The sequence below is a fragment of the Aeromonas sp. s4 genome (assembly GCF_040907855.1).
GTDB classification, from domain to species: Bacteria; Pseudomonadota; Gammaproteobacteria; order Enterobacterales; family Aeromonadaceae; genus Aeromonas; species Aeromonas caviae.
Genome location: NZ_JBFOCP010000041.1, coordinates 1 through 82687, shown reverse-complemented (window position 1 = coordinate 82687; position 82687 = coordinate 1). Strand labels below are relative to the sequence as shown.

The 82687-nt window shown below is 63.0% G+C and carries 73 protein-coding genes, 1 tRNA gene and 1 pseudogene; 20 read left to right on the top strand and 55 right to left on the bottom strand.

All coding sequences use genetic code 11. The features are described 5' to 3' along the window. From murP to AB5Y89_RS13755, 3 genes and pseudogenes are all read left to right on the top strand, one after another. Positions 1-388: pseudogene (gene murP, locus AB5Y89_RS13765) on the top strand (PTS N-acetylmuramic acid transporter subunit IIBC); the annotation flags it as partial. A 102-nt stretch (positions 389-490) separates the two neighbouring features. After that, complete coding sequence (locus AB5Y89_RS13760) at positions 491-1564, top strand: porin (protein ID WP_368223980.1); 1074 nt, start codon at positions 491-493, stop codon at positions 1562-1564. A 47-nt stretch (positions 1565-1611) separates the two neighbouring features. After that, on the top strand, positions 1612-2217 hold the full coding sequence (locus tag AB5Y89_RS13755) for a DUF2057 family protein (RefSeq protein ID WP_368223979.1): 606 nt from the start codon (positions 1612-1614) through the stop codon (positions 2215-2217). Between the two features lie 88 nt (positions 2218-2305). Here AB5Y89_RS13755 and AB5Y89_RS13750 read toward each other — a convergent pair whose 3' ends face one another. From AB5Y89_RS13750 to AB5Y89_RS13625, 26 genes are all read right to left on the bottom strand, one after another. After that, the gene (locus AB5Y89_RS13750) at positions 2306-3169 is read right to left on the bottom strand and encodes an SIS domain-containing protein (protein WP_128297056.1); all 864 of its coding nucleotides are present in this window, start codon (positions 3167-3169) and stop codon (positions 2306-2308) included. A 31-nt stretch (positions 3170-3200) separates the two neighbouring features. Beyond that, complete coding sequence (gene tldD, locus AB5Y89_RS13745; protein WP_164882959.1) at positions 3201-4649, bottom strand: metalloprotease TldD; 1449 nt, start codon at positions 4647-4649, stop codon at positions 3201-3203. A gap of 57 nt (positions 4650-4706) precedes the next feature. Then, positions 4707-5513, bottom strand: coding sequence for a carbon-nitrogen hydrolase family protein (locus AB5Y89_RS13740; RefSeq protein ID WP_043154366.1), 807 nt, complete (start codon positions 5511-5513; stop codon positions 4707-4709). 185 nt (positions 5514-5698) lie between these two features. Next, the gene (locus AB5Y89_RS13735) at positions 5699-9598 is read right to left on the bottom strand and encodes a YhdP family protein (protein WP_368223977.1); all 3900 of its coding nucleotides are present in this window, start codon (positions 9596-9598) and stop codon (positions 5699-5701) included. After that, positions 9599-11068, bottom strand: a complete 1470-nt coding sequence (gene rng, locus AB5Y89_RS13730; protein WP_010672637.1) for a ribonuclease G — start codon at positions 11066-11068, stop codon at positions 9599-9601. Positions 11069-11147: 79 nt separating this feature from the next. Further along, a complete protein-coding gene (locus AB5Y89_RS13725; RefSeq protein ID WP_010672636.1) occupies positions 11148-11735 on the bottom strand; it encodes a nucleoside triphosphate pyrophosphatase in 588 nt (195 codons plus the stop codon). A 52-nt stretch (positions 11736-11787) separates the two neighbouring features. Next, complete coding sequence (gene mreD / locus AB5Y89_RS13720) at positions 11788-12273, bottom strand: rod shape-determining protein MreD (RefSeq protein ID WP_010672635.1); 486 nt, start codon at positions 12271-12273, stop codon at positions 11788-11790. Further along, the gene (mreC, locus tag AB5Y89_RS13715; protein WP_029313545.1) at positions 12273-13181 is read right to left on the bottom strand and encodes a rod shape-determining protein MreC; all 909 of its coding nucleotides are present in this window, start codon (positions 13179-13181) and stop codon (positions 12273-12275) included. The genes mreD and mreC overlap by 1 nt, the downstream gene beginning before the upstream one ends. A 41-nt stretch (positions 13182-13222) precedes the next feature. After that, positions 13223-14263 carry a rod shape-determining protein gene (locus tag AB5Y89_RS13710; protein ID WP_005308111.1) on the bottom strand — a complete coding sequence of 347 codons (1041 nt, stop codon included), beginning with the start codon at positions 14261-14263 and terminating at the stop codon, positions 13223-13225. A 216-nt stretch (positions 14264-14479) separates the two neighbouring features. Further along, on the bottom strand, positions 14480-18832 hold the full coding sequence (locus tag AB5Y89_RS13705) for a DUF6701 domain-containing protein (protein ID WP_368223976.1): 4353 nt from the start codon (positions 18830-18832) through the stop codon (positions 14480-14482). A gap of 25 nt (positions 18833-18857) precedes the next feature. Next, positions 18858-19325, bottom strand: coding sequence for an MSHA biogenesis protein MshP (locus AB5Y89_RS13700; protein WP_261999894.1), 468 nt, complete (start codon positions 19323-19325; stop codon positions 18858-18860). Then, a complete protein-coding gene (locus AB5Y89_RS13695) occupies positions 19315-20172 on the bottom strand; it encodes a PilW family protein (RefSeq protein WP_261999893.1) in 858 nt (285 codons plus the stop codon). The genes AB5Y89_RS13700 and AB5Y89_RS13695 overlap by 11 nt, the downstream gene beginning before the upstream one ends. Beyond that, positions 20172-20744, bottom strand: coding sequence for a prepilin-type N-terminal cleavage/methylation domain-containing protein (locus AB5Y89_RS13690; protein WP_261999892.1), 573 nt, complete (start codon positions 20742-20744; stop codon positions 20172-20174). Before AB5Y89_RS13690 ends, AB5Y89_RS13695 begins: the two co-directional genes overlap by 1 nt. Beyond that, the gene (locus tag AB5Y89_RS13685) at positions 20731-21207 is read right to left on the bottom strand and encodes a Tfp pilus assembly protein FimT/FimU (RefSeq protein ID WP_261999891.1); all 477 of its coding nucleotides are present in this window, start codon (positions 21205-21207) and stop codon (positions 20731-20733) included. Before AB5Y89_RS13685 ends, AB5Y89_RS13690 begins: the two co-directional genes overlap by 14 nt. Before the next feature lie 58 nt (positions 21208-21265). Next, the gene (locus tag AB5Y89_RS13680; RefSeq protein WP_315985797.1) at positions 21266-21706 is read right to left on the bottom strand and encodes a prepilin-type N-terminal cleavage/methylation domain-containing protein; all 441 of its coding nucleotides are present in this window, start codon (positions 21704-21706) and stop codon (positions 21266-21268) included. Positions 21707-21725: 19 nt separating this feature from the next. Next, positions 21726-22385, bottom strand: coding sequence for a type II secretion system protein (locus AB5Y89_RS13675; protein ID WP_041212210.1), 660 nt, complete (start codon positions 22383-22385; stop codon positions 21726-21728). A 76-nt stretch (positions 22386-22461) separates the two neighbouring features. Further along, positions 22462-22920 carry a hypothetical protein gene (locus AB5Y89_RS13670; RefSeq protein WP_151027559.1) on the bottom strand — a complete coding sequence of 153 codons (459 nt, stop codon included), beginning with the start codon at positions 22918-22920 and terminating at the stop codon, positions 22462-22464. Positions 22921-23174: 254 nt separating this feature from the next. Further along, positions 23175-24395: a type II secretion system F family protein gene (locus AB5Y89_RS13665; RefSeq protein WP_043154386.1), complete on the bottom strand. Its 1221-nt coding sequence runs from the start codon at positions 24393-24395 to the stop codon at positions 23175-23177. Positions 24396-24442: 47 nt separating this feature from the next. Then, on the bottom strand, positions 24443-26155 hold the full coding sequence (mshE, locus tag AB5Y89_RS13660) for an MSHA fimbrial ATPase MshE (protein WP_368223975.1): 1713 nt from the start codon (positions 26153-26155) through the stop codon (positions 24443-24445). Positions 26156-26228: 73 nt separating this feature from the next. Beyond that, positions 26229-27365, bottom strand: coding sequence for a tetratricopeptide repeat protein (locus AB5Y89_RS13655; RefSeq protein ID WP_244073156.1), 1137 nt, complete (start codon positions 27363-27365; stop codon positions 26229-26231). Further along, a complete protein-coding gene (locus AB5Y89_RS13650) occupies positions 27362-28252 on the bottom strand; it encodes an ExeA family protein (RefSeq protein WP_261999036.1) in 891 nt (296 codons plus the stop codon). Before AB5Y89_RS13650 ends, AB5Y89_RS13655 begins: the two co-directional genes overlap by 4 nt. A 151-nt stretch (positions 28253-28403) precedes the next feature. Beyond that, complete coding sequence (gene mshL / locus AB5Y89_RS13645; RefSeq protein WP_368223973.1) at positions 28404-30080, bottom strand: pilus (MSHA type) biogenesis protein MshL; 1677 nt, start codon at positions 30078-30080, stop codon at positions 28404-28406. Between the two features lie 70 nt (positions 30081-30150). Next, on the bottom strand, positions 30151-30453 hold the full coding sequence (locus AB5Y89_RS13640) for an MSHA biogenesis protein MshK (RefSeq protein ID WP_029313533.1): 303 nt from the start codon (positions 30451-30453) through the stop codon (positions 30151-30153). Positions 30454-30508: 55 nt separating this feature from the next. After that, positions 30509-31156, bottom strand: a complete 648-nt coding sequence (locus AB5Y89_RS13635; protein WP_368223972.1) for an MSHA biogenesis protein MshJ — start codon at positions 31154-31156, stop codon at positions 30509-30511. Beyond that, positions 31156-31749, bottom strand: a complete 594-nt coding sequence (locus tag AB5Y89_RS13630; RefSeq protein WP_010672617.1) for a PilN domain-containing protein — start codon at positions 31747-31749, stop codon at positions 31156-31158. The genes AB5Y89_RS13635 and AB5Y89_RS13630 overlap by 1 nt, the downstream gene beginning before the upstream one ends. Continuing rightward, positions 31749-32612, bottom strand: a complete 864-nt coding sequence (locus tag AB5Y89_RS13625; RefSeq protein WP_128312908.1) for an MSHA biogenesis protein MshI — start codon at positions 32610-32612, stop codon at positions 31749-31751. The genes AB5Y89_RS13630 and AB5Y89_RS13625 overlap by 1 nt, the downstream gene beginning before the upstream one ends. 120 nt (positions 32613-32732) lie before the next feature. On the opposite strand from AB5Y89_RS13625, the gene AB5Y89_RS13620 reads away from it, so the two are divergent. Continuing rightward, a complete protein-coding gene (locus AB5Y89_RS13620; protein ID WP_050498262.1) occupies positions 32733-33647 on the top strand; it encodes a 1-aminocyclopropane-1-carboxylate deaminase/D-cysteine desulfhydrase in 915 nt (304 codons plus the stop codon). Here AB5Y89_RS13620 and AB5Y89_RS13615 read toward each other — a convergent pair. Then, entirely contained in the window at positions 33644-35563 is a 1920-nt protein-coding gene (locus tag AB5Y89_RS13615; RefSeq protein WP_010672614.1) for an EAL domain-containing protein, read from the bottom strand. The two genes, AB5Y89_RS13620 and AB5Y89_RS13615, sit on opposite strands and share 4 nt — an antisense overlap. 513 nt (positions 35564-36076) lie before the next feature. Between AB5Y89_RS13615 and AB5Y89_RS13610 the strand changes: the two genes are divergently transcribed. Beyond that, positions 36077-37612 (top strand): EAL domain-containing protein, encoded by a 1536-nt coding sequence (locus AB5Y89_RS13610; RefSeq protein WP_368223971.1) that lies wholly within the window; start codon positions 36077-36079, stop codon positions 37610-37612. Positions 37613-37763: 151 nt separating this feature from the next. After that, the gene (locus tag AB5Y89_RS13605; protein ID WP_010672612.1) at positions 37764-38861 is read left to right on the top strand and encodes a calcium:proton antiporter; all 1098 of its coding nucleotides are present in this window, start codon (positions 37764-37766) and stop codon (positions 38859-38861) included. A 198-nt stretch (positions 38862-39059) separates the two neighbouring features. Here AB5Y89_RS13605 and hutH read toward each other — a convergent pair whose 3' ends face one another. From hutH to ftsY, 10 genes are all read right to left on the bottom strand, one after another. Beyond that, positions 39060-40592 carry a histidine ammonia-lyase gene (gene hutH, locus AB5Y89_RS13600; RefSeq protein WP_010672611.1) on the bottom strand — a complete coding sequence of 511 codons (1533 nt, stop codon included), beginning with the start codon at positions 40590-40592 and terminating at the stop codon, positions 39060-39062. Between the two features lies 1 nt (position 40593). Then, a complete protein-coding gene (hutU, locus tag AB5Y89_RS13595; RefSeq protein ID WP_104455120.1) occupies positions 40594-42297 on the bottom strand; it encodes a urocanate hydratase in 1704 nt (567 codons plus the stop codon). Between the two features lie 45 nt (positions 42298-42342). Next, a complete protein-coding gene (gene hutG, locus AB5Y89_RS13590) occupies positions 42343-43281 on the bottom strand; it encodes a formimidoylglutamase (RefSeq protein ID WP_048208866.1) in 939 nt (312 codons plus the stop codon). Continuing rightward, positions 43274-44509, bottom strand: a complete 1236-nt coding sequence (gene hutI, locus AB5Y89_RS13585) for an imidazolonepropionase (protein WP_323955373.1) — start codon at positions 44507-44509, stop codon at positions 43274-43276. The genes hutG and hutI overlap by 8 nt, the downstream gene beginning before the upstream one ends. A 156-nt stretch (positions 44510-44665) precedes the next feature. Then, positions 44666-45370, bottom strand: a complete 705-nt coding sequence (gene hutC, locus AB5Y89_RS13580; protein WP_010672607.1) for a histidine utilization repressor — start codon at positions 45368-45370, stop codon at positions 44666-44668. 10 nt (positions 45371-45380) lie between these two features. Beyond that, positions 45381-46040, bottom strand: coding sequence for a carbonate dehydratase (gene can, locus AB5Y89_RS13575; protein WP_010672606.1), 660 nt, complete (start codon positions 46038-46040; stop codon positions 45381-45383). A 127-nt stretch (positions 46041-46167) separates the two neighbouring features. After that, positions 46168-47022 (bottom strand): RNA polymerase sigma factor RpoH, encoded by an 855-nt coding sequence (rpoH, locus tag AB5Y89_RS13570; RefSeq protein ID WP_029313526.1) that lies wholly within the window; start codon positions 47020-47022, stop codon positions 46168-46170. Positions 47023-47474: 452 nt separating this feature from the next. Continuing rightward, positions 47475-48428 carry a permease-like cell division protein FtsX gene (gene ftsX, locus AB5Y89_RS13565; protein WP_069785479.1) on the bottom strand — a complete coding sequence of 318 codons (954 nt, stop codon included), beginning with the start codon at positions 48426-48428 and terminating at the stop codon, positions 47475-47477. Then, the gene (gene ftsE, locus AB5Y89_RS13560; RefSeq protein WP_010672603.1) at positions 48428-49096 is read right to left on the bottom strand and encodes a cell division ATP-binding protein FtsE; all 669 of its coding nucleotides are present in this window, start codon (positions 49094-49096) and stop codon (positions 48428-48430) included. Before ftsE ends, ftsX begins: the two co-directional genes overlap by 1 nt. A gap of 222 nt (positions 49097-49318) precedes the next feature. Further along, positions 49319-51046, bottom strand: a complete 1728-nt coding sequence (gene ftsY / locus AB5Y89_RS13555) for a signal recognition particle-docking protein FtsY (protein ID WP_336591136.1) — start codon at positions 51044-51046, stop codon at positions 49319-49321. Between the two features lie 110 nt (positions 51047-51156). Here ftsY and rsmD point away from each other — a divergent pair, with 110 nt between their 5' ends. Then, the gene (rsmD, locus tag AB5Y89_RS13550) at positions 51157-51786 is read left to right on the top strand and encodes a 16S rRNA (guanine(966)-N(2))-methyltransferase RsmD (RefSeq protein WP_029313522.1); all 630 of its coding nucleotides are present in this window, start codon (positions 51157-51159) and stop codon (positions 51784-51786) included. Between the two features lie 108 nt (positions 51787-51894). Further along, entirely contained in the window at positions 51895-52209 is a 315-nt protein-coding gene (locus AB5Y89_RS13545; protein WP_010672600.1) for a DUF1145 domain-containing protein, read from the top strand. 33 nt (positions 52210-52242) lie between these two features. On the opposite strand, the gene AB5Y89_RS13540 is transcribed toward AB5Y89_RS13545, so the two are convergent. Both AB5Y89_RS13540 and fabR read right to left on the bottom strand, forming a co-directional pair. Further along, complete coding sequence (locus tag AB5Y89_RS13540; protein WP_010672599.1) at positions 52243-52608, bottom strand: YijD family membrane protein; 366 nt, start codon at positions 52606-52608, stop codon at positions 52243-52245. Positions 52609-52627: 19 nt separating this feature from the next. Then, complete coding sequence (gene fabR / locus AB5Y89_RS13535) at positions 52628-53248, bottom strand: HTH-type transcriptional repressor FabR (RefSeq protein WP_010672598.1); 621 nt, start codon at positions 53246-53248, stop codon at positions 52628-52630. Positions 53249-53397: 149 nt separating this feature from the next. Between fabR and AB5Y89_RS13530 the strand changes: the two genes are divergently transcribed. Next, entirely contained in the window at positions 53398-54516 is a 1119-nt protein-coding gene (locus AB5Y89_RS13530) for a fatty acid desaturase (protein WP_069785476.1), read from the top strand. Between the two features lie 469 nt (positions 54517-54985). Here AB5Y89_RS13530 and AB5Y89_RS13525 read toward each other — a convergent pair whose 3' ends face one another. Further along, entirely contained in the window at positions 54986-56239 is a 1254-nt protein-coding gene (locus AB5Y89_RS13525) for a phosphatidylserine/phosphatidylglycerophosphate/cardiolipin synthase family protein (RefSeq protein ID WP_270833712.1), read from the bottom strand. Between the two features lie 75 nt (positions 56240-56314). Between AB5Y89_RS13525 and AB5Y89_RS13520 the strand changes: the two genes are divergently transcribed. Further along, on the top strand, positions 56315-56476 hold the full coding sequence (locus AB5Y89_RS13520) for a hypothetical protein (RefSeq protein WP_010672595.1): 162 nt from the start codon (positions 56315-56317) through the stop codon (positions 56474-56476). 5 nt (positions 56477-56481) lie between these two features. Here the strand turns inward: AB5Y89_RS13520 and AB5Y89_RS13515 are convergent, their stop codons facing one another. From AB5Y89_RS13515 to tatA, 3 genes are all read right to left on the bottom strand, one after another. After that, positions 56482-57903 (bottom strand): lytic transglycosylase F, encoded by a 1422-nt coding sequence (locus AB5Y89_RS13515; RefSeq protein ID WP_010672594.1) that lies wholly within the window; start codon positions 57901-57903, stop codon positions 56482-56484. Positions 57904-58119: 216 nt separating this feature from the next. After that, positions 58120-58422, bottom strand: coding sequence for a YfcZ/YiiS family protein (locus tag AB5Y89_RS13510; RefSeq protein WP_368223969.1), 303 nt, complete (start codon positions 58420-58422; stop codon positions 58120-58122). A gap of 10 nt (positions 58423-58432) precedes the next feature. Further along, positions 58433-58597, bottom strand: coding sequence for a twin-arginine translocase TatA/TatE family subunit (gene tatA, locus AB5Y89_RS13505; RefSeq protein WP_010672592.1), 165 nt, complete (start codon positions 58595-58597; stop codon positions 58433-58435). A gap of 292 nt (positions 58598-58889) precedes the next feature. Between tatA and AB5Y89_RS13500 the strand changes: the two genes are divergently transcribed. After that, positions 58890-59867 (top strand): LysR substrate-binding domain-containing protein, encoded by a 978-nt coding sequence (locus AB5Y89_RS13500; RefSeq protein ID WP_069785474.1) that lies wholly within the window; start codon positions 58890-58892, stop codon positions 59865-59867. 60 nt (positions 59868-59927) lie between these two features. Here the strand turns inward: AB5Y89_RS13500 and AB5Y89_RS13495 are convergent, their stop codons facing one another. After that, positions 59928-60527: a YhgN family NAAT transporter gene (locus AB5Y89_RS13495; protein WP_010672590.1), complete on the bottom strand. Its 600-nt coding sequence runs from the start codon at positions 60525-60527 to the stop codon at positions 59928-59930. 101 nt (positions 60528-60628) lie between these two features. Further along, positions 60629-60874 carry a YecH family metal-binding protein gene (locus AB5Y89_RS13490; RefSeq protein ID WP_039040405.1) on the bottom strand — a complete coding sequence of 82 codons (246 nt, stop codon included), beginning with the start codon at positions 60872-60874 and terminating at the stop codon, positions 60629-60631. Positions 60875-61082: 208 nt separating this feature from the next. On the opposite strand from AB5Y89_RS13490, the gene AB5Y89_RS13485 reads away from it, so the two are divergent. After that, the gene (locus AB5Y89_RS13485; protein WP_128271424.1) at positions 61083-62366 is read left to right on the top strand and encodes a dicarboxylate/amino acid:cation symporter; all 1284 of its coding nucleotides are present in this window, start codon (positions 61083-61085) and stop codon (positions 62364-62366) included. Positions 62367-62381: 15 nt separating this feature from the next. Here AB5Y89_RS13485 and AB5Y89_RS13480 read toward each other — a convergent pair whose 3' ends face one another. Continuing rightward, positions 62382-62696: a DUF2007 domain-containing protein gene (locus tag AB5Y89_RS13480; protein WP_010672587.1), complete on the bottom strand. Its 315-nt coding sequence runs from the start codon at positions 62694-62696 to the stop codon at positions 62382-62384. Positions 62697-62967: 271 nt separating this feature from the next. Continuing rightward, complete coding sequence (locus AB5Y89_RS13475; RefSeq protein WP_010672586.1) at positions 62968-63870, bottom strand: LysR family transcriptional regulator; 903 nt, start codon at positions 63868-63870, stop codon at positions 62968-62970. Between the two features lie 97 nt (positions 63871-63967). Between AB5Y89_RS13475 and AB5Y89_RS13470 the strand changes: the two genes are divergently transcribed. Both AB5Y89_RS13470 and AB5Y89_RS13465 read left to right on the top strand, forming a co-directional pair. Then, complete coding sequence (locus AB5Y89_RS13470; protein WP_045522985.1) at positions 63968-65020, top strand: HlyD family secretion protein; 1053 nt, start codon at positions 63968-63970, stop codon at positions 65018-65020. Further along, complete coding sequence (locus AB5Y89_RS13465; protein WP_368223967.1) at positions 65020-66573, top strand: DHA2 family efflux MFS transporter permease subunit; 1554 nt, start codon at positions 65020-65022, stop codon at positions 66571-66573. The genes AB5Y89_RS13470 and AB5Y89_RS13465 overlap by 1 nt, the downstream gene beginning before the upstream one ends. Before the next feature lie 60 nt (positions 66574-66633). On the opposite strand, the gene AB5Y89_RS13460 is transcribed toward AB5Y89_RS13465, so the two are convergent. Then, positions 66634-67260 carry a lysoplasmalogenase gene (locus tag AB5Y89_RS13460; protein ID WP_010672583.1) on the bottom strand — a complete coding sequence of 209 codons (627 nt, stop codon included), beginning with the start codon at positions 67258-67260 and terminating at the stop codon, positions 66634-66636. A gap of 172 nt (positions 67261-67432) precedes the next feature. Between AB5Y89_RS13460 and AB5Y89_RS13455 the strand changes: the two genes are divergently transcribed. Further along, the gene (locus AB5Y89_RS13455; RefSeq protein ID WP_005332188.1) at positions 67433-67591 is read left to right on the top strand and encodes a hypothetical protein; all 159 of its coding nucleotides are present in this window, start codon (positions 67433-67435) and stop codon (positions 67589-67591) included. A gap of 88 nt (positions 67592-67679) precedes the next feature. Here the strand turns inward: AB5Y89_RS13455 and AB5Y89_RS13450 are convergent, their stop codons facing one another. From AB5Y89_RS13450 to AB5Y89_RS13425, 6 genes are all read right to left on the bottom strand, one after another. Then, complete coding sequence (locus AB5Y89_RS13450) at positions 67680-70244, bottom strand: TRAP transporter permease (protein WP_113978373.1); 2565 nt, start codon at positions 70242-70244, stop codon at positions 67680-67682. An 87-nt stretch (positions 70245-70331) separates the two neighbouring features. Next, the gene (locus tag AB5Y89_RS13445) at positions 70332-71303 is read right to left on the bottom strand and encodes a TAXI family TRAP transporter solute-binding subunit (protein ID WP_045523000.1); all 972 of its coding nucleotides are present in this window, start codon (positions 71301-71303) and stop codon (positions 70332-70334) included. 547 nt (positions 71304-71850) lie between these two features. Continuing rightward, positions 71851-74016, bottom strand: coding sequence for an oligopeptidase B (locus AB5Y89_RS13440; RefSeq protein ID WP_049637321.1), 2166 nt, complete (start codon positions 74014-74016; stop codon positions 71851-71853). A gap of 289 nt (positions 74017-74305) precedes the next feature. Beyond that, complete coding sequence (locus AB5Y89_RS13435) at positions 74306-74737, bottom strand: DUF411 domain-containing protein (protein ID WP_010672577.1); 432 nt, start codon at positions 74735-74737, stop codon at positions 74306-74308. 45 nt (positions 74738-74782) lie between these two features. Beyond that, positions 74783-75106 (bottom strand): hypothetical protein, encoded by a 324-nt coding sequence (locus AB5Y89_RS13430; protein WP_324021211.1) that lies wholly within the window; start codon positions 75104-75106, stop codon positions 74783-74785. 76 nt (positions 75107-75182) lie between these two features. Further along, the gene (locus AB5Y89_RS13425; protein ID WP_042881944.1) at positions 75183-75905 is read right to left on the bottom strand and encodes an SDR family oxidoreductase; all 723 of its coding nucleotides are present in this window, start codon (positions 75903-75905) and stop codon (positions 75183-75185) included. A gap of 140 nt (positions 75906-76045) precedes the next feature. Here AB5Y89_RS13425 and AB5Y89_RS13420 point away from each other — a divergent pair, with 140 nt between their 5' ends. The 5 genes from AB5Y89_RS13420 to AB5Y89_RS13400 all read left to right on the top strand — a co-directional run bounded on the left by AB5Y89_RS13420 (position 76046) and on the right by AB5Y89_RS13400 (position 81130). Then, on the top strand, positions 76046-76888 hold the full coding sequence (locus AB5Y89_RS13420; protein WP_368223966.1) for a LysR family transcriptional regulator: 843 nt from the start codon (positions 76046-76048) through the stop codon (positions 76886-76888). A gap of 59 nt (positions 76889-76947) precedes the next feature. Next, positions 76948-77547, top strand: coding sequence for an NAD(P)H-dependent oxidoreductase (locus tag AB5Y89_RS13415; RefSeq protein WP_323951052.1), 600 nt, complete (start codon positions 76948-76950; stop codon positions 77545-77547). Between the two features lie 70 nt (positions 77548-77617). Further along, positions 77618-79474 (top strand): monovalent cation:proton antiporter-2 (CPA2) family protein, encoded by a 1857-nt coding sequence (locus AB5Y89_RS13410; RefSeq protein WP_010672573.1) that lies wholly within the window; start codon positions 77618-77620, stop codon positions 79472-79474. Further along, entirely contained in the window at positions 79471-79857 is a 387-nt protein-coding gene (locus AB5Y89_RS13405; RefSeq protein ID WP_039040394.1) for a SirB2 family protein, read from the top strand. Before AB5Y89_RS13410 ends, AB5Y89_RS13405 begins: the two co-directional genes overlap by 4 nt. A gap of 286 nt (positions 79858-80143) precedes the next feature. Beyond that, complete coding sequence (locus tag AB5Y89_RS13400) at positions 80144-81130, top strand: YafY family protein (protein ID WP_029313511.1); 987 nt, start codon at positions 80144-80146, stop codon at positions 81128-81130. A 1295-nt stretch (positions 81131-82425) separates the two neighbouring features. Here AB5Y89_RS13400 and AB5Y89_RS13395 read toward each other — a convergent pair. Then, positions 82426-82502 (bottom strand) — tRNA-Asp (locus tag AB5Y89_RS13395). Between the last annotated feature and the right edge of the window lie 185 nt (positions 82503-82687).

Below are 82687 nucleotides of genomic sequence, written 5' to 3'. Positions count from 1 at the left end.
GGTCGGCGCCGCCCTGGCGCTTTACAGTCGCGCAGCCAAGGACTCCCTGCTGCGCACCCAGGTCAAGGGCACCATCATCCCCGGCCTGCTCGGGGTCGGTGAGCCGCTCATCTACGGCGTCACCTTGCCGCGGGTCAAACCCTTCATCACCGCCTGCTGCGGCGGATCGCTGGGGGGGTTCGTGGTCGGTCTCATCTCCTGGATGGGCCTGCCGGTCGGCCTCAACACCGTGTTCGGCCCTTCCGGCATCGTCGCGCTGCCGCTGATGACCTCGGCCCAGGGGATCTTCCCCGGCATGATGGTCTATGGCCTCGGTCTGGCGGTTGCCTACTTCGGCGGTTACCTCTTCACCCTGCTCTTCGGCTGCAAGAACGTCGATCTGAGCTAACCCTCTCTCCTCTATCCAGCTGGCTATCTGGCCCCGAGCAATCGGGGTCACGGCTTCACTCACCCCGGCTCTGGCACAAGAGCCCACACAGGAAAGACAACAATGAAACAGTCCATGCTTGCCCTGGCCATTCCTGCCCTGTTTGCCGTCGGTGCGGCGCAGGCCGCCGTCATCTACCAGGCCGATGACGGCTCCAACGTCGATCTCTACGGTCGCCTCGGCTTCAACGTCTCGGACAAGAAGAACGGCAACAGCCAGGGGGACTTCGACGGTCGCATCGGCTTTACCGCCCGCCAGACCGTCAACGACCAGGTGGCCGTGATCGGCATGGCCCAGTACCAGGTCAATGCCGCCGAATACGCCAACAACGTGCAGAAGAACAGCAGCGACCTCACCGCCCGTTACGTCTGGGCCGGGATCGATGGCGGCGAGTGGGGCAAGGTGACCGGTGGCCGGGTCTCTTCCGGCCTCATCATGTTCACCGACATCGGCGACGTGTTTGCCGCCTCCGATGTCTCCGTGGCGCGCCAGGCCAGCAAGGTAGACTCCACTGCAGTCCAGGTGTTCCGCCAGGACGGTACCCTGCAATACCAGAACACTCTCGGCAATCTGGATGTATCGCTAGCCTACATCCTCGGTAACGGCACCTCGGATCTCGACTACGGCTACAACGGCGCCCTGCGTTACACCTTCGACCTCGGCGCGGCGGGCAAGCTGGCACCGGTCATCGCCTACCAGCAGAGCAAGGCGGCCCAGACCGATGCCAGCAAGGTGGATCCCGACGCCGACCAGTACCGCTTCAGCGGCATCGGCGCCCGCTACACCCTGGGTTCGCTGATGCTGGGCGCCCTCTACGCGAAGGATCAGGTGAGCTATCGCAACGGCCGGGCAGAAAGTGAAGACAAGGTATGGGAACTGACCGCCGTCTACGACATCAGCCAGAAGTGGGCAGCCCGCGCCGGCTATCGTCACCTCGACAACGACGGGGGAGACGGCATGAGTCTGCGGGATACCACCCTGGAGCTGCAGTACAAGCTCACCCCGCGATCCTCCCTCTACAGCGCCTACGTGTTCCGTGATGGCGAGGATGGTCTGGCTGACAACACCATCACCAGCTTTGGCGGCAGCAGCAACAGCGAGAGCTTCTACCACCTCGGCCTACGCTACGAGTTCTGATCCCCTGCCGGCCTCTGGCCGGCATTTTCTTTCTGCTGGAGCTCCCCATGATCCGCCTCCTGTTCCTCTTCATCCTGCTGCTGCCCATGACCCTGTCGGTCCAGGCCGCCCGGCTGGAGCTGGCAGACACCCTCGTCCTGCTGGCCTCATCCCGGGGCCAGGTCTCCCCCTTCGAGCGAGCGCTCACCCTGCCCGCTGGCGACACCCGGCTGCTGGTACGTTTCGACAGCCCCCTCGACCCCGGCTCCACCAACGAGAGCCAGGGGCGCGTCCGCTCAGCCCCGCTGCTGCTGACTCTGACCCTGCCCGCCAGCGGCCCCCTGAAACTGACCACTCCGCCGCTGGCCGACTCCCGGGCCATTCGCCACTTTGCCACCCACCCCAACCTGCGGCTTGAGACCCCCGAGGGTAGCCACCCCCTGTCGGCAACCACCCTCCCCCGCAGCCAGGACAGTCTGATGACGGATTATCAGGCGCTGCTGGCCCGCTACGACGCACCGGCTCGCGCGGCCATCACTCCGCCGCCCGCCACCCTCGCCCAGCCCGCAACCACCCCGGGCGCCGTGCCCGTCGACCCTGAACTGCAACGGCGCTACCTCGCCGCCGACGAGGCTCAGCGCAAGGCCTTCCTGCGCTGGGCTCTCGCCCTCTGAGCCGGCACTGGCCCATAAAAAAACCACCCGCAGGCGGGTGGTTTTTCTCTTTAGGCAGGTCTCGGCGTCTGTTGCAGCCGGGCCCGCGTCACTCCTTGTTGAGACGGTCGATGGCGTCCCGCGTGCCATCGATGAGGGCCCAGGCCTGCTCGTCACGGCGCTGCACCAGACCGAGGAACAGGATGTCGGTGATGGTGTTCTGGGCGGTACGCGACGAGATAGAGGAGATGCGCAGCTCGTTCTCATCGGCCACCGTGTCCAGCACCATGTCGGCCATCTGCCGCAGAGGGGTATTGCGAAACGAGGTGACCGCGATCAGGGTGGCGCCGTTGCGCTTGGCCAGCTCCGCCGCCGCCAGCACATCCCGGCTGGCGCCGGAATAGGAGACCACCAGCTGCACGTCCCCCGGCCCCAGAGTCTGGGCGATGGAGATCTGTACGTGGCTGTCCTGGGCGAACAGGGTGGTGACCCCGATCTTGAGCAGCTTGTACCAGAGATCCTTGGCGGTCAGCGCCGAGCCGCCGATCCCCACCAGCTGGACCCGGCCAGCCTGGTTGATGGCATCCAGCACCTGCGCCAGGGTGGCGTTGTCGAGGGCCTGGGTGGTCTCTACGATGGAGTTGATCTTCTCCTGGGCCAGCTTCTTGGCCATGGTCTCCAGATCGTCGTCCCGGCCGATGCCGTTGTAGAGATCCCCCACGTTGTCGGTCTTGATGGCGTGCTTGCGCCCCAGATCCTCGCTCACCGCCAGCTTGAAGGCGGTGAAGCCCTTGAACCCGATCTTCTGGGTGAACTTCACGATGCTCGACTGGCTGACGTCAGCCTGCTGGGCCAACTCCTGGGAGGAGAAGTGGGTCACCTGCTCCGGGCAAGCCAGGATGTAATCGGCGATCTTGAGCTCGCTGGGGGAGAGCTGACTGCGGATATTGGAAATTTTTGACAGGGTAAGCATGGATTCTCTCTGCTGCTTGTTCTGCGGCCCCTTACTGGGTGCCGCCCACGGTGAGCTGATCCAGCTTGAGGGTGGGCTGGCCGACGCCGACCGGCACGCTCTGCCCCTCCTTGCCGCAGACCCCGACCCCGCGATCCAGCGCGAGATCACGGCCCACCATGGAAACCTGGCTCATCGCCTCGGGGCCGTTGCCGATCAGGGTCGCCCCCTTGATGGGCGCGGTGATCCTGCCATCCTCGATGAGGTAGGCCTCGGAGGCGGAGAAGACGAACTTGCCGGAGGTGATGTCCACCTGGCCGCCGCCGAAGTTGGGGGCGTAAATGCCCTTCTTCACCGAGGCGATGATCTCGGCCGGATCATACTGACCCGCCAGCATGTAGGTGTTGGTCATGCGTGGCATCGGCAGGGCGGCGTAGGATTCGCGGCGGCCGTTACCGGTGAGCGGCACGCCCATCAGACGGGCATTCTGCTTGTCCTGCAGGTAACCCTTGAGGATGCCGTTCTCGATCAGCACGTTGTAGCCCCCCGGCGTCCCCTCGTCGTCGATGGAGACGGAGCCACGCCGACCCGGCAGAGTGCCATCATCGACGATGGTGCAGTGTTTGGAAGCCACCTGCTCGCCGATGCGCCCGGCAAAGGCGGAGGAGCCCTTGCGGTTGAAGTCCCCTTCCAGACCGTGACCCACCGCCTCGTGCAGCAGCACACCGGGCCAGCCGGCACCGAGGACCACCGGCATGGTGCCGGCCGGGGCGTCGATGGCCTCCAGGTTGACCAGCGCCTGGCGCACCGCTTCGCGCACATAGCCAAACGCCCGGCTCTCGAGCCCGTCCAGCTCGAGGAAATGGTCGTAACCGAAGCGGCCACCGCCTCCCGCGCTGCCGCGCTCACGGCGCTCCCCCTTCTCGGCGATGACGGTCACCGAGAGGCGCACCAGCGGACGCACGTCGGCGGCCAGGGTGCCATCGGTGGCGGCCACCAGGATCTCTTCATAGACCCCGCTGATGGAGGCCATCACCTGATTGATGGCGGGATCCAGACTTCTGGCGAACTTGTCCATCTGCTCCAGCAGGGCAATTTTCTGCTGCTTGTCGAGGGTCTGCAGGGGATCCAGCGCCGGGTAGAGCAGGTTTGCTTCGGTGCGAGCCCATGCTTTTACCTTGCCCTGAGCACCGGCGGCGGCGATGCCGCGAGCGGCAGTCACCGACTGCTGCAGCGCCAGCAGGCTCAGCTCGTCCGAGTAGGCGAAACCGGTCTTCTCGCCGCTGACGGCGCGCACCCCCACCCCCTGATCGATGTTGTAGCTGCCATCCTTGACGATGCCGTCCTCCAGCATCCAGGACTCGTGCCAGCTGCGCTGGAAATAGAGGTCGCCGAACTCCACCTGATGGCTCATCAGGCTGCCGAGCAGCTGTTGCAGCCGCCCTTCGTCGAGATCGTTCGGGGCCAACAGGGAGGCACTAACCTGGCTCAATAGACTCAAATCTTTCTCTCCACTCTCATGCGAGATGTCGTAACGGTTAAATCCACGGCCGCGGGCTCACAACAGGCGGGCGTGTTGCAGCACCGGCATGGTGCGTTTCAATTCATCGACCAGGGCCCCATCCAGCGGCGCCAGCACAGTGCCCTGCCCCGACGCCCGACAGGCCAGCACCCGGCCCCAGGGGTCGATCACCATGCTGTGGCCCCAGGTCTGGCGCCCCGTCTCGTGGGTACCCCCCTGGTTGGCGGCCACCACGTAGCACTGGTTCTCGATGGCACGGGCCCGCAGCAGAGGCTCCCAGTGCGCCTCGCCGGTGACGGCGGTAAAGGCGGCAGGCACCAGCAGCACCCGGGCACCGGCCCGGGCCAACTGGCGGTACAGCTCGGGAAAGCGCAGATCATAACAGATAGAAAGGCCGAGGGGACCAAAGGGGGAGTCCACCAGCACAGGCTGATCACCCGGGCTGAAGGTCTCCGACTCCCGGTAGCGGCCGTGATTGTCCGCCACGTCCACGTCGAACAGGTGGATCTTGTGGTAATGCCCCTTGAGCTCGCCGTCGGGATCGAACACCAGGGTACTGGTGTGAATGTGGTCGGCACCGGCGATGGCGGTGGGCATGGCCCCGGCCACCAGCCAGATGCCGTGGGATTTGGCCCAATCAGAGAGTTGCTGCTGGATTGGGCCATTTCCCAACGGCTCTGCCCCGTCCAGATACCCCTGCCGCTCGCCAAAGAGGGCGAAGTTTTCCGGCAGCAGCACCAGCAAGGGGCGCTCCCCGGGCAGACTCGCCAGCTCGGCGGCGATCCGCTCCCGGTTATCCTGCCAGGTACGACCCGAAATCAACTGCATGGCGGCTAGCCACATGACGCGCTCCTTCTGTTGGGCGAGCCGGTGACACAAGGCCTTCTCGGCTCGCAGGGCAATATCCGCACTCATCTGTTGGGCGAGCCGGTGACCGGTGACAGAAGGCCTTCTCGGCTCGCGGGGCAATATCTGCACTATGAGGGGTTTGGCGGCCGGGGGAAAGTCCCCCAGCCCGGTGCATGCCCTCAGCGCTGACCCGAGCCCTGATGCTTGGGATCGAGCAGGAAGGGGGTGACCTCCTTGGCGGGCAGGCCGGGCGCCACCGCATCCACCGCATCCTTCTGGTGCTGGTTGAGCTTGATGCGGGCGCGATCCCGCCCCGCCTCCACCAGCCTGGGGGCGTCCAGCGGGCCGGAGACCCGAAAATCGATGCGGGTCACCACGTCCACCACGGGCTCCAGCAGCTTGGAGAGGGCCAGCACATAGAGCCCGGTGATGGGGGTCAGGGAGAAGGCCGCCACCACCGGCAGGGTACCCCCCAGGTTCGGGGAGAAGCTCAGATCAAAGTCGAGCCGCCAGCGCACCAGATCCGCGATGCCCTTGCCCCGCAGGTTGCCCGCGGCCCCCTTCATGTAGAAGTCGTTGTTCTCCACCACCCCCTGATTGACCTTGGCGGAGGCGGACATGGACTCGAAATAGAAGCCCTTGTCGAATACATCGCGAAAATCGAGGCGCAGCTTGCGCATCAGGGAGTCGAGGCTCAGCAGGGAGAGCAGCCGGGCCCCCTTGTCGTTGACCTCCCGCAGGGTGCCTCCCTCCAACTGGTAGTCTGCGCTGCCCGCCAGAGTCGGCAGGCTCAGGCGGTAGGGCACGTCACGCCAGTTCAGATCCAGCGCCAGCTTGCCCGGGGCATCCCCGATGGGTGAGGTGTAGCCGAGCCGCTTGAGCAGCAGCTCGCTGTTGCGGGTCTCGAGGTTCACCCTGGCACGGGTCTGCATCTGGCTGCCACGGGCCAGCCACTCGGCGCTGCCGCGCAGGGTGCTGCCCGCCAGGCGCATCTCCAGTCCCTTGAGATCCAGCCGGTTGGCCCCGGGCAGCAGCTCCCCTTTCACCTCACCCAGGGGCAGCTCGCCGAAGCGGCAATCCACGCAGCTGAAGGTGAGCCAGGGAATGGCATTCATGATGGCCCTGTCCTGGCGCTCATCGGGATCCGGGCTGAGATCGGTCCCCTTGCCGGACCAGTAGATGCGGGCAAACTTGGCATCGATGGGGCGCCCATCGGCCACCGGCACCCGCACCACCCCCATCACGTCGGGGCTGTCGATCATCACCTCGGTGGCCTGGTTCACCGGCCCCAGGGTGAAATGTACCGCCTTGAGGCTGGCACTGCCGATGTCGGCACGGGCCAGCTGGCCATCTACCCACCACTCCTGGGGCAAGAAAGCGGGGCCCACCACCGCATTGTCACTCGGCGCCGAACCGGCCGGCAGCCACTGCTTGAGACGAGCCAGCCAGCCGGCCACGTCCGCCTGCTGCTGGTTGATGGCGAGCAGCATGGGCTTGTCCTGCATCACCCGCGCCCCGGGCTGGCCGATGTTGACCCGCACCCGGCTGAGGTAGGGGACGCCGTCGCCGTACACCAGGCGGCTCTGCATGTCGATGTCCGCCCCCAGCACGGCGCGGATGTCGGCGCTGCCATCCCGCCCACGGGCCGTCACCTTGAGGGGCAGCCGGGTACCCGCCGCCTTGGTCAGGGGCACAGGCAGATCCAGCCCCATGCCCTGCAGGTTGGAGTCCAGCGCCAGTTGGAAGCTGAACGCCTTGTTCTCGGGCAGGGTCAGCCCCAGAGTACCGGACCAGTTGCTGCGCCCCTGGAGCATCTCGAGGGCCGGTATGTCCCGGCGCTGGCGGCGGCTGTCCCACTGCCCCTGGAACTTGAGATCGGCCTGATAGCCGTGGGGCAGTTGCCGCCCCTGATAATCCAGGGTCAGCGGCTGGTTCCACAGGCTGGCCTTGAGGTTGTGAATGCGCGTCTGCTCGTTGTCATACTCGAGCGTCCCTGCGACCCCGTCGAGGGGCAGATCCAGGGAGGCGATCCTCACCTTGTTGTCCTTGAAGCTGGCTTCCCCGCTGGCCTTGACCTCCCCCTCGCCATCCAGCGGTATGTCGAGCTTCACCGTGCCCTTCATGGGGCCGCGGATCTCCACCTCCCGCAGCGCCTGACCGACGGATCCCCCCAGCGGCGAGTCCTGCAAATAGTCGCTGATGGCCTTGCCCTCACCCTCAACCCTGGCATCCACGTAGAGGTGAGCCCCCGGATAGAGGTCCGGGATCCAGGCGTGCACCGAGTCGGAGCTGGCCTTGCCGAGCAGGGTGGCGCGGCTGTTCATGTCGAGGCTGGCGTTCTGGAACAGCAGATCGATCTGCAGGTCGGTCAGCGGCTGCCAGCCCGGGAAAAACTCGTAGGTGGCCTGTTGCAGCGGCACCGCCACCTGGAAGACGCCCTTGCCGTTGTCGTAGGGGAAGTCACGGAATTCGCCGTACCAGAGCAGGTCGGCCCCCTTGGCCTTACCCCCCTTGATGGCGCCGCTCAGGTAGCTCACCAGCCCCTCATCCATCACCGCCAGGGGGTAGTAGCGATCCGCATGGGCCGCGTTCTTGACGTCGATGCGCCCGGTCAGGGCGAGGAAGGGGTGCTCGAACAGCTCGAGGCGAAACCGGCTGGCGAGGCGCAGATCCGGGTTGTCCAGGGCAATGTCCTGACCATAGAGCACCCAGCCTTGCGGCGCCCGCCACCAGTCGAGGGCCGCACTCAGGCTGTCCACCGGGATGGGTTCCTTGAAGTGGCGGGCCGGATCCACCTTGCCCTTGCCCAGGGTCAGGCGGGCACGCCCCCCGTTCGGGGTCAGCCAGAAGTCGCCGTCCAGCTTTTGCAGACCGGGCACATCGTGCCAGGCCCGGGTCCCGAAGCCGCGCAGTTGCCCCTGCACAGAGAGCCCCTGCCAGTCCCCGTCGGCCTGCAGGACCAGCTCCTGCAACTGGCCCCTTGGCCGGGTGCGCTTGAGGGTCTCGGTCAGCTCGGGATAGAGGCCGGAGACCAGCTGGCTCAGGTTGGCAATCTGGTCGAGATCGATGGCGGGCACATAGCCCTGGATGCGCGAGCCGATGCGCTCGAGCTGCAGGCGGCTGTGCAGCCAGGTGGCGCCATCGAGCTTGAAGATGACGTCGTGGCTGGCGAGCTGCCACGCCTCGCCGTCCCGGCGCAGCTGGATCTTGCCCCCCTGCAGGTCGAGGCGATGCGGCTCCCCCTTGATCTCGTCTTTCCAGATCAGGTGGTTGTTGCCAAAGGCCAGCAGGGAGTTGCCGAGCCTGCCCTTCTCGAACTCGCTCCAGAGCTGGAAGTCGAGCTGGCCGCTCACCGGCGGCGCGCCGGCGTGGATCCTGGCCAGCATGGGGCTGATGTCCAGCTCGCTGGCCCCCAGATAGAGCTGGCCCTTGAGGCGGTCGAGCCGCACCTCGGGAGCATCCACATCGATGATGAGGTCCAGGGTGCTCTCCCCCACCCCGTTGATGAGATAGGCCTTGCCGACCCCCTGATGCCGCTTGCCGCGGTTCTGCCAGCGCAACTGGGCGATGTCGAGGGCGCGCACCTCCCCCAGTGCCGTGGTGAGGCTCAGGCGAGTGTCGTGAATGTCGAAGGTGGAGAGCTGGGTCAGCAGGAAGCGCAGCAGGGCCTCCTGCTGGTTCGCGCTCTTCCCGCTGACGGGGGTGGCGGGCTGGGTCATGTCCAGCGCGATGTTGCCGTCGCTCAGGATCAACTGGCCAAACACCGGTCTGAGTTCGTTGAGGGAGCGCCAGAAGTCGAGGTGCGCCCACACCTTGCCAAGGCGCAGGGAGAAACGCCCCGAATCGGGGGCGATGGCCAGTCCTTCCAGCCCGATGGCCGGGCCGCGGGGAGTCCACTCCAGCCCGACGTGATCCACGCTCACCTCGAGCTGACTCTCTCCGAGCAGGGTCCCTATCACGGCCGCTCGGTGCTGGTTGAGCAAAGGGCCGCCCAGTCGTACCACGCTGACCAGAACGGCCAGCAGCACGAAGAAGACTCCGAGGGCCAACCAGCCCCGACTCAGCCAGCGATAGACCAATTACATCATCACCACATCGAACTGTTCCTGCCCACAGAGCGGCTCGGAGACCACCCTGACCTGCTTGCCGATGAAGACTTCCAGCTCCGCCAGACTGTGGGACTCCTCCCCCCGCAGGTAATCGGCCACCGAGGGGGCCGCATAGACGGTGAACTGATCCGCGTCGTAGGCGCGGTTGACCCGGATGATCTCCCGCAGGATCTCGAAGCAGACCGACTCCACCGTCTTGACCCGGCCGCGCCCCTTACACTCGGGGCACTCGGCGCAGAGCACGTGCTCCAGGCTCTCCCGGGTGCGCTTGCGGGTCATCTCCACCAGCCCGAGCTGGGAGAAACCGTTGACGTTGGTCTTGGCCCTGTCTTTGGCCAGCGCCAGCTCCAGGCTGTGCAGCACCCGGCGACGGTGATCCTCGGACTGCATGTCGATGAAGTCGATGATGATGATGCCGCCGAGGTTGCGCAGGCGCAGGTGACGGGCGATGGCGGCGGTGGCCTCGACGTTGGTGTTGAAGATGGTCTCTTCCAGATTGCGATGGCCGACGAAGGCCCCGGTGTTGATGTCCACCGTGGTCATGGCTTCGGTCTGGTCGATGATGAGATAGCCGCCGGATTTGAGCTCCACCTTGCGCTCCAGGGCCCGCTGGATCTCGTTCTCCACGTCGTAGAGATCGAAGATCGGCGACTCGCCGGTGTAGTACTCCAGCTTGTTGGCAAGCTCGGGCACGTACTCCTCGGTGAAGCGCTTGAGCTGATCGAAGCTCTGGCGCGAGTCGACCCGGATCTTGTCGAGCTCGGCACCGACGAAGTCACGCACCACCCTGAATGCCAGGCTGGGATCCTCATAGAGGATCTTGCAGGGGGGATACTTCTGCTTGCGCTCGAGGATCTTGCGCCACAGGCGCTTCAAGAAGGCGGCGTCCTGTTCCAGCTCCTGCTCCCCCACCCCTTCGGCGGCGGTGCGGATGATGTAGCCGCCCAGTTCGTCCACATAGCCGGCCACGGTGCGCTTGAGGCGCTCGCGCTCCGCCTCGGATTCGATGCGCTGGGAGACCCCCACGTGGGCACTGCCCGGCATGAAGACCAGATAACGGGATGGCAGGGTGATGTCGGTGGTGAGGCGGGCCCCCTTGGTACCGAGCGGGTCTTTGACCACCTGTACCATGATGTCCTGCCCCTGGCGCACCAGTTCGGCGATGTTGCCGGCCTGGAACTGCTCCTTCTCCTTGATCGCCACGCACTCGGTATGGGGGACGATGTCGGAGGCGTGCAGGAAGGCGGCCTTGTCCATGCCGATGTCGACGAAGGCGGCCTGCATGCCGGGCAGCACGCGGCTGATCTTGCCCTTGTAGATGTTGCCCACGATGCCGCGCTTGGCCTGACGCTCCACATGCACTTCCTGCAGCAGACCGTTCTCGACCAGGGCGACCCGGGTTTCGGAGGGGGTGACGTTTACCAGCAGTTCTACCGACATAAGTTACCTTGCCTTTCTAGTTTTGAATTCTGGCACGACGAACAACGGGTAACTCAGCAGCGCACTGCTGACGAGAGGATTACCGGGTCTGCTCGAGGTGCTGCTTGATCAACAGGTCCGTCTCCAGCAGGGGCAGGCCGACCACGGCACTGTAGCTCCCCTCGAGGCGACTGACGAATTTGCCGGCAATGCCCTGGATAGCATAGGCGCCCGCCTTGTCGCACGGCTCGCCGGTGCGCCAGTAGGCTTCGATCTCGGCCTCGTCCAGTTTGCGAAACGCCACGTTGGTGGTGACCAGCCGCACATCGCACCGCTCCGGGGTGGCCAGGGCCACCGCCGTCATCACCTGGTGTACTCGCCCGGAGAGGGCTTCCAGCATGTCCTTGGCGTCCAGCAGGTCGGAGGGTTTCTCCAGCACCCGCTCCCCCAGCACCACTATGGTGTCGGCCCCCAGCACAGGCAGCGCCGTCGGCGCCGCGGCCACACCGGCCATGGCCTTGTCGCGGGCCAGCCGGCAGACGTAATCCTGGGGCTTCTCACCGTCGTTGCGCAGCTCCGGCACATCCAGCTTGAGGACCTCGAAACGGTAGCCCAGGCGGGTCAGAAGCTCGTGCCGGCGGGGGGAGCCCGAGGCGAGATAGAGTTGCAGTTCGTTGTGCTTGTTCATACTTCACTCAATGAGACGATGCGCAGTTACAATGCGTTGTTTTTATTCACATTCACTTGATATTGAAGCGACGCCGCACCTTGCGCAAGACCATAAAAATCCAGGGCCATATTAACATCGTCGTCAACGTCGACCAAAAGTAGGCGAAGTTGAGGCTGGCCCGGCTGAACAGATGCTCCGCCCAGAACACGGTGATCTTCCCCACCAGGGAGAGCAGACCGATGATCAGCGCCTGCTGCCAGAGGGAGAAGTTGCGGATCTTCTGGAACTGGAAGGCCGCCAGGTAGGTGGTGATGGCCATGGCCATGGCCCGCACGCCGAGGGTGCTGCCGAGCAGCACGTCCAGCAGCAGGCCCGCCACCCAGGCGGTGCCGACGTTGGTCCGGTGCGGCAGCGCCAGCGCCCAGTAGATGAGCACCATGGCGAGCCAGTCCGGACGGAAGGGTTCGAATTGAAAGGGAAGCGGCAGGATGGAGAGGCACAGGGCCAGCAGGATCGAACACCAGATCCAGATCCTGCCGCTGGCGGGTTGCAGCATCAGCGCGTCGCCCCCGCCGCCGAGGTTGCCGTGGCCGCCGAGGCGCTCGCCGCAGGCTCAAGGGCATCCTTGTCGTGTACTTCCGGTTTCTTGTCGGTCCACAGCAGCAGCAGGTAGCGCAGACGGTCCAGCGCCACCAGCGGCTTGGCCTCGATCTGGGCGAAGGGCTTGCCCTCCACGTAGTCGGAGCGGGTCACGGTCGCCACCGGATAACCTTCCGGGAAGCGGCCGCCCAGGCCCGAGGTGACCAGCAGATCGCCGACCTGGACGTCGGTGTTGCGGGGCAGGTTGCGCAGCTCCAGCTTGTCCAGCTCGCCGCTGCCGGAGGCGATGGCACGCAAGTCGTTGCGCAGCACCCGCACCGGGATGCCGTGGCTGGAGTCGGTGATGAGCAGGACGCGACTGGTGGTGGAGCCCACGTGGAGCACCTGGCCGACCACCCCCTGATCGTTGATCACCGGCTGGCCGTTGTAGACGCCATCCAGCGCCCCCTTGTTGATCAGCACCTGATGGCTGAAGGGGTCGGAATCCACCGACAGCAGCTCGGCCACCATCTTGCGGGACTCCTTGTGTACCGGCGACCCCAGCAGCTCGCGCAGCCGCTGGTTCTCGTGCTCCAGCTGATCCATCTTGAGCAGGCGCGAGCGCAGGGTGAACAGTTGCTGCTCCTGCTGCTTGGTCTGCTCGATGAGATCGGCGCGGGTCTGCACCTGGGTCGACATGGTGTCGAGCAGGGTGCCGGGGGCGTTGGCGATGTATTGCAGCGGGCTCACCAGGGAGCTCAGATAAACGCGGACATGGCTGAACACACCGAAGCGGGAATCCGCGACGATGGCAGCGACGGAGATGATGACGGCGAGAAACAACCGTAACTGAAGCGAAGGGCCTCTACCGAAGATGGGTTTCATGAGTCGTCAAAAAAGAGCCGGCGCTCGGCCGGCTTTGGGTCTTATTCGTAGTGGAACAGATCGCCACCGTGCATATCGATCAGCTCCAGCGCCTTGCCACCGCCACGGGCGACACAGGTGAGGGGATCTTCAGCCACGACGACCGGGATGCCGGTCTCTTCCATCAGCAGACGGTCGATATCTTTCAGCAGGGCACCACCACCGGTCAGCACCATGCCGCGCTCGGAGATGTCGGACGCCAGCTCGGGCGGGGATTGCTCCAGGGCCACCATGACGGCGGAGACGATGCCGGAGAGCGGCTCTTGCAGCGCTTCCAGGATCTCGTTGGAGTTCAGGGTGAAGCTGCGGGGCACACCCTCGGCCAGGTTGCGACCGCGCACTTCGATCTCGCGCACCTCTTCGCCCGGGTAGGCGGAGCCGATCTCGTGCTTGATGCGCTCGGCGGTGGCTTCCCCGATCAGGCTGCCGTAGTTGCGACGGACGTAGCTGATGATGGCTTCATCGAACTTGTCGCCACCGATACGGACGGACTGGGAGTAGACCACGCCGTTCAGGGAGATGATGGCCACTTCGGTGGTACCGCCACCGATGTCCACCACCATGGAACCGGTCGCTTCGGAGACCGGCAGGCCGGCACCGATGGCGGCAGCCATGGGTTCATCGATCAGGTAAACCTCGCGGGCGCCGGCACCCAGAGCGGATTCCTTGATGGCACGACGTTCCACCTGGGTGGAGCCGCAGGGTACGCACACCAGCACGCGCGGGCTGGGGCGGAAATAGTTGTTGTCGTGAACCTGTTTGATGAAGTGCTGCAGCATCTTCTCGGTCACGTAGAAATCGGCGATCACGCCGTCTTTCATCGGGCGAATGGCGGAGATGTTACCCGGGGTACGACCCAGCATCTGCTTGGCGGCATGACCGACAGCAGCGACCGATTTGGCGTTCCCGCGCTCTTGGCGAATGGCGACAACTGAGGGTTCGTTAAGGACGATCCCTTGATCTTTTACATAGATCAGGGTGTTGGCAGTTCCCAAGTCGATCGACAGATCGTTGGAAAAGACGCCTCTGAGCTTTTTGAACATGGCTACGGGAAATCCTAAGAATTTGGAGGTGCAGAAAACCGGCTAACTTTACCAATGCCCACCCCAATGGGCAAGCGCTCAAACTGTCGCCAATCAATCAGGCGCGACAAAAATGCGAGTCATCACTCACCCGCTCAGGCCGACAAACACTACGAAACAAGGAGATAAGACGCCACTGTACAGCAATGCGTCTATCTCCCCGTGTCAGCCCGGGTGTCAGGGCATCACTTCGCGGCGATAAATAATTCTGTCATTACCCCGATCCCGGCCGAAAATGGCCTCTCCCAGCAGGTGATCCGCCGTGGCCGGATCCGCCAACCAGACGGGTTGGGATGGCTGTTTGTCCAGCAGGATCTCGTAGGGAATGCGCACACTCTGGTTCGGCGCGGCGAAATGGAACCGGGTCTCGCCTGCGTCGAAACCGACCTGAGTACCGCCCGGAGCCACATTGCCGAGACCAAGGCGAATGCGGGTACCGTCTTTGAGGATCAGATCCCCCGTCGCGGAGTCATAGCGTTGCTCCGCATCGGTAAAGACGATACCACCTCCCGCCAGGGAGATCTGGGTACAGATATCTTGCGAATTGGCTCGCCTATCTTGCGAATTGGCTCGCCACAGGCCCCCTTCGAAATATTGCACCTGCAGGGGCAGCGCCAGCGGGGCGCTGGCCGCCCCCTGACGAGTGCTGGCCAGCAGGCGGCCGTAATAGGCGATCATGGTGTCGTCCGATCCCTTCGGAATGGAGAGCTGTTTGGCGGTGCAGTTCACCCCGCTCTGGCAAGTGCCGCTGACGGACGGATTCATGTTCCGACCGTCGAGGAAAGTGGTCTCCGGCGTTTCGCCGTCCCCCACCTTAAGCCCCAGCCGCAGCAGCCGCAGTGGCTCCTCCGGCGTGGTCAGGGTCGCGGGAGTAGTCAGATCTTGCAGGCGTTTAAAGCGGATTTGGTCATTGAACCTGACCTCTCCAGCCGACCAGCTGGCAACCAGTGGATCCACCAGCCGGTTGGAGCTATCCACCAGCCGGTTGGATCTGTCGACCCCGTCCTGGTTATTGGCGGCCACCAGGGAGATCACCCCCTTGGCAAAAGCATCCCGGTAGTTCTGGGTGATCTCACCCTGTTTGTTCCGTGCCTGCACCGTCGTCTGCACCCAAAACGGCTGACTCATGTAGCTAAAGCCGCCGCAGGCCGGGGTGACAGTGCTGCTCACCAAGTAGAAGTCCCAGGGCACGAAACGCCCCACGGGCACGCTGGTAGCAGGGGGGATGGTGTAGTTGAAATAACCTGCTTCCGGTGGCGTTGCAGTCATCCGGAAGACCCCGACCTCGTTCACCGACTGGGTGACTGTGTTGAGGTTGTTGCTGCCTTTCGCATTGGAGTGGTCATAACTGGCCGTGCCGACCACCGCCCCTTCCCCTGGTTTGGGCGCCACCAGCTCGCTGCCGAGCGCAATATTGGCCAGCGCGAAGTTGGGGGTCGCCAGGTTGCCGCTGCACAGGTCCTTGTCATCATCCGCTTGCCAAGCCACCCCTTTGATATTCATCTGGAACGCCTCACCGGTCTTCTTGAACACCGGACAACTGGCATCCCCTGCCGCGCAGGTCCCCTCGGTAGGCGTGATGCAGAGCCCGGCCGGGCGGCTGACGAACAGATCCGACCCCGTCATCACCAGCCCTGCGGTATCCCCGCTGCCATCGTGGCGGGCATTGAGCCGCATCTGGCCCGCATCCGGATAACTCACATCCTTCAGCGTGGTTTCGCCCAGCTCATTGAAATAGAGATCCATGGCAGTGGGAGCCACCGCCGTAGTGGCTATGGCTGTCTTATCAATCCTTATCTGGCTGCCAAAGAGATTGGTCGCAGGCATGTTGTAATCACTCCAGAACGTGATTCTTTTAGTCTGCTTCTGAAAACTCGGCACGCACAGCTGGCTCGTGTTGTCCTTCCTGACCGCCGTCATCACTACCTGTTGTGGTTTGTTGGCCAGGGTATCCGGCACATTGAACAGGAAGCCGCTGTCGGCAAAGCTCAAGGTACAGGCGGCGGCGCTCAGGGCACCACTGCCGGCGCGGCACAGGGTGGTGCTCAGGGGTTTGGTGGACGGCGTCGAGCCGCTCACTCCCACTGTGATGGCCGTCGCCAGATTGTTGCGCAGCTGCAATTTGGCGGTGCCGTTGCTGAAATTGACGGTAGCGGTGTTGCCGTTGTAGCTCACCTGGCTGTCGGCTATCCAGCCGTTGCTGCCATTCTTGAGGGGGGTCAGGATGGCGCTCACCGGGTCCGTGAACAGTTGGCTGCAACTGGCGTTGGCGCAGGCCCGTATGACGAGGGTCTCCGGGTTGCAGGTCAGGGCCTGACCGGAGTGATCGAACTCGAAGTGATCGATCTGGGTCCCCACCGGATTGGATTTGAGGGCGCAGATCCGGACGTTGTCGAGCTCATGGTAGTTCGTCACAGAACCGGTGGAGCCGGTGAGCGACAGCAGGAAGTTGGCGGGCACCGCCGCCTGCCCCGTCTGGTTCACCATATTGATGGGCCCCACCAACATGGTGTAACCCGAGCCCGTGTTCCGCTCAACCGACGCAAGTGAACTGCCGGCAGTGCGCGAGTCAATGGTGATGCGGTAACGATGGGGGCGGTTGCCATTGGTTCCGCTGTCCACTGCCGGGCTCAGGTTGCTCGCCGTTCCCGCCAGATAGCGATAGCCCGAGGTCCCCGAACTGGCACCGGAGCCACGAATGGAAACGGCCTGAGGACGAGACCCGGGATTATAGGAGCCCCCCTCGTTGGCATAGTTGCCGTATTCGTCGATACCGACCCCCATCCAGCCGCCGGCAAAACCGCTGATCCCGGTCTTGAAGCCATAACCCAGCGGGCCACCGAAGGCGCCGGGCTGGGGCGTGATCGTCGCATCGGAGAGCACCACCGCCATCCCGTCCGCCCCGCTCGAGCCGGAGGTCTTGTAGGCATACTGATCAAACTCGATAGTCACCAGATTGCTGGCCCCCGGGAAGAGGCGCTGGAAGGTCGCAGAGGTGGCCTGGTTGGTCGTATTCTGGGTCAGCCGCAGGCGACCGTTTTGCAAAGAGGGCAAGGTACTGCCATTGCGTTGAGCCACCACCCAGTCGCTGCCAAGGGTACTGGCGGAGAAGTCGTCGCTGAAACAGGTCAGTGGGTCTTCACACATGCCCGGCCAGTCGCCGTTGAAGGGCTCGTGGATCACCTTGCTGTTGTTGGTCATGGAGACGTTCACCGCCGACACGGCACCGGTCAGCACGGCCTGACCACTCATGGCCAGATCCCCGGCGTTCACATAGAGAATGGCGTTGAGTTTGGTATTGCCGCTCATGGTGACCTTGCCGAAGTGATACATCATCAGGTCGTTGGCCTTGCCCCCGGCATTAACCTCCATCTGGTCGCTCAGGGCCAGATCGCTCTTGATGTACAACCTCGCGGCACTGCCGCTGTCAAAGATCAGCCTGTCGTTCTGGCCGAGCTCCATCTTGTCTATCCAGTGGTTGCCGCCACGGAAGTAGAAATTGATGTTGGAGGTGCTCTGGTGTTTGAACGTCTTGAGGTAGCGGGCCTGCAGATACCCGTTGAGAGTGCCGTTGCCGCTCACCTCCAGGGTCTGGTGAAGCAGAAGCGTCAGATCGCTGCGACTCCCCGCAGCGGAGATCCGGCTCTCGCTTTCCATCTTGAGTTCATAGACGGCCAGGGAGCTCTGCCCCTGGAAGGTCATGGCACTGTTGCTCTTCATCCCCAGGCTTTTGATGAACCAGTCCCCTGCCCCCATGAGCACGCTCTGGCCACTGGCTGAGACCTCCATGGTGACCTTGTCCAGGTAGTGCGGCTGGAAGACGGCGGTCCCGGTATTGCCATTGCCCGAGACCTCAAGGGTGCTGTAGACGGTGACCCTGGCGTCATTGAGCTTGCCCTGACTCGTCACGGTCAGATCGTTCACATGAAGGTCTCCCGACCCGGTGACGCCACTGTTGTATTCATTCTTGATGGTCATCTTCTGGGCATAGACGGTCGCCCCGTTGAGGTTGAGCATCGCCCCTTCGCTGATAGACAAGGTATCGAAGCGATAGGTCTGGCCCGATTTCAGGGTCGCCACGCAGCTGCTGCCCCCCCACGAGGCGCTCTTGTAGTCACCGGCAGCAGGGGAGATGGCCCCGTCGCAAGCGAGATCCTTTTTCCCGCTGTAGGAGGGGAAGCCCCCCGGGTTGGCCGGAAATGCGTCGGGGTCGCTGATGAAGGTCACATCCTTGAGCACACTGGCAAGGGCGCCGCTGACGTTGCAATTGGAGACCCAGGTGCCGTTGTTCCAGAAGCCACCGTTGTTGCAGTTGGCGTTGGGCTGGATTTTTTGGGTCAGGAAGGGGTAACTGGCCCCCACTGTGGTGCTGATGATCTTGCTTTCATTGTTCATGCTCAGCACGCCGGGGGAGGCGTGGCTCTGCACCGGGAAAAGGAAGGCTTCTGTACACTGGCTGGCGGCCTGCACCGAGGTGGATCCCAGCAAGATCCACAACAGGGCGCCGCGAAGAGGCTGGCTGGACTTCATGGGGTCTGGCTCCTTGGCAGGGGGCTCATGGCGTCGCTCCATCAAAGGCTTCCGCCACCAGGGTGCGGCTGACGGCAAAATCGGGGTTCGGGCCGCTGCCGGCATCGGGCTGGCCACAGCGCCCTTCGCTGCTGAATCGGTATCCGGTCTGGGTCCCTCCGGCCGCACTCACCGTCACCCTGTTGCAGGTGATGCTGGCCTGACACCCGGCAAGCCCGGGCTCGGTGAAGTCGAGCGCTATGGGGACGCACCGGCTGGCCTGCCCCTGCCACTCCCCATTGGGATAGAGCCGGTACAGTGCAACTTCGAGCCCGCTCTGGGCCGCCATCAGGGCACGCACGCCGCGCACCTCCACCGTGTGCTTCTCGCCGCTGTCCACCAGGAAACGCCCCATGGCCGCCGCCAGCAGGGCCATGATGACGATGACAAAGAGGGCGATCAGGATGGCGCTGCCCCGCTGGGACCTCACCATGGTGGGAGTGTCAGGGCACATTGAGGGTCTCCAGCTTGTGATGGAAGACGACGCGCTCGTCGCGCTGCTCGAACTCCAGCCGCAGCCCCACCTCGCTCTGGTTGAAGGCGGCGGGTTCCCGATAGAAGTAATAGGCGGCGGGACGAATATGCTCCCCCATCAACCGGGTGGTCTCGCTGCTGCTCAGGGTGTCGTCGAGGGACTTGGCCATGCGCCAGAGGTTGCCCCCTCTCACGCAATAGAGCACCTGCTGGTTCGCAAAATAGATGCGCTGGCCCGGCGAGTCCTTGGCGAGCGCACCAGCCAGGGTCAGCGGCACGGCCCCGGAGACAGGAGTTCCTACCTCGGTCACTCTGGCAGTGCAACGCCCCTGCACACACCCCTTGTCCAGCGTGATGGTACTGCCAGAGGTCGTGTCAGGCAGCGGATAGATGATGGCCGTATCTTCCTTTGCCGGCATGGTGACAGGCTCGACGATGCGAAGCACGGTGCTGCTCGCCGTCTCCAGATAGCGACTGGCGGTGGCGATGGGCCAGAAGCGCAGACAGGCCCCCTGCTCCTGGGCACCGCCCCCTTCGTCCTCGACCCGCACCGAGCCGGGGACCGCGTCGCGCACCTCGCGGTTGAGCCGCTCCAGGGCGAAACGGGCATCGCTCATCAGCTGCTCGCGGCGGCTGGCATCTCCGTAAATCTGGGTGCCGATGCCGATAAACTGGCTGGAAAATGTCGCCATCACCCCGAGCAGCAGGATCACCATCACCAGCTCCACCAGGGTGAAGCCCCCCTCACGCCCGAGTCGGACGCGGTCACGGGCGAGTCTGGCGTATGGGTATTCCCACGCGGCATCACGGGAATGTGGCTTGCCCATCAGTAGTTCCCCCGATAGAGGCCGAAGACCAGCTCGCTCCCGTCCGGCAGGCGCACGGTCAGGGTGATGCGCTTGCCGATGGACTCGGCTCCCTCCCCCGCGCTGCCAAAGAGGGTATCCGGCACCACCGCGATCTTCACCTGATAGCGCCGATACTCCTCTTCGCTGCTCGCGGCCGAGGCCTGGGTAAAGTAGCTGGCGTCCACCCAGCGGCCTGCCGTGTCGAAATCGTCCACGTCGTTGAACGTGTAGGGGCGGGTCTCGCCACCATCGGGGCCATAGTCGGCGCTCGCCGTGCAGGGGGGATAGGTGAAGACGGGCACACCGGCCGTCTCGCCACAGCGAAAACGGCCGCCGTTGTGATCGGAATGCTCGTCGAAAGACTTCTCCAGCATCTCGCCGAGGATGCGCTGGGCGAGCTGGGCGGCGCGTACCTGCTGCACCGGATCCACCGCCTGGGGAGCCTGATTGACAAGCAGCCCCAGGATGCCGGTGAGCGCCACGGCCAGCAGCACGATGCCGACCACGAACTCGACCAGGGTGAAGCCGCGGCAGATCTTAGGGGATCGCATGGATATAGCCTTCCGGCTCGATGCGCAGCCGGGCACTCTCCTGGCCGCTGCTGACCGCCAGTTCACAGCCGTTGATGCAGCCAAGCCACAGGGGCCTGCCGCTGCGCTTGTCGAAATGGAATGTCCCCTGGGGGGAGAATTGCAGGTTGCCGGACGCCTGCACCAGGCGCCCGCGACTCTGCTCATTCCCACGCCAGCCTGAAATGGGGGCAGGCGCACAGCTCGCCCCGGTCAGATGGCCAAAACGCCCCGCCTCCAGCACCAGCTGGGTGCAGCGCGCCGGCCCTTCCTGCATGTTCATGGTCTGCACCAGCCGCAGCCGGGCCACCAGCTCGTCACGCAGGGTATGGGTTTCAAAGCCGCCTTTGCCCAGCCATTTAGGCACGGCAAAGGCGGCCAGAATCCCGAGTAACAGGATCACGATCACCAGTTCAATCAGGGTGAAACCCTTGGCTGTCGACATTCATGCCCTCATCGGGAATAACGAAAAAGCGAGGCCGAAGCCTCGCCTTGTCTGACAATTACTTGCCGCAATCGGTGCTGACAGCGATGGAGGGAACACCACCCGCCGCAGTGATGGCGTTGTTGTAAGTAACCGCACATTTGCTATTGGGTTCGTTGCTTGGCTTGAAGGTCGCAATGGTGCCTGACATGGCGCCACTCCAACCGTCCAGTGCCACTGTTTTGCCTGCATCAGCATTCACCGGATAGCCAAACGAGGTATCCACGGTAGTACCCGCGACAGAGACAGCACCAGAAGAACTCTCAATACCCAGGATCGCAGCTTTGCTGTAGACCAGCTGTGAAGAGCTTTGCAGGGAGGCCTTCACGCCATTGGCGGCAGCCAGACGCGCATCATCCTGCAAATTCAGGAACTTGGGTGCGGCGGTGACCGCCAGAATGCCCAGAATGATGATCACGATGACCAGTTCGATCAGGGTAAAGCCCGATTGCTTTTTCATTACGTCTTTCCTCGGTTTATCAATTGATATGGGTGGTCACCTGGCCGGAGGCCGGGCGATAACTGAAACTCATGAACGCATCCGTGCTCCCTTGCGGATCCTGATAACGTCCATCACTTCCCTTGCTCAGGCTGTTGACCAGATAGTAACGGCAGACCGAATCCAGTCCATTGTTGCTCACCGTGGCATAGAACTTCAGGTCATTGCCGCTACCGCGCACCTCGTCAAAGCGGGCAGTAGCCTTGGGAGGATTCTGCAACAACCCCTCCCAAATATTGAGGCAGCGGGCCGCCGTCAGGCTGGCCGGATCCACATCGGGCGTGCCGCTTGCCGCCGTGTCCATGGGATACCCGGGAGAGAGCTCGCCATTGCTGACCTGACTGTCGGTCGGCGTGGTCAGATAGAAACGCGAGCCGTCATAGAGCACGGTGTTGAGCCCATCCTGCCTGGCGCGCCCTTCGGCCTCCCACTGGGCACGCACCAGGGACACCCCGGTGGCGAAACCGCCGGACACCCCTTCCACGCTCGCCTTCTTCGCCTCGTCGGTCACATCGAGAAAACGGGGCAAGGCGGTGACGGCCAGGATCCCCAGGATCACGATGACGATCACCAGCTCAATCAGGGAAAAACCGGCCATCCGGCCAAGCGCCCGAACGGGTCTCACTCTCTTTGCTGCCATGCTGCCTCCGTAATGGTCCGCATTATTTCATGCGGATAGAAAAAAATCATGTCAATGAAATACTTGAAGCACCCAATCAGGGGCGGGCCACCACCCGGCCATCGGTGAAGCTGTAGTGCAGCCAGTGCCCTTCCTGGCCGAATTCACACCCGCCGCCCCCTTCGCTGGCAAGGGCTTGCCAGGATGAGAGCCCCTCATCGTGCCCCAGCAGGGCGAGCCAGAGCTGACGGCAATCGGCCGATGGCGACTGGCGCGGCAACACCGCCAGAGGCCAGCCCCGCTCATCGAACTGCCAGGCTGTGCCCTCGGCATGGAGCACCGACGGACGCCGCTCGTCGAGCCAGCGTCCGTGCAGGCGCTGGGCCCGCTGTGCAAACTGCTCACCGAGCAGGCTGGCGCTGATGGCCAGCGCCTCTTCCCTGTGATTGCGATAGCTCATGACCAGGGCCGTGACGATGACCGCCAGCAGGATAAAGACGACGACCCGCCGATACCCCCCCAGCCAGTGCTCATCCTGCTCGGACTCTCTGCTCATGCTCTTTTATACCTTGTTCTCTGTACCCGGCATGGGCGGCATCCGGATGACCGTGAAGATACTGCCTACTGGCCGCGCACCGCTCTCATCATGTCCCGCCATCAGAGGAGTGAAGATGCTGAACCCTGTCACTGACCGCGCACCGCTCTCATCATGTCTCACCATCAGGGGAGTGAAGATGCTGAACCCTGTCACTGGCCGCGAACAGCTCTCATCGTGTCTCACCATCAGGGGAGTAAAGATGCTGAACCCTGTCACTGGCCACGAACAGCTCTCATCATGTCCCACATGGGAGTGAAGATACCCAGCGCCAGCACCAGTACCATGACCGCCACTATGCCGATGAGGATGGGTTCGATGCGGGCGGTGAGACTCTTGAGGTCATAATCCACCTCACGCTCGTAATACTCGGCCGCTTCGTGCAGCAGCTCGTCCACTTGACCGGTCTCCTCCCCCACCGCGATCATCTGCATCACCAGAGGGGTGAAGAGGCCGCTGGCCCCGGCGGTGCGCAGCAGGCTCTCCCCCCGCTCGATGCCGCCCCGCATGTCGCGGATCTGCCCCGCCATCCAGGCATTGTCCACCGCATCGGCCACCAGGGTCAGCGCCGTGTTGAGCGGCACGCCGGCCTTGAGCATCATGGAGAAGCTGCGGGCAAAACGGGCAAGCAGGGAGCGCTCTATGATGGAGCCGACGATGGGTAGCCGCAGCTGCCATCTGTGCCAGGTCAGCCTGCCTTTGGTGGTGGCGACCCAGCGTCGCCAGCCGACGACGGCGCCCACCAGGATGGCGAGCAGCAGCCACCAGTAGTGAACGAAGAAGTGGGAGGTGGCCAGCAGGATCCGGGTCGCCAGCGGCAGCTCCACCCCGAACTTGGCAAACATCCCGGCAAAGACGGGGATCACCATGATGTTGAGGATCACCATGGCGACGGCGATGGCAATCAGCACGAAGGTGGGGTAGCGCATGGCGGTCTTGATCCGCTTGCGGGTCTCCAGCTCCAGATCGAAATAGTTGGCGAGCTGCAGGAAGGCCTCCTCCAGCTGACCCGTGTTCTCCCCCACGTGGATGATGGCCACGAAGAGGCTGCTGAACACCTTCGGGTGCGACTGCATCGCGCTCGACAGCGGCCGGCCGTTGGCCAGATCCTCCCCCAGGGCGTGAAGCGCCCGCTTGAGGGGCTTGCTGTGGGCGCTCTCCTCCAGCCCCGCGATGGCGCGCAGGATAGGGATGCCTGCCCGGGTCAGGGCATACATCTGGCGGCTGAAGACCACCAGCTCCTCCAGCTTGACGCTCCCTTCCAGCAGCAGCGACCAGTCGATGCTGGCAGACCTGGCCTTGCCGGCCTTCAGCTCGGTGGGCATCACCCCGCGGCGCATCAGCTGCTCGGCGGCGGCCAGCTCGCTCACCGCTTCCACCACACCGCTGACGGCCTGGCCCTGGCTGTCACGCCCCTTGTAGGCAAAACGGTTCATGGGCGACCCCGGCAGAGTGATTCAGTACGATCCAGATGCCTCATGCGTTACCCCAGGTCCTCGGCCAGCCGAAGCACCTCGTCCACCGAGGTAATCCCCTCGCGGGCATAGTCGAGCGCCGTCAGGGCCAGGGGGCGGTAGTGCTCGTGCGCCCGTGCCGCCCGGGCAAACCCCTCGGCATCGTTGCGGCGCAGGGCATCCATCATGGATTGATCCAGCTCCAGCAGCTCGTAGACCCCGATCCGGCCCGCATAGCCGGTGAAGTTGCAGCTCTGGCAGCCCCGCCCCTTGCGATAGCGATGCTGGCCCGGCGCTTCACCGGAGAGCACCGAGAGCCAGGTGGCCTGCCCCTCGTCCGGCGCCGTCTCGCAGGCGCAGTGTTCACACACCCGCCGCACCAGGCGCTGGGCCACCACGGCCCGCAGGGCGCTCGCCACCAGATAGCCGGGCGCCCCCATGTCGATGAGACGCAGGGCGCTGGTCACGGCGTCGTTGGTGTGCAAGGTGGTCAGCACCAGGTGGCCCGTGATGGCGCCGCGCAGGCCGATCTCCACCGTCTCGTTGTCCCGCATCTCCCCCACCAGCAGGATGTCCGGATCCTGGCGCAGGGTGGAGCGCAGCACCTGGGAGAAGGTGAGCCCTATCTTGGGATTGACCTGCACCTGGCTGATGCGGGGCAGACGGTACTCCACCGGGTCTTCCACCGTGATGATCTTGTGGCTGGCCTGGTTGAGCTCGGAGAGGGCGCCGTAGAGCGTCGTGGTCTTGCCGCTACCGGTCGGGCCCGTCACCAGGATCATGCCGTGAGGGCGTTTGAGCTGACGGCGGAAGCGGGTCAGGATGGCGGGCGGCATCCCGGTCTCGGCGAGCGACAAGATGCCGGAGGATTGATCCAGCAGCCGCATCACCACGGACTCGCCATACTGCACCGGCATGGTGGACATCCGCACATCCACGTCGCGGCCGCGCACCTTCATGTTGAAACGGCCATCCTGGGGCAGACGCTTCTCCGAGATGTCGAGCCCGGCCACCAGCTTGAGGCGCAGCACCAGCGCCTGGGCAATGCGCACCTCGCTCAGGATGTTCTCGTGCAGCACGCCGTCGATACGCTGGCGAATGCGCAGCACCTTCTCGTCCGGTTCGATATGGATGTCGGAGGCCCCCACCTGTACCGCGTCCTCGAACAGGGAGCGCAGCAGCTTGGCCACCGTCGCCTCCCCCTCATCGGTTGCGGCATTGAGGCTGCCGGCCCCCAGCTCGAAGCCGGTCTCCTGGTGCTCTTCGTGCAGTTGCACCGCGAAGTTCTCTATCTCCCGGGTGCGGCGATAGAGGCGGTCGAAATACTCCAGCAGCTGGCCTTCACGGGCCACGGCCAGCACCAGCTCCCGCGGGCTGAGCAGGGCAGCGATGGCGTCGAGGGCGCTCAGATCCGCCGGATCCGACATCACCACGGTGACCTTGTCGTCGCTCAGGTTGACGGCCAGCGCCCGGTAGCGGCGCGCCTGCACCTCGGGCAACAGCGCCACGGCCGAGACGTCGATGGTGAGGTTGTTGAGATCGAAGAAGGGCACATCCAGCTGACGGGCGAGGAAGGTCAGCAGTTGCACCTCGCTGATGAAGCCGAGATCGATGAGGGTGGTCCCCAGCTTGCGGCCGGTCTGGCGCTGCTGCTGCAGGGCGAGCTGCAGCTGATCATCCGAGATGATCTGTTCCTGTACCAGCAGGTCGCCTAGGCGCATTTTCAGTCTGGGTTGTGCCATTATTGCTCCGATCTCTGTTGCTTCACGCCCGCTGCCTTGTCCGATGGCATGGGCTCATCGAACTGCCGTTCTATCAATGGGTCAGTTGGCCAATTCGTTGTTCGAGCCATTGGGTGGAGGCCTCCCCCAGATTGCCGTGCAACTGGGCATTGCGATAGGCATCCAGTGCCCGCTGACGATGTCCCTGACCATCCTCCGCCACCCCCAGTCCCAGCCACCAGCGCCCCTGATCCGGCTGCTGGCGCAGCAGCCTGACGTACATCTCGGACGCCTGGACAGGCTGCCCCAGCTCCTGGGCAAGGCCGGCCCAGGTGGCGTAATAATCCAGATTGCTGGCGATATCGGGCTGATAGCCGGTGAGCCAATCCAGCGCCTTCTGCCGATCCCCGCCGCTGATGGCCACACGGGCCAGCAGCAGACGCAGGTCCGCCTGCGCGGGATCCAGCCTCAGCCCCTCTTCCAGCACCTGGGCGGCCTCGGTCAGCCGTCCTGCGCCATAGAGCAGGCCCGCCAGCTGTTCCCGCGCCCCCTGGTTGTGGGGATCGTGGGCCAGCACTTCGTAGTAGCCATCCTGCGCCTCCTGCATCCGTCCCTTGGCCATGGCCGTGGTCGCCTTGCGCTCGGCCAGGGTGGCCAGCTCGGCGTCGGAGAGTTCCACCGTCTCGATCTTCAGGATCCCGGGTTTGCGCGGCGCGGCGGGTGCAGGCGCCTCTTCGGCGCTCTGCTCCGCGGCCAGCTCGGCATAGAGGTCCGGCTGCAGCTCCTCGTCGCTCGGGATCGTCTCGTCCCCCAGCGCTTCCTGCGGATTGCCCTCATCGGCGAGCACGGCCTCATCGGCCGGAGCCTGCTCGGCTGCGGAGGGGGCCACTCTCGCGGCGGTCGACTCGGCACTGGCGGCGGGCACCTTTGCCACTGGCGCAGCAGAGGAGACCGCCTGCGTGGTGGCCACCACCGCCAGGGGCGCGGATGGCGCCACCGCAGGGGCGGTGCGGGGGGCCTCGACCTGCGCCGCTGGCAGGGAGGCTCGCTGGCTCTGCTGCCAGAAGATCCAGGTGCGCCAGCCGAGGATCCCCAGGGCCAGGGTACACAGCAGAGTCAGCACCAGCATCCACCAGCCTTGCTGGCGCACCGGCGCCACATAGACGGCGGCTCCCTCGGCCTCTTGCTGACGCCTATCCAGATCTTTCAGCATCTGATTGATCACGCTCATGACCAGACTCCATACGCCAGGGCGGTGCCCAGAAACAACAACAGGGGCCACCAGAGGGTGAGACGGCCACGGCGGGCATCATCGGTATCCCGGATGGCGAGCCGGACCAGGGCGCTGTCGATCCGCCGCACACCGCGACCATAGGCCAGCATCAGGCACTTCTGCGCCAGTATGTTGATGAGGCGGGGAATGCCGCGGGATGCGCGCCACAGCCTGCGAAGGGCGAGGCCATCGAACAGGGCGGCCCCGCGATAGCCGGACACCTGCAGCCGGTACTCCAGATAGGCCCGGGTCTCGTCGAGCCGCAGCGGCCGCAGGCGGTAGGAAAAACCGATGCGCTGGCGCAACTGGCGAAGACGGGGCTGCCCGAGCCTGGCATCCAGCTCGGGCTGGCCGAACAACACGATTTGCAGCAGCTTGCTGGATTCGGTTTCCAGGTTGCCAAACAGCCGGATTGCCTCCAGGGTCTCGTCCGGCAGGGCTTGCGCCTCGTCGATCAGCACCACCACCCGGCTCCCCTGCCGATGCAGGGAGATCAGATGGCGGTGAATACGATCCGTGAGATCCAGCTCGCTCTCCCCCGCCAGCGTCAACCCCAGCTCCAGGGCCAGGGCCGTGCGCAGCTCCCCCGGAGTGAGATGGGGGTTGGGCAGCCAGGCCAGGCGCACCGGGCAGGCCTCGGAGCCGAGCTCGCTCAGCAGTTTGCGACAAAGCAGGGTCTTGCCGGTGCCGACCTCGCCGGTCACCTTGATGAACCCCTCCCCCTGGGAAAGCGCCCAGTTGAGCACCTGCATGGCCTCCTCGTGGGGGGGCAGGCCGTAATAGAAACCGGTGTTCGGGGTCAGGCCGAAGGGGGCTTCGCGCAGTCCGAAGTGACTCAGATACATGCACCCTCCCGGCCAGAGTCCCGGGCGCACAGCCGCAGACAGCCCCGGATCAGCGACATGGCGCTACCGCCGTCGGGCAGGGCAGACTGGCGGCAGCCGGGAGGCGCCGCCACATGGGAGAAGGAGTGCTCAACAGGCGTGTCATCCCGGATCAGCCCTTGGGGGGATACCATTTATCGAGCAGCTCGGAGGAGCGTTGCAGCTCTTTCTGCCAGGTGTCTTTTTCCACCACGGTGGGCTTGAGCAGGATCACCAGCTCCACCTTGCGGTTGCTCTCCCGACGGTTGGTGAAGGCCTCGCCGATCCAGGGGATGTCACCCAGCAGGGGCACCTTGCTGACAATCTCCTGCCTGTCGGTCTTCATCAGACCACCGATGACGATGATGTCCCCATTGTTGGCCTGCACCACGGTATCGGACTCGCGGATGGAGCTCTTGGCCAGCGGCAACACCAGGGGATCGGCGGTGCCGACGCTGATGGTCTTGCTCTGCTCCTCGGTGTCGATGACGGAGGGGTGGATATGCAGCAATACCTTGCCCTGCTCGTCGATCTGAGGCGTCACGTCCAGGGCTATCCCCGAGAAGAAGGGGGTCAGCTCCACGTTCGGGGTGACGATGGGGGCCGAAGTCCCCGAGGTGGTGGTGGTGGTAGAGGCGTTGGTGACGAAGTATTCGTCCGTCCCCACCTTGATCACCGCTTTCTGGTTGTTGGTAGCCGTCACGCGCGGGCTGGAGAGGGTGTTCACGTCCCCCTGGGTCTTGAGCAGGCTGACCGCGACGTTGAAGTTGCCATCGGAGATGGTGAAACCGGCGCCGCCCCCCAGAGCCCGGAAGATCTGGTTGGGGGTCGAAGCGATGGGGCTGTCCATGAGGGAGCCGCCCCCCGTGATGCCCTTGCCGCCGTCCCAACTCGCGGAGAGGCCGCTCCAGTCCACCCCCTGCTCATAACCCTCGTTGAGGGACACTTCCAGGATCCGCGCCTCCAGCACCACCTGGCGCTTGAGGTGTTCGCCGGACTGGTCCAGGAACTCGCGCACCGCCTTGAGCTCCTTGGGATAGGCACGCACCGTGACCAGGCCCGCCTGGGGACTGGTGATGACGGCCCGCCCTTCCCCTGTGCCGATCAGGGTCTGCAGGGCATCCCGCAGATCGGTCCAGTAGTCGTTGTTGCTGTCCGTCTCGATGCGGGTGCCGTTGCTGTTGGTGTTGTTGTCACCGCTGGCGGTGTTGCCCTGGCTGTTGTTGTTGCCGCTGTTGTTCAGGCCGTTGTCGAAGTTGTTGTTATTGCCATTGTTGTTGTCGTTGGCCGTCACCCCGCCTGTGCTCACCGAGGTACGGGAGAGACCGCGCCGGGCCATCATCAGGTAGTTGACCGGAATGGTCTCGGTACGCAGACCGGCGGGATAGACGTGGAACACGTTGCCCTTGCGCTGTACGTCGAAGCCGTACATGTCGCCGACGGTCGCCAGCGCCTCCTGCAGGGTCACATCCTTGAGCTCTACCGAAATGACGCCCGCCACACCGGGATGGACCGCCACGCTGTAGCGGGAGCCCTTGAACAGGGAGCCGAAGAACTCCACCGCGTCCACGTCATGGGCCGCGATGCGCATCCGCTTCTCGGGAATGGTCATCGGCTGCTGGGGACGATTGAGCTGCAACAGCTCGCTCTGCACCGAGGGCGGCAGGGAAGTCAGGGGGGCGGTCGGGCTCTGCTCGCTCATCGCCTGCTTGAGTGCATCTTTGGCCTGTACCGGCTCGGGGTGACGATAGGTAGTGCAACCCGCCACCGCCAGCGCGAGGGGAAGCAGACAAAAAGGGTGTTTTTTCATGTTATTCGTGCACCTGACTCGCTATGAAACTCGACAAACCTGGCCCGCACCATCCCGTGCGACACCCACTTCACATCCGGATCTTGCTGCCAAACAGGGTCAGTGTCTGGCGTTTGCCCGCTTTTTCCAGCACCACGCTGTCGGCGCTGATCCCAACCAGCCGGAATCCGTTGACCTGCTGGCCGACCCGGTAGCTTTGACCGTCGAGCACCGCCAGGGCGGGCCCGCTCCCCAGGATGACGCTCTGCAACCTGGGCAGACCGGCCTCCTTGGCGACACTCGCCGCCGAGCCGGATCCCGCCAGGGGCATGGTGGGATCCTGCAGCACCTCGGCCTGGGCCTGCAGCGCGAGCAGGCTCCCCCACAGGGCCAGCCAGCGCCAGGATGGGAAGGCAAAAATGCGGGATCCCGTCCCGCCGACATGCCGCTTAACCACGGATGAACTCCTTGCTGGTGCTGAGGGTGTAGATCTCCATCGCTACCGCCGCCTTGGGATGCTCGACCACCCGGTAGTCAAAGCCCTTCCAGTAGAAGTGGCGAGGCAGGGCTTCGAGCGCTTTCAGGTACTGGTAGACATCGAAATAGCCGCCCTCCAGCTGAAGCCGGATGCCGTGCCTGAACAGGTTCACCTTCTGCTCCCCGGCCATCAGCGGCTCGGGCTTGAGGGAGGTGAGCGCCAGCATATGCAGGTTGGCGGAGCGGGACAACAGGGCTTCCAGCACAGCGGGCATTTCGTGGGCGGGGATCAGATCCACCGTCTGAGCCAGCAGCTCGGCATCCATCTGGCGCAGGGACGTCTCGACGCCGGCGAGCTGCTCGCGTACCTGGGCATCGGGATCCCGCCCCAGCCTGGCCTGCTTGCCCTGGTTTTCCATGGTCAGGATCTCCAGATCCCGCTGCGCCGCAGCCAGGGCCTGCCGATCCTGGCCCAGCCGGGTGTCGGCGTCATCCAGCCAGCCATAGATGCCCATGGCCCCGAGCAGCACAACCCCGGTCAACAGAATGAGGATCCGCTCACGCAGGCTGAGGGCTGCGATCTGCTGCGCCCATCCCTGCCATTGTGCCTTCATGTCCATCAGGGAGTCTCCCGCGCTATGCCACTAAGCTGGAAGGCAAGCTGGCCCTCCTTGTCCCGACTCAGGGTGAGCTCGCCAAACTGCTTGCCCGCCAGGGAGGGGGTCTGCTTGAAGCGGTTCACCCAGGCGGGCACGTCCTGACTGCGTTCGGCCACGCCCGCGAGGTTGATGCGCCCGTCGCTTATTTCGATCCGTTGCAGGGAGAGACGGGGATCCCGCAGGCGGGCCAGGTCCGCCATCACCCCCGCATAGCCCTGGGATTTTTGCAGGGAGAGGTGGCCAAGCTGCTGCATCAGCGCCTGTTTCGCCCCCAGCTCTTCCCGCTTGTCGGCCAGTTGCCGCTGCAAGTCTGCATTCGCCAGATGGCGCGCCAGCTCCGCATCGAGACGCCTGGCCTCGCCGCGCTGCACGTCGAGCTGTGCCCGCACGCCAGCCAATTCACGATCGAGGCCCTGCTGTTGCCAGCCATAGAAGAGGGTGGCCCCCAGCAGCAGCACCAGGACGCCGCCCCAGACCAACGCCATCTGGGGCAGGCTGGCCCACAGACGTCTTGGCCGGAATTCGGCGCCATAGAGGTTGATATGGTGTTTCATCAGTCGCTCCTGCCCAGGGCCGCGCCATAGGCACTGAGGTATTCGACTCCTGCCAGTACCGCCTTGTTTGCCATGGCCGACACCGGGAAACCGAATGTCTGTTCCAGGTGACGCACCAGTACCCCCATGGCGGAGGAGGCGATGGCCAGTTGCAACTGGCCGGGCTCGGGCAGCTTGAGATGGCCAGCCAGATAATCGATGGATCGCTGGATCTCCAGCGCCAGCGCGTCGAGCTGGTCGGCATCTGGCTCTTGGCTGCCGGTGAGGCTCGCAAATCCGCGCAACTGGCGGGAGAAACAGAGTCCGCCCCGATGGAAGACCAGCAGTTGCAGCTCCTGCCCCCGGGGTTGCCAGAGCAGCATGCGCACCATCTGGTCCGCCTCGTAGAGGGCCGTCATGGCCAGCTCGTCACTGACGATGGCCTCCAGGGTCGCCGCGCCGTTGACCGCATCCGCCACCTGCTGCACCCGGCTCTTGGGCATGCAGACAACGTTGATGCGCGGACGCCCGGCAGGGGGCGTCGGCAGGTCCACATAATCCATGGCGAGCTGCAACACCGGCTCGTTGACGAAATCCTTGATGGCCCAGGGCAGGGCCCCCGCCATCTCGGCATCGGGGACGGCAGGCTTGTCGATCTGGATCTGCTGATAAAGGCTGGCCGCGAGGGCCACCCGCACCTTAGACTTGGCCAGACCGTGTCGGGAAAACAGCTCGGCCAGGGCCTTGGACCAGTCGTGGGGGCCGTTGACAGGCTGGCTGGCAAACACGGGAACGGGGTCCACGCAGGCCAGCAGAATGCGATCGCTGGCCAGCAGGATCCCGACCTGATGGCTGGAGGGAGAACGTCTGAACAGTGACTTCATCTGGATCTTCACCTGGCCGCGTAAAACGGACTAAACCTTAACATAAACAGGCTATTAGCCTCCAACTTTATGACAAACGACGCATCGACGACCACGCTGGCACCCACGGGAGACGATCCCATGGCCCCCCTTCAGCTCCCCTCCCCCCTGCACCGGATCCGGCATCCTCTGCTGGCAGCCCATGACGTCACGCTCTGGTGCAAGCGGGACGATCTGATCCACCCGACCCTCTCCGGCAACAAGTGGCGAAAGCTCAAATACCATCTGCAACAGGCACAGATGCTGGGCAAGGGCCACATCCTCTCCTTTGGCGGCGCCTACTCCAATCACATCCACGCCCTGGCCGCAGCAGGACTCAGACTGGGACTGCGCACCACGGGCATCATACGCGGTGAAGGGGATACCGTCAGCAATCCCACCCTGAAAGCGGCCAAAGGCTGGGGCATGGATCTCGTTTTTGTCGACCGCCAGGACTATCGCCGGCGCCAGGATCCCGAATGGCTTGCCCGGTTCGAGGATGACGACACCCTGCTGGTACCGGAAGGAGGCAGCAGCCCGCTGGCCATCCCCGGGGTGGCCGAGCTGGTCGACGAGGTGCCCTTCTCGCCGGATCTCTGGGTGCTGCCCTGCGCCAGCGGCGGCACCCTGGCGGGGCTCATCGCGGGCAAGCGGGCGCAGGAGCAGATCCTGGCCATCGCGGTGCTCAAGGGGGCCGACTTCATCACCGGCGAGGTATGCCGGTTGCATCCGGCGGCGGCCACCACCCCGGGCTGGCGCATTGCGCTGGATCACCACGACGGCGGCTATGCCAGGTTCAGTCCGGCACTCTGGCAATGGGTGCAGGCATTCAGTGCCGAAACCGGCTTGCCGCTGGAACCCATCTACAGTGGCAAGGCGATGTGGGGGCTGTTTCGCGAACTGGCGGCAGGCCGCATTGCACGCGGCAGCAAGATCATCTTCATCCACACCGGTGGCTTGCAGGGGCTGGCGGGCCTGCAGGAGCAGGGCCGCCTGTCACCCCGGCCGGGGCGCTAGTCAGGCAGGTTGAGGGGCTCGGGGTCGGCAAACCAGGGACCTTGACCGGCATGCACGCCCAGGTGTCGCAGCATCTTCCACTCGTCGCCACTCTCCACCCCCACCGCGATGACCCGGGCCTGGGTATTGGCACAGCCCCCCACCAGACTGCGTACCGCCATCTGGTTGACCTGGCGCAGGTGGATCTCCCGCACCAGGCTGGGGTGCAGCTTGAGGAAGTGGATCTCGAACTCCTTGATGTACTGGGTGCTCACCACGTCCTGGCCCGCATGATCGATGGCCAGCCTGCACCCCAGCATGCGCATCGCCCGAAGCGGCCGCTTGAGGGCTTCGTAGTGGCGGGTCACCTGGGACTCCGACAACTGCAGGATCAACCCCTCGTTGGTACTGCGCGGCAACTGGAACAGCTCGAAGAAGAGCTCGCGCTGGAACTCGCGGGTGAGCAGGTTCTGGGCGCACAGAGAGAGGCTGATAGGGCAGCTCGATGCCGGTCGCTGGCGCAGCAGTCGCAAGGCTCGGGCCACCACCAGTCTGTCCAGCGGCAGCAACAGACCGGCCTTCTCCGCCATGGGCATGAAGACCCCCGCCTGCAGCTCCCGGCCCTGCTCGTCGTGAAGGCGGATGAGCAGCTCCTGCTGCAACACCACCTGATCCCGCTCCTGCTGCACAGGCTGGACGTAGAAGTCGATGCCCTGCTCCTCGATGCGACGGCTGATCAGGGTGCGCCAGCGCACCGTTCCCTTGCTGCTCGCTTCCTCGTTGAGGGATTTCTCGAACAGGAACCAGCCGCTGTGTCCTTGCAGGCGCGCGCTCTTGAGCGCCAGCTCCGCTTCTTCCTGCACCTTGAGCAGGGAATCCTGTGCCTGATAGCAGACCGCACCGAGATAGACGGCGGTGTCGGCATTGACCGCTTCGGGCCAGTGCAGTCGTTGCAGACTCTTGAGCAATTGGCTGGCACCGTCCACCATCTCGCTCTCTGACATGTTTGGCAGCAGCACGGCAAAGACCTGACCGGCATAGCGCGCCTGCAAGGCTCCGCTGTGCTTGCGCACGAAGGCGGCGATGGTGGCGCTCGCCTCCATCAGGAGTTCCTGGCTCGGGCGCCCGCTCAGCTCGGGATCCAGCTCCTCCAGACCGGCCAGCTCGATCAGCAGCACGCCGCCGCTGATCACGCTTGCCTCCATGATGGCGCTCTCCAGCCGATTGTCGAAGAAGAGGCGGTTGCCGATGCCCGTCGTCTTGTCGACGAAGGCGTTGCTGCGGATGAAGTTGTCGAAGCGGCTGCGCTCCTTGCGGGCGTCGGCCAGCTCGGTCAGCAGATGGGTGAGGGCCTGACTGGCCGAAACAGGCCACTCCTCGGCAGGGTCATGGGCCAGCTTGGTCAGCTTGCCATCCAGGATCAGCTGGGCACGCTCCGCCAGCAGCTCGGCACCGCGCAACTGCTGACGCAGCCAGCGGATGGAGTACCAGAGCCCGAACACCACGATGAAGATACCCAGAGAGATGCCGAACATCGCCTTCATGGAGTACTCGAACTCCTTGAACGGCCTGTCCAGCTTGAAGTCGGCCCGCATCCCGGCCTGATTGGGGATCGCCTCGCTGTAGGCGATCAGCAGGCTCTCGTCCGTCTGCTGCTGCACATCGCGAAACCAGTAGACCCGCTGCTTGTCCTGACGGATCTCCAGCTCCACCACATGGGAGGCCCGCAACAGGGAGGGCAGCCAGCGGGCAAGGGCTTGCTGGTCATCGGTCACCCCGAGCTGCTTGTCGATGATCTCCACCAGGGAGTCGACCCGGTTCTGCTGCAGCTCCATTCCCATCTGGCGGAAACTGAAGACCCCGCCGAGCATCACCATGGCCATGGCCGAGATCACGCACAGCGTAATAAAAGAGACGAGTTGAGTGGTCAGTTTCATGTGCCTTTCCGTAGCCGACAGCATCCATAGGGCATCATGGTATCAGCCCAGACCAAACGCCGCCTATGGATGAAGATCCCGCTTCTGCAAATAAGCGGGCGGATGCGTCATGCGGCGCCGTTGTGCGGGCCGCACAAGAGGCATCAAGGGAGAGAACGAGGGGACACAGGCTGAGGAGCGGACAGAAAAATGGTCCCACAACGGGGACCAAAAGAAACACTCATATCAAAACTAACACTCTGTGCTACTGACAAAAATAGATACAGGAGTATTGAACACACGGTGAGTCAAACCGCACCGCTACTTTAGCCACTTCAGATAAGCTGGACAATTGTCATTTATGACAGGTCAGCGATTGAATCTTGTTCAGGTTTGTAGCCATATCCTTTATTTATCAATTAATTATCGTTTTTGTTCCAAGTGTGACCAACTTGGCTCAAATCGATGCAGCTAATGCTATGATGCTTGAGTCTCAATCGAGTTGTTTCATTTCAGGGAAGAAGGGTGCTCACCATGTCTGCACGATCTCCGTTATGGATTCCTCTGGGCCTCTTCTGTTTGCCCCCGCTGCTGTTGCTGTTGCTCACCCCCCTGTTGAGCGACAAGCTGGCTCACCACCTGTTGCAGACAAAGGAAAGGGCTCTGCTCGACTACCAGCAGGAGCGCAACCAGCTCCTGGATCACGATGTCCCCGCTCAACTCGCCCACTTTGCCTTCGATTGCGGCCCCAAAGACATGGCGCTGCTGCGCTCACCCCAGTATTACAACCGCCATATTCGCCTGGCCGGCCTGCAGCTTGCCAACGGGAGCGGCTGCTCCACCCTGGGCCCCGCCCTGCCCCAGCTTGCCGACGCCGGCATACCGGTCTCCCCCGACTTTCATATATCCAGCACGGCCCCCATGTTCGATACCGAACGCGAAACCCTGGTCTATGCGAGACGCAACGGCAATCTGGCCTATTGGGTGCTCGACAGCAGCTGGAGCCATGAGCTGCTGCGTACCCCCTGCAACGACTGTTTCTATCTGGAGTTCAACCATAAGCACCCGGCCCAGTTCGGGCTCTTTTTCCCCCGTGGCAACAAGCACATTCGAGAAGAGACAAACCCGATGCGGCTACTCAGTTTCGATCCCCAGCATCAGGTGGAACAGACCCTCTGGGCTGGCGAGGCACTGAAACGCTACGCCCGCTCACAGATACACCGCGATGGCCTCTGGTCGGCCGGGGCGCTGGGGGCGCTGCTGGCGGCCCTCTACTGGGGCCTTAGAAACTACCGGCGATCCCTCAAAGGATTGCTGCAAAGAGGGCTGGCTCGGCGGGAGTTCATCCCCTTCTATCAGCCCATAGTGGACAGCAGAAACCGAAGGGTAGTGGGATTCGAGGCCTTGCTGCGCTGGCAGCGAGGACGGGATCTGGTGTCGCCAGGCACCTTCATCGCCTATGCGGAAGAGCAGGGGCTCATCCTGCCGATGACGGATCAACTGCTGGAGCGCATCCTGGCGGATCTCCCCGTCCTGGCCCCGCATCAGTGGGTCAGCGTCAATCTGGTGGCGGGCCATATCGAGCAACCTCGTCTGCGCACCCAGTTGCAGCGCCATGGCTGGCCCTCGCCGGCCCGCCTCACCTTCGAACTCACCGAGCGGGATCCCATCAAGCACATCCAGGGGGCCATGGCGGAGATCGCAGCTCTGCAGGAGAGGGGCTATCACTTCAAGCTGGATGACTTCGGCACCGGCTATGGCGGCTTTGCCTACTTGCAACGGCTCGGCATTCGCCAGATCAAGATCGACAAGATGTTCGTGGATACCATAGGCACGGACGACCTCAAGCGCAGCGTGCTGGATGCCACCATCGCTTTCGGCCTCAAATCGGGCATGGAGATGATCGCCGAAGGGGTCGAAACCCAGGAGCAGGTGGATTATCTGCATCGCCACGGAGTCCACCTGATCCAGGGCTACGTCTATGCCAAGCCCATGCCCCTGAGCAAACTGAAGATCTGGCTGATGGCATGGCAAGAGGGCGAGACAACCAGCCCCTCCGACCCGCACTGAGGCGGTATCTGCCCCGCCTCTCACCCTCTGCAACAAAATGATGCTCCGCATGAGGAGCATCTCCCCTTATCATGGGTCTGTGCACCTTGGGTGCACCAAGTCGCTCCATACCCCGTCGGCCGAGGCCGCCCCGAGATGAGAACCACTGCCTATGAAGTCTTTTATCCGACAAGAGATTGCTCTGCCTGCCGGTCTGCTGACCCTGCTCTTCTTCAAAACCCTGGGGAGCGACCTGCTGGCAGAGACAACCCCCCTTGCGGTCTACCTGCCGGTGTCGCTGGCCCTGCTTGCCATCGTGACCTGGGCCATCTTCTCCGTCGTGCGTCACTCTGACGCCCTCGCCATCAAGCTCGGGGAACCCTTCGGTACCCTGATCCTGACCCTCTCGGTCATCTCCCTGGAAGTGGTGATGATCTCCTCCGTCATGCTGACCGGCGATCCCAATCCCACCATGGCCCGGGACACCATGTTCGCGGTGGTGATGCTGGTCACCAACGGTCTGGTGGGCTTCACCCTGCTGTTTGGCGGCTGGCGCTATCACACCCAGAACTTCAATCTGGACGGGGTCAAATCCTATCTGGTGGCCATCATTCCCCTGGCACTGCTCTGTCTGGTCCTGCCGAACTTCACCCAGGGCGGCACTCTGGGCAGCCTCTCCAAGGCCATGTCATGGATGCTGATCATCATCTCCATCCTGCTCTATGGTGTCTTCCTGCTGATCCAGACCCGCAGCCACAGCCACTTCTTCGTCGACAGCGATCACGAAGATCTCGAGGATCACCACGGCCCGCTGCAGAGCAACGTCTATCACACCCTCTTGCTGCTCGCCTACCTGGTGGTGGTGATCCTGCTGGCCAAGACCCTGGCCATCCCCATCAACTACGGGGTGCACGTGATGGAAGCCCCGATGGCGCTGGGTGGTTTCATCGTCGCCTGTATCGTACTGGCCCCCGAAGCGGTCGGCGCCATCAAGGCGGCCTTCAACAACCAGTTGCAGCGGGCCATGAATCTCTACTTCGGCTCCGTGCTGGCCACCATCGCCCTCACGGTACCCTCCGTGCTCTTCATCGGCTCCCTGATGGGGCAGGAAGTGCGCCTGGGCCTCTCCCCTGCCGACATGGTGCTGCTCATCACCACCCTCATGGTCTGTAAAGTGACCTTCAGCAGCGGCCGCACCCACGCCCTGCACGGCGCCACCCATCTTGTGCTGTTTGTCGTTTACCTGTTCCTGATGTTTGAACACGGATAAGGCTGCCAGCACTCACCCCAGTGCTGTTCGTGGTTTATCTGTTCCGGATGTTTGAACACGGATAAAGCCGCCGCCTCTGTCTGCTGCCACTCTGCGCTGCCCGCTTCCGATGGCCAAGCACAGGAGCGGCGCCCAAAGCCCAGAAATGAAAAGACCGCCCCATGGGCGGTCTTATTTATGGTTTGCTCAGGCTCCAATTCAGAGGCTGGGCAGGGTCCCGGCCGGGATCAGGTCGTTGTAGCTGGCACGGCCCAGCAGGGCGGCGGCCGCCTCGATGTCCGGTGCAAAGTACCTGTCCTTGTCATAGAAGCTGACCTCTTCCCGCAGACGGCCCTTGGCCAGCTCGATGAGCTCGGTGGAGCGCAGGGGAGCGCGGAAGTCGAGCCCCTGGGCCGCTGCCAGCAGTTCCACCGCCAGGATGCCACGGGTGTTCTCGGCCATGTCCGCCAGCCGGCGACCGGCGAAGGTGGCCATGGAGACGTGGTCCTCCTGGTTGGCCGAGGTGGGCAGGCTGTCCACCGAGGCCGGATGGGCCAGGGTCTTGTTCTCGGAGGCCAGGGCCGCCGAAGTGACCTGGGCGATCATGAAACCGGAGTTCACCCCGCCGTTGTTCACCAGGAAGGCCGGCAGGCCGGACATGCGCGAGTCGATGAGCAGCGCCATGCGCCGCTCGGACAGCGACCCGATCTCGGCGATGGCCAGGGCCAGGTTGTCGGCGGCAAAGGCCACGGGTTCTGCGTGGAAGTTGCCGCCGGAGATGATCTCCTCATCCTCGGCAAACACCAGGGGGTTGTCGGAGACCGCGTTCGCCTCGCACACCAGCACCTCGGCGGCCTGACGGATCTGGGTCAGGCAGGCACCCATCACCTGGGGCTGGCAGCGCAGGGAGTAAGGATCCTGCACCTTCTCGCAGTTGTGGTGGGACATGCCGATCTCGCTGCCGTCCACCAGCAGGTGGCGGTAGCAGGCGGCCGCATCGATCTGGCCGCGCTGACCGCGCACCTCGTGGATGCGGGCATCGAACGGCCGGCGGCTGCCCAGCGCCGCTTCAACGCTCATGGCACCGATGGTGATGGCGCCGGCGTAGAGATCCTCGGCATGGAACAGCCCTTCCAGCGCGAAGGCGGTGCTCGCCTGGGTGCCGTTGAGCAGGGCCAGCCCCTCTTTCGGCGCCAGGGCGATGGGCTCCAGCCCGGCAATCTTCAGGGCAGTGGCGGCGTCGATCAGTTCGCCCTTGTGACGGGCCTTGCCTTCACCGATCAGCAGGCAGCTCATGTGGGCCAGGGGCGCCAGATCGCCGGAGGCGCCGACAGAGCCCTTCTTCGGCACCACGGGGTAGACCTCGGCGTTGATGAGGGTCATCAGGGCCTCGAGCACCGTCAGCCGGATGCCGGAGAAGCCACGGGCGAGCGAGTTGACCTTGAGCACCATCATCAACCGCACGGTGGCGTCATCCATGTACTCGCCAATCCCTGCCGCATGGGAGAGCACGATGGAACGCTGCAGCTCGTCCAGCTGCTCCACCGGGATCCGGGTATTGGCCAGCAGGCCAAAGCCGGTGTTGATGCCATAGACCACCCGGTTTTGCTCGATCACCTTGGTGACCACGGCGGCGGAGGCGTGGATCCCCGCCAGGGCAGCCGGATCCAGGCTGACGTGTACCGGCTCGCGGCTGACACGGCGCAGGGTGGCGAGGCAGAGTTTGCCCGGTTGCAGATTGAGTTCGAACATCTTATTTCACCCCTTTGCCGGTGGCGTCGATCATCGGCAGATCCAGTTTCGCCTCATGGGCACAGTTGATGGCAATCTCATAGCCGGCGTCGGCGTGACGCATCACCCCGGTGGCCGGGTCGTTGCGCAGCACGCGGCCGACCCGCTTGGCGGCATCGTCGGTGCCGTCACAGACGATCACCACGCCGGAGTGCTGGGAGAAGCCCATGCCGACCCCGCCACCGTGGTGCAGGGAAACCCAGGTCGCGCCGCCGGCTGTGTTGAGCAGGGCGTTGAGCAGCGGCCAGTCGGAAACGGCGTCGGAACCATCCATCATGGATTCGGTCTCGCGGTTCGGGCTCGCCACCGAGCCGGAGTCAAGGTGGTCACGGCCGATGACGACCGGAGCCTTCAGCTCGCCATTCTTCACCATCTCGTTGAAGGCCAGGCCCAGGCGCACCCGATCCTTGACACCGACCCAGCAGATCCGCGCCGGCAGGCCCTGGAAGGCGATGCGCTCGCGGGCCATGTCGAGCCAGTTGTGCAGGTGGGGATCGTCCGGGATCAGCTCTTTCACTTTCTGATCTGTCTTGTAGATGTCTTCCGGGTCGCCGGAGAGCGCCACCCAGCGGAACGGGCCAATACCCTCGCAGAACAGCGGGCGGATGTAGGCCGGCACGAAGCCCGGGAAGTCGAAGGCATTCTTGACCCCCTCTTCCAGCGCCATCTGGCGGATGTTGTTGCCGTAATCGAGCGTGGCGGCGCCGCGGGATTGCAGGGTCAGCATGGCTTCGACCTGACGGGCCATGGAGCGGCGAGCCGCCACGTTGACCTCATCCGGTGCGCTCTTTTGCAGATCGCGCCATTGGGCCACGCTCCAGCCCTGGGGCAGGTAGCCGTGTACCGGGTCATGGGCGGAGGTCTGGTCGGTCACCACGTCCGGCGTGATGCCGCGAGCCACCAGCTCGGCGAAGACGTCGGCGGCGTTGCCGAGCAGGCCGACGGAGACGGCGGTACCGCTGCGTTTGGCCTCCTCGACCATGGCCAGCGCCTCATCCAGGCTGTGGGCCTTCTTGTCGACGTAGCGGGTACGCAGACGGAAATCGATACGGGTCTCGTCGCACTCCACGGCGATCATGGAGAAACCGGCCATGGTGGCGGCCAGGGGCTGGGCGCCGCCCATGCCGCCGAGCCCGCCGGTCAGGATCCATCGCCCCTTGGGCTCGCCGTTGAAGTGCTGGTTGGCCACCGCGAAGAAGGTTTCGTAGGTGCCCTGCACGATGCCCTGGGTGCCGATGTAGATCCAGGAGCCGGCGGTCATCTGGCCGTACATCATCAGACCCTTCTTGTCGAGCTCGTTGAAGTGCTCCCAGTTGGCCCAGTGGGGCACCAGGTTGGAGTTGGCGATGAGCACCCGCGGCGCATCCTTGTGGGTCTGGAACACCCCGACCGGCTTGCCGGATTGCACCAGCAGGGTCTGATCGTCCTCGAGCCGGGTCAGCACCTCGACGATCTTGTCATAGCAGGCCCAGTTGCGGGCGGCGCGGCCGATGCCGCCGTACACCACCAGGGACTGGGGATGCTCGGCAACATCCGGATCCAGGTTGTTCATCAGCATCCGCAGTGGCGCTTCGGTGAGCCAGCTCTTGGCGGTCAGCTGGGTGCCGTGGGGAGCACGGATCACGCGGCTCGGATCGTGGCGGGGATCCTGGTGTTGTACAGACATAGACACTCCTTGTTTAGCGATGTAGTCAGGCGGCGCGGTGCGCCACTACTTGGTCAACTGGTGAACCAGGCGCGCGGCCACGCGGGCACTGCGGTTGTCCTGATCCAGGTTCGGGTTGTACTCGGCCAGATCGGCGAGCCTGAGCTTGCCGCTGGCCCGGATATGGGCGATAAGCGGTTCGATGACCGCCAGCTCCACGCCGCGAGCGGCGGGAGCGCTCACTCCCGGCATCACCGCCGCCGGCAGCACGTCGAGATCGATGGTGAGATAGAGGTGGTCGCAACGGGCGATGAAGGCATCCAGCCCGCCTAGCAAGGCTGGCAGTTCGGTCGGCGTCATCGCTTCGTCCAGCACGTGCCAGACTCCCAGCGCCTCGGCGCGGGCAAAGAGCGCCGCGGTATTGGCGGTTTCGGCCACCCCGAGACAGGCATAGTGAAAGGGGGTGCCCTGGGCAGCACACTGCTCGGCAATCTGGAAGAAGGGGGTGCCCGAGCTCGCCTGCTCCTGTTTCATGCGCAGATCGAAGTGGGCGTCGAAATTGATGATCCCGACCCGCCCTTCGCCGCCAAGATGACGGTTCAGGCCGCTCCAGCTGCCAAACGCCACCTCGTGGCCGCCTCCCAGCACCAGGGGGAAGTGTCCCTGATCCAGCGCACTCGCCACCCGTTCGGCCAAGCGCCCGTGGGCGGCATCGAGATCGCCGTCCTCACAGGCCAGATCCCCGCCGTCATAGACGGGGGCGCCCAGATGCCAGGCCGTGTTGGCCAGCAGCTTGCGCACCGCCAGCGGTGCACCGGCCGCGCCGACCCGCCCCTTGTTGCGGCGGACCCCTTCGTCACAGGCAAAGCCGAGCAGCACCACGCCGGGTTCGCGATTCCCCTGCCAGGGTTGCACCCTATCGTGCCAGCGCAGGGCCAGCTCGCCGTCTTCGGGATCCTGACGCCCCTGCCAGACCGACATGTCGATCCCGTTGAACTTATCCATGAAGGGTTTCCTCCCCGTTGACCACACGGCTCACCAGCTGATCGACGCCGATGAGGTAGCTGAACTCGGCCGGATGGCCGCAGTTCCAGACAAGGAAATCCGCCAGCATGCCGACCTTGAGCTGCCCCAGCCGTTCCTGCTCGCCGAGCGCCCTGGCGGCGTGGCGGGTCACCCCGGCCATGGCCTCCACCGGGGTCAGGCCAAACAGGGTGCAGGCCATGTTCATGGCCATGCGCAGGGAGACGATGGGGGCCGTGCCCGGGTTGATGTCGGAAGAGACAGCCATGGGTACCCCCGCCTTGCGCAAGGCGGCGACCGGGGGCAGCTTGGTCTCCTTGAGGAAATAGAAAGCGGTGGGCAGCAGGGTGGCGACCACGCCACGGTGGGCTAGCGCCTGGATCCCGTCCTGATCCAGATATTCCAGATGATCCACCGAGAGGGCACCGAAGTGAGCGGCGAGCGTGCTGCCCCCCAGGTTGGAGAGCTGATCCATGTGCCCTTTCACCGCGAGGTTGTACTGATCCGCCGCCAGATAAACCTGCTCGGTCTGGGCAAGGGAGAAGCCGATGTGCTCGCAGAAGACATCCACCGCATCCGCGAGACCTGCCTCGGCCGCCGCCGGGATGATCTCCTGGCAGATGGTCTCGACCCAGGAGTCGGGATCGTCGCGATACTCCGGCGGCACCGCATGGGCCGCCAGCAGCGTGGTCTTGACCCGGATGGGCTGCGTCTCTCCCAGACGACGGGCCACCCGCAACATCTTGAGCTCGTCTTCCAGGGTGAGGCCGTAGCCGGACTTGATTTCGACTGTGGTGACCCCTTCCCGGATCAGGGACTTGATCCGCGGCAACGCCAGCTCATAGAGCCGCTCCTCGCTGGCTGCCCGGGTGGCGCGCACCGTGCTGATGATACCGCCCCCCTTGCGGGCAATCTCCGCATAGGGGACTCCCTTCTGGCGAAGTTCGAACTCTTCGGCGCGGCTGCCGGCGAAGATGAGGTGGGTGTGACAATCGATGAGACCGGGGGTGACCAGCTTCCCCTTCATGTCCTGCCAGGAGGCGGCATAGGGGCCCTTGAGATCCTGCATGGGGACCAGAGCGTGGATCTTGCCATCCCGCACGCCAAGGGCATGGGGCTCCAGCAGGCCGTAGTCCGCCAGATCGGGGCGCAGGGTGGCGGGTGTCACGTTGAGCCAGACCCGCTCGCAGTTCAACAGTTCCTTGTTCATACCGACCTCTAAATGTATATACAATAATTTATAGCCGATCTCTGAAAAGAAAGAAAGGATCAAGTTCACATCTTGATAACAGCGGCTTTATTAGAGTGTAAGCACAAAAAAGCCCACCGAGAGGTGGGCTTTTAAATGCTTAATATGTATATACAATCATGCGAGACGCGTCTTGGAGCTCAGCTTGTAGCGGGAACCCGGCGACAACAATCTGGCATAGGAGACCAGAAAGCCGTCTGACCAGGTGCGCCGGTGCAGCAGTAGGCAGGGGGTGTCGACCCTCACTTGCAGCAGTCCGGCTTCACCAGCACTCGGCAACACGGCTTCTACCACGTGCTCCATCTCGGAGAGGGGGCAGATCTCCATCAGATAGCTGTTTGGCGTCTGCTGGGTGAAATCCTGCTCGCCATAGCCGGGCAGTCGCTCGGCATCGACAAAGCGCTCCTCCAGTTGCAGCGGCTCCCCATCGGCCTGATGAACGATGAGGCTGTGAAAGGTGGGCGCCCCGACCCGCAGGCCCAGACGCACCGCCACTTTCTCGTCGGCGGCCTGACGTTGCAGCCGGATCACCCGCGCGCTGTACTCGCTGCCCCGCTCGGCGATCTCGTCTGCAATATTGCGAATCGCCAGGAGCGGCGACTCGGTACGCCTGTCGGCCACGAAACTGCCGGATCCGGCGGTGCGCACCAGCCAGCCTTCGGCCACCAGCTCACGCAGCGCCTTGTTCACCGTCATGCGGCTCACGGCAAACTGCTCGCACAGGGCGGCCTCGGTCGGGATCCGGTCGCCCGCCTGATAGTGGCGTTCGCGGATCCCGTCCAGGATGTGCTGCTTTATCTGAAGGTAGAGCGCAGGAGCCACCGGATGGTCCTCAGCGGCGACGGTGGGGCGGACGCATGTCCGGCCAGGCGCGATAGACGTCCGGGATCTGGTCAGGGCCGCTGATGCAGAGATCGAGATCGTGCAGCAGGCCATCCTTGATGCCGTAGATCCAGCCGTGCACCGCCAGCTCCTGCCCCTTGCGCCAGGCATTCTGGATGATGGTGGTGTGGCAGACGTTGGCGACCTGCTCGGCCACGTTCAGCTCGCACAGGTAGTCGAAGCGCTCGTGCTCATCCTCGATGGCTTCGAGCTGTTCGCCGTATTTGAAGTAGACGTCCTTGATGTTGCGCAGCCAGTTGTCGATGAGACCCAGCTCCTGGTTCTGCATCGCAGCCTTGACCCCACCGCAGCCATAGTGGCCGCAGACGATGATGTGCTTCACCTTGAGCACCTCCACCGCGTATTGCAGCACCGAGAGGCAGTTGAAGTCGGTGTGCACCACCAGGTTGGCGACGTTGCGGTGGACAAAGACGTCCCCCGGCAAGAGCCCCATCAGCTGGTTGGCGGGAACCCGGCTGTCGGAACAGCCGATCCAGAGGTACTCGGGTGCCTGCTGAGCGGACAGGGTAGCGAAGAAATTGGGATCCTCGGCCTTGATCCGTTCCGCCCACTCGCGGTTGTTGGTAAACAAGTCGTTCAACAGTTTCACTTCTGCTCTCCCTACTGTGGCAGTGGCGGCAACATACCATACACAAGGGTAACCAAGGCAAGGCCGACCAGATCCCCGCAAAACAAAAACAGGGCCATCAGGCCCTGCTTCTTACCGGAGGAGGCCGTCAGGCATCCATGGCATCTTTCAGCTTCTTGAGCGCGTTTTTCTCAAGCTGGCGCACCCGCTCGGCCGAGACGCCGTAAGTATCGGCCAGTTCCTGCAGGGTGGTCTTGCTCTCGTCATCGAGCCAGCGGGCACGGATGATGTGCTGGCTGCGCTCGTCCAGGGTCGCCATGGCCGCACTCAGGCGGCGGGTGGCATGGCTGTCCCAGTTGTCGTTCTCGATGTTCGCCGCGAGATCGGAAGATTTGTCTTCCAGATAGTGCACCGGCGCGAAGCCACCCTCGTCTTCATCGTCACCGACCAGGTCGAAGGCCTGATCGTAATTGCTCATGCGCGCTTCCATCTCGGTGACGTCGGCAGCGGATACCCCGAGGTCGGCAGCCACGGCCTGCACCTCTTCGTGGTTCAGCCAGCCAAGACGCTTCTTGGACTTGCGCAGGTTGAAGAACAGCTTGCGCTGGGCCTTGGTGGTCGCCACCTTGACCATGCGCCAGTTGCGCAACACATATTCGTGGATTTCGGCCTTGATCCAGTGCACGGCGAAGGAGACCAGACGCACGCCCACGCTCGGGTCGAAGCGTTTGACGGCTTTCATCAGGCCGATGTTGCCTTCCTGTACCAGATCGGCCTGAGGCAGGCCATAGCCGGAGTAGCTCTTGGCCACGTGAACGACAAAACGCAGGTGCGACATAACGAGCTGGCGTGCAGCTTCGAGATCGCCATCCTGCTGCAGACGCATCGCCAGTTCGCGCTCTTCCTCTGCGCTCAGCACAGGGATCGAGTTGACGGCCTGGATATAGCCTTCCAGACTACCTTGCGGAATCAGAGCCATAGTGCGTTGCAATGAAGTTCCCATGTTCTACCTCTTACTTTTCAATCGAATCAGTCTAACACCCTGAGAAGACGTGTCTACCGACCAGGTATCATTCTGCGTGCTGCATCATACATCACCCCAGCATGAACCCGGCCTATCTTAGGCTGACGGCATGAATCATAAATGAACAGTCAAAAAAAAGGGGTCACAGTAAAGGACCCCTGAAAAGTAGCATGCTAAGTCCATTGTTGCGGAGCTCGCAACCTTCACATGCTTGCCAAGTCAGACGAGCAAGGCATAGGGGCCATACCCGTATTCATTCTGCTGCAGTCAATAGACCATTGATAAATCAAAAGGTTCAGAGGATCCACATATGATCCTCGGCGCAGACACCATTCAGATTACTCTGAGAAAGTGGCCCGTGCCAGAAACGGGCCACTCTTTTACTTGATCCAGTTCGCAAAATCCAGCGCTTTAAAATGCTGACAAATTAATCAGGACGGTTCTATGTCGCGAATGTGCCTGTGCACCGAGAACCAGGAGGCGATCAACCCCAGCAGGGCGCCCAGCAGTATAAGATTGAAGCCGTCGAACGCCCCCATCCCCACCAGACGGAAGTTGCTGTTGTAGAGCCCCGCCAGCTCCTTCACCACCCCCTCGCTCCAGATCACCATCACCTCGGTCAGCCACCAGGCCAGCATGCCGCCAATGACCCCGAACCAGATGCCCGTATAGAGGAAGGGACGGTGGATGAAGGCATCGGTCGCTCCCACCAGCTTGAGCACTTCAATCTCGGAACGCTGGTTCAGGATATTCAGGCGCAGGGTGTTGCCCACGATCAGCAGCACGGCGGAAAGCAGCAGCACGGCGATGCCGGTGATGGTATGGCGCAGCAGGTTCATGATCCCCTGCAGCCGGGTCAGCCACTGCAGATCCAGCTTGCCCTGCTCGATACCGGGCTCGTTCTCCAGCTTGACGAGCAGCTCGGCGGCCCCTTCCGGATTCTGCCACCGAGGATCCGGGATCACGCTCAGCACCGGCGGCAGCGGGTTGCTGTCCAGATAATCCAGGGCATCACCGAAACCGGAGATCTCCCGAAATTCCCTGAGCGCCTCGTCACGGTTCATATAAGTGACGGACTCCACCTCCGGATAGAGCAGGATCCGCTGCTTCATGTCCAGGATGCTCTGCTCCGGCAGATCCTTGCGCAGATAGAGAGAGATCTGGGAGCTGGTCTGCCAGCTCCCCTCTACCACTTCGGCATTCTTCAGCAATACGTGGAAACAGGAAGGCAGCGCCAGACTCACGCCAAGCACCGCCAGGGTCATCAGGGAGGCGAGCGGATTGCGCCACAGCTCACCCAGGCTGGCAAAGGCCTGGCGCACGTGATCCACGCCATACATCATCAAACGACGCAACGGCGGCTGTTTATGACGAACAATAGCCATCAGCGATCCTCCCCGGACGAATACATGCGACCCGCCTTGAGGGTCAGGGTACGGTAGCGCATCCGGGCGATCAGCCCCAGATCGTGAGTGGCAATCAGCACGGAGACGCCGAAGCGGTTGAACTCCTCGAACAGGCGCATGATGTCCATGGAAAGCTGGGGATCCAGGTTGCCGGTCGGCTCGTCCGCCAGCAGCAGGGGGGGTTTGTTGACGATGGCGCGGGCGATGCCGACCCGCTGCTGCTCACCACCGGATAGCATGCGCGGCTGGTAACGCTCCTTGCCGAGCAGCCCGACCTTGTCGAGCGCCGCCGCCACCCGCTTGTTGATGTCCCCATGGCTGTAGCCATCGATCACCAGGGGCAGGGCGACGTTGTCGAACACGGTACGATCCATCAACAGGCGGTGATCCTGGAAGATCATGCCGATCTGGCGGCGCACGTAGGGGATCTGACTGCGCTGGATGTGGCTGACGTCATCGCCGTGGAAGAAGACGCGGCCGTCGGTCGGTCGTTCCATCACGCTGATGAGCTTGAGGAGGGTACTCTTACCCGCCCCCGAATGGCCGGTCAGGAAGGCCATCTCCCCCTTGCGCAGGTGAAAACTGACCTTTTGCAGCGCTTGATGACCGCCACTGTAGACCTTGCTGACCTTGTCAAAACGAATCATAACGGTTCCCTGAGATTGACAAACCCCGACCGGGATAAAGCATGGGGCGCTCACTCCCCCGTACCGGCACAACACCTGGATGACAACACCGGTCACAACCATGCCACATGTCATCCTTGTCCGGATGAGCCATGCCTGCGCCCTCATAGTGACATACCCCGACCGGAGTCGGGGTATGGAACACATGCTTGTCACGGCCGGGCCGACTCATGTCAGCCGGATTTATTCTTCGCGGCTGAAGAGCGCCTCGATGAAGTCGTTGGCGACGAACGGGCGCAGATCGTCGATCCCCTCGCCCACCCCGATGTAGCGGATCGGGATCTGGAACTTGTCGGCCACCGCGAAGATGACGCCACCCTTGGCGGTACCGTCCAGCTTGGTGAGGGTGATGCCGGTCAGGCCCACCGCCTCGCTGAACAGCTTGGCCTGGCTCAATGCGTTCTGGCCGGTGCCTGCGTCCAGAGTCAGCATGATCTCGTGGGGTGCCGCATCGTCCAGCTTCTTCATCACCCGCACCACCTTCTTGAGCTCCTCCATCAGGTTGCTCTTGTTCTGCAGGCGGCCGGCGGTATCAGCGATCAGCACGTCAGCCCCGCGGGAGCGGGCAGCCTCGATGGCGTCATAAATGACGGAAGCGGAGTCGGCACCGGTGTGCTGGGCAATCACCGGAATGTTGTTGCGCTGACCCCACACCTGCAGCTGCTCGACGGCGGCAGCACGGAAGGTATCGCCAGCGGCCAGCATCACGCTCTTGCCCTCGGCCTGGAACTGCTTGGCCAGCTTGCCGATGGTGGTGGTCTTGCCGACGCCGTTCACGCCGACCATCAGGATGACGTAAGGCTTCTTGCTGGTGTCGATCACCAGGGGCTGCTCGACCTTGGCCAGCATCTCGCCCATATCCTGTTTGAGCAGACCGTAGAGCGCCTCGGCGTCCTTGAGCTGCTTGCGGTCCGCGTGCTGTACCAGCCCCTCGATGATGCGGGTGGTGGTGTCGACGCCAAGATCGGCGGTCAGCAGCTGGGTCTCCAGCTCTTCGAACAGATCGTCATCGATCTTCTTGCCGCTGAACAGGCCGAAGAAACCGGAACCGATATTCTCCCTGGTACGCACCAGGCTGCGCTTGAGGCGGGCAAAGAAGCCCTCCCGCTGCGGCTTCTCCTGAGTGTCGTCGTCCACCTTGGCGGCAAGTGGCAGAGCGGCCAGCGCGGCGGCCTCAGCCTCCATCGCGGCGACCAGACGCAAATCTTCCGCTCGCTGGGCCTCTTTGGCGACACGGGCTTCCTCGGCAGCCTGAGCTTCGGCGGCAACACGAGCTTCTTCTTCAGCCTGAGCTTCAGCAGCAACACGAGCTTCTTCCGCGGCACGGGCTTCGGTAGCGATGCGAGCCTCTTCTGCAGCGCGAGCCTCGGCGGCAACACGGGCCTCTTCTGCGGCGCGGGCCTCGGCAGCAATACGGGCCTCTTCTGCGGCGATGCGAGCCTCTTCCGCAGCGCGGGCCTCGGCGGCAATACGGGTCTCTTCTGCGGCGCGTGCCTCGGCGGCAATACGGGCTTCTTCTGCGGCGCGAGCCTCGGCGGCAATACGGGCTTCTTCTGCGGCGCGAGCCTCTGCGGCAATACGGGCCTCTTCCAAAGCGCGGGCTTCGGCGGCGACAATGGCTTCTTCTGCGACCTGAGCTTCGGTGGCGATCAAGGCCTCATTGACGATGACGGGCTCAAGCTCGCCCTCCGGCTCTTCCACAACCAGGGGGCCTTCGTCAGGGCCGCTCAGCGGCGCTTCGGGCTTGGCGGTAGGGGCATCAGCCGGGGCAACATCGGCGACAGGCGCGGGAAGAGCGGCGGCCTCCGACTCGACGACCGCCGGGGTAGCGTCGGGCGCCTGCGATGGAACGGCCTCAGCCTCTTCTTTCTTGCGGCCGAAACCCAGCCAGGAAAACAAACCTTTTGCCATCTAAAAATACTCACATCAAAGGCTGACTGCTAAGATAGCCGTCCCTCGGCGGGTCGGCATAAAAATGAACCGCCTTATACTATCACTTTATTTTCTGACGACGAAACGCGATGCCCAGAGTGAAATCCAGCCGTAACAGCCCGAGCAAGAGCCCGGCCCCCCAGGGGCGAGCGGGCGTGGTACGAATCATCAGCGGTCAATGGAAGGGGCGCAAACTCCCCGTCAGGGATGTGGAAGGGCTCAGACCCACCACGGATCGCGTCAAGGAGACCATCTTCAACTGGCTGGCTCCCCACGTGCGCGGTACCCGCTGCCTGGATCTGTTCGCCGGCAGCGGCGGGCTGGGGCTGGAAGCCTTGTCCCGCTATGCCGAACAGGTCACCCTGATCGAGATGGACAGAGGCGCCGCCGACCAGCTCAAGAAGAACCTGACGACCCTGGGCAGCAGCCAGGGGCAGGTGATCCAGGCTGATGCCGTGAGCTGGCTGCAAGGCCCGGCCACGCCGTTCGATCTGGTCTTTCTGGACCCACCGTTTCGTCGCGAGCTGCTGCCCCAAGTGTGCGAGCTGCTGGAGCAACGCGGCTGGCTGGCATCCGATGCCCTCATCTATCTGGAGCGGGAAAAAGAGATGGCCGATCTGGCTCTGCCCGCCAGCTGGAAACTACTCAAGGACAAGCAGGCTGGTCAGGTCTGCTATCAGCTCTATCTGCGGGACACCAAGCATGACGCTGCGGTTTAAAGGGGAGATGGGCACAGTCCCCTTCTCCGTCAATTTGGACAACGGCTCAAGGACAAGCAGGTCGATCACATCAGGCCTGCTATCAACTCTATGTACGGGAGGTAAACGATGAAGCGGGTGTTTAATCTGTTGGCGATGGGGGTGCTGCTGTTCTTCTGGTTCGGTGTGGCACTCGCCCTGCTGGGCACCCTGCCGGGCAAACTGAACGGCTTTCTGCCGGTGTGCGGCGTCATCGTGATATTGATGCACTGGGTACAGGCCAGCATGATCAAGGCGGCATGCAAACCCTACTTCGCGGTCACTCGTCTCGAATTCACCCAGGTGCTGATCTTCGGGGTGTTCGGCATGATGGATATCCGCACCAAGCTGCAGGCCATCATAGACGCCAGGAAGAAGGGAGAGACTCCCCCCAGGGCCGACTAGGCCACCCCCGGCCCGACCAGAAGGAGTGATTCGTCACTCCTTTTGCGTTTTTCCGAGGCTGATTCCCAGCTTGATGGAGAGAGCGGCGAGCAGCAGCAGCATGGCAATGAGGGAGAAGAAGTTGCTGCCAAGCTCGGGGTACTGCACCTTGACCAGGGCAGAATGGCCGAACACGCCGATAAAGAAGCAGAGCAGGATGCAGCTGGGTGTGTTGCCCACCATGGGCTCATGGCGATAGTGCTGATAGAGCTGGCTGGCCGCCAGCAACAGGGCGATGAGGGGGTAGAAGGAGAAGGGGACGACCGACTCCGTCAAGGCCGACAGGAAGGCATCGCCACAGATACCGATCAGCAGGGCCAGCACCAGGGGCTTCTTCGGAATCGCGTTCGGTTCATGCATGAGGCTGTCCATCCTTGCGTTATGTGAGAGATTCGTGGCGCTTGCGGTTCTGCACCTCGGCGCCCATGGCGATCATCCGCAACTGGCTGATGGTGCGCTCCGACAGTGCCTTGCACTCTTCCGGAGTCATGTCGAGGGCGTCTGCACCGGCGCTGAAGACGATGGTCACCATGGCCTCGGCCTGGATATAGGCCTCTTCCCGTGGCGCCTGCGTGGTGGCTTCCAGATAATCGGTCAGCTCGGCGATGAAGTGCTGGATCTCCCGGGCCACCGCCTGACGGAATGCAGCCGAGGTGCCGGAGCGCTCGCGCAGCAGCAGCCGGAAGATGTTCGGGTTGTTTTCGACGAATTCCATGAAGGTCTGCACCGAGGTGCTGATGACGCTGCCACCACCGGCAATGCGCTGGCGCGCCTGGCGCATCAGTTGGCGCAGGGTCAGCCCTCCCTCGTCCACCAGCGTCAGCCCCAGCTCTTCCATGTCCCGAAAGTGGCGATAGAAGGAGGTCGGCGCTATGCCCGCCTCTCTGGCCACTTCCCGCAGGCTGAGGTTGGAGAAACTGCGGTTGGCGCAGAGTTGACTGAACGCCGCCTCGATCAGCGTACGCCGGGTTTTTTCTTTTTGTTGCGCGCGAATACCCACGAAAACAGTCACCTTGAGATTAGCGAGGCCAGATGATAACCCGAAGGCGGGGCCGGGATCAGGTTTGTCTCCGACTTTTTTACCATTGACCCGCATTCCGGCTCAATGGAGAATAGTGAACAGCTGTTCGCTGAAAGGAGCCGAGTGAAATGGACCGCCCCCCGATCATCATGACCAATACCCTGCTGTTCGCCCTCTCCGGGCTCACGGCACTGATAGCGGTCCCCTGGTATGGACTGAGCCAGGGCTACGACCTATGGCAGTGGCTCTGCTTCCTGCTGCTGTTCTGCTATTGCGGCATCTCCATCACCGCCGGCTACCACAGGCTCTGGTCCCACAAGTCCTACAAGGCGCACCCGGCCCTGCAATGGATCTTCGCCATCGGAGGCGCGCTCGCCCTGCAAAACTCGGCGCTGCACTGGTCCTCGGATCATCGCCGCCACCACCGCCACGTGGATGACAACCAGAAGGATCCCTACAGTGCGGGGCGCGGCTTCTGGTACTCCCACATCGGCTGGATGCTGCGGGAATACCAGCGCGATACCTACCACGACTACAGCAATGTGCGCGACCTGCAAAACAACCCCGTGGTCGCCTTCCAGCACAGGCACTATCTCGCCCTGGCTCTGGTCACCAACATCGGCATTCCGCTGCTGCTCGGCCTCCTGCACGGGGATCTGCTCGGCATGATGCTGCTGGCCGGGGTGCTGCGCATGGTGATGACTCATCACACCACCTTCTTCATCAACTCCCTGGCCCACATCTGGGGCAGCCAGCCGTTCACGGATCGCAACAGCGCCCGGGACAACGGCATCCTGGCCTTCTTCACCTTTGGCGAGGGCTATCACAACTTCCATCACCTGTTCGAGAACGACTACCGCAACGGTATTCAATGGTGGCAGTTCGACCCCACCAAGTGGCTGATCCGCACCGCCGCCTGGTGCGGGCTCGCCAAAGACCTGAGAGCCTGCCCGGAGGAACGCATCGAACAGGCCAGGCTGGAGATGCAACTCAAGCGCGCCCAGGCCAGAGTGCACAAGCAGGACGACAGGGAACGCTGGCAGGCACTGCTGCAGGAGGAGTACGACAAGCTGAGCCTGCAGATCCAGCACTACTATGCCAGCCGCAAGTCACTGCTGGAGCAGCGCAAGCGCACAGCCCTCGCACGCTACGACAGGCTCAGGCTGCAACTGGAGTACCGCACGTTGCGAGACGGTTTCCTCGTTGCCAAGCGCAACTGGAGTCGTCTGCTGGCGGGCCTCGCCTGATCGCCGAGACATCACGCAAAAGACCGCCAGCAGGCGGTCTTTTTGATCGGACAAGCAGACAGCGGGCATAAAAAAATGGGGCAACATTCGCATGTCACCCCCTCGCAAATAGCATGTTCCATATTGGGCTACCGCAACCACGGGGGTCTGTCTGGCATCACGGGTTTCCGCTCCCGATCTGCCTCGCCTGCCGGAGCAATCCGGTTGGCCCATTTCCCCTGTTGCCGTCACCCACACGGCAGACCAGCCGCCGTGTTTGTCCTTGCACTCGAGATACTACGCAGTTAAATAAAATAAAAAACCGTTCTACACGCACCTCTATGCAGTCGAGGCCCCTGGATTGTTACTGCACTCTTAATATAAATCGATTAAAAACAATACCATACAATCCAGTCCCGTCTTTGGATGGCAAACGTTATCCTCGAAGGCGCACAAGGCTTTGCGAGATCTCGCACAAGGCGGATCCCACTCACAACCAACGGTGCAAAGGTAACCAATCGCTCAATTGCGCCAGCAGGCGCCGCCATGCAGAGGGGGACGCCGCCACCGGGTGCACGGCCTGCTGCAACCAGCCATCGATGAGTTGCTGCAACTCGTCGCACAGCGTCGGGCTATGGAGGTGCAGCATCAACTCGGTGTTGAGCATCAGGGAGCGGGGATCCAGGTTGAAACTGCCGAGCAGCGCCTCCTCCTTCCCCATCAGGATCAGCTTGGCATGCAGACTGAACGCCTCCGTCGTCAGCTCGAACAGGGTGACCCCCTGACGCTCGAGCCAGGGGCGGTGACGTCGATAGGCGCCATAGACCAGGGGCACGTCCGTGCTGGCCAGGGAGTTGGTCAGGATCTCGATGTCGACCCCCTGCCGTCGCTGCCCCTTGAGCCGGCGACGCAGCCCCCGTGTCAGGATCAGGTAAGGGCTCACCAACCTCAGGGCCCCCTGATTGCTCGCCAGCATGCGTCCCAGCAGGGGCGCCGTGGTCGGCCGGGCGACCAGCCCCTTGCCGGGGCGATCGAACCAGCACTGCCCTCGCCCGGGATGCCAGCAAAGGGGAACGGGGCACTCATCAAACAGAGTGGCCGGCAGATCATAGGCGGCCGCCATGGCGGGGTCGGTCAGGGTCAGCAGGAAGTCATTCAGGGCCCGGGTTTCGGCTGGCAGCAAGGGGCGTCTCAACAGACGACGGACCGGGTGGCTCCAGCGACTGTGCCAGAACAGCGCGAACCCCTGCTCGGCCTGCTGACAGAGGGGGCCGCGGCAGAGCAGATCCAGGTCGATGAAGTGAGGCGGCATCCCCAGCCCGAAGTAACGATCACCGATGTTGCGCCCGCCGATCACCGCCTGGCTGCCATCCACCAGCAGCAGCTTGTTGTGCATCCGGTGGTTGATGCGGCGAAAGCTCAGCACCCCTTCCAGCAGCAGGGTCAGAGGACGCCAGCCCCGCAGCCAGAAGGGGTTGAACAGGCGCACCTCGATGCCCGGTTCCGCCGCCACCGCCTCCAGAAAGCGGTTCTCCCCGCCGTAGAGATCATCGATGAGCAGTTGCACTACCACTCCGCGCCGGGCCGCCCGCACCAGCTCCGCCAGCAGCAGCTTGCCGCTGCCGTCCTCTTCCCAGCTGTAATACTGGGCGAGGATCCGGTGGCGAGCCTGGCGGATCAACTGGCATCGGGCTTTCAGGGCGGCGCCGGGATCGGCGAGCAAGGCAAACTCGGCAGGGATCAAGGGTCATCTCCCTGTCATCTGGTGGTGGCATAACCCAGACAACCGCCCCGATAGCCCAGTGTCAAGGAGCCGATGATGGAACTGCGCGACCACCCCTCCCTCAGTCAGAGACCCCATGCCAGCCAACCGGATCCCACCCCGGCCAGGCTGTTGATGCCCTGGTACCAGCAGCACCGGGATCTGGGCTGGGAGCCCCTTGCGCAGCATCACGAGGATCCCCTCCCCGGCCAGCATTGACAGGCTCAGGGCTGCACCGCCTCGATGGCCTCTGACTTGCCCTCCAGCTGGGGCAGGCTGAAACGGTAGGCCACGTAGTATTTGTAGATGGTGCCAACGTAGTTGATGGGCCCCTGGCCCACGTCGTTGGCCACCAGCTGCTCCACATTGCCGAACCAGACGTTCGGATCCAGCCCCTTGTCGGCCGCCTTGGCCTGCAATGCCTGGACCCGGTTCGGACCCGCATTGTAGGCGGCCAGGGCGAACAGATGGCGATTGAGCCTGTCCATCCCGGGATCGTTGAAGTAGGTGTCCAGGATGAGTCGCATGTAGCGACAGGCCGCCTCCACATTGCCCTCCAGACTGGTGAGTCTGGCACCGCGGATCCCCACCTCCTTGCCGGTACTCGGCAGCAGTTGCATGATGCCGACGGCCCCCCGGTGAGAGCCGACATTGGGATTGAGCCCCGACTCCTTGTAAGCCAGCGCGGCCAGCATCAGCCAGTCCAGCTGATACTTGTCCGCCTGGGCCTCCAGTACCTTGCGAATGGTCGACAGGCGCCCCAGCGGGTCCGGCGCCAGTATGTTGCTCATGCGGTCGCTTTGCGCCAGCAGGCGGCGCAATGTCATGTCACTGTAGAGGGTCCGCTTGCTCGACTCCGAGATGTAGGCGTTCACCGCCTTGAGCAGCTCCGGGCTGTTGTTGCGCAGGGCCCAGGCGCTGCGTCCCTTGTCCCGCAGCGGTATCAGCCTGTGGGCCTTGAGACCGCCAATCATGTCGAGCCAGATCCGCCCCTTGAAGCTGTCGGTGACCGTCAGCGGAATGATCCCGGCTGACACCATCTCCAGCAGGTCCCCGTCCTGCAGGTATTCGGGAACCGTCTCGATGTAGACCGGGGGCAACCCCAGCTCCCGAAACAGCCAGTTGAGCTGGTGCAGGCTCTCGAAATAACTGGAGCTGGCTCGCACCCAGATCCGCCGGCCGGACAGCTGGGTGATGCGATTGAAGGCAGGGAGCTCCCGCTGGCTCACCACCCACTCCTCGATGGGGGCGATCAGCGGCTGGGAGAAGGTCACCTGCTCGCGCCGGGTGGGAGTGACCGTCAGGTTGGCGGCCACCAGATCCCCGCGCCCCTCGGCCAGATAGTCCAGCAGCTTGTCCTGGCGCACCGGGATATAAATGATCTTGAGCTTGAGCTTCTCCTTGGCCAGGTAGGTCTGGTTCAACCAGCGCTCGAATCCCTGAAGCTGATTGACCAGGATGCCGTACTGGGCTCCCTTGTCGAAAAAGAAAAACCCCCGCTCATAGACCACCAGGGCCCTGAGCTCTTTTTTTTGCAGGATGTGTTCGAGATCACCGGCCTGGGGCAGCAACTGCGGCTTGAGATCCGCCGCCAGCAGAGGGAGAGAGCAGAGAGCCAGCAGGGCCCAGATCCATCGCCGCATCATGATTTAACCACCTCGCTGTGGGCCGGTGCGCACCGTCGGGTCTGTCAGAGAAGGCGCCTGCGCCAAGTCATGGGGCGTCGCGGGATCTTCTGCCGATCGGCGCATGCCGGACGGAAAACGGATCGTCCGTGGGATAACTCACTATACAACGCAAAGGGAGGGAAAAAGCGAGGGGCAGAGCAAGACGGCAGGCAAGCCTGCCGTGTCATCACGATCTCAGAGGGAGCGGGCGCGCATCTCGAAGATCAGCTTCTCGGCGGTGCAGGTGAATTGCAGGCGGGCCTTCAGGATCACGCCATCCGGGCCCCGGCTCAGCTCGCTGCTGCTTTTGGCTTCGGCAGTGACCTGCTTGGCCAGCGCCTCGTAAGCTGCAAATTTCTCGCGGGCGTCGGCTTCTGCAGCGGCCTCGATCACCAGCTCCATGACGTCGTCACCTTCGCCGATGATGGTGCCAATTTCGGCGAAACAGCCGCAACTGTCACAGGTCTCGTTCAGTTCCACTTTCTCGTCTACAAACATACGTTCACTCCTACTTATTCCGGATATTGTCATCGTCGCGCAAGGCGTTGCGAAAATCCCTGATGGCAGTGCCCAGATCCTCACCGGCGCCAGCCAGGCGTTTGCTGCCAAACACCACGACGACGACCACGAGCAGGATCAGCAGATGCCAGATATGAATGCCACCCAGTCCCATAGGGAGACTCCTGACTGTTAGATACCTGGAGGTTGTATCAAAAGAAAGCGTATCGATTGTTGGGCAAAATCAAGGCAGGTGCAAGTTGGCGAAAAAATCGCGCAAAAACGGCGACGAGGCGCAAAAAAATACGGCGACCATGGGCCGCCGTATGAGTCGGTGCTACTTGTCCCCTCAACCGCTACATCCTGTACCAGCCGCCACCAGGGCGAGAGACCCATCGAGCATAGGATCGCCAAGATATGAAAACAAATGGTATATATTCATCTAGGAATTGAAGAGGATTCATATCATGTTGCTGGAACAGCTTGCACGCATAGACCTTAATCTGTTGATAATCCTGCAAGTCTTGCTGGAAGAGCGCAACGGCAGCCGGGCTGCACGCCGTTTGCACCTGAGCCAGTCCGCCGTCAGCAAGGCCCTTGGACGGTTGCGGGAGACCTTTGACGATCCCCTGTTCGTGCGCTCGGCCTACGGGATGGATCCCACTCCCCGCGCCCTGGATCTCCAGCAGCAACTGCAGCCCATACTGCTCTCCCTGGACAACCTGATCCAGCCGCCGGACTTCGATCCCGCCAGCACGGAGCGGGAGTTCGTCATCGCCAGCATGGACAGCGCCTTCACCCTGTTTGCCCCCCTCTACCTGAGCGAACTGAAGCGTCAGGCCCCTGGCATCCGCCTGCGCTACGAGGAGTGGACCGAACACAGCCTGACCGAGATGAGCCAGGGCCAGGTGGATATCGCCTTCACGGTGCGGGAGAACTGCATCAATTCGGATTTTCGCCTCGACACCCTGCCCAACGCCATCTGTCAGCGGTTGCTCACCATCGACGATCTCACCTGCCTGGTACAGCGGGATCACCCTGCCTTGCAGGAGCCCGAGTGGGATCTCACCCGTTACCTCGCCTACCCCCATGTGCAGACCTACTGCGAAGGGCGGGATCGCTGGATGCTGGATCACAAGCTGGCGGAGCAGGATCTCTATCGCCGGATCGAGGCGACCGTCCCCTCCTTCGAGGCGGCCCTGCGCATGGGCATGCACTCGGACATGATAGTGACCCTCTCCCGCCTCTACGCCCGCCACGCCACCCAGGTCTATCCCCTGGTGCCGCTGCCGCTGCCCATCGCCCTGGACAGCATCTCCCACCTGCTCATCTGGCATCAGCGCCACGAGGAGGATCCGGGCCATCGCTGGCTGCGGGAGACCCTGCTCGCCCTCATCATGGGCAAGCTGGAAACCTCGGCGGATGGCCCGGCCGCTGCCGCCTGACGCGCAAAAAAAACGGGGCTCAAGAAGCCCCGTTTCACGTTGACATCAGCATTCGCCCCGTCAGTTCTGACCCGTCACCGCCAGATAATGGTGCACCCCGTCCAGCAGCATCTGCACCGAGATCATCACCAGCAGCATGCCCATCAACCGCTCCACCGCGGTGAGTCCTCGCTCACCCAGCAGCTTGTTGAACAGCTCGTAGAACATCAGGATCACGGCGCTGGCCCCCCAGGCCATCAGCAGGGCCAATGACCAGTCCACCATCCGGGTCGGCTCCTGGTTGGCCAGAAGCAGCAGGGAAGCCAGGATGGAGGGGCCCGCAATCATGGGGATGGCCATGGGCACCAGGAAGGGCTCCTCCCCCGCCGCCAGCCCGGTCACGCCACCGGGGCTCGGGAAGATCATCTTGATGGCGATGAGGAAGAGGATGATGCCCCCCGCGATGCTGACCGCCTCCTGACGCAGGTTGAGGAAGCTCAGGATCTGCTGACCGGCGAACAGGAAGCCCATCATGATCACCAGTGAAAACAACAGCTCCCGCAGCATCACCTTGCGTCGACGCTTGGGGTCGACATGGCGCAGGATGGAGAGGAAGACCGGCAGGTTGCCCAGCGGATCCATGATCAGAAACAGCATGACGGCAGCGGAGAATGTGTCCATAGAGCGCCCGGGCAGAACCTTTCAACAAGAGGGGAAGGAGGGCGAAATATAACAAAGGTGGCGGGATTCGGCGAGCGCCCCACCGCGCTCGCCGCTGGCGATCATCCGTGGTTGCAGATCTTGTCGGCGCGGGTCTGGAACCCTGACTCCGAGTCGATGAACTTGCCGCGCCTGGCCAGGAAGTCGATCAGGGCGTCAGCGTCCATCTCGCTGGCGCTGCAGGTGTGGAACCGGGCCTCGGCACCGAAGCGCGAGGCGATCGCCGCCCTGAGGCTGGCCCGGGTAAACGGACTCTCCTGCTCCAGCATCATCTCCATCACTTCGTGACCGTGTATCGATTGGGACATCTCGAACCTCTTTAATCATCATGTCAGATGACAATTAAAGCCCGAAGCCCGGAGAGGGTTCTTGATATAGGCCAACAAAACGCCTTTATTTAACGCCAGCGGGCTGGTCGTGAGCGCCGCTTTGTCGATAATGTGGCAACCTGACGGGGGGATGGCTACACTGTCGCCCCTTTTTGCCACCGCAGACAGAAATAAGGACATTGGCGTCATGCTGTTCCATGGATTGGTCTTCAAACCCTGGCGGATCTGGACCCGTCGCCCGCTCTGGTTGAAGACCCTGCTCGGCATGCTGACCGGGATAGGTCTGGGGCTCTGCTTCAGTGAGCAGGCCCTGCTGCTCAAGCCCATCGGCGTCCTGTTCGTCAACACCATCCAGATGCTGATGGTGCCCCTCATCTTCTGTTCCGTCCTGGCAGGCCTCACCGCCCTGCTCAAGGGCAAGCGGCTCGACCGCATCGCCGGCAAGGCCATCGGCTTCTATCTCTGCTCCACCGCCGTCGCCATCTGCATCGGCCTGATGATGGGCTGGCTGCTGGAACCGGGCATGGGCGCCAATATGGGTCCTTATGAACGGGGCGCCATGGCGCAGCAACCTACCCTGGCCAGCGTGCTGAGCCACCTGGTGCCGCGCAACCCGGTGCAGGCCATGGGCGATGGCAAGATATTGCAGGTGATTGTGTTCGCCGTGGCCCTCGCTCTCGCCCTCAACGCCACCGGACGACGCGGCCGCCCCGCCATCCTGTTCTTTACCTCCCTGGCAGAGGGAATGTTCAAGCTGACCCAGATGGTGATGGCCCTGGCCCCCTATGGCGTCTGCGCCCTGATGGCCTGGATGACCGGCAAGTACGGCGTCAGCCTGCTGTTGCCGCTGCTCAAGGTGATCGGCGCCGTCTACCTCGGCTGCCTGCTCCACGTGCTCGGCGTCTACAGCGGCCTGCTGCTCCTGATGGCGCGCCTCAACCCGTTGCACTACTTCAAGAGCATCGTCGATGCCCAGGCGGTAGCCTTCACCAGCAGTTCAAGCAGCAGCACCCTGCCCATCAGCCTGGCCTGCGCCGAACGCAGGCTCGGGGTCTCCCCCGCCATCACCGCCAAGGTGCTGCCCATCGGTGCCACCATCAACATGGATGGCACCGCCCTCTATCAGGGAGTCACCGCCCTGTTCGTGGCCCAGGCCTTCGGGGTGGATCTGCATCTGGTGGACTACCTGACCATCATCAGCATCGTCACGCTGGCCAGCATCGGCACGGCGGGCACACCCGGTACCGGGCTGATGCTGCTGACCCTGACCCTCACTGCCGTGGGACTGCCGCTGGAAGGAGTGGCACTCATCGCAGGCATAGACCGGATCCTCGACATGGCGCGCACCACGGTCAACGTCTCCGGCGACATCCTAGTCTCCGTGCTCATCGCCCGCAGCGAGAAGGAGCTGGATCTCGCCACCTACCACGATGCCCATGCGGGGGATGACATCGACTTCACCCTGCGCTGAGGGCGCGAGGGGCGTTCAATGATCCTGGGGATCGTGATGGCAGCGCCAGCAGATATCGAAGTTGGCGCCGTTCTCCTCCCCGCACTGGCCGCACAGCCAGCCGTTGCCCTGGCGCTGCTGGTAGCGCTCGATGATCCGGCCCGCCCGCTGACGATCCCGCTCGTTCACCATCAGGGTCACTTGCAGCAGATCCACCGGCAGCTCCCCGAGCGCGCCGGAGAGCCCTTCGCCGCTGAGGCGCACCCTGACTCCCTCTACCTCCAAGGCCCCTTTCAGGGCATGCGCCTCCAGGGAGTGAGAGGCGCGATACAAGTTAATCCACTGATCCATACGTTGTCCTCGAAACCCTTGCCAGTGCCGTCATCACCAGCACTACCATCATTCCAGGGCGAGCATCTTCCGGGAGCGAGATGCCCGATACAGATTCATCCACCGCACCATCGTTGTCCTCGAAACCCTTGCCAGTGCCATCATCACCAGCACTACCATCATTCCAGAGTGAGCATCTTCCGGGAGCGAGATGCCCGATACAGATTCATCCACCGCGCCATACGTTGTCCTCGAAACCCTTGCCAGTTCAATCATCGCCGCATCGGGCTCTTCACAGCAGCTTGTCGATACCGTAAGCCGGGCCGTTGGCCACCAGAAAATCGATGAATGCCCTCAGCTTGCGCGGCATCAGGCGCCGCTCGGGAAACAGCAGGTAGATGGGTACCCTGGGTTGCTGCCACTCCGGCAGCAAGGAGACCAGCGTCCCGTTCGCCAGCTCATCATGGCACAGCATGGCGGGCAGGGAAGCCAGCCCCAGCCCCGCCTTCGCCGCCTCCCTGGCACAGGTGATGTTGTTGACCTGGAAGCGGGACGGGGGATCCACCAGCACTTCGCGATCATCCAGCTCGAAACACCAGTGCGAGGCGAGGAACCCCGTGCTGACCGCGATCCGCTCGTGATGCACCAGATCGGCGGGCCTCTGGATCACCGGGTGGCGCGCCAGATAGTCCGGGCTGGCGCACAGCAGCCGCTCGGTGCTCCAGAGACGCCGCGCCGCCAGGTTGGAGTCGCTCATGTCGCCGACCCGCACGATGGCATCCAGCCCCTCGCTGATGGGATCCACGATGCGGTTGGTCAGCTCCAGCTCCACCTTCATGCCCGGATAAGCTTGCAGGAAGTTCGCCACCAGCCTGCCCACCACCAGCTGTCCCGTCTCGATGGGCACCGCCAGCTTGAGGGTCCCCGTCACCTCCTGCTGGCTGGCACTGAGCATCAGCTCGGCCTGGGCCAGCTCCTCCACCGCCTTGCTGCAGCGTAGATAATATTGTTCACCGGCTTCCGTCAGGGTGAGCTGCCGGGTGGAGCGATAGAGCAGCCGCGCGCCGAGACGCTGCTCCAGCTCGGCAATGCGGCGGCTCACTGTCGCCTTGGTCATGCCCAGCTCCTGGGCAGCGGCGGTAAAGGAGCCCTTGTCGACGATACGAACGAGGATTAAGGCAGCATTCAGGTCCATTGTTTCACCAGTGAAACTGTATATCTCATGAATGGATACTAATCGAAACAGTTGCACGATGTTAGCCTGCCCGCCACAGTTCAGGAAAACCAATATCATGAGTCAACACAAGAAGATCCCCCTGCTGGCCGCCCTGGTGCTGGCCCTGCTCGGCCTGCTGTTTGCCGGTTACTGGTATCTGCATGGCCGCTACTTCGAGAGCACCGACAACGCCTACCTGCAAAGCGAGGTGACCGGCATCGGTTCCAAGCTCTCCGGCTACATCAGCGAAGTACTGGTGACCGACAACCAGGCGGTGAAGGCCGGCCAGCTCATCGCCCGGCTCGACGACCGCGAATACAGGACCAAGGTGGCGGAGGCCGAGGCCGATCTGCACCTCAACCAGGCGACGGCGGATAACCTCGCCGCCACCCGTATCCAGCAGCTGAGCCTCATCCGCCAGGCCGAGGCAAAAGTCAGCTCGGCCAACGCCGAGCAGGTCCGGGCCCAGCAGCAGGTGCGCCGGGTCAGCCAGCTCAATGAGCGTCACTACAGCTCCCAGGACAGCCTGGACGAGGTACGTGCCGGCTTGCAGGTCAACCAGGCCCAGGCACTGGAGGCCAAAGCCGCCTTGCAGGCCGCCCGCGAGCGGCTGCTGGTGCTGGATGCCGAAGCCAAGCAGAACCAGGCCAGGCTGGCATTGAGCGAGGCCCAGCTTGAACAAGCCAGGCTGGAACTCGGCTACACCGAGCTGCGAGCCCCGGCTGACGGCATCATCGGCAAGCGCAGCCTGCGGGAAGGGCTCTACGTCCAGTCCGGTATGCAGGTGGCCAGCCTGGTGCCCCTGAGCCAGGTGTGGGTCGAGGCCAACTTCAAAGAGACCCAGTTGCAGCACATGCAGCCGGGCCAGAAGGTGGAGGTGATCCTGGATGCCTATCCGGATCAACCGGTCGAGGGGATCATCGACAGCCTCTCTCCGGCCACCGGCGCCAAGTTCGCCCTGCTGCCGCCGGAGAACGCCACCGGCAACTTCACCAAAATCGTGCAGCGGGTGCCGGTCAAGATCAGCATCCCGGATCCGGGCGCCCTGGCGGGCAAGCTGCTGCCCGGCCTCTCCACCGAGGTGATCGTCGACACCCGCACCCCTGATCCCGTGGTGGCCGCCCACTGATGGACGCCATACCACGCCGCAACTGGATCGCGGTCATGGGGGGCCTCATCGGCGCCTTCATGGCCATCCTCGACATCCAGATCACCAACGCCTCCCTGAAAGACATTCAGGGGGCGCTCTCGGCCACCCTGAGCGAGAGCTCCTGGATCTCCACCTCCTATCTGGTGGCGGAGATGATCGCCATTCCGCTGAGCGGCTGGCTGAGCCGGGGACTGAGCGTGCGGCGCTACCTGCTGTGGACCACGGGCGCCTTCATCGTCGCCTCCGTGCTCTGCTCGTTCAGCTGGAACCTCACCAGCATGATCGTCTTTCGGGCGCTGCAGGGCTTTACCGGCGGGGCCCTGATCCCCATGGCCTTCTCCCTCATCGTCAGCCTGCTGCCGCTGCACAAGCGAGCCACCGGCATGGCGCTATTCGGCCTGTGCGCCACCTTCGCCCCCGCCATCGGTCCGACCCTGGGGGGCTGGCTGACGGAGCAGATGTCCTGGCACTACATCTTCTATCTGAACGTGCCGCCCGGCTTGCTGGTGATGGCCATGCTGGCCCACGGACTGGACAGGAAGCCCGTGGACTGGGAGGTGATCAAGCGGGTGGATCTCATCGGTATCCTCACCATGGCGGTGGGGCTTGGCCTGTTGGAAGTGGTGCTGGAAGAGGGCAACCGGGAGGACTGGTTCGGCTCGAGCTTCATCGTGCGGCTCACCGTCATCTCGGTGGTGGCCCTGGTGTTCTTCGTCATCAGCCAGTTGCTGCGCCGCCACCCCCTGGTCAACCTGCGGCTGCTGCACAACCCGCGCTTCGCCCTGGCCTGCTTCGCCTACCTGGTGCTCGGCATGGGGTTGATGGGCTCCATCTATGTGCTGCCCCTCTACATGACCCAGATCCACAACTACAACGCCCTGGAAATCGGTGAAGTGCTGATGTGGATGGGGTTGCCCCAGTTGCTGGTGCTCCCCCTGGTGCCCAAGCTGACCCACAAGATAGATCCGCGCTATCTGGTGAGCTTCGGCTTTCTGGTCTTCGCCATCAGCTGCTTCATGAACGTGAACATGAACGCCGACTACGCCGGGCCCCAGCTGATCCAGTCCCTCATCGTGCGGGCCCTGGGGCAGCCCTTCATCATGGTGCCCCTCTCCCTGGTGGCGACCGCCAGCCTGACGCCGGACGAGATCCCCTCTTCCTCGACCCTGCTCAACGTGCTGCGCAACCTGGGGGGCGCCTTCGGCATCGCCATCATCGCCACCCTGATCGACAACGACACCCGGACTCATGTCAGCCAGATCGGCAGCACCCTTACCGCCACCAGCATCGAGGGGCAGGCCTATCTGATGCAGCTGGCCCAGACCATGATGGCCCAGGGAGCCGGGCCGGAGCAGGCCCAGTTGCAGGCCCGGGCCATGCTGTCGAACACCATTAGCCGCGAGGCGGCCATCATGGCCTACAACCAGGTGTTCTACGTGATGGGTATCTTCCTGCTCGTCGCCAGCGCCCTGATGCTGCTGCTCAAGCAGCCGGCCCCGAGGGCCCCTGACGCAGAACCGGTCGAGGCGTGAAAGGTGGGGATCACATAGCAAAACGGGCCAGAAGGCCCGTTTTTCATGGCTGCCCGCCGGTCAGCCCGCCAGGGAGGCGGCGATCAGGAACTGTGCCGCGAAGTAGCTGCTCATGATCCAGGCCGTGGCATGGGGGAAGGGGCGGCGGAATCTGTCCAGCGCCAGCATGCTGTCGGAGAAGAGGAACATCAGCGCCCCCACCAGGGCGGCGGCGCTGCCGGCAGTGAGAGAGGCATGCCAGGCACCGGCGGCCACCCAGGCCATGGCGATGATCACCAGCATGTAGCAGAAGACGGGGATCCTCATCTCGCCGAGCTGGCCCCACAGGAGCCCGAACACCATGCCGGCCACCAGCAACAGCAGCAGGCCGTCCACCAGCTTGAGCACCAGGGGCCCCTGGGCGAAACCGACGATGTAGCAGAGGTGAGCGACAAAAAATGCCGCCAGCCCCTGGATGAAGCGATCCCGTGGCAGCATCAGCAGCACGTCCCCCGCCAGCGACAGGCAGAGACCGAGCAGGATCCAGGCGTGGGAGCCGTTGTGATCGTCGCTCTGGTAGCCAAACGCCAGGGCGATGATGAACAGCATGGTCAGGGGTTTGCTGATGTAGAACTGACGGGAGTCTGAGCCGTAAGCCGCGCGGATGTGCCACCAGCCCGATGCGATGATCAAGAAACTCAATAACATGCCCTGCTCCTCACCGGCTGCTCACCCTGGGGCGGCAACCTCTTTAGTGCCCGCAAGAGTAGCAAATTCCCCCGGCCAGTGGCAGAGGCTGAAGCAGATTGCACCCTACACCTAAAGTCTAATTGCCCCCATCCCCGCCCTCGGGCATAAGAGACAGTTCTGGAGGATCACCATGGAAGACGCTATGACCAACTACCTGCCCGCTATCGACATCATGATGTGCCATCTTGGCATCAGCTTTGAACAGGCCTGCGAGCAGCTTGGCCTCAGCCCGCAGGAGCAGCAGACCCTCGACCAACTGCAAAAACAGAAGCAGACCCAGTCCAACTGATGCCCTGGACTGATGGCCCGAAGCGGCCGGCATCACAGCCCAGCATAAAAAACGGCGCTCGAAGGCGCCGTTTTTTATTGGGTGATGATCAGGGTCGAGCGACCCGGCGGCGTTGCAGCCAGACCACGGCCCCGAACAGCAGGAAGCCCGGCAGCCACATCAGCTCCTTGGGCCAGCGCTCGGTGGGCGCCTTGACGCTCAGGATCTGCTGATCCATCTCCAGCCCCAGATCGGCGGCCTGGCTGCCGAAGGTGACGGTGTCGATCAGGATCTTGCCGTCCTGCTCATAGGTCTGGATCCCCAGCTTGGCCAGACGGTCCTCACCACTGACGCCCGAAGGCACCGGCAGCAGCACGGTGAAGCGGCGCAACTTGCCCACCGCATCTTCCCCTTCCATGCGCAGGCGCAGGGTGCTTTCAGCCTCCACCTGCCCCATGGTCTGGACCAGCTCGGCCGGGGCGGTGTCGCGATACGGGTCGTGCAGCAGATCCATCCAGAAGCCTGGACGGAACAGGGTGAAGGCCACCAGCAGCAGCAGCACGCTCTCGTACCAGCGGCTCTTCACCAGGAAGAAGCCCTGGGTGGCGGCAGCGAAGATCAGCATGGCGATGGTGGCCACGATGAAGATCAGCACGCCATGGGCGAAGTCCACGTTGATGAGCAGCAGATCGGTGTTGAAGATGAACAGGAACGGCAGCGCTGCGGTACGCAGGCTGTAGTAGAACGCCGTGATCCCGGTCTTGATGGGGTCGCCCTTGGAGACGGCGGCCGCGGCGAACGAGGCCAGCCCCACCGGCGGGGTCACGTCCGCCATGATGCCGAAGTAGAAGACGAACAGGTGCACCGCGATGAGTGGCACGATGAGGCCGTTCTGCTGACCCAGGGTGACGATCACCGGCGCCAGCAGGCTCGATACCACTATGTAGTTGGCAGTGGTCGGCAGCCCCATGCCGAGGATGAGGCTCAGCAGCGCGGTGAGGATCAGCATGAGCAGCAGGTTGCCCATGGAGAGGAACTCCACCAGATCCGCCAGTACCAGGCCGACGCCGGTCTGGGAGACGGCCCCGACGATGATGCCGGCAGTGGCGGTGGCAATGCCGATGCCGATCATGTTGCGGGCACCGGCAATCAGCCCCTCGCGCAGGTCCACCACGCCATCGGTGAAGGAGCCGTAGTCATGCTTGCCGTCGGTGCGCAGCCAGTTCAGCAGCGGTCGCTGGGTCAGCAGGATGATGATGAGCATCACCGAACCCCAGAAGGCCGACAGGCCGGGGGAGAGGCGCTCCACCATCAGACACCACACCAGCACCACCACGGGCAGCAGGAAGTGCAGGCCGGAGAGCAGCACGGCGCGGGTCTCGGGCAGCTCGTCCAGTGGCTTGTCCGGGTCTTCCGCCGGCAGCGGCGCGTTGCTCGCGGCGATCTTCAGCAGTCCCAGGTAGGCGACAGCCAGCAGCACGCTGATCCCCGGCAGGGCATAGTCACCCAGTACCGGCTTGAGCCAGCCCAGACCGTAGTAGACCGCCATGGAGAGGCCGCTGATGAGGGCGGCACCGAAGGCGAAGCCGGTCAGGCGACGCAGCCAGGGGCGCGGCTGACGGTTGCCGATGGGCTGCATCCCGAGCTTGAGCGCCTCGAGGTGCACGATGTAGAGCAGGGCGATGTAGGAGATGGCTGCCGGCAGGAAGGCGTGCTTGATGATCTCCACATAGGGGATGCCCACGTATTCCACCATCAGGAAGGCAGCAGCCCCCATGACCGGCGGCATGATCTGGCCGTTGACCGAAGAGGCCACTTCCACCGCGCCGGCCTTCTCCTTGGAGAAACCGACCCGTTTCATCATGGGGATGGTGAAGGTGCCCGTGGTCACCACGTTGGCGATGGAGGAGCCGGAGATGACGCCGGTCAGTGCCGAGGCGACCACGGCCGCCTTGGCCGGGCCGCCGCGCAGGTGACCCAGCAGGCTGAAGGCGAGCTGGATGAAGTAATGGCCCGCACCGGCGCGCTCGAGCAGGGCGCCAAACAGCACGAACAGGAAGACGAAGCTGGTGGAGACCCCAAGGGCGATGCCGAACACCCCTTCGGTGGTGATCCACTGGTGGTTGGCCAGCGCATGCAGGCTCACCCCGCGGTGGGCCAGCAGGGAAGGCATCCAGGGACCGGCCAGGCTGTAGGCCAGGAAGACGATGGCGATGACCGCCAGGGCCGGGCCCAGGGCACGGCGGGCCGCTTCCAGCAGGAGCGGGATGCCGACGCAGGCCACCGCGAAGTCCATGGTGGTCAGGTTGCCGGGACGCTGGGCAAGCTCCTGGTACATCACGAACAGATAGCTGGCGACGGCGGCACCGACGAGGCCGAGGGCGATGTCGGCAAGGGGAACCCTGTCTCGCGGTGAGCTGCGCATGGCGGGGAACACCAGGTAGGCGAGCAGGATGGCGAAGGCCAGGTGAATCGAGCGTGTTTCAGTGTCGTTGAGGACGCCGATGCCGAGGGAGAAGGGCAGCGGCGAGGCAATCCAGAGCTGGAACAGGGACCAGATCAGCGCAAGACCCGCGATGATCCAGCTCATGGGGCCGACGGGCAGCCTGGCGCCGACGTCCTGGGCGATCAGCTCCTCGGCCGAGAACGCCTCTTGTTGTTGTGTTTGCTGCATAGTGTGACTCTGTAGGTACTGCAATAAATGAGACTCGCTCCCCCGAAGGAGGAGCGAGTCCGGGGCACATCCGAAGACGCAGCCGGATTACATCCAGCCACGTTCCTTGTAGTAACGCACAGCGCCTTCATGCAGCGGAGCGGAGAGACCCACCTTGATCATGTCGGCTTCCTTCAGATCCGCGAAGGCCGGGTGCAGGCGCTTGAAGCGGTCCAGGTTGTCGAACACGGACTTGACCAGCTGGTAGACCACTTCCGGGTCAGCCTTGGCGCTGGTGGAGAGCACCGCCTTGCCACCGATGGACGGAGTCGGGTTCGGGCTGCCCTTGTAGAGACCACCCGGGATCTCGGCCTTGCTGTAGTAGCTCTTCTCGGCCAGCAGCTTGTCGATTTCGGGGCCGGTGACCGGCACCAGCACGGTGTCCGTGGTGGTGGAGGCTTCCTGGATGGCGCCGTTCGGGTGGCCGACGAAGTAGCTCATGGCATCGATGTTGTTGTCACCCAGGGCAGAGGCCTGCTCGGCGGGTTTCAGTTCGGAAACCAGGCTGAAGGCGGATTTGTCCCAGCCCTTCACGGCCATGATCTCTTCAAAGGTGTCACGCTGACCGGAACCCGGGTTGCCGATGTTGACGCGCTTGCCCTTCAGGTCGTCGAAGCTGGCTACCTTGGCGTCCTTGCGGGCCAGGATGGTGAACACTTCGCTCTGCAGGGAGAAGACGGCGCGGATGTCATCCATCGGACCTTCGGCCTTGAACGGCTCGACGCCCTTCATCGCCTTGTACTGGTGGTCGGACTGCATGATGCCGAAGTTGAATTCGCCGGAGCGGATGCCGTTGACGTTGGCAACACCACCGCCACTGGCCGGGGCGTTGCACTTGATCTGGTGATCGGCGGCGCCGCGGTTGAGGAAGCGGCAGATGGACTGGCCCGCCACGTAGTAGACGCCGGTCTGACCGCCGGTGCCTATGGTCACGAAGCGCTCCTGCGCTTGCACCGGACCACCAAACGACACACCGACCAGAGCCGCCGACAAGGCGCACGCCAAGGATAATCCTTTCATGTTCTTCATCCTTTTCATTGATTTATTTCACCCGTTTCCCGGGAGAATATGAGACAGACCCGCATCAAGACTGGGTTCGCCTATACGACCTCGTACGAGGAAATGGTCGAGCGGCACGCGCCCTTCCAAAAGCCACCATCATCCTGCGGTGAGATAATCAGCGTCATGCCGATCGGAGGTGATCTGACCAGAAACGGGTCAGTTCAAAAGCATTAACGCTCCGATTAAGCACATAACACCAACATAAATCAAACAAAACAGCAAAATGGCGGATTTAAATAGCGAGAAGTTTGAAGCGGATCATTCATTTCTCAAGGGCAGATTAATTACATGAACTATCAAAGGGAAGCAATAAAAAGCACGCCCAGATTCTTTCGCAACCCTTGACTGGCAAGGATTAGATACCTGGTCCGTTATATCGCGAAATGCATATTGAACAGCATAAACACGACGTTAATGACGCTTTTGTCGCCAAGATGCAAAAACCCCGATCCGGGGCTGCCGGAACGGGGTTTGGTAACAAGCTGATTTCATTTGGGCCCGGCCATCACGCCTTGCTGCCAGCCAGCTCCAGAATGAAGGCGAACTCCAGGGCGATGTCCTCATAGGCCTTGAAACGGCCCGACTTGCCGCCGTGACCGGCCTCCATGTCGGTGCTGAGCAGCAACTGGTTGTCGTCCGTCTTCAGCTCACGCAGCTTGGCCACCCACTTGGCCGGCTCCCAGTACTGCACCTGGGAGTCGTGCAGCCCCGTGGTCACCAGCAGATTCGGGTAGGCCTGGGCCTTGACCTGATCGTAGGGGCTGTAGGCCTTCATGTAGTCGTAGTAGCGCTTCTTGTTCGGGTTGCCCCACTCGTCATACTCCCCTGTGGTGAGGGGAATGGACTCGTCCAGCATGGTGGTGACCACGTCGACGAAGGGCACCTGGGCCACCACACCGCGATAGAGCTGGGGCGCCTGGTTGATGACGGCCCCCATCAGCAGGCCGCCGGCGCTGCCTCCCATGGCATAGACCTGATCCCTGGCGCCGTAGCCTTGCGCCACCAGCGCCTCGGTCACGTCGATGAAGTCGTTGAAGGTGTTCTGCTTCTTGAGCAGCTTGCCCTCTTCATACCAGGTGCGGCCCAGCTCCTCGCCACCCCGGATATGGGCGATGGCGTAGACGAAGCCCCGGTCCAGCAGGCTCAGGCGTGAGCTGCTGAAGTCCGGGTCCATGCTGGCGCCGTAGGAGCCATAGCCGTAGACCAGCAGGGGATTGGTGCCTGCACCACCCCCTGCCTTCTTGAACTTGTCCTTGCGATAGACCAGCGACACCGGCACGGCTACGCCGTCACGGGCGGTGATCCAGAGCCGCTCGCTGGCATATTGCGCAGGCACGAAGCCCGCCACCGGCTGCTGCTTGAGCAGGGTCCGCTTGCCGCTGTCCATGTCCAGCTCGTAGGTGGAGGACGGCGTGGTCATGGAGGAGTAGCCATAGCGCAGGGCGCTGGTGTCCGGCTCCGGGTTGTAAGCAAGCCAGGTGACATAGGCGGGATCGTCGAAGGCGATCTCCTTCTGTTCGCCGCTCTGCCAGTTGACCTGACGCAACCGGGTCAACCCCTGACTGCGCTCCTCCAGCACCAGCCAGTCCCTGAACAGGGCATAGCTCTCCAGCAGAACGTCCGGATTGGGGGCGATCACCGCCTTCCAGCGATCCACCGGACTCTCCTTGGTCTCGTAGAGGCCGAAGTTCTTGCCGTCCTTGTTGGAGCGCACATAGAAGCGGCCGCGGTAGTGATCCAGGCTGTATTCGTGATCCACCTGACGGGGCAGGAACAGGCGTGGCGTCTGGCCCGGCACATTGGCATCGATGAGGCGCGCCTCGCTGGTGGTGGTGCTGGAGAGGGAGATGACGATGAAATCTTCCGAGGTGGTGGCGTAGAGGCTCACATAGAAGGAGTCGTCCTTCTCCTCGTAGACCAGGGTATCCTTCGCGGGATCCGTGCCCAGCTCGTGGCGATAGACCTGGTAGGGCAGCAGGGTCTTGGGGTGCTTGCGCACATAGAAGACCGTCTTGCTGTCGTTGGCCCACACCAGGTTGCCGGAGGTGTTCTCGAGGGTGTCGGCGGCCCAGGCGCCGCTCTCCAGATCGAGGAACTGGATTCTGTATTGACGGCGGGAGAGATAATCTTCCGCCACCGCCAGCCAGCGGTTGTTGCGGCTCACCTCGAGCGCCCCCAGGGCATAGAACTCGTGGCCTTCGGCGCGCTGGTTGCCATCCAGCAGCAGGGCGGGCGCCCCGTCCCCTTCCACCTTGCTGCGGGAGTAGATGGCGTACTCCTTGCCCGGCTCGTAACGGGTCTGATAGCGGTAGCCGTTCTTCACATAGGGGACAGACTCGTCCTGCTGGGGAATACGGGCCACCATCTCCTTGTAGAGCTGCTCGCGCAGCGGCTTGATCGGTGCGAGCATGGCCTCGGTGTAGGCATTCTCGGCCTTGAGATAGTCCAGCACCTCGGGCTTCTGCCGCTCGTCGTCACGCAGCCAGTAGTAGTTGTCGACGCGCGTGTCCCCGTGTTTTTTCAGGGTATGGGGGTGCTTGGCAGCCACCGGGGGGACAATGACAGGCTGGGTGGAAGTATCGCTTGTAGGCATGGCGGACTCTTCGTTGGCATGGGAACAGGGCGCAGCAAGCAGGCAAGCCAGCAGCAACCCCCGGGAAAAGGTGAACATGTCGCATCCTTTGCGCTGTCACAGGGCAGCCCCTCCCGCTGGTGCTGCACGCATCCAGACGGCACACCGGCAGGCAGTGGGAAAAGCGTCCCTGAGAAAATAAAAATTGGCGATCAATCTGCCCCTTGTCGCCCGGGGTTGCAAGGGCTCCCCGGACATTCCCCCCCCAAATCGACGAAAAAGGGCCGCCATCTCGCGATGGCGGCCCTCCTCCCTGACCGTAGGCGACACGGGTTCGCTCAGGTGTGCCTCACATGATGGAAGTGTGTCTGCTCACGGTCAGCATCCATCAGCCGGGGTAGCTCGACCAGACTTTGGTCGCGCCCTCGTCACTGATGCTCAGCACCTGATAGGGCTGACCCGGAATATCCATGCCCGGCGCACTCTGGGGCATCCCCGGAATGGTCAGACCGCGGATCGCCGGTTTTTCCTTGAGCAGCTTCTGCACGTCGGCAGCGGGCACATGCCCCTCCACCACATAGCCGTTCACCACCCCGGTGTGGCAGGAGGCCAGCTGCGGGGTGATGCCATGCTGCTGCTTGATCGGGTCAAGCTGCTCGGTTTCCACGACCTTGACCTCAAAGCCGTTCTCTTCCATGTGCTTGATCCAGGTCTTGCAGCAACCGCAATACTGGGACTTGTAGACGGTCATCTGCCCGGTTGCCAGAGCAGAAAAACTGACGGTACCGGCCAGCACGGCCAGTAACAGGGACTTGTACATATCTCACCTCGGTTAAGAAGAAATGCCCGGAAAGGGAAACTCGACTCAGCCGTGGTGACGGGGCGGACGCTCGAGACGCTCCAGGGGCGCCTCCGGCATGAACAGAGAGGGAGAGAGGAATGTCGGCCTGTCGGGCTCAAGCCGGGCAACCGTCAGGCTGTCGTTGGTGAGCACCGTCATGGCGAGCGCCGAGGTGAAGCTGCCGCAGGGCATGGCTTTTTCCAGGGTACGCTCGCTCTGGCTGCAATGGGGCGTCAGGGTACAGAGATCGGTGGCCGCACGGCTGCCAAACGACATCAGCACCAGCACCAGACTCCACAGGGGGAGCCAGCGGCGGGCGCGAGCGAGTTGGCGACGGGTCAGGACCATGAGACGACTCAATGACGAAAGAGGGCCTATGGTAACCCTTGGCCCAGGGGGAGGGTCAACCCCTCCCCCGTTTGCATCAGGGTTGCTGACGGGTGGCTGCCAGCACGATCTCCCGCACGCAGACGTTGGCCGGCTGGTGCCAGGCGTAGAGCACGGCGTCGGCGATCACCTCGGGTGCAATGACGCCTCCCATCTGATCCTTCCAGTCGTGATAGCCCGCCTTGATGCTCTCGTCCGTGGTGTGGCTGAGCAGCTCGGTCTCCACCGCGCCCGGAGCGATGGTCACCATCCGCACGCCCACATCGGCCACCTCTTCCCGGATATTCTCGGTCAGGGCGTGAACGGCGAACTTGGTGGCGCAGTAAGCGGCATGGTTCGGGAAGGTCTTGCGACCGGCGATGGAGCTGATGTTGATGATGGTGCCGCTGCGGCGGGCCTTCATGCCGGCCAGTACCGCATGCACGCCATTCAGAACCCCCATCACGTTGATGTTGAGCATCTGCTGCCACTCGGCGGGATCCTGCACGTCGGCCTGTCCCAGCAGCATGACGCCGGCATTGTTGACCAGACATCCCACCGGGCCGAATTGCGCCTCCGCCTGCGCCACGGCGGCCTTCATGGCGGCGGTGTCGGTGACATCGACCCCGATGCAGAGGGTATCGGGCAGGTTCAGCGCCTGCATGGGCTCGACCCGGCGGGCCAGCAACAGCAGCGGATGGCCGGCGGCGGAGAAGGCGCGGGCAATGGCGGCACCGATCCCGGCGGACGCGCCGGTGATCACCACGAGGGACTTGGACATGGAGTTTTCCTTCTGATGCGTTGAAATGGGCGTCAAACAAGGGCTGGCCAGCACGGGACCCAGTCACTATAGTCGCTACATCCATCGGCGATAAATATAGTTTTCCGCTGGTTATCATCTGAATTAACTATGGTATCCCCATGCTGGACCTGAGATTGCTGCGCTTCTTCATCGCCATCTATGAAGAGAAGAACATCACGGCGGCGGCAGCCCGCTGCCACGTGAGCCAACCCTCCCTCTCCGCCGGCCTTCGCCAGCTCGAAGAGAGCCTGGGGGACAGCCTCTTCATCCGGGGCAAGAAGGGGGTGGAAGCGAAGGCTCCGGCCCACTATCTCTATCCCCACGCCGTCAAGCTGGTGGAAGAGGCGCGTCGCCTGCCGACTCTGTTTCGCCAGAAGGCGACGCGTGCGAGACTCAACATGGCCATCATGCCCGACCTCAGCCGCCGTCGGCTGGCGGGATTGCTTCGGCGGGTGCAGGGGGTACTGCCCGAGCTGGATCTCACCCTCTCCGATTACGGCACCCCGGCCGACTGCCGGCTGACCCTGGATGCCCTGCGCCGGGAGGACGAGATCTTCCTGCCGCTCTGGGAAGAGGAGTACGTGCTGTGCGTTCCCAGGAGACACCCTCTTGCGGGCAGGGCGCGTATCGAGCTGGCTGAGTTGCAACACCATGATTTCATTGAGTGTCCCCCCTGCGAAGCCCATCAGCAAACCATAGGCCTGCTGGCCTGTGACCGGCTCACCCTCAATCTGGTGGCCAAGGCCGAGAGCAAGGGGCTGGTGATGGCGCTGGTGCTGGCCGGAGTGGGCATCAGCTTCCTGCCCGACGGGCTGGTGGAGGACGAAGCGGGCCTGTGCACCCTGCCCGTGAGCGGCCCCCGGATGTTCCGCCGCATCGGCCTCTGCTACCCCGCCCACCAGACCCTGAATCCGGCGCTGCGCGCACTGATCCCGGAACTGGCGGGCCAGGGAGCTTCTTGATAACGTTTCAGCTCACAGTCTGTCGCATGTGCCGGCAGCAGACCCTCTTCAGGAATCCCATGAAACGCATTCTGGTCATCTTTTCACACCCGGCGCTGCAGAGTTCCCGGGCCAACAAACAACTGCTGCACGCCATCGAGGGGCTGGAGGGGATCACCCTGCACGATCTCTGCCAGCGCTATCCGGACATGTTCATCAACGTGAAACGGGAACAGGCCCTGCTGGCGGAGCACGACATCATCGTCTTCCAGCACCCCTTCTACTGGTACTCCTGCCCGGCCATCATGAAAGAGTGGATGGACCTGGTGCTGGAGTACGGCTATGCCTACGGCCCCGAGGCCCATGCCCTCAACGGCAAGCAGTGGCTCAGCGCCATCACCACGGGGGGCGCGCCCGAGTCATATTGCAGCGAGGGCTACAACCAGCGCCCGCTGCTCGACTTCCTGCTCCCCTTCCAGCAGACCGCACAGCTGTGCGGCATGCGCTGGCTGCCCCCTTTCGTGCTGCACTCCTTCCACAAACTCGAGGATCCCGAGGCGCTGCGCCGCTGCGGCCAGGACTATCGCCAACTGCTGTGCGCCCTGCGTGACGAGCAGCTGACCCCGGCCCAGCTGGCCGAAAGCCCCTATCTGCGCGATCTGCTGGGGGTACTCCCATGACACACACTCGATCCGGGCGCAGGCCCGGCCAGCCCTCACCGGCATTCATCATGTTAAGGAGGAGCCGCTGATGGGACATGGATTGCTGTTTGATGCCCTGATCTACCTCTCGGCGGCGGTGATCGCCGTCCCGCTGGCCAAGCGGTGGGGGCTGGGCTCTGTCCTTGGCTACCTGCTGGCGGGGATCATCATAGGTCCCTTCCTGCTTGGTCTGGTGGGCGAGCAGAAAGACGTGATGCACTTCGCCGAGTTCGGGGTGGTGCTGATGCTGTTTCTGGTCGGTCTGGAGCTGCGCCCGGCCCTGTTGTGGCAACTGAAAGGGCCCATCCTCGGCACCGGTGGTCTGCAGGTGCTGCTCACCAGTGTCGCCCTGACCGGGGTGGGTTATCTTTTGGGTCTGCCCTGGCAGCAGGGGCTCGCCATCGGTCTCATTCTTGCGCTCTCCTCCACCGCCATCGTGCTGCAGAGCCTGCAGGAGCGCAAACTGATGCAGAGCGAAAGCGGCCGCTCCGCGTTTGCGGTGTTGCTGTTCCAGGACATCGCCGTCATCCCCATCCTGGCGATCCTGCCGCTGCTGGCCATCGCGCCGGTCGCCAGCAGCGGCAGCTCAGAGCTGGCAGGCTGGCAGCACGGCCTGCTGGTGGTGGCCGCCATCGCCGGCATCGTGCTGGGTGGTCATTACCTGATGCGGCCGGTGTTTCGCGCCATCGCCCAGTCCCACATGCGGGAGATCTTCGTCGCTGCCGCCCTGCTACTGGTGATCGCCATCGCGGTGCTGATGGAATCCGTCGGCCTCTCCCCCGCCCTCGGCTCCTTCCTCGCCGGCGTGGTGCTGGCGGACAGCGAATACCGCCACGAGCTGGAAGCGGACATTGAGCCGTTCAAGGGGTTGCTGCTCGGCCTCTTCTTCATGTCGGTGGGTGCCGGCATCGACTTCAGCCTCTTTGCCGCCCATCCCCTGTTGATCCCGGCACTGGTGATCGGTCTGATGGTGCTCAAGTGGCTGGTGCTGATGGGGCTCGGCTTTGTCATTCGCCTCTCCCCTAACCAGCGCTGGACCTTCGCCCTGGCCCTGGCCCAAGGCGGGGAGTTCGCCTTCGTGCTGTTCTCGTTCGCCGCCCAGAACAAGGTACTGCCGGGCAGCACCATCTCACTGCTGACTCTGGTCGTCGCCCTCTCCATGGCGCTGACACCGCTGCTGCTTATCCTCAACGATCGGGTGATCCAGCCCTGGTTCGACTACCGCAACCAGAGCGACACCCCCGAACACGAACAGCCCGAGCTGGTGGAACACCCGGTCATCATCGCCGGCTTCGGTCGCTTCGGTCAGATAGTGGGGCGTCTGCTCCACGGCCATGGTATTGGCACCACCATACTCGAGCAGGATGCCAGCCAGATAGAGATGCTGAGAAAGTACGGCTACCAGGTGTTTTATGGGGATGCCAGCCGACTCGACCTGCTGCACGCGGCCGGCGCCCACAAGGCCAAACTGCTGGTGCTCTCCCTCAATGACCCGGCCACCTCCCTCGAAGTGATCGAGATGGTGAAAAAGCACTTCCCGCACCTCAGAATACTGGCCCGTGCCCAGGACAGACCCCATGCCCACGAGATCCTGCGCCACGGGATAGACAGCGTGCACCGCGAAACCCTGGGATCGGCCGTGGATCTTGGAGTAGAAGCACTCACCCTCTTGGGGTTCAGGGCCAATCAGGCCTGGCGTGCGGGACAGATGTTCAAGCAGTATGACAACCGACTGCTGCGGGAACAGGTCAACTACCTGGACGACGAGCACACCTATATCAACAAGAGCCTGCAATACCGCGACATCCTCTCCGACCTGCTGCAAGACGATCAGGAAGGACAGGAGCGTACCCACGCCCATCAATGGAACAGCGGTCTGCCCGACAACGACAAGGAAGCAACATGATTGCCTATTACCCCATGCTCAAACACCTTCACATGACCCTGGCCCTGGTCAGCCTGCTGCTCTTCCTCTACCGCTGGAGCCTGGCGCTGGCGGGCAGCGGGCGGCTGCAACAGAAATGGTTGAAGGTGCTGCCCCACATCAACGACACCTTCCTGCTGCTGTTTGGCGTGCTGCTGGCGGTGACCCTGCAGATGAGCCCTGGCCAGCAGCCCTGGTTGATGGCCAAGCTGATTGCCCTGGTGATCTACATCGGCCTGGGCGTCATGGCGCTCAAGCGCCCTGCCCGCGGTCAGAAGCTGGTGGCCGGAGTGGCCGCTCTCGCAGTATTCGGCTACATGGTGGGCGCAGCCATCACCAAATCAGCCTGGTCCTGGCTGGCATAACGACGTGTCGAGGTGGGGGCCCGTCCCCCACCTCCTTCCCACCTCCCCCTCCTTACTGCTTCCATTTCCTTCCTGTCACCCTGGTCGCGAGCATCCTCGCAAGGCTTGTTTGCAATAAAAAAAGGGCTCAAACAACCCCTTTTTATTGCTTTTTTGTTTTATTTATCAACGCCTTGGTTCTTCATGTATGAAAATGGCGACAGTTGTCGCAGCAAAACTTGCGACATAGACTGTCGCAGGCCATGGCTAGGATACACTCAACGCTAAACCAGTGAAGGCATGCACCATGAGTAAGAAGCTGTTACGACAACTGACCTTGGCGCGTTGCATCCCGCACCGCCCTTACAAGCTGACCGCCAGCCAACTCCAGGTAAAACTGGAAGAGGAAGGCATTCACGTCAGTCTCCGTACCGTGCAACGGGACCTGGAAGAGATGTCCGGCATGGGACTGTTCGACCTCACCTCCGATGAGCGCAGCAAGCCTCATGGCTGGTGCTTCGAGCGCCATGGTCTCAATGACTTTGCCAACATCATGCCGCTCTCGCTGGCAGTGGCCCTGAAAACCTGGAGCGACCAGGCGAGCCAACTGTTGCCGGCAAGCGTGCTGACCGAATTGAACCCGCTGATCGACAAGGCTGGTCAGGTGATCCGCGACAGCCAGAGCGAACTGGCCGAGCGCTGGCTGGAGAGCGTGCACCAGTCACCTCGCCCCTTCGCCGGCAATCCGGAGATCCGCCGCAGCACCCTGATCCGCGACGCCCTCTGGCGTGGCCGCAAATTCAGCGCCGAGATCCAGCGTGTCATCAAGGAGCGTACTGTCTGGCTCTGCTATGACCGAATCAATCCCCTCGGCATCCTGAACCAGCCCGATGGCCCCATCCTGCTCTGTACCCTCTCCGAGCTGGATCCCAAGGTCTACGGCATTCCGTTCGATCACATCAAGAACGTGGAGTTGACCAACTTCAGCGCGACCCAGCCGAAGGACTTCAATATCCAGAAGCTGATCCGCGACCAGGGTTATCAGGACGTCAGCGGTCCGATCCGCTTCGTCGGGCGCATCGATGCCAACTGCCCGACCCTGATCGATGGACAAATCCCGGGGCATAACCCGCGTATGACCCGTTACGACAAGCGCAGCGTGGTGGTGGAGACCGAAGTGCAGGATACGCCCGAGTTCCGCTCCTGGCTGAACAACATGAGCGGCAACCTGGAGGTGCTTGCACCCGAATCACTCCGCAAGGCCTACCCGACTCCTGGGACAAGGGTCAGCTAAAGAAACCAGCAGACAATACAAAGCCGAGATTTATCTCGGCTTTTGTCTACTTTTAAAGCATAAGTATTCAATTAATTTTGAACTCTTACACCCCTGATTGAAGCGGCTGTACCATCGTTTTCCTACCGATTTCTGCTTGTAAGAGATCTGCCATTCCCCCTGTAAGACCCCTCAGTGTTGAACCGTACGTGAAGCCATCCCGCACTGGGTATGCTTTCCACGGAAACTATCTAAATAACTGATAAAAATAGATAATATTCAACATCAGCCCATTTCTGTACCACATGTCACGGAGCTCAATCCGATTGCACACCTTGTTCGAGCCTGCAATTGCCTTAGTATGGGTCTCACAAGGACGAGCTGATTCGGCAGGATGCAGAAACAGCGCATAAACAAGGAATAGCCTGCAGGATGTGGGCAAGGAACACCTCGGGATGGGGTTGATAGCCAGGATGGTTATCACAAGGAGCGACAGGACAACCGCAGGATGCGGTAGTTGGATACCTCGGGATGAGGTTGAGTGGCACGGATTGTCGCTCATCAAGGATGAAAGGACACCGCAAGACGCGGTCAGGAACAGCTTCAAGATGAAGCGTGATAGCCAGGATGGTTATCAGTCAGGATGACGCAGGAACACCACGGGATGTGGTAATGGACACCTCCAGGAAGGAGAGGGTGAAGCAATCAGGACAGATTGCCAGGCTAGGAAGGCCACAGGACACCCCAACGGATTGGGAAGGGGAATTTCCAAAGGAAAGGATAGCGTCAAGGATTGCAGGGAGCATGGCAGTTCAGGGAATGGACGAAATGACTTGAGGGGACAGCATCTGCTGTCCCCTTTTCTTTTGTGCACCCCTTGCTCGCCACACAACAGAAAATGGAATCAGCCTGAGCGGTCCTACAACATCACGCTTTTACCAGATATCGTCTGCATCCTGGATAACCTCATCAGATTCAGCCACAGTAGCGCACCTTACCTTTCCTGCGCCCTCCCTCGTCTATGCCACTAGGCCCTCAGAACGCAGCAGATCAGCCGCAACCAGCCAGGATATTTCCTGGTGACTAACTCCAGGTAGCGATGGCCACTGACTTCTGCTCAGCCAGGCAGATTGTTGAGTCATCCCTGAACTGTCTATATGTGTGACCACGAATAAAGCATGAATGCCATTCTATAGGGCGGGGATTGTCGTAGGGGGGTGATAACCCAACCAAGCTACCTGCTACTGAGGATGAGAGACTAGGCAAATGTCAGATAGCAAAAAGGCCTTCCCGATAGGGAAGGCCTTTCAATTTAGTGGCGGAGCGGACGGGACTCGAACCCGCGACCCCCGGCGTGACAGGCCGGTATTCTAACCGACTGAACTACCGCTCCGCATTCGGTTAGCTTTCGCTAAATCTTTTGCTGCTTGTTTGTGAGGTGTCATCCTCGCAGCCAGTCATGTGATTCTTCACATCACCGTTTAATTGGGTGCCTGGCAGTGTCCTACTCTCGCATGGCGAATGCCACACTACCATCGGCGCTACAGCGTTTCACTTCTGAGTTCGGCATGGGGTCAG

What these genes read in the sequence shown, in the direction of transcription:
- AB5Y89_RS13760 (WP_368223980.1), top strand. Translation starts at nt 491, where the DNA reads ATGAAACAGTCCATGCTTGCCCTGGCCATTCCTGCCCTGTTTGCCGTC.
- AB5Y89_RS13755 (WP_368223979.1), top strand. Translation starts at nt 1,612, where the DNA reads ATGATCCGCCTCCTGTTCCTCTTCATCCTGCTGCTGCCCATGACCCTG.
- AB5Y89_RS13750 (WP_128297056.1), bottom strand. Translation starts at nt 3,169, where the DNA reads ATGCTTACCCTGTCAAAAATTTCCAATATCCGCAGTCAGCTCTCCCCC.
- AB5Y89_RS13740 (WP_043154366.1), bottom strand. Translation starts at nt 5,513, where the DNA reads ATGTGGCTAGCCGCCATGCAGTTGATTTCGGGTCGTACCTGGCAGGAT.
- rng (WP_010672637.1), bottom strand. Translation starts at nt 11,068, where the DNA reads ATGTCGGTAGAACTGCTGGTAAACGTCACCCCCTCCGAAACCCGGGTC.
- AB5Y89_RS13725 (WP_010672636.1), bottom strand. Translation starts at nt 11,735, where the DNA reads ATGAACAAGCACAACGAACTGCAACTCTATCTCGCCTCGGGCTCCCCC.
- mreD (WP_010672635.1), bottom strand. Translation starts at nt 12,273, where the DNA reads ATGCTGCAACCCGCCAGCGGCAGGATCTGGATCTGGTGTTCGATCCTG.
- mreC (WP_029313545.1), bottom strand. Translation starts at nt 13,181, where the DNA reads ATGAAACCCATCTTCGGTAGAGGCCCTTCGCTTCAGTTACGGTTGTTT.
- AB5Y89_RS13710 (WP_005308111.1), bottom strand. Translation starts at nt 14,263, where the DNA reads ATGTTCAAAAAGCTCAGAGGCGTCTTTTCCAACGATCTGTCGATCGAC.
- AB5Y89_RS13705 (WP_368223976.1), bottom strand. Translation starts at nt 18,832, where the DNA reads ATGAAGTCCAGCCAGCCTCTTCGCGGCGCCCTGTTGTGGATCTTGCTG.
- AB5Y89_RS13700 (WP_261999894.1), bottom strand. Translation starts at nt 19,325, where the DNA reads ATGTGCCCTGACACTCCCACCATGGTGAGGTCCCAGCGGGGCAGCGCC.
- AB5Y89_RS13695 (WP_261999893.1), bottom strand. Translation starts at nt 20,172, where the DNA reads ATGGGCAAGCCACATTCCCGTGATGCCGCGTGGGAATACCCATACGCC.
- AB5Y89_RS13690 (WP_261999892.1), bottom strand. Translation starts at nt 20,744, where the DNA reads ATGCGATCCCCTAAGATCTGCCGCGGCTTCACCCTGGTCGAGTTCGTG.
- AB5Y89_RS13685 (WP_261999891.1), bottom strand. Translation starts at nt 21,207, where the DNA reads ATGTCGACAGCCAAGGGTTTCACCCTGATTGAACTGGTGATCGTGATC.
- AB5Y89_RS13680 (WP_315985797.1), bottom strand. Translation starts at nt 21,706, where the DNA reads ATGAAAAAGCAATCGGGCTTTACCCTGATCGAACTGGTCATCGTGATC.
- AB5Y89_RS13675 (WP_041212210.1), bottom strand. Translation starts at nt 22,385, where the DNA reads ATGGCAGCAAAGAGAGTGAGACCCGTTCGGGCGCTTGGCCGGATGGCC.
- AB5Y89_RS13670 (WP_151027559.1), bottom strand. Translation starts at nt 22,920, where the DNA reads ATGAGCAGAGAGTCCGAGCAGGATGAGCACTGGCTGGGGGGGTATCGG.
- AB5Y89_RS13665 (WP_043154386.1), bottom strand. Translation starts at nt 24,395, where the DNA reads ATGAACCGTTTTGCCTACAAGGGGCGTGACAGCCAGGGCCAGGCCGTC.
- mshE (WP_368223975.1), bottom strand. Translation starts at nt 26,155, where the DNA reads ATGGCACAACCCAGACTGAAAATGCGCCTAGGCGACCTGCTGGTACAG.
- AB5Y89_RS13655 (WP_244073156.1), bottom strand. Translation starts at nt 27,365, where the DNA reads ATGAGCGTGATCAATCAGATGCTGAAAGATCTGGATAGGCGTCAGCAA.
- AB5Y89_RS13650 (WP_261999036.1), bottom strand. Translation starts at nt 28,252, where the DNA reads ATGTATCTGAGTCACTTCGGACTGCGCGAAGCCCCCTTCGGCCTGACC.
- mshL (WP_368223973.1), bottom strand. Translation starts at nt 30,080, where the DNA reads ATGAAAAAACACCCTTTTTGTCTGCTTCCCCTCGCGCTGGCGGTGGCG.
- AB5Y89_RS13635 (WP_368223972.1), bottom strand. Translation starts at nt 31,156, where the DNA reads ATGGACATGAAGGCACAATGGCAGGGATGGGCGCAGCAGATCGCAGCC.
- AB5Y89_RS13630 (WP_010672617.1), bottom strand. Translation starts at nt 31,749, where the DNA reads ATGAAACACCATATCAACCTCTATGGCGCCGAATTCCGGCCAAGACGT.
- AB5Y89_RS13625 (WP_128312908.1), bottom strand. Translation starts at nt 32,612, where the DNA reads ATGAAGTCACTGTTCAGACGTTCTCCCTCCAGCCATCAGGTCGGGATC.
- AB5Y89_RS13620 (WP_050498262.1), top strand. Translation starts at nt 32,733, where the DNA reads ATGGCCCCCCTTCAGCTCCCCTCCCCCCTGCACCGGATCCGGCATCCT.
- AB5Y89_RS13615 (WP_010672614.1), bottom strand. Translation starts at nt 35,563, where the DNA reads ATGAAACTGACCACTCAACTCGTCTCTTTTATTACGCTGTGCGTGATC.
- AB5Y89_RS13610 (WP_368223971.1), top strand. Translation starts at nt 36,077, where the DNA reads ATGTCTGCACGATCTCCGTTATGGATTCCTCTGGGCCTCTTCTGTTTG.
- AB5Y89_RS13605 (WP_010672612.1), top strand. Translation starts at nt 37,764, where the DNA reads ATGAAGTCTTTTATCCGACAAGAGATTGCTCTGCCTGCCGGTCTGCTG.
- hutH (WP_010672611.1), bottom strand. Translation starts at nt 40,592, where the DNA reads ATGTTCGAACTCAATCTGCAACCGGGCAAACTCTGCCTCGCCACCCTG.
- hutU (WP_104455120.1), bottom strand. Translation starts at nt 42,297, where the DNA reads ATGTCTGTACAACACCAGGATCCCCGCCACGATCCGAGCCGCGTGATC.
- hutG (WP_048208866.1), bottom strand. Translation starts at nt 43,281, where the DNA reads ATGGATAAGTTCAACGGGATCGACATGTCGGTCTGGCAGGGGCGTCAG.
- hutI (WP_323955373.1), bottom strand. Translation starts at nt 44,509, where the DNA reads ATGAACAAGGAACTGTTGAACTGCGAGCGGGTCTGGCTCAACGTGACA.
- rpoH (WP_029313526.1), bottom strand. Translation starts at nt 47,022, where the DNA reads ATGGGAACTTCATTGCAACGCACTATGGCTCTGATTCCGCAAGGTAGT.
- ftsX (WP_069785479.1), bottom strand. Translation starts at nt 48,428, where the DNA reads ATGGCTATTGTTCGTCATAAACAGCCGCCGTTGCGTCGTTTGATGATG.
- ftsE (WP_010672603.1), bottom strand. Translation starts at nt 49,096, where the DNA reads ATGATTCGTTTTGACAAGGTCAGCAAGGTCTACAGTGGCGGTCATCAA.
- ftsY (WP_336591136.1), bottom strand. Translation starts at nt 51,046, where the DNA reads ATGGCAAAAGGTTTGTTTTCCTGGCTGGGTTTCGGCCGCAAGAAAGAA.
- rsmD (WP_029313522.1), top strand. Translation starts at nt 51,157, where the DNA reads ATGCCCAGAGTGAAATCCAGCCGTAACAGCCCGAGCAAGAGCCCGGCC.
- AB5Y89_RS13545 (WP_010672600.1), top strand. Translation starts at nt 51,895, where the DNA reads ATGAAGCGGGTGTTTAATCTGTTGGCGATGGGGGTGCTGCTGTTCTTC.
- AB5Y89_RS13540 (WP_010672599.1), bottom strand. Translation starts at nt 52,608, where the DNA reads ATGCATGAACCGAACGCGATTCCGAAGAAGCCCCTGGTGCTGGCCCTG.
- AB5Y89_RS13530 (WP_069785476.1), top strand. Translation starts at nt 53,398, where the DNA reads ATGGACCGCCCCCCGATCATCATGACCAATACCCTGCTGTTCGCCCTC.
- AB5Y89_RS13520 (WP_010672595.1), top strand. Translation starts at nt 56,315, where the DNA reads ATGGAACTGCGCGACCACCCCTCCCTCAGTCAGAGACCCCATGCCAGC.
- AB5Y89_RS13515 (WP_010672594.1), bottom strand. Translation starts at nt 57,903, where the DNA reads ATGATGCGGCGATGGATCTGGGCCCTGCTGGCTCTCTGCTCTCTCCCT.
- AB5Y89_RS13510 (WP_368223969.1), bottom strand. Translation starts at nt 58,422, where the DNA reads ATGTTTGTAGACGAGAAAGTGGAACTGAACGAGACCTGTGACAGTTGC.
- tatA (WP_010672592.1), bottom strand. Translation starts at nt 58,597, where the DNA reads ATGGGACTGGGTGGCATTCATATCTGGCATCTGCTGATCCTGCTCGTG.
- AB5Y89_RS13500 (WP_069785474.1), top strand. Translation starts at nt 58,890, where the DNA reads ATGTTGCTGGAACAGCTTGCACGCATAGACCTTAATCTGTTGATAATC.
- AB5Y89_RS13495 (WP_010672590.1), bottom strand. Translation starts at nt 60,527, where the DNA reads ATGGACACATTCTCCGCTGCCGTCATGCTGTTTCTGATCATGGATCCG.
- AB5Y89_RS13490 (WP_039040405.1), bottom strand. Translation starts at nt 60,874, where the DNA reads ATGTCCCAATCGATACACGGTCACGAAGTGATGGAGATGATGCTGGAG.
- AB5Y89_RS13485 (WP_128271424.1), top strand. Translation starts at nt 61,083, where the DNA reads ATGCTGTTCCATGGATTGGTCTTCAAACCCTGGCGGATCTGGACCCGT.
- AB5Y89_RS13480 (WP_010672587.1), bottom strand. Translation starts at nt 62,696, where the DNA reads ATGGATCAGTGGATTAACTTGTATCGCGCCTCTCACTCCCTGGAGGCG.
- AB5Y89_RS13475 (WP_010672586.1), bottom strand. Translation starts at nt 63,870, where the DNA reads ATGGACCTGAATGCTGCCTTAATCCTCGTTCGTATCGTCGACAAGGGC.
- AB5Y89_RS13470 (WP_045522985.1), top strand. Translation starts at nt 63,968, where the DNA reads ATGAGTCAACACAAGAAGATCCCCCTGCTGGCCGCCCTGGTGCTGGCC.
- AB5Y89_RS13465 (WP_368223967.1), top strand. Translation starts at nt 65,020, where the DNA reads ATGGACGCCATACCACGCCGCAACTGGATCGCGGTCATGGGGGGCCTC.
- AB5Y89_RS13460 (WP_010672583.1), bottom strand. Translation starts at nt 67,260, where the DNA reads ATGTTATTGAGTTTCTTGATCATCGCATCGGGCTGGTGGCACATCCGC.
- AB5Y89_RS13455 (WP_005332188.1), top strand. Translation starts at nt 67,433, where the DNA reads ATGGAAGACGCTATGACCAACTACCTGCCCGCTATCGACATCATGATG.
- AB5Y89_RS13450 (WP_113978373.1), bottom strand. Translation starts at nt 70,244, where the DNA reads ATGCAGCAAACACAACAACAAGAGGCGTTCTCGGCCGAGGAGCTGATC.
- AB5Y89_RS13445 (WP_045523000.1), bottom strand. Translation starts at nt 71,303, where the DNA reads ATGAAAGGATTATCCTTGGCGTGCGCCTTGTCGGCGGCTCTGGTCGGT.
- AB5Y89_RS13440 (WP_049637321.1), bottom strand. Translation starts at nt 74,016, where the DNA reads ATGTTCACCTTTTCCCGGGGGTTGCTGCTGGCTTGCCTGCTTGCTGCG.
- AB5Y89_RS13435 (WP_010672577.1), bottom strand. Translation starts at nt 74,737, where the DNA reads ATGTACAAGTCCCTGTTACTGGCCGTGCTGGCCGGTACCGTCAGTTTT.
- AB5Y89_RS13430 (WP_324021211.1), bottom strand. Translation starts at nt 75,106, where the DNA reads ATGGTCCTGACCCGTCGCCAACTCGCTCGCGCCCGCCGCTGGCTCCCC.
- AB5Y89_RS13425 (WP_042881944.1), bottom strand. Translation starts at nt 75,905, where the DNA reads ATGTCCAAGTCCCTCGTGGTGATCACCGGCGCGTCCGCCGGGATCGGT.
- AB5Y89_RS13420 (WP_368223966.1), top strand. Translation starts at nt 76,046, where the DNA reads ATGCTGGACCTGAGATTGCTGCGCTTCTTCATCGCCATCTATGAAGAG.
- AB5Y89_RS13415 (WP_323951052.1), top strand. Translation starts at nt 76,948, where the DNA reads ATGAAACGCATTCTGGTCATCTTTTCACACCCGGCGCTGCAGAGTTCC.
- AB5Y89_RS13410 (WP_010672573.1), top strand. Translation starts at nt 77,618, where the DNA reads ATGGGACATGGATTGCTGTTTGATGCCCTGATCTACCTCTCGGCGGCG.
- AB5Y89_RS13405 (WP_039040394.1), top strand. Translation starts at nt 79,471, where the DNA reads ATGATTGCCTATTACCCCATGCTCAAACACCTTCACATGACCCTGGCC.
- AB5Y89_RS13400 (WP_029313511.1), top strand. Translation starts at nt 80,144, where the DNA reads ATGAGTAAGAAGCTGTTACGACAACTGACCTTGGCGCGTTGCATCCCG.